Origin of the sequence: Bacillus thuringiensis (genome assembly GCF_001182785.1) — a bacterium.
In the GTDB taxonomy this organism is placed as follows: domain Bacteria; phylum Bacillota; class Bacilli; order Bacillales; family Bacillaceae_G; genus Bacillus_A; species Bacillus_A thuringiensis_S.
In genome coordinates, this window is record NZ_CP012099.1 from 2,124,420 (window position 1) to 2,239,762 (window position 115,343).

Genomic DNA, 115,343 nt, shown 5'->3' on the forward strand with positions numbered 1-115,343 from the left:
CACCGAGTGATACGAATTCACAAACGTGGGAATTCTTGGTTATTATGAATCGAGAGAAGATTAAAGAAATTGAACAAATGACATGGGGTGCATTACATAAACTTGCGACAAAAGCAGCAGAAAATGGAGAAGAGAAAGCAGGGAAATTACTTACACGTTCTTTCGGACCATATGCGACAGCTTTCTCTGAGGCACCAGTATTAATCGTATGTTTGGCAACACCATATGAATCAAAGTTTCGTGAAAAGATATTTGATCCAATTGCTTTTGTTCCAGATTCAGTTTGGGAAGAAGAAGGGATTAAGAGTAGCTGTTTAGCTGCACAAAACTTAATGTTAGCTGCACATGCAAAGGGACTTGGTACTTGTCCAATGACAGGGCCAGTATTGCTAGCTCAAGATGAACTGCGCCAATATTTACAAATTGAGCCTGAAAAACAAATAAATATGGTTATTTCACTCGGATTTCCGAAAGATAAGCCAAAAAAGCTTCCAAGAAAAGAAGTAGAAGAAATCACAACATTTGTTTTTTAAAGTGCTACATAGAAAAGACATTGGACATATCAATGTCTTTTTATTTTTGAGCGGGTATTATATCGATTTGTTGGGCTAAAATGATAAATAAGAAGGAATTACTATTTATTTCATAAAAAAAATTAATGTTCTATTAAGGAAAGTATGATACATTAATCGTGAGCAAGCTTCTATATGTTCATAAAAGTTTTAAATGTTGTCTTAAAATTTAAACGTTATTTTTGTATAATAAATTATAATCAAATGACAGGGGGGATGGATTTTGAAAAAATTCATAATCACTGGATTGTCTGTATTGTTATTAGTAGGTTGCGGTGCTCCGCAGGAAAAAGAGGACGCGCAATCAAAACAGGAAGAACAAGTTGTAAACGCAAGTGATGAGAATATGGTTGTATTTCCTGAAGGTGCAATGTCAATTGGAGAAGGGAAAGTAAAAGTTATTACTCCAGATGGTACTTCTGAAAATGGCAATATACCGACTGTATTCATCAAAAAGGATACTTTAATTCAGCAAGTTGAATTAGAACTTTCTAATTTTCAAAGTGATAAAGAAACATTCATATTTGTAGATCAAATGTATACAGATAAACATCAAGTAACTAGTACAACGCAGACAACAGTACAATTAAAAGAAAAGACGCTAGAAACAGGTAGTCATACAATTACTGCAGTTCAGTATGAAAATAATGATCCGAAAGGAAAAGTTATTAGTTTTAATCAAGCGACGTTTGAAACAAAACCAGCGTCTTAATATGAATAAAAAGTACATTACTCAAAAAGTAATGTGCTTTTTTGTTTGGACTAGAGTGTGCAAGAGTGACTAACTTGTTTCGTTTTCTAATACGATTAAGAAGGAAGAAATCACTTGTTTCTACTATCACAGAGAAAGAGGTTGAAGATGTGAATCGGTGTGTTCTTTTCTTCGTGATTAGTATAATACTGTAAGTAATGTAGTTTACGATCCAAGAAGTTATTCAAATTATGCTTAATTATCGAGTTTGTGACTTCGTAATAGGAGCTAGTTGTTTTACCATTGTGTATCTATTATATCCCGCATTAATGGGCAGTAAGACCTCGCCTTAAAACTCGGTATATGTGAGGAGATTAGGTTGGATATCAACTGTCCGATTGGTTTAACTAATAATCATTGGAGATGAACAAACTCTCGAATGATTAAAGTTTCACTTTATGATAAACTCGAATTAAGGTAAGTTTTACAAGAAAAATGTAGGTATTTCATTTGAAATGTCGAATAGTACATACGATGTCGTAATAACAAATTTTCTATTGTTTACTGTGAAACAGAAGAAGGAGAGATAATAGTTATGAAACGAGCTCTTATTAATATTGATTATACATATGATTTTGTAGCGGAAAAAGGTGCTTTAACTTGCGGAAAACCAGGCCAAGAAATTGAGAAGGAAATTGTACATATAACGAAGCAATATATTAAAAATGGCGATTATGTAGTGTTTGCAATTGATAAACATGAAGAAAATGATGAATATCATCCCGAAGCGAAATTATTCCCTCCTCATAATATAGCAGGTACAAATGGTAGAGACTTATTCGGTGAATTACAAGATGTATACGAAACATATAAAAATGCTGAAAATGTATATTACATGGATAAAACACGATATAGTGCATTTGCAGGAACCGACTTAGAAATGAAGTTAAGAGAAAGAGGAATAGAAGAAGTTCATCTTGTAGGTGTTTGTACTGATATTTGTGTTCTTCACACAGCAGTAGACGCTTATAATAAAGGATTTAAAATTGTTGTTTATGAAAAGGCAGTTGCATCTTTTAATGCGCAAGGGCATGAATTTGCACTTGGACATTTTAAATCTTGTTTACATGCAGAAGTGAAATGAAAAAGAGGCCTTTAAAAAGGTCTCTTTTTTGCGTTTAAACTGAGACGATATTTTGCTCAATTAATTTTTTTATGAATGGGCTAATATTTTGTGGTAGCTCATTTAAATTAAAAAATTGTACATGTAATGATTCGACTCCATCAGCTTTTAGCAAGCCACCTGTAATATCTTTGCAAAGGTAAGCGATTGTTATAGGGTAAAATTCATCTCCGTTCGGTAATTTCATAAAAAATTCTTTACCTGAAAATACAGTTGCTAGCTGAAGTGTACCAATTTCGATTCCGGTTTCTTCAAGTACTTCTCGTCTTCCGGCTGCTTCTATAGATTCACCAAGTTCCACAAAACCTCCTGGAACGCCCCACATGCCATGTCGCCTTTGTTGTAGTAGTATTTGTCCTTGTTCATTGAAAACAGCTACCGCAACGCCTGCTAAATTAAGCGGTCTTGATCCAACAACTTCTCTTAGTTCTTCAATATATCCCATTGCTTGTAACCTCCGTGAGTAATAATATTTTCAAATGAACTATTCGATATTATGTAAATGTTTTCCTTTTGTTAGGGTGGGTAGTGTAGTCTTAAAGTAAAGTCATAAAAAAATTCAATTGCTAGCTCCCTTTAGGTTATGAAAAAGGGTATATTTATAGAAGAATGTCTAATGAATTTTAAAAATATAGCAGCTTTGTATAGAATTTTTATTAGTTAAGGAAGTGGATGGATGAGTTTATTAACGTATACTGAAGAATTTTTTAATTATGTAAGGGAGTTTTTACTTTTAAGATTTTTACTATTTGCTTTAGTTTTAATCATTATTTCGTTTGTAATAAACCGTATTATTGATTGGTTTTTTAGGAAATCAAGCTTTTTTGATGAAGAGGTAGAGCAGACGATTCAAAGTGTAATTCGATCTATTTTTAGATATATCATTATCATCAGTCTTATCATATATTTAATTAGCCAATTTGTAGATATAAAAAGTATTATTGCAGGTGCAGGGATAGCTGGAGTTGTCATCGGTTTTGCAGCACAACAGATGCTAAAAGATGTTATATTAGGCTTTGCAAGATTAGCGGACAAAGAGTTTCGAGTTGGTGATTTTGTAACTTTTAACGGAACAAATTCAGGAACTATTGAAGAGATTAGTATTCGTTTTATGCAAATACGTGAATGGTCAGGAAAACTACTTACCATCCCGCACGGAGAGATTAGAACGATACAAAATTTTAATAAAGGATGGATGCGTGTAATTGAACGCATCACGGTAAGTTATCAGGAAGATCCAACAAGAGTGAAGGAATTGTTAGAAGAAGTATGTGTTATATGCAATGAAAAATTGGATCAAACTCTTTATAGAGTAGAGGATGACGCTGTTGAACCATTTAAATACGTCGGTGTTACAGACTTAAATCCTAACCTGAAATATGTTGGCTATGAATTTTGTATTACAGGTTTAATAAAGCCAGAAGATTATTTTGAAACTTCTAGACAAGTAAGATTTGAATTAATGTCTATGTTTCATAAGAATCAAGTGCAAATGCCAGCAGCGAATATGGTTGTTACTACTGAAAGTTTACAGCATATCCATGGTGGACAATCTTTATCGGACAGCTAAAGTAGGATCGTTTGTTAACAAAAATTTTGCTTCCAACATTGGATAGAATAACAATAATAAAATGATTGATATAAAGAAAGGGCTGAAGGGATTCGGTTCTTTTTTTATTTATAGAATTTAGAAATTTCTTAATGTTATAATTGTAGTTGGTGATGAGAATGAACTTTGAAGAAAAAGAGATGCATCGTTTAGAAGCATTAAAAGAAATTGCTGAATTATTAAATGAAGCAACAAACTTACAGGATATGTTAGAAAAAGTATTGCATACATTGTTACAAGTTATGAATTTACAAACAGGGTGGATCTTCTTTATTGATGAAAGTGGAAAGCACCGTATGCTTGTAGACGAAAATTTACCACCAGCTCTTACGTGGCAAGAGAAGAAGCCGATGTGTGAAGGGGACTGTTGGTGTGTAGAACGTTTTGTGAATGGGAGATTGGAAAAAGCGACTAATATTATTGAATGTAAGCGAATAGAAGATGCAATTGAATGTAATTGGGGAGAGACAGAAGATGTTACACATCATGCGACAATTCCACTTAGGTCTGGATCAGAAAAATTTGGTCTACTAAATGTGGCTGCACCTCATAAGACTCATTTTTCAGAGGAAGAGTTAGCGTTATTAGAATCAATTGCATTTCAAATTGGAACGACAATACAACGTATTCAATTAGTTGAGAAAGAACGTAAATATGTAGTGGTAGCGGAAAGAAATCGACTTGCACGTGATTTACATGATTCAGTAAAACAATTGTTATTTTCTATTATGCTAACAGCGAAAGGTACTCTGAATATGACGCAAGATAGAGAATTGCAAGAGATGTTAAGTTATATTGGGGAATTATCACAAGAAGCATTACAAGAGATGACTCTATTAATTTGGCAATTAAGACCTGAAGGATTAGAGAAAGGGTTAGCAGAAGCAATTCAAAATTACGGGAAGTTATTAGGAGTTCAAGTGGAAGTTCGAATTGATGGGATGGTTTCAATTGGGGATGAAATAGAAGAAGTTTTATGGCGTATTAGCCAAGAGGCGCTACATAATTGTAAAAAGCATGCTTCGTGTGAAAAGGTACATGTTCTTTTGAAAATAGAAAATAACCAGTTACATTTTTACATAGAAGATAATGGAATAGGATTTATACAAGAGCAAGTAAGGGAGTCAGCACTTGGCCTGAAAAGTATGAAGGAACGTATTCAGTTAATGAAGGGATCGTTTCAAATTATAACAGAGCTGAGAAAGGGAACAAAAATAGAAATTCAATTGCCGATTTGAAGGGGAGAATAAGATTGAAGATTAAATTGCTACTAGTTGAGGATCATCATATTGTTCGAAGAGGACTTGTATTCTTTTTGAAAACGAGAGAAGAATTTGAAATTATTGGGGAAGCGGAAAATGGCGAAGAGGCATTACATTTCGTGCAAAAAGAAAGACCGGATGTCGTACTAATGGATGTATCGATGCCGAAAATGGATGGAATTGAGGCAACAAAACGTCTAAAGCAATACGATGAGACGATAAAGGTACTTATATTAAGTAGTTTTTCAGAGCAAGATTATGTTATACCAGCACTTGAAGCTGGAGCAGATGGTTATCAATTAAAAGAAGTACAACCTGAGCAACTTGTGGCTTCAATTATTGCAGTACATCAAGGAAATGCGAATTTTCACCCGAAAGTAACACCTGCATTAATGGGGCGTTCTGCAGTAAAGAAGGAAATAGAAAATCCTTTTTCGATGTTAACGAAAAGAGAGCAAGAGGTACTTCGCGAAATTGCGAAAGGAAGAAGCAATAAGGAGATTGCAGCAGAACTTCATATTACAGAACAAACTGTGAAAACACACGTTTCAAACGTTTTAGCTAAATTGGAAGTGGATGATCGTACGCAAGCCGCATTATACGCAGTGAAACATGGGGAGAATTATTCATAAGTATGAATAATTCTGTTATATCGTATGACAGAATACATAGGAGCGATTAAAATTTATAGTAATCCCTAATATAGGTTTTTCTTCTTTCAATAATTAGGTACAATAAAGTGAAACTCTAATCAGTGGGGGATCATCCCCACTGATTATTAGTTAAACTAATCGGTTTTTACAGGATAAAGCTACGATGGAAGAGGAGGATATGCTATGCCTGGTACAAGAAGTGGGATTGGAAAGATTCAGGCTTCGTTAAATGGTTTATCACCGAAATTGCGAAGTATTGCCGAACATATTTTGAAACATCCACAAGATGTTGTACATAAATCTATTACAGAATTAGCTGAAGTTACGAATAGTTCCGAAGCTACGATATTCCGCTTATGTAAACACCTTGGTTTGCAAGGTTTTCAAGATTTAAAGATTACATTAGCTCGTGAAATTGTACATACACCGATGCAAAATATTCATGAAGAGGTATCAGCAGAAGATAGTATGGTAACTGTTGCTAAAAAAGTTTTTCATTCGCATATTACAGGATTGCAAGATACTTTACATTTGCTAAATGAAACAGCACTTGAGCAGGCTGTACGAGCCTTGCAAGAAGCAAGTCGAATTGAGTTTTATGGAAATGGTGGCTCTGGTATTATTGCGATGGATGCGTATCATAAGTTTATGAGAACGGGTATTTCTTGTATCGCTCATACTGATTCACATTTTCAAATTATGGGAGCAGGTTTACTCTCGGGAAATTCAGTTGTTATTGGCATTTCTCATTCTGGTAGCAATAAAGGATTACTTGAAGCGTTAGAAGTAGCGAAAGCAAGAGGGGCCAAAATTATTGCGATTACGAGCTATAAGAAATCAGCATTAAGTCAACTTGCTGATATAACGTTATATACATCAACACGTGAGACTGAATTCCGCACAGAAGCAAGTTCATCACGATTAGCACAGTTAAGTTTATTAGATACTTTGTATGTAGGGTTGTCGCTGCAGCGACAAGAGGAAACTCTAAAAAATTTACAAAGTATACGTGAAACGATTTCGATGAAGCGAATATAAAAAAGCTCTTCAAATGAAGAGCTTTCAGACTGTAGACCAATTATTTTTGGAGAGTTCAAATGCTAAAAATAGTTTGTCTCTTATTTTATGGATAATTTATCCAATGCTATTTATATGTAGTGCTTTCTATAGTATAAGTGAGGAAGGTGTCTTATGAAAATATCCGTTTATGTTGCAAGTGCATTTAGCAAGGATCATAAAGGCGGAAATAAAGCAGGAGTGGTATTTATTGAGAATACAAATACATTGACCACTACTCAAAAAATGACAATAGCCAAACAATTGGGTTATGCGGAAACCGCATTTATATCAGAATCTGAAATTGCTGATTATAAATTTGAGTATTTTACACCAAAAGAAGAAGTTGATTTATGTGGTCATGCCACAATTGGCTCTTTCGCGATACTGATGCATTTAAATAAACTTTTCAGGAATCGCTATACGATTGAAACGAACAGAGGTGTTCTTACTATTACCATAAAAGATGACATCATATTCATGGAACAAAATAAACCGATATTCTATGATGTTGTATCTCCAAACGAGTTCATCGACTGTTTTGACATTAAAGATATAGACAATAAATACCCAATTCAAATTGTCTCCACGGGCTTAAAAGATATTTTAATTCCTATAAAAAGCGAAACACAATTACATGCACTGCAACCTAATTTTGAAAAAATTAAAGAAATCAGCAAGTATTATAATGTTGTCGGGATGCATCTATATACTTTTAATGACAATCGAATTATATGCAGAAATTTTGCTCCACTATACGACATTAATGAAGAAGCAGCGACTGGAACTTCAAACGGTGCATTAGCTTGCTACCTTTATGAACAGCACTATTTGCAAAAAGAAGTCTATGTATTTGAACAAGGTTATTCTTTACACTCGCCTTCCGAAATATTAGTTAAATTAGCAACCAATAGCAAGAATAAAATAGAAAAAGTTTATGTTGGCGGCAAAGGCTATTACTGTGAAACTAAGTGTTTAAATGTAGAAAATGTTGAGTGAAGAGCTTTTTTATCGATGAGAAGTTTGTTAATTTATTTTCTTTTAGAAATGTATGACTTACTTATAAGCAGTGATAAACTCTCATTTTTTAAAATCTAAAATAAAAACCGATTTATGTAATAATTCAAATATTGTTCATAATTTCACAATTTGTTTATGAAGTATCATGTTATGATGAACATGTAATGATGATTGAACACTTAAATTTGGTACGGTAACTAGCCAAAGTAGTGGGGAAAGTAGTTGTGAGATAAACTCATTAAAACGCTAAAACACTAAAGGGGAGATCACATATGAAAGCAGTAGTGGTTAATAAAAACAGCAAAGCAAACATCGAAGTGATTGAAAAAGAATTACGTCCGTTACGCTCAGGTGAAGCGTTAGTAGATGTAGAGTATTGTGGAGTTTGCCACACTGATTTACACGTTGCGAATCATGATTTTGGTAACACTGATGGCCGTATTCTTGGTCATGAGGGTGTAGGTGTTGTTACGAAAATAGCTGATGATGTTACTTCACTAAAGATAGGTGACCGTGTAAGTATCGCATGGATGTTCCAATCTTGTGGACGTTGTGAATATTGCGTAACTGGTAGAGAAACATTTTGCCGTGAAGTTAAAAACGCAGGTTATTCAGTAGATGGTGGTATGGCTGAACAATGTATCGTTACAGCTGATTATGCGGTAAAAGTACCAGAAGGATTAGATCCTGCTCAAGCATCATCAATTACATGTGCTGGTGTAACTACATATAAAGCTATTAAAGTATCAGATATTAAACCTGGTCAACCTATTGTAATCTATGGCTGCGGTGGATTAGGTAACTTAGCTATCCAATATGCCAAAAATGTATTTGGTGCAAAGGTAATCGCAGTAGACATTAATGACGACAAATTAGCCTTAGCAAAAGAAGTTGGTGCTGATATGATTATCAATCCAATTTCTCAAGGTCCTGCTGATAAAATTGTTCAAGAGGAGCTTGGTGGCGCTTATGCTGCTGTAGTAACAGCAGTCTCTAAAGTAGCCTTTAACTCAGCAGTTGATGCAGTACGTGCTTGCGGTAAAGTAGTTGCAGTAGGGCTACCAGTAGAAACTATGGATTTAAACATTCCGCGACTTGTACTAGATGGAATTGAAGTAGTTGGTTCTCTAGTTGGTACTCGTAAGGACTTAGAAGAGGCGTTTATGTTCGGGGCAGAAGGAAAAGTAGTGCCGGTTGTTCAAACCTGTTCTCTAGATAAAGTACAAAATGTATTCGAAGAAATGGAACAAGGTAGAATTCAAGGGCGTATGGTAATTGATTTTAAACAGCATAGTTGCGATTGCAAATAATTCACTTTAAATATAAAAAGCATGAGTCTAGCGAAGGACATGTAAAAAAGTTAGACGGCATAAAAAGATGATCCCTGTATTTAATAGGGATCATCTTCTTTATATTCTACTAATATCAATGCCAATTAATATTTGATTAATGAAAAATGATTAAAGGTTCACTTTATTTGCAAACGAAAAAGAATCTTTATGTTTAACAAATTTTTTATGATTTGGAACGGTTTGAATTGCTACAACTTGCGAATCTCTTGCTTTCAGTGCATCTTGAATCCCGATTGTCATAAGCTTAATAAATAGAATCGTAATAAAGAATGAAACGAGAGTATAAAAAATAATCCACCATGAAAGATTCATTTCATAACGATTTAATCCAATAAGGCCTGCCCAATCATTAGATAGAGAAACAGGTTTGAGCACTCCGTCATAGAGTTCACGCATTTGTATCCCGCCAATTACAATGTCAAGCAACGCCAAATGGATAACGAGTATGAGTGCTTGGACGATATGTTCCATAAATACCACAAATAAGCGATCAAGTAATAAGACTCGTAAGTGTTTTTTGATAATATGAAAACGGCTAGCACCCAGTAATTGTGAACTTAAAATGTAATCTTGTTTCATAAATTCATCGACTTCTGAGGATATATATAAAGAAAGTGTAGGCAGAGCCACGAAAATAAGTACGAGTACTTGATAAAACGCAAATGAAATATTTGGGTCTAATCTATCAGCATTTGATACGATTACAATATTAACGGGCGTGATGAGTATAAATGCGATAAATAAAGTTGGAATATAATAAAAAACTTCTGAGCATGATTGGAAAAATTTCTTGAATTTTGGAGCATATAAACTTAAGAGGATTCCTATACATGTTCCGAATAAAATTCGAAAGAAGCTAATTGCCACGGCTAATAAAATGGTGAATTTTGCTCCTTCTACAATTTGTAAGAAAACAGACTCTCCAAAACGATCAGATCCAAAAGGCGGAATTAACGATGGTGGAAAGGGGGCCTTTCCAAGTAATTCGTTATTGTCATTGTAAAGTAACTGAGGAGGTTTTGGGATGTTATCTTTAAAGAACCAACTATAAATAAAACTAGCTGAAATAAGTATGAATAGATAAGTAAAGCCGATTAAAAAGCGTTTTGATTTCCAAATAGATTTCATAATGATACTCCTTTCAATTGCTTTTTCCATCTATTCATCATGAATGAGACTATGTGGAAAAGGGCATAAAACGGTAAAATAATCATAACAAGTATGATAAATGCAGCTGGAGGTGAAACAAACGCCTTTTTAAATAAAAATTGAATAATGCCTTCCATATTAAAAACAAATTCTAAAATGAATAAGTTAGAAAGTAAGAAAACGAAAATCGTTTTTAAATGATGGAAGAAATGGATAGATATATTTTTGAATAAATGAATGCATAGTATATAACTTGATGAAAGGCCTTTTCCATATGCAACCTCTACGTAATGTTTTCCTTCTTCTTCTTTTATGTATAACACCATCATCCGAAACATTTGTAATGTAGGTAAGACAGCTAATGATAAAATAGGGAGTAAATAAGCTCGATTTTCATTAAAAGAAATAATAGTGACAGGAGATTCCCCGAATTTCTGAAGTACCCATATGAAAAATATTTGCAAACAAATCATCATCATCATATCAGGGACAGCTTCTAATATGAACACAATTCGGTTTATCCATTTTTTTATATAATCTTTTGCTAAAAAATAAAAAAATGCCATGCTAGATGATAGAAAGAGAGCAAGAAAAAAGGCTGAAAATAATATAGTAAATGAATATAGGTAAGGTTCTAAAACAGTTGGAAATAATGGTGTTTTTTTGAAATGGCCAAACTTCGGGTCTGATCCTATAATCACTAATGATTCAGGAGAGAAGACCTGTTTTAACATGGTAACGATCTGATTAAAAAAATAAATTGGTTGAAAGGTAAACCCTTGTTGAGTGATAAATAAATAAGGTAAATTTAATAATAGTAAGAGTGATAAAAGAATTGATGAAAGCTTAATTGTGAATTGAGATATTTTATTTAACATTAAATCCCTCCGACATCTTTTTACAACATTATACAATAAATCCTATATTATTGTTTTACTTTTCTGAAAAATAAAAATACTATTAAATTTTATAGTATGCAAGATATATTTACAAGATAAAAAAGTGATAGTAGGGGGCCGCGCTCTATGTTTATCAAGATAAAAGGACTAGTGAATCTAAAATAATAAACAAGAGCAAAATGCACAGAATTCTTATTCTGCGGATAGTTACTTTTCTTGGCTTGATGGTGATGTTACGTGATCCCTAAAAATGAATATTGCTTCTCAACGCTTTTTCATGCAAATGAGTAGAACGTATGGAGGACTATGTATGTGTTGTTAATGAGAGGAAAGAGTGTATTGCGTAACGCAATATAACGTAATTTTACCGCACGGAAAAGCTAAATTTAGTATATAAGTGAAATGGAATGAGGGGGATATATTTTTCGTTATGAAAAAAAATTTCTTTTTATAACTTGATAAACGAAAAAATATTTTATACACTAATTCATGTAAGCGGTTTACTAAATCGTGTTTTGCTAGAAATGAAGGGAAGATTCGCATGGAAACAAGGGGGAGAGTAATCGGGATTGATATCGGTACCACAAGTACGAAAACGGTTGTTTTTACAGAAAAAGGAAAAGTTATTGCATCACATGCAATCGATTACCCAATTATTCAACCGAACGTAGGATGGGCTGAGCAAGATCCTGATGTAATATGTGCCGCTGTATACAAAAGTGTAAGCGTTGCCATTGAAAAGGGTAATGTATTACCAGAAGATATTTCTTCGATCGGTATTAGTGCAGCTATGCACGCATTAATTGCAGTAGATGAAAATGGTACGCCATTAACGCGTTCTATCATTTGGGCAGATAATCGAAGTACGAAGCAATCAGAAAAATTATTACATCAAATGAATGGGCATGAAATTTATAGACGTACAGGTACACCGATCCATCCAATGTCACCACTTTCTAAATTGTTATGGATGAAAGAAGAGGAACCAGAGTTATATACAAGTGCTTATAAATTTATTTCCATTAAAGAGTATGTGATTTACCAATTATTTTCACGCTACGTCGTTGATTATTCGATTGCTTCTGCTACGGGGTTATTTAATTTAGAAACATTAAATTGGGATGAAGATGTTTTAACGATGTTACATATGTCACCAGAACAATTATCAACCCCTGTACCAACTACATATATTTTATCAGGTATGAAGTCAGAATTAGCACAGAAGATGGGGATAAGTGCAGAGACACCAATTGTCATCGGAGCAAGTGATGGGGTTCTTGCAAATGTAGGAGTTGGGGCGATATCACCGGGTGCGGCTGCAATTACGATTGGAACGAGTGGTGCGGTTCGAACAATCTCATCAAATATAAATACAGATGAGAAAGGGAGAACGTTTTGTTACGCATTAACAGATGAGCACTGGGTAATCGGTGGTCCAACGAATAATGGTGGAATATTACTGAGATGGTTACGTGATGAATTTGGTAGTCCAGAGCAAGAAGTTGCAAGGAAGCTCGGAATTGATCCTTATGATTTATTAATTAAATATGCAGAAAGCGTACCAGCTGGAGCGGATGGGCTATTGTTTTTACCTTTCTTATCTGGAGAACGCGCACCTTACTGGAATGCAAATGCTCGTGGTACATTCTTTGGAATCAATCTTCAACATAAGCGAGAACATTTTATACGTGCAGTGATGGAAGGTGTTTGTATGAGTGTATATTCAGTAGCACTCGCAATCAGGGACTGTACAGGGCCACTTACTGAAATACGAGTTTCAGGAGGGTTTGCGAAATCTGCATTTTGGAGACAAATGTTGTCCGATATGATGGGGAAAGAATTGCTTGTACCTGAAAGTCATGAAGCATCTGCGCTTGGGGCAGCGGCAGTTGCTTTATATGCTGTAGGAAAAATTGATTCTCTTGAAGAGGTAAAGGATTGGATTGATATTGTCCATCATCATGTACCGAATAAAGAAAATACGGCTATATATTTAGAAATGTTTTATATGTATGAACGACTTTACAATCGTTTGAAAGAAGAATTTGATTGTATAGCTGCTTTCCAACGTAAACAATAGGGGGATTGGGAGAAATGGTAGTTGGGATCGTACTAGCGGCAGTTGTCATACTACTTTTACTTATTACGGTAGTAAAATGGCATCCATTTGTCGCATTAATTTTAACAGCAATTGGTGTAGGATTGGCAATGGGAATGCCTTTAATTGGAACTTCACCAAAAGATCCAGGGATTATTGATTCTATTAAACTAGGGCTTGGTAATATGTTAGGCTTTTTAGCAATAGTTTTAGCGCTAGGAACGATGCTTGGAAAAATGATGGCCGAATCTGGCGGTGCTGAACGTATCGCTAACACATTAATTAATCGTTTTGGGAAGAAACGAGTTCACTGGGCGATGATGTTCGTTGCATTTTTAGTAGGGATTCCGGTATTTTTCCAAGTTGGATTTGTCCTATTAATTCCGTTAGTATTTACAATTGCGTTAGAAACTGGGGTATCACTTATTACAATCGGTATTCCGCTAGTAGCAGGACTGTCAGTCGTACACGGACTTGTTCCACCGCATCCAGCGGCAATGGCGGCAGTTGGTATTTTTAAAGCAGATGTAGGGAAGACAATTTTATATGCGTTAATTGTCGGACTTCCAACTGCAATTATTTCAGGTCCACTTTATGGGAAATGGATTGGTGCTCGTATCCATAAGGAAGTACCATTAGATATAGCGGAGCAATTTATTGAAAGAGATAAGAAGAAAGAACTTCCTAGCTTCGGAAATACATTGTTTACTATTTTACTTCCAGTATTTCTTATGCTTGGTGCATCCATTGCTGAAGTAGCGTTACATAAAACGAGTCAACTTGCACAAGTGTTACACTTTATTGGAGATCCAATAGTCGCTTTATTAATTGCAACGATTTATTCTTTCTTTAGCCTTGGTTATGCAAAAGGATTTTCTAAAGATAAAGTATTACAATTTACAAATGATTGCCTTGGGCCAATTGCAAACATACTGTTAGTAATTGGTGCTGGTGGTGCATTTAATAAGGTGTTATTAGATTCTGGAATTGGTACTACAATTGCTGAAATGGCGAAAGAATCACATATTTCACCAATATTACTTGGATGGGGAATTGCTGCACTTATCCGAGTTGCAACAGGATCGGCAACTGTTTCTATGATGACAGCAGCTGGAATTGTAGCACCGATTGCAGCAAGTACACCTGGTGTAAATGTTGAACTACTAGCACTTGCAACAGGCGCAGGGTCATTAATTTTATCACACGTGAATGATTCGGGATTTTGGATGATTAAAGAATATTTCGGAATGACTGTGAAAGAAACATTATTAACATGGACCGCAATGGAGACTATACTATCAGTTGTAGCACTTGGATTAATTTCGATATTAAATATATTTGTATAGAATGGGAGATTGATTAATATGAAACTAGGTTTAATTGGATTAGGAAAAATGGGATTCCCATTAGCTGAACACTTACATGAAGACAAGCATGAAGTAGTTGTATACGATGTAAATAAAGAGCTTGTAGAAAAGGCAGGAAAACTAGGAATTACTGCACGTCATACATTAAAAGAAATGATCGCTGAATTAGAAGCTCCTCGTACGATCTGGGTAATGGTGCCTGCAGGAGAAGTTGTAGAGTCAGTATTAAAAGATGTGTATCCGTTATTAGATGAAGGTGATATCGTTATTGAAGGTGGAAATTCATTCTATAAAGATACGTTACGCCGTGCTGAAGAAGCAAAAAGCTTCGGATTACATTATGTAGATATCGGTACATCTGGCGGTGTAGAAGGAGCTAGATACGGTGCTTGTTTAATGGTTGGTGGAGAAAAAGAAATTTATGACCAATTAGAACCTTTATTTAAAGATTTAGCAGTAGAAAATGGCTATTCTTATGCTGGCCGCGTTGGTAGTGGTCATTTCTTAAAAATGGTTCATAACGGTATTGAGTACGGCATGATGCAAGCAATCGCTGAAGGATTTGAAGTACTAGATAAGAGTGACTTTGATTTCAATTATGAAGATGTTGCAAAAGTATGGGCGAACGGATCAGTAATCCGCGGTTGGTTAATGGACTTAACTGAAAAAGCATTTGCAGATGATCCTAAACTTGATGGCATTAAAGGTGTAATGAACTCTTCAGGAGAAGGGAAATGGACTGTTGAAACTGCGCTTGAGTTACAAGCAGCGGCACCAGTAATCGCGATGTCATTATTTATGCGCTATCGTTCTCAGGAAGATGATACATTCCATGGAAAAGTAGTTTCAGCACTACGTAATCAGTTCGGTGGACATGAAGTTGTAAAAAAATAAGGATGTTTTTGAAAAGAAACTTGTGCATAAGCGCAAGTTTCTTTTTTATAGTTTAAGAAATTACTAATTTACAAATACCAATCAATCATCGTTTTTTTGTCACAAATGACAGCTTCAACATTCATTGATTGAACAATATATTCTATATTTTCTTCTTTAGCTAATAATAAGGTTGTAAAGGAATCGTATATACTCATAAACGCATACTCATTGTCTTCGCCAGTAATAATTAACTCATTATTGCTAATGTCCCAAATATCTAATGGAGTAGTATTATTTACCTGTAATAATCCGTTTGTATCAAGAATTGGTTCAGAGAAATATAGATTTCTTGCACCTCTAGAACCGAGGAGTTTAAGTAATTTGTGTAATGAAAATATAGACGTATAATCTTCTGTTGGATAATAAAAATCTTTTTTTAAGTTTGAATGTAGCTTTTCAGCTAAATCCTCTCTTTTATATTCTTCTGAAAAGGCACTAATGGAAGTCAACATGGCCATTGCTAGGTCTGCGTATGAATGTAATCCACTACAAGACATCATTTCCTTCCAAGAAACGGATTTCCCATTATGAATGATTTCTTCAGCGCTAGGATAGATGTGCTCATATGGTCTTTTTCTCACAGACTTTTCCCATCCTAAAGGCATTTGGACAAAAGGATGTAGCAATATAGCTGCAGATTTAAAGTTTCTTGGTAGTTGTTCTAAAATTGGTGATTTGTCATCTAGCCAAATGTAATCCAACAAAATATAACCTCCTCTTAGACTTTGAAATGTACGGATTCCCGTATTATGTTTTTTTTGTATTGATTGTATCAAATATAAAGCGAAGCATGAAATATGTCCCAACATAAAAGTAAGAATAAATAAAATGAAGTTTTCATAAATAGTAAAAGGGTGCTTATGTCATCAGTATAGCTAAAAAATGTTGTTACATATGAGAAGAGCGTGTTAATAAAATATGAGGTGGTTAAATGGGAAATGAGCAAGTGAAGTCTGTAAAGGAAGAAAAAAAGTTATGTCTTTGTATGATCGTCAAAAATGAGTCTAGAATTATGGAAAGATGTTTAAATGCAACAAAATCAATTGTAGATTATGTTTCTATTTGTGATACTGGATCGACGGATAATACGCCTGAAATTATTGGAAATTGGTGTAAGGAAAATGAGATACCTGGGACAGTTCATCATGAGCCGTTTAAAAACTTTGGTTATAACAGAAGCTTAGCAGTTTCATTAGCGCAAAAAACATATCCAGAAGCGGATTATTTATTAATATTAGATGCGGATATGATTTTAGAGGTTGATCCGAATTTCGATAAAACGAGCTTAACGGAAGATCATTATCTTACATTGCAATATGATGTTCATATTAAATATTGGCTTACACGTCTATTAAAAGCTTCTTTACCATGGAAATCTGTCGGTGTTACTCATGAGTATTGGGATATAGATCGTTCAAAAGTTGGAGCGAATTACAATACGAGGGTAGATCGGTTAGAGACTCTTGTCGTGAATGATCCCGGAGATGGGGGGAGTAAAGCTGATAAATTTGAAAGAGATGAGAGGTTGTTGTTACAAGGAATAAATGACCCAGAAACAACGCCAGATTTGCATATAAGATATTTATTTTATTTAGCCCAGACTTATTTTCATTTAAGTCAATTTGAAGATTCGATTAAATGGTATAAAAAACGAGTGGAAGCAGGGGGATGGGTTGAAGAGGTATTCTATTCGTTATTGCGAATAGGATTTTGTTATGAGCAGTTAGCAAATCGTTCAGCAAATAAACAAAATGAAGTGACAGATGCTGATGAAAAAGAAAATGTTAAAGGGCAAGAAGAGCAATATTTAGCATTAGCTGTTTTTTATTTTCAAAAAGCGTGGGAATATAGACCAACTCGGGCTGAGCCATTATACCAACTTGCAAGGTTGTATCGATTACGATCTCAAAACAATATTGCTTTGATGTATGCTCTGCAAGGGAAGGAAATTCCTTTTCCAAAGGATGATCTTCTATTTGTAGATTATCATGTGTATGATTACTTATTTGACTATGAAATTTCTATTAGTGCTTTCTATATACCTCATAAAAAACATTTAGGGGCCGTGTCGCAAAAGTATTTGGAATCGATTAAAGAAGAGATTCCATTTCATATAGCAAATATAGTAGAGAATAATGCGAAGTTTTATTAAATACATTTTCGGTTAAAGGAGTAGTGGAGTAATCATGGAATTAATGCGATGGGCGATTGAACTAGGAGAATCGGTGCATGGAAATACGTATGAAGAATTGATGCCACTACTAGACTATTATTATGATCGTGATCATTTAAAAGCGTATTGTATCGCAAATCTTCTTTTAAACATGGATGTATTAGATGAACATCGTGAAAGAATCGAATTAAGAAGATGCATCGCTGCTTATTATGCTGGATTATATAAAGTAGCAAGAAAACATGCAAATGAGTTAGCACTCAAACATCCGGATGTAGATTTATATAAAAATAATTTAAAATTAATGGAAGCTTATTTGAATAAAGAATATGATTATTGTCTTTTTATATGCCCAAAGACATACGGTAGTTTCATAGATGTTGCGCGAGCTTTAAAGTGGCGGTTGGAGCAGGAGGGAAATACAGTAATTATATCAGAAACAATACTGGAAAATGTAAAGAATACAGTTGTTTTTGGAGCACATACATACGCATATAACCCGAATCTTCTTCCGAAAGATGCAATTATTTATAATTTAGAACAGCTATACGAAGGAAGTCCATATGCGCATCCCCTTTATTTAATATTATTAAAAGATAGAGTGATTTGGGATTATAGTAAACAAAATATAGAATGGCTAAAACAAAAAGGGGTAGGAAAAGAAATAAAACATGTAAAAATGAACTATGCTCCAACTTTGGAAATAAAAAAAGATGCATTTGAAGATGACATTACTGAAGATATTGATATTCTGTTTATAGGTGCTCTTAATCCGAGGCGGCAAGCTATTTTTGATCATCTAAAAGCGATTGCCCCGAATTTAAATATAGTTTTTAAAAATAATGCGTGGGGAATTGTTAGAAATGAATTGATTGCTAGAGCTAAAATTATATTAAATATTCATTTTTACTTATCAGGAATTCTTGAAACACCTCGCGTGTCTTATGCAGTCGCAAATAAGAAATTTATTATTTCCGAAAATAGTAATCCAGAAGATGAGGTAGAGTGGCCGGGAATTGTATTTACTCCGTACGAAAAAATAATTGAAAACGTAATGAAATATATAGAATTACCAGAAGAACGGAAAAAATTAGCGGGAAAAGCATATAATCATTTTGAAGCAAATGAAAGTTTAGGTACATTGAGTCTGAGAGATGAAACGAAGTAATTGTGCGAAACTCATACGAAAGTATGAGTTCTTTTTTGTTTATCATACTATTTTATGAAACAAGTTAACTCTTTATATCGTGTTTTGTATAGAAATTTCTGATAATATATAAGTAGAACTTGAAAACAAAGGGGAGAAATAATCATGAAACTAGTCGTTATTAACGGTACACCAAGAAAATTTGGTAGAACTCGCGTGGTGGCAAAATATATTGCGGATCAATTTGAAGGGGAATTATATGATTTAGCAATTGAGGAGTTACCTTTATACAATGGAGAAGAGTCACAACGTGATTTAGAGGCAGTAAAAAAATTGAAAACGTTAGTGAAAGCTGCGGATGGGGTTGTATTATGTACACCAGAATATCATAATGCGATGAGCGGTGCGCTGAAAAACTCTTTAGATTACTTAAGTAGTAGTGAATTTATTCATAAACCAGTTGCGTTGTTAGCGGTTGCTGGTGGCGGTAAAGGTGGAATAAATGCATTAAACAGCATGCGAACGGTCGCTAGAGGTGTTTATGCAAATGCCATTCCAAAACAAGTTGTGCTTGATGGATTACATGTGCAAGATGGTGAACTTGGGGAAGATGCCAAACCATTAATTCATGATGTAGTTAAAGAATTAAAAGCATATATGAGCGTATATAAAGAGGTGAAAAAGCAACTAGGAGTGGAGTGATATGTCCTCACTTTATCATGATTCTCGCTTGTATTACATTCTAGGGGCCAATAGTCTATCTGCTATTGGTTCCGGAATTGTTATGATAACGATTCCGTGGCTGTTAATTAAAGAGAGTGGAGGAGAGACAACGTTTGGCTATGTTTCTATCATTGCAACCCTCATTATGTTTTTATTAACACCATTCATTGGGCAAAGTATTGATCGTTTTTCAAGAAAATCTTTATTGCTATGTAACGAAGGAATCGGAATTGCCGTAATTGGAATAATGGTTATATGGGGATTTGCGGGGCAACCTTATTATTCTATTCACTATATTCTTATTTATATAGCCGGATCATTCTATTATTTATTATTTTATCCTACAATATTTGCGTTCAACCAAGAGATATTTCAAGCGGAACATTATAAAAGTTTAAGTGGAACGATGGAAATACAAGGACAGTTAACACAAGTTATTTCTGGAGCGGCCGCGAGCTTCTTAATTGAAATTGTATCTTTGAAGTGGATTTTGTTAGTAGACATGTTAACTTTTGCTGGAGCATTTTTTCTTTTCTTATGTATACCGTACGTAAAGAAAAAAGAAGTGAAAAGAAAAATAACATTTAAGAAGCAATTGTTTGAAGGAATTCACTTTATGAAAAAACGTCCTAAGCTCTTTTGGTTCTTACTGGCCACTTATATGCCGTTTATAGGTGTTATGATGGCAAATTATTTAATACCAGTTTATATTTCGGATATACTTAAAGCCAATGCCTCTGTATACGCAATAGAGGGGATGATGTACGGTGTTGGAGCGGTTGTTGCAGGAATCTGTATTCCACTCATAATGAAATATGTAAAAACAGAAGTTTCAATCGTTATGACGATGTTCATTTATGTAATTTCAATTACCGTAATGATTATTGAACCTTCCGTAATTTTCTTATATGGACTTGCAATTTTTCATGCAGTTGGAAATGCGGGTACAAGAGTGGCGAGAAATGTATTGATGATGGAGGAAATTCCAAATGAAGTAATGGGACGTGTAGACAGCTTATTTCGCCTAATTGGTACTGGAATACGAATTTTATTATTAATGTTGTTTACAGCGGGTGTATCTAAAGTCGGAGTCATGCTGCCGTTTTACGTATTAAGTTGCATATTGATCTTCTCATTAGGAATCGCTATTTATTATGTACTATCACAACGTAAAGTAGCGGCGCATGTTTCTAATAAATCAATCGTTTGAAAAAACACTTCTGCCTCCCTTTCTTTTTCTATATAATAACAAGAAAGGGAGTGAATACTTATTTATGAACAAATGGATCTTTCTTATGATTTTATTATTACCGCCACTATACATCCTTTATATGACCTTTCGAATGAACAAAGTTACTCGTGAAAAGTTGAGCTATCACTCTCCGTACGTTCTTATACTGGGTGCAAAGTTATTTGGAGATAGACCGTCTTTATCTCTTCAAAATCGTTTGGATGTAGCGTTGGAGTATTTATTTTCCCATCCTGAAGCGAAAGTAATTGTTTCGGGTGGTCAAGGAGAAGATGAAGATATACCGGAAGCTCACAGCATGAGAAATTATTTAATGGTACACGGTATAGATGAGAGTCGTATTTTAATAGAAGATCAATCTACAAATACGTATGAAAACTTAAAATTTAGTATGGATTTATATAATGTGAAACATGCGGTAGTTGTAAGTAATACGTATCATTTATATCGAACAAAAATAATTGCAAAGCGTTTAGGCATGAAGATGGAGGCACTAGCTGCTGAAACGCCAATGCGTTCTAAGAGAAAAATGTATGTTCGCGAATATGCTGCTATTATGAAAACAATATTGTTCGACCGTTAGAGCTCAAATGCGAGCTCTTTTTTAATTTAAAAGCGTATCATTTGAAATGAATGCCATATTCCATCAAAATAAAGGAAACAACAGTAAAGGAGTTGTGTTTGTGATTCAATTTAATCATGTGTCAAAATCGTATGAAGATGGCACGAAAGCAGTGGATTCATTGCATTTAGAAATTAAAAAGGGAGAATTTTTCGTTCTCATCGGTCCGAGTGGTTGTGGGAAAACAACGACAATGAAGATGATTAATCGTTTAATCGAAACGACTGAAGGATCGATTTTAATCGATGGAAAAGATATTCAACAATATAATATAAACGAATTACGTTGGGATATAGGATACGTGTTGCAACAGATTGCTTTATTTCCTCATATGACAATCGCTGAAAATATTGCAGTTGTTCCTGAAATGAGGCAATGGAGCAAAAAGGAAATAAAAGCACGCGTCGATGACTTGTTACATATGGTTGGATTAGATCCGGATATATATCGAGATCGTATGCCTGATGAATTATCAGGAGGACAAAAACAACGTGTCGGTGTCGTGCGAGCATTAGCCGCAAACCCGAAAATCGTTCTTATGGATGAACCATTTAGTGCGCTAGATCCGTTAAGTAGGGAACAGCTTCAGAAGGATATTGTACAGTTGCAAAAAAAGATTCAAAAAACAATCGTGTTCGTAACACATGATATGCAAGAAGCATTATCACTTGGAGATCGCATTTGTATTATGAAAGAAGGAAAAGTTGTTCAACTTGATACACCAGAAGGAATTATACATAATCCGAAAAATGAATTTGTAGAGGAGTTCATTGGAAATCGTGGACGAACTTGGTATGAGGGGAAAAGTGTAGCAGATGTATTGCCGCTTGACGAAAGTGTGCAATTAGAAGGGCAGGCACTATCATTACATGCTTCTTTACAAGAAGCGTTAGTTCGTGTGCGTGATGAGGAGGTCGTTCCAGTTGAAGAAAATGGTCAATATATTGGAGCGTTAACAAGTCGTCATATTGTCAATTACATTGTTGAACAAATGAAGGAAAGAGGCTAAACAGTGACTAATTTTATACAAACGTTCCAAGAACGAAAAATAGAATTACTAACTGCATTAAGTGAGCATTTACAAATATCGCTTATTTCATTATTTTTTGCAGTAATTATAGCGGTGCCACTTGGCATTTTATTAACAAGAAAAGAACGAATGGCTGAATTTATAATAGGAACTTCTGCAGTAATGCAGACAGTGCCATCACTTGCATTACTTGGACTATTAATTCCGTTAGTAGGAATTGGAAAACTTCCAGCGATTATCGCATTAGTTGTGTATGCACTATTACCTATTTTACGAAATACATATACAGGAATAAGGGAATTAGATGAATCACTAATAGAAGCGGCGAGAGCTATGGGGATGAATAGTTGGAGAAGGTTGTGGAAGGTAGAACTTCCTCTTGCATTGCCTATCATTATGGCCGGTATTCGTACAGCGATGGTATTGATTGTTGGAACGGCTACATTAGCAGCTCTCATTGGTGCTGGTGGGCTAGGTAAGCTTATATTATTAGGTATAGATCGAAATGATCATGCACTTATCATTTTAGGGGCCGTACCAGCCGCGTTACTCGCTTTATTCTTTGATATAGTACTTCGCATACTTGAACGACCGAAACGCTCTTCTAAGCGTGTTATATTGACGATATGTATAGTTGTAGTAATGATTGCTTCTCCATTTCTTTGGAGTACAGAAAAGAAAGATATTGTTATTGCGGGCAAACTTGGATCAGAACCTGAAATTTTAATTCAAATGTATAAGCAGCTTATTGAACAAGATACCGATTTACACGTACAATTAAAACCAGGTCTTGGAAAAACAGCATTTGTATTTGAAGCGTTGAAATCAGGGGAAGTAGATATATACCCAGAATTTTCAGGAACAGCATTATCTACTTTCGTGAAAGAAGAACCAAAGAGCACAAATCGTGATGAAGTATATGATCAGGCTCGCGTTGGAATGGAAAAGAAATATAATATGGTTATGTTGAAGCCAATGGAGTATAACAATACATATGCACTAGCTATGCCGAAAAAAATAGCAGATCAAAATAATATAAATACAATTTCTGATTTGGGAAATATTGCACAAAATACTAAAGTAGGATTTACATTAGAGTTTGCTGATCGTGAAGACGGTTATAAAGGAATGCAAAAATTATATAACTATAAGTTTTCAAATATTAAAACGATGGAGCCGAAGTTGCGTTATAGCGCAATTCAATCTGGAGATGTTAACGTAATCGATGCATATTCAACAGATAGTGAATTGGAGCAATACGGACTAAAAGTGCTAAAAGATGATAAAGGGTTATTCCCACCTTATCAAGGAGCACCATTATTAAGAAAAGAAACGTTAAAGAAATATCCTGAACTTGAAAAGGTATTAAATAAATTATCTGGAAAGATTACAGATGAAGAAATGCGAAAAATGAATTATGAAGTTAACGTAAATGGTAAAAATAGTGAAGAAGTCGCAAAACAATTTTTACAAAAAGAGAAATTACTTCGTTAAATTTACAAGAAATATACAAATTTATATGTTTGAAATGACCGTTCATTACAAAATGAGCGGTTTTTTTTGTGCATACTTATACATTTTTTCAAAAAAGTATTCCATTTTTGCTCATTTTCTTTTAGAATAAGTAATGTTTTCCTGAAAAAATATAAGAGAAACGTCTATTAGAGAAAAAGGTGACTTTAATAGTTGAACGAACATAACACCTAGAATGACAGATGGGGTGGTACAAATAGAAAAGAAGTTAGGATTTTTTCCGTTAATCGCATTAGTAGTTGGAACAATGGTTGGTGGCGGTGTTTTTAGTTTACCGCATGATTTAGCAGTAGGAGCAAACAGTGGCGCAATAATAATTGGCTGGTGTATTACAGCGATGGGAATGATTCCACTTGCGCTCGTATATCAAACGTTAGCAAGACAAAAACCGGAACTTGAAGGTGGAATTTATAGTTATGCACGTGCTGGTTTCGGTGAATATATTGGATTTAATAGTGCTTGGGGATATTGGCTAGCAGGAATCTTAGGTAATGTCGCAACAATTATGTTACTGTTTAGTACATTAGGTTATTTCTTTCCAATTTTCAAAGGAGGAAATAATGTTGCGTCTATCGTTGGGGCATCACTTTTATTATGGACACTTCATTTTCTAATTTTATTTGGAATCCGTGAAGCTTCTATTATGAATGTTATTGCAACGATAGGGAAATTGGTTCCAATCGTATTATTTATTGTTGTAATGGTAACAGCCTTTCGCTGGGATACATTTACACATGATTTTTGGGGAGAAGGAACGCTCTCACTTTCCGCTATACTTGGTCAAGTGAAAAATACAATGCTTGTAACACTTTGGGTTTTCATTGGAGTTGAAGGAGCGGTTGTATTATCCGGAAGAGCGAAGAATAGCCGAGATGTTGGTAAGGCAACAGTAATGGGACTTATTTTAGTAATGTCCATTTATATTTTAATTTCTGTTCTGTCAATGGGAGCGATGACAAGAAGCGAACTTTCTGTGTTAGAAACTCCGTCAATGGGACATGTATTAGAGCATGTTGTTGGTCCATGGGGTGCAGTTGCGATTAACATCGGGTTAGTTGCTTCACTTGTCGGTACATTAATTGGCTGGTTTTTACTTGTTTCTGAAATTTCTCATGTAGCAGGAAAAGATGGCGTATTTCCTAAAGTTTTTACGAAAACAAATAAAAAGCAAACACCGCACATGGCATTATGGATTTCAAATGGTGTTGCCCAAATTATATTTATCATCGTTCTGTTTTCAGAATCAACATATCAAATTATGTATTTCATTGCATCAACATCAATTTTATTACCATATTTATTATCAGCGTTATTCCAATTTAAATTAGTCATTACAAACGAGCTAAAAGACGCTAAATTAAAAAACGGAGCGTTAGCTTTAATTGCTTCTATTTACTCTGTATGGCTTCTTTACGCAGCTGGTTTAAAGAATTTACTACTCGTTTCAATTGTGTATGGAATTGGAATTATTGTTTACACGTTTGCAAGAAAAGAACAAGGGAACCGTTGCTTTGCAGGTGCAGAGAAATATGTGATGTGGGCAATTATTATTGCGGCTATCACATCACTGTATATGTTATTAACTGGAAATATAAAAATGTAAAAAGTCCTTTTCATTTAAAGGGCTTTTTTCTTTGTTTAGAGAATATTTACTACATAAGATATTCAGGAGGGATGAGAATGGAAGAAAAAGAACAGTTGTCTAGAATAATTGATTTAGCTAGTGAGTTAAGGAAAGTATTAGTGCAAGAATCTTTTTTTAATCATCATCCTGAACTGAGAGGAGTCATTGAGAATTTAGCTAGTTCTGTTGAAAATTTGGCGGAATTGCAAAAAAGTAAAGATGAAAACGCTGAAGATCGATTACGTTACGTACTTGCTAAAATGAAAATTGCTCATAATGCAATTTTACAAGAGAAAAAAGCATTTCCTTCTCATTAATATACGTTTTAATTTTGAACCTGGCGGATAACGTCAGGTTTTTTATTTCTAGTTTTTCGTTTCTTTCATACACTAAGAATAGTATGAAAAAAGAAGGTGACTAAGGTGAAATTACATAAAGCTCTTCAGCCAAGTTTTATAAAACGAATGTACTATATGAGATTTTTAGGGAAATTTACAAAAGCTGAAAAAGAGAAGAGTGGAGAGAATTTCTTTGTACAATGCTTATCGCCAATACCATTCACTTTACAGGAACAATTTGCAAATGAACCATATGTATTTGAAGGGTTATGTAGCAATAAAAAGAATGAAAAAATCTTTTCGGAATTAAAGAAGAGAAAATTAGAAAAGCAATTAGTGATGTTTCGTCTTTATTATGAAAGAGGAAATGTATACGTGGAGTTAATATGTACAGAAGAACCGAAAGAAATAGCAAGTAGCTATAAAATGATTCCGGCACCTAAAGTTACAAATAATAAAAAAAGAGAGTCTTTAGAACGAAAACTTAGCAACGGTTATTTATCATTCCTAATGCCTAAATTTCCGAAGGACTTTGAGCCTCCTGAATTATTGTGGCACGATGGAAGACTGTATGGAAACATATCCTTAAAGTCATCAATTAGCTCAATCGCATATTTTGAACAGAATCGGGAATGTAAATATATAAACTGCAGTGATTGGACGAAGTATGTAGAAATAGCGGTAGAAGATCAATTGTATTTTGTAAGTGATCATGTGTATGAGCAATTAAAGAAACGAATGCATGAAGAAGGTAAGCTAGTTGAAGTAGAAGATATAAAAGTGCAAAAAGATGAATGGGAATGGGATGAGCGTGAATCGTCCTTTTTACAGTATGTACAAAGTATGGTGCGTAATAAAGGGCTATATTTGGATGAAACGGATATTTATAATTTCCATATAAGTGTAAAAACAAATATGTTAACAATTCTTGGTGGTATACCGGGCGTTGGGAAATCGCGTTTTGTGCAAACTTATGCAGAAGCATTAGGATTACAGTATGGAGAAGAATTGGTTTGGATTCCAATTTCGCCATCGTATCAAGAACCACATGATTTACTTGGTTACCTTCATCCAAATGGTACTTTTATTGAAAGTGAAACGAAGTTAGTTAGGACGTTAATGAAGGCGAAAGAAAATCCAAATCAACTGTATATAATCGTTTTTGATGAAATGAACATGTCTCATATTGAGCATTGGTTTACTCCGTTTCTATCTGTTCTTCAACTTGAAACAAAAAATCGTATTTTAAACTTGTATGAGGGTGTACAGGACATAGAGAATTCAATTCCGTCAACAATTGAAATTGGAGAAAATATTATATTTGTAGGTACTGTGAATTTTGATGAAACAACGAAAGAGCTCTCTGATCGATTATTAGACCGAACGAACCTAATAACGTTACAGAAAATTCCGTTTTGTGAGATGGGCATGGAACAGGGGAAAGTCGTATTACACCCACCTTTGAAAGTAACAGCAGGAGAATTTCGGATAAATTGGATGAGAAATAAAGCGATGATTGAAGTGTTTTCTGAAGAAGAATTAGAGCTATTAGATAAGTTGCATGTCGTATTGTCATCACATGATGCGTCTAAGGGAATTTCTTTCCGATGTGCAAATGCAATTGCGACTTATTTGCAAAACATACCGTTCCAAAATAACCATACCTATATGATCAGTAGAGAAGAGGGGTTTGATTTACAAATAAAGCAGCGTGTATTGACGAAAATTAGAGGGACCGAAATGATGGTTGGTTCTTTACTTTCTGAAGAAGCAAAAAGGGGAGCGATCTTAGTACCTCTTTTGCAATCTGCACTTGCAAACAGAGTATCTACATTTGAACACTCTTTAGCATATATACGAGAAAAACGTAGGGAACTGGAGCTGTATGGATATGCAAAATGAAGGGCGTTACGAAACAAAAATCGTTGATACGAATGAAACGCTCCCTTTTGTATTAAAGTTAATCATTGGAAATGAGGGGAAAGGAGATTATATTTTATTGAATCGTCTTTGTACATCTACTACAGCATTAGTTCAATGTATTTATAAAGTACAAGAATTAAAACCAATTAGATTGCAGTACAATTATGAAATTCCAATGAATATTACTTTTATATGGAATAAAGTATATGAGGGACAGAAAAATATAAAAGAGGCTCAATATGAAATAAATGAAAAAAAACAAAGAGTATTAATATATGAGCATGGGAAAACAGAATTCTTTTATCCATGGCGCTGTGGTTTATACCATTTTGAAGTGCGTATAGAAGATACAACGTATTATGGCGCTTTTCAAATCGTACCGAAAAACTTTTTTGATGATCAATTTGAAATGATTCAAGACTATGTGAAGTCAATTTTAAATGAGTTGATTTTGGATAGAGGTTATTATAAAAAGACTTTCTCTGCACTTAGCGATATTGAGGATTCTTCTTATTTAGTGTTGCTTAGAAAGTTACCCCAAAAAATGAAGATGATAAAGCAAATCTTTAAGAAAATAGAATCAAGCTCAAAATTTATAAATGCATATAAATGGGAAGGAAAAGAGAGAAAGCCAACAAGAAAAGGAACGATAGTGGCAGAAAGAAAACCTTATGCAAAACATTATAATCGTAAGTTTATGGAACAAAAAAATAGTAAGGAAAATGCATTTCTTAAATATAAAGCGATGCAATTTCATCATTATTTAATTGAAGCTAAAAGTTTTTTACGTCAAACAATTGAAATATTAGAAAGAGAGAAAAAGAAAAAATCAGAAGAGTTTCAAGCCGTAAAAACGATTATACAAACAATTGAGCGTAATGGATCAGTAACCGATAGAGAGAAGCAAAAATATAAAAATATACATTTACTAAAAGAAGCTGATTTACGAAAGAGCTCAATGAAAATACAAGAATATAAAATATTGGCGCATATTGTTCATGAAAATGTACAATACTTTCAAATATTAATGCACTCCTCGTTTTGGAGGGAAGTTACTGAAACGAGTAACATGAACTTACATGATTTACCGATACCACATCAACAATTACTACATCATTTAGAAGTACTCCCGCAATATACGGATCAATCTCCATCGTTATTATTTGTTAATAAGCCAACGTTTTTAGTGTATGAATATTACGCTTTTTTTATCGTTATTTCAATTTTAGAGCAAATTGGTTTTGAGGCTAGAAATTCCATTCGTGAACAAATACAAGAACATTTTTATGTAGATGGATTACAAGATGGAACGACAGTAGTTTTACAACGAGATGATATAAAGGTGCATGTCGCATTTAATGACTTAATTGAAACACATCCTCTTATTGCATTAAGTAAAGGGAGTAATTTTTACAATGGTGAGGATACGAAGAAGCCAGATATTCGCTTAGACTGTTATGTAAAAGAAGATGGGAAATACGTATATAAATCTTCTATTATTATTGAAGTGAAGTATAGTCCAATGTACAATATTTTTCAGCACGTTGGAAATACGAAAGCAACTGAGCAAATGTATAAGTATTGGTCTATAAAGTATGTAGAAGAACAGGATGGAAAGCGAGTCTATTATCGAAGGTCAATTTATGAAGTCATTTGTGTATATCCAGGAAGCCATATGCATAGTAAAAAAATTGAGTCTGGATGCGGTGTTTTCTTGCAGTTATATCCATATAAGACGAAACAAGGGGAAGAGAAATTAGCTGGAAAACATGGGATGGTACAAATTTTTGAAAAGTGGTTAAAAAGCATTGAGAAGTAAAAGAAATCCTTTTTCATAAAGGATTTTTTTAGATTAAGAAGAATTATATGCTGTATGGAAAGAAACATATTGTAATTTAGATTTGAAAAGTGATACAAATGTGTTATTAAAAGGAATGTGAGCGCGGGATAAAAGTCGATTAAATTGGAATCTAATTCATTTTGCAGAATATAATAAGTCATAAATATTTTTAGTTGCATACGAAGATTTGTTCTTATATGATAGATAGTGAAAGCGTTATCAAAAACAGAGCGACGATGGGAAAGGCGGTTAAATATGTTCCAGCGTGTTCAAACAAAGGAAGAACATTTTGGGTTCGAGCAACTATGGGGAGATTTTTGTGAAGAAAGAAACTTAATGTTCGTAGAACGTAATTTAAATCCATCACGATTTTTATTAATAGAAGATGAACATCCTATTGGTACAGTAGAATGTATTAAGTATACGGTACCTGAACAATCAAATTCTGAGTTTTTCTATCCGTTTTCTAAAAATGATTTAGTAAAAGATTTGAAGAATGTGTATGAAATAGGCAAGTTAAGTATTTCGAAAACGTCTCGTGGGAGAGGACATTTTAAAAGGCTAACAGCTATTTTATTTATACATGCGTTAGAAACAAAAGCTGAATGGTACATTGCAGCAGTAACAAAAAGAATGTATATGTATTTACTTACACTCGGTTTTCCAATTGAACCGATAGATAATCCATTTCAGTTTCATGATACTTTACAAGGTGTACCAGTAAGAATTCATGCTCGAAAAGGGGTTACGCATTTATATTCTTTAAAAGAATTTCGTGATGTGATTCAAGGGAATGCTCATGCACAGGCATTAATTGCAGAATACAGTAAAAATATTATGTTAACAAAATAAAACGAAGTGAATATGTATAATAAAGAGAATAATATTTTTATAGGATATAACTCTTCATTAAAAAAGACCCTTATTATTTTAATAAGGGTCTAAAAATTATAATCCAAATATACTAAAAATCATTTTGCGGCGCTTAGGTTTCTTTTCTCGTTCGTATGTTGGTTTTGAATCAGGAGTAATATAAATGGGTTCTTCTTTCGTTAGGGCAGCTTCTAACTTTTGAATTCGCTCTAACATTTCCTCCATTTCACGACGGTGTTGTAAAAGTTGGTACGTGACGACATCATTTGCCTTATCTTGCATTTGTTCTTCCATTCGATCGAGTCTTCTCGTAATAGTGTTTAATTGATCAGCTAATTGTTCAAAATCATTCGATGATATGTTTTGAACAATTGTATTGACTTGAGTTTTTAATTCTTCAACCTCATTTGAGGAAGTCTTTTGAGTAGGTTGAGAATTTTGAGACTGCTCTATTTGAAATAGATGGTGTTCTAACATTTGATCGACATCATCTTGTGTGAAAATAAAGTGACCATATTTATTTTTTTCTATCGTAAGATTTAATTGTTGCGCGATCCGGACAACAGCCTTTGGGCTAACACCTAATTTTTTTGCGATAAATGGTGTTTTATATTCCAAAATAATCCCTCCTATATATATCCTGTTGAATGATTTCGAGCTATGAAGTAAGTTCCCTTCTAGTGCGACAAAAGAAGTGTGGAATCGGCAAAGAAAGTGTTTTTTCACGAAATTGAGTTAAGAAGAATAGTTTGTTTAAATAAAAATGTTTTATCGTAACATTTAGAATAATTTGACTAGTGTAAATGAATTAGATTATCATAATGATAAATATCTTTTTTATGTATGCATATAATATATAAAAAGGTGGTTGCTAATGTAGAATTTTGTTAGAGTATTAGAATGCTTACTTCACTTGAATAAAATTAAGTAGGAGGTGGCTTCCTTGCTTACAATGTAAGTAAGGAAAAGTATTTGGACATATATAGTATAAGTATAGTGATTGTTTTAATTGCCTTAACGGCATTTTTCGTTGCAGCAGAATTTGCAATTGTTAAAGTGAGAAGTTCACGAATTGACTATTTAATTGCAGAAGGAAATAATCGTGCAACATCGGTCAAAACAGTCATTACAAACTTAGACGAATATTTATCTGCTTGTCAGCTAGGAATTACTGTTACAGCTTTAGGAATTGGGTGGTTTGGTAAACCTGCGTTAAAGCAAATGTTTGATACGCTTTTTGCAAATTGGAATATCTCTACTCAACTAGCAGACATTTTTGCTGTAACTTTAGTATTTTTGTTAATTACTTTTTTACATGTTGTAATAGGGGAATTGGCCCCAAAAACATTTGCAATTCAAAAATCTGAACAAGTGAGTTTGCTTGTTTCTAAGCCGTTAATTTTCTTTTATCGTATTGCATTCCCATTCATTTGGCTATTAAATGGTTCAGCTCGAATCATTACGAAGCTGCTAGGGCTGAAACCGCCGAAGGGGCATGATGAGGTTCATTCAGAAGAAGAATTACGGTTGTTAGTTTCAGAAAGTTATAAAAATGGTGAGATTAATCAATCTGAATATAAATATGTAAATAAAATTTTTGAATTTGATGATCGGATTGCAAAAGAAATAATGGTACCTCGAACTGAAATGAATATTATAAGTAAAGAAATGCCCGCTGAAGAAGCTTTGCAAAAAATGTCTCGCGAAAAATATACAAGGTATCCAGTTGTTGATGGCGACAAAGACCACGTAATAGGTTTTGTGAATTTTAAAGATATTTTTACTGAGTTTGTACAACATAAAGCTGTTAATAAGAATACAGTAGAGCAATATATGAGACCAATTATTTTAGTTATCGATTCTATTCCAATTCATGATTTGTTTTTAAAAATGCAAAAAGAAAGAACACATATTGCTATATTGATAGATGAATATGGTGGGACATCTGGACTTGTTACTGTTGAAGATATTTTGGAAGAAATTGTTGGAGATATTCAGGATGAGTTTGATACGGATGAGCAGCCAGAAATTCAACAAGTTAGTGAAACGAAGACGATACTAGAGGGAAAAGTACTTGTTAGTGAAGTGAATACGTTATTTGGTTTAGGGATTGATGATGATGGTGTTGATACAATCGGTGGTTGGATTTTAACGAAGAATATAGAGATTGCTGAAGAGGATTTCATTGAAATTGAAAATTATAAGTTTTGTGTGAAAGAATTAGATGGACATTATATAAAAAGATTAGAAGTTACAAAGATAGTAGAATCGATTGTTATTTTAGAAGATGAAAAACAAATTTCGTTACAAGAGCAAATTAGCTCGTAAACTCTGCTATATAGCAGAGTTTTTTTGAGCATAATGTTTTTTGAGGAATAGGGGCTATGATACAATGACATAAGTCAGACCTTTCACTAGGTGAAGTATTGTTGTATACATATATTTGGAAGGAGAAGAAGTATGAAAAAGCATTTATATATAAACGGAGATTGGAAATCTGTAAACACGTATAAACCATTATACGCACCATATTCTGAAGAAACATTAGCAGAAATTGCACAAGGAACGGAAGAAGATGTAAAAGAGGCTGTTACTGCTGCAAAAAATGCAATGACAAAAATGAATAAATTATCTGCATATGATCGAGCGACTATTTTAGAGAAGGTTGCACAAAAAATGGATGAAAGAAGAGAAGAATTTGCAGAGATTATTGCAAAAGAAGCTGCAAAACCAATACGTGCTGCAAGGGGAGAAGTAGATCGTACTGTTCAAACGTACAAATTTGCAGCTGAAGAAGCGAAGCGTATATATGGTGAGACATTGCCATTAGACGCCGCACCTGGTGCGGATGGGCGTATTGCATATACAATCCGAAAGCCGATTGGGGTTATAGGGGCTATTACCCCATTTAATTTCCCATTAAATTTAGTTGCGCATAAAGTTGGACCTGCAATTGCTGCCGGAAATACAGTTGTGTTAAAGCCAGCTGATCAAACGCCATTATCATCTTATGCATTAGTTGAGTTATTTGAAGAGGCAGGATTGCCAAATGGAGCTTTAAATATCATTTCTGGTCCTGGCTCCACGGTTGGTGAGGCAATCGTTAAAAATGATTATGTTGCTTCTATTACTTTTACCGGAAGTCCAAAAGTTGGAATCGGAATAAAACAAAAGGCTGGGTTAAAACGAGTTACGTTAGAACTAGGATCAAATGCTGCTGTTATTATTGATGAAGATGTAGAGTTAACAGATGAAATAGTTGAACGTGTAAAATGGGGAGCATTTGTTAATAATGGGCAAGTTTGTATTTCAGTACAACGTGTTTTTGTACATGAAACGAAAAAGCATGAATTTCATTCGAAGCTAAAGAAAGCGATGGAATCAGTTGTTGTTGGGGATCCACTGCTTGAAGAAACGGATGTATCAGCTTTAATTTCAAAAAAAGATGTAGAGCGAATTGATATGTGGGTTCAAGAAGCAATTGAGGAAGGAGCAACTGTTTTATGCGGTGGTAAGAAGCGGGATGCAAGAATCTTTGAACCGACTGTATTAACAAATGTTCCAGATCATGTATCAGTGCAGTGTCAAGAAGTATTCGGTCCACTCATGACAGTAAATACATTTAAAGAATTTGATGAAGCGATTGAGCAAGTAAATAATTCGCGTTACGGCTTACAGGCAGGAGTATTTACAAATAATTTATTTAAAGCAATGCGTGCAATCGATGAGTTAGAGGTTGGTGGTGTCATGATTAATGATATTCCAACGTTCAGAGTAGATCATATGCCTTATGGTGGTGTGAAAGAAAGTGGCACGGGGCGTGAAGGAATTAAATATGCAATAGAAGAAATGACAGAAATGAAATTAGTATGTATTAAAAAATAAAGCATATAGAACTTAAACATTGCACTAAAAAACGAGTAGGAAAATGTTTACGATTCCATACTCGTTTTTTTAGTGTTTTTTACGTTTCTAGTTACTATTTAATTAAGTGTACCTTTTACTTCATTTCTTGTTTAAAAATAGTATCTTCTACATAAATATGCTCTTTGTCTACAGCGGTGCTATGAGATAGTACTAAACCGATTGGTGTTTCTGTTCCTTTATTTTGTACAATTGTAAAGGGAACATTTTTTTCATTTGCTAATTTAATGTATTTTGATAAATGTGAGTAAGCAATGCCACCATTTAGGAATATTTGTAATGATTGAGAAGGGCGCATACTACTTGCCACTTCAGAATATACATTACTTTGCATTACTTGACCGATTGTTAAAGCGATTTCTACACGCTCACGTAATGTAGTTAAATACATATTACGTTCTTCTGGTTTGTTTTGCTTTTGGCCGTAAATGCCTTCTTGGAGATAATCTTCCACATTTTTATTTACCATATTTTTCACACCTTTCATTTTCTATTGTACGCAAGAATTAAAAATGATGCAAAAAAAGTCATTTTGACTACGGAAATAATGAAAATATGTGAAGGAAAAAGGGTATGTGAATACAATTAGTTAAATAAGAAAGAAAAAATTAATTTTATCAACAGAAATTAACAAAATGTGACAAAAATCTATTAACGAATCGTATTTTTTGTGTTAATATTCAAAATATAAAGGGTATTCGTCGTATGGAAATGGAGGGAATGGAGGTTTTTCCAATCGATAAGGATATTAAAGAAATATTTTGTTCACACTTGAAAAACAATAGGCACCAATTCGTAGAGAACTGGAAAAACAAAATGATAATTTCCGAAAAAGATCCATTTAAACTAGAAGTAGTTCAAAATGGAGAGGATTTACTAGAGTTAATTATCGAACTTACTATGGAAGATAAAGATATAACTTATCTTCAACCGTTATGCGAGAAAATTGCTATTGAACGTGCTGGAGCGGATGCGAATATTGGAGATTTTGTCTATAACGCAAACGTGGGAAGAAATGAACTTTTCGAAGCGATGTGTGAATTAGATGTTAGTGCTCGTGAATTGAAACCAATTATGGCAAAAATACATACTTGTTTTGACAAATTAATTTATTATACCGTTTTAAAATACTCGGAAATTATATCGAAGAATTTAGAGGAAAAACAGCAATATATTAACGAAACACATAAAGAAAGGCTGACGATTTTAGGGCAAATGTCAGCTAGTTTTGTACATGAATTTCGTAATCCGCTTACTTCCATTATGGGATTTGTCAAATTATTAAAGGCAGATCATCCGAGTTTATCGTATTTAGATATTATTTCGCATGAATTAGATCAATTAAATTTTCGTATTTCGCAATTTTTACTCGTATCGAAAAAAGAAATGTGGAATGAATCGGAACGGTTTTGGCTTAATGACTTGTTTCAAGACATTATACAATTCTTATATCCGAGTTTGGTCAATGCGAATGTTTCGATTGAAAAGAATTTACCGTATCCAATTCCGCTTGTTGGCTATCGAAGTGAAGTGAGACAAGTATTTTTAAACATATTAATGAATTCAATTGATGCTCTTGAATCAATGAAAGAAGAACGGAAAATTATCATTGATGTATTTGAAGAAGATCAAGCTATTCGAATTGTGATAAAAAATAATGGGCCAATGATTCCAGCTGAAAATGTAGAAACGATTTTTGAACCATTTGTAACTACTAAAAAGTTAGGAACAGGTATTGGATTATTTGTATGTAAACAAATTGTGGAAAAACATAATGGGTCCATTATGTGTCGATCAGATAACGATTGGACAGAATTTCAAATTGCATTTCAAAAATAAACAGTCTACACCAAATGAATGGTGTAGACTGTTTTAATTTGTAAGTATAACTGCTTCTAATTTAGGATCTTTATTTGAATAACCTGCTATTGAAATTGTATAAATAACATTTGGTTCAACATTGAATTTCGGTATAGTCAATAAAACGTTTTTATTATCTGCGAGTGAAATTTCAATATCTGCTGTACCGGGGCTAACTTGCAAAAAATCTGTTATTTGTTTAAAGAGTACATTTTCAAATAAATGATCCCCATCTTTTAAATCTACATTTACAACAGGGGTATCTGGAGAGAAATGTGCAAAGCGTATTTTGGCTTGACCAGCTGGTAAATGTGTATTATCAAGTATAGGTTGTAATTGTAGGTGATTATCACTGTTTATTGCAGCAAGAGTATAAGTATGATTTCCCATTATTGGTACCAATGCTGAAAAGATTGGAGTTTCATTTCCGACGGGTACAATATCTATACGGTATTTACCTTGTACTAATGATAAATAAGGGCTGAATTGCTTAAATGAAATATTTTTAATAATCTTTTGTCCGTTTACTAAAATGTCAACCGCCGGTATATTTGGATCGGCATGAAAAATTCTTATATGTGACGGTAAAGCAGCTTCTTGTGAATCCCTTGTTTCATACGCCTGTACAAGTTTCGATAGTGCATCGCAATATTTCATATATAATTCTATATATTTTTTAGGATTACGAAACTGATAGTAACGTGCGAGCTGTTCGTATTGCGTAACTTCTTGTCCATATTTTTCGATTTCAGGTTGAGACATGAACATTCCTCCTTTGTCATCATTAAAACTATATGCGAAGCAAGAAAGCGGTTATGCGAAAAAAATAATTTTATAAAGGGAAAATTAAAAATTGACAACAAATATGTCGTCATAAAGAGGTGCTGGTACTTACGAGTATTTCGTAGATTAAAGCAGTACATATGACTGCACGAAAGTAAAAACATATAAATGCCAAATTGACAGTGCATTTCAATTAACATATTGAATACATGTCCAACAATCGCTAGAAAACTAGAGTTTTTTTAAATTATAGGCAAATACACATACAAAGTGATAATTGTCCTACATAAATTATAAAGGAAAGGTAGTTTGAATCTGAGGAAAGGGGTGCCACTTCGGGATAGGGATATCCCGATAGTAATTGTGAATGAAGTTATGAAAAGGTTTTGTCTTATAGGCTGTAGGATGAATTTGTAAACTTGATTTTTCTATTTATTTAAGCAATTGACAGTATTAACCCATAAGAGAGCGTCATGACGAACTGATTAGTGTGGTTAATCGGTTCTTTTTTTATAGTTTAAAAATGAAAAGTTTACATATTAAATATGAATCTGAATTGATTAGTAAGGCAGGGTGTCGAAATTTGTTTTAAAATATGCAATTTAAAGTAGGATAATAGGAAGGAGTTTAACCGGAGTTCCGTCGAAGTGTACAGAATGTCGGCATATAAGGGCAGCTGGCATTATGCTATAAAACCATTTGGTGATGTAGTCATTTCATATAAAAGGGAGGGTTATTTGGGCGTATAGAAAAGGGTTGGTCTTCGCTTTGAGTTCTGAATTTTCTGTTTTATAAATATTTTTAAGCACTCATTTGTATATTTTATAATAGTTTTTTGATAAATTCACTGCTTTTGCAGAGGATTCTTTTTTATGAAAGAAACGTCAATTTTCTTCATATATATATACAAATTGGAGAAATGGGGGAGCGCTATGCGCGATTACTTAATTAAACCACTTGTTGGTCAGCCGTATCCAATGATTTCACATGGAAAAGGTGTTTATTTGTATGATCAAAATGGCAATAAATATTTTGATGGTTCGTCAGGAGCAATTACGGCAGGTATTGGGCATGGCGTAAAGGAGATTGCAGACGTTATTAAAAAGCAAGCTGAGGAGATTGCTTTTGTTTATAGATCACAGTTTACGAGTGAACCAGCTGAAAAATTAGCGAAGAAGTTAAGTGATTTAAGTGTAGGAGATTTGAACTGGAGTTTCTTTGTAAATAGTGGTACGGAAGCAAATGAAACAGCTATGAAAATTGCAATTCAGCATTTTCAAGAGCGAGGCATTCAAGGGAAACACAAAATTTTATCAAGATGGATGAGTTATCACGGCATTACGATGGGTGCGTTATCGATGTCTGGTCACCCACTACGTAGACAACGTTTCGTATCTATTTTGGAAGATTATCCGACTATACCAGCTCCATATTGTTTCAGGTGTCCTGTTCAAAAGGTATATCCAACTTGTCAGCTGGCATGTGCGACTGAACTAGAAAGATCAATTGAAAGAATTGGTGCAGAGCATATTGCTGCTTTTATTGCTGAGCCGATTATCGGAGCAGCTGGAGGCGCGGTTGTTCCGCCGAAAGACTATTATAAAGTCATTAAAGATATTTGCGACCATTACGATATTTTATTTATTGCGGATGAAGTAATGACTGGGCTTGGTCGTACTGGAGCATGGTTTGCGATGGAGCATTGGGGTGTAGAACCGGATATTATGACACTTGGTAAAGGGTTAGGAGCGGGATATACACCGATGGCAGCGACAGTTGTAAGTGATCGTGTTATGGAGCCAATATTACGTGGGTCACGTTCAGTAATGAGCGGTCATACGTTAAGTGCAAATCCATTGTCTGCAGCAACGGCTTTAGCTGTTATTGAATATATGGAGAAACATAATCTCCCTGAAAAAACAGCAGAAAAGGGAGAGTATTTAATAAAAGGCTTACAGAAAGTTCAGCAACAATCGACAATCATTGCTGATGTGCGCGGAAAAGGGTTGCTAATCGGAGTAGAATTGCAACCGTTTACAAAAGCGTCGGAGCTTATTTCAGTTGCAGCTAAAAATGGCCTGCTTTTATATCAAGCAGTTTCAGGGCAAGCAGGAAAAGAAGATAGTGCACTGCTTGTAGCACCGCCAATGACAACTACATATTCCGAGTTAGATGAATTACTTTCAATTTTCTCTAAAAGTGTGGAAGAGATGATGCAAAAAGGAGGGCATAGTATCGCATGACAACTATTACAAATACATTCGGTAAATTAAAAGAAATTGAGGAAGTAATTTCTTTGTTCCATGATGATATGACATTAATGTTTGGGGGATTTGGAGGGATTGGATCCCCTCCATCTTTAATACAGGCAATTTTAGAAAAAGGCGTTACAAATTTAAATTTGATTGGAAATGACACTGGATTTCCTGATGTAGGTATCGGTCGTCTTGTTACAAATGAAAGAGTTAAATCACTAATTACTTCTCACATTGGATCCAACCCAAATGCAGGAAGGCAACTAAACGAGGGAAGATTACAAATTGAGTTTTCTCCGCAGGGAACATTAGCGGAACGCATTCGCGCAGGTGGTGTTGGTCTTGGTGGTATTTTAGTTGATGTTGGTGTTGATACGATTGTGGAAGAGGGAAAACGAACAGTTGAAATGAACGGTAAGACATATTTAGTTGAAACAGCATTAACTGCTGAAGTTTCAATTGTATATGCGAAAAAGGCAGATCCGTTTGGTAACCTTGTATTTGACAAAAGTGCACGAAATATGAATCCTCACGTAGCAATGGCTGGGGATATAACAATTGTAGAAGCAGAAGAAATAGTCCCGCTAGGAAGTTTAGATCCAGAGGAAATTGTCGTTCCAGGTGTTTTCGTAAATTATATTGTACCGTCGGAAGGAGTGAACTGGAAATGGGTATGGGCGTAGAAGTGAGGGATAAGATTGCTAGGCGTGCGGCGAAAGAAATACAAAATGGTATGATTGTAAATTTAGGTATTGGCATACCATCGCTTGTACCAAATCATTTGCCTGACGATATAAATGTTATGTTTCATGCGGAAAATGGAATCGTCGGCATGGGACCAACGCCAAGTAAAGGGAATGAAGACGAAAACTTGTGTAATGCAGCAGGTTTACCAACTTCTCTTATAACAGGAGCGAGTTATTTCGATAGTTGCACAGCGTTTGGGATGATTCGAAAAGGTTTGCTAGATATAACGATTCTTGGTTCATTACAAGTAAGTGAAAATGGTGATTTAGCAAACTGGATTGTACCTGGAAAACGTGTTCCAGGTATTGGTGGAGCAATGGATTTAGCACAAAAAGCGAAGCGGGTCGTTGTTGTGATGAATCATGTTGATAAGTACGGAAATGCAAAAATTGTTTCAGAGTGTACATTGCCATTAACTTCAAAGAAATGTGTAGATTTAATTATTACTGATATGGCGGTCATGGAGGTAACTCCGAGTGGACTTATATTACAAGAATTAATGAGCCCATACACAGTAGAAGATATAAAACGACATACAGAAGCGGATTTTCAAATTAGTTCTAACTTACTAGTAATTGAATGAAGGGAGATGTAATATATGGAGCAATTAAAAAAGCAAGTTTGTGATTATATTGAGAGACATGAAGAAGAAAGTGTGAAATTTTTAAAACGATTAATTCAAGAAAAGAGCGTATCTGGTGATGAAAGCGGTGCGCAGGCGATTGTGATTGAAAAATTACGTGAATTAGGTTTGGACCTCGATATATGGGAGCCTTCTTTTTCTAAAATGAAAGATCATCCTTATTTTGTATCACCCCGTACAAGTTTTTCAGATAGCCCAAATATTGTAGCAACTTTAAAAGGAAGTGGAGACGGGAAATCTATGATATTAAATGGGCATATTGATGTAGTTCCAGAAGGGGATGTCAATCAGTGGAAACATCATCCTTATAGCGGTGAGAAAATAGGAAATCGTATATATGGCCGTGGAACGACGGATATGAAAGGCGGAAATGTCGCACTCATGCTTGCGATGGAAGCGATTATTGAATCTAGCATTGCATTAAAAGGAGACATCTATTTTCAAAGTGTAATAGAAGAGGAAAGTGGCGGAGCAGGGACATTAGCAACTATATTACGAGGATATAAGGCAGATGGTGTCATTATTCCAGAGCCTACTAATATGAAGTTTTTCCCGAAACAACAAGGTTCCATGTGGTTTCGTTTACGTGTAAAAGGGAAAGCTGCACACGGTGGAACGCGTTATGAAGGGGTTAGTGCAATTGAAAAAAGTATGTTTGTTATAGAACATGTAAGAAAGCTAGAGGAGAAAAGAAATAGTCGAATTACAGATCCGTTATTTAAAGGGATTCCGATTCCAATTCCAATTAACATTGGGAAAATTGAAGGAGGGAGTTGGCCAAGTTCTGTTCCAGATGAATTAATTTTAGAAGGAAGATGCGGTGTTGCGCCGAATGAGACTATAGAGGCGGCAAAAGAAGAGTTTGAGAATTGGATTGTTGAATTAAATGATGTGGACAATTGGTTTGTTGAAAATCCAGTAGAAGTAGAGTGGTTTGGAGCGAGATGGGTTCCTGGTGAATTAGAAGAGAATCATGAACTCATTACGACACTTCATCACAACTTTGTTGAAATCGAAGGGAACGAACCAATTATTGAAGCATCTCCGTGGGGGACTGATGGAGGTTTATTTACACAAATTGCAAACGTACCAACAATAGTATTTGGTCCAGGAGAGACGAAAGTAGCACACTATCCAAACGAATATATAGAAGTTGATAAAATGATAGCTGCCGCAAAAATTATTGCATGTACATTACTAGATTGGTGTGAGGTGAAAAAATGAAATACTATGAATCTTTTAGAGAACAGACGAATTGTTATACAGTAGAAGGCGTTTTAGATTATTTTAATAAGCGTATTCGGGTAGATCACTATACAGGAAATGTTGAAAGTATTATACAGACAATTGACGAACTAGCAGAGAAGCATTCTTTCACTAAATGTATTATTAAAGGAAAGGGAGAGCATGTTTCAACATGGCTCTCTTTCGGTTTTTTGTTGGAAGCAACGATACCTCATTATTTTCAAGGACACGATGCATACTTTTTTGTGAAATATAATAATGATGAAAGACGAAATAGTATGCATTGGACTGAGGAAGATACTATATTAAGCGGTGTAAAAGGAAAAGAAATAAAAGAAAAAGTAGTTCCAGAGAAATTTTTGCTGAGAAAAGCGAATGAAGAAGATGCAGAAGAATTAGCAACTGTATTCGGAAAAGTATTTGAAGTGTATCCGACACCTTTAAATGAAGCGAGTTATGTATTACAGACGATGAAAGAAGACGATACAATTTACTACGTATATGAATTTGAGGGGAAAATTATTAGTACAGCATCTGCAGAAATGAATATAAAAGAAGGGAATGCAGAATTAACGAATTGTGCTACTTTACCTGAATATCGTAAACATGGATTTATGAAAAGTTTACTAATTAAATTAGAGGAAGAGCTTCGAGAAAGATCTATTTTCTGCTCCTATACAATTGCTCGATCGCTTTCTTTCGGAATGAATGCTGCCTTTCATCAATTAGGCTATACGTATACAGGAAGACTGGCGAATAATTGCTACATTTTCGATAAGTTGGAAGATATGAATATATGGGTGAAAGATCTATCTAGCTATTCGAAAGCAGTAAAACTTCCGCCTCAAAATTCGGCTGTAAAGCAAAACAGTTAGGTGGAGCTGGGTGTTCGAAAAGCTGTACTAATTAGAATTTCGAGTTATCTAATGAAAATATAAAATTGGTCAAAATTATAGAACGGAATCGTCATGCTTACAATCGCACATAGGTGTGCCGAAAATTCGGCATGTAATTGCTGGATTTTCGGCAAGAGGGGGGATGACATTGCTAGCAGTTTCGACACAAGAAGTCATTGAAGCGATTTTGGGCAGTATTGATGAGGCTATACACGCTGTAGATGAGAATGGAATTACAATATTTTATAATTCTGTAGCTGCAAAACACGATGGATCGAAGATTGAAAAAGTGTTAGGGAAACATCTATTAGAAGCGTTCCCGTCTTTATCAAGGGAAACGAGTACATTGATGAAAGTACTAGATACAAAAAAACCTATCGTACATCAAGCACAGCATTATCAAAATTTAAATGGTGAAGATGTTTGTACAGTAAATACGACGTTACCTATTTTTATAGATGGGAATATTGCTGGGGCTGTTGAAATTGCAAAGGATTACTCTACAATTCAAAAACTTACTGACACAATTGTTGACTTACAGTCGAAAATAAAGCGATCATCTAGAAAAAAAGTGATTAAAAAGCATGCTGCATTTGAGACGATAGTGACAAATGATACGCGGTTTAAACAGACGAAAGAGTTAGCACAAAAAGTAGCACCAACAGACGCAAATGTTTTAATATATGGTGAAACAGGAACAGGAAAAGAACTGTTCGTACAAGCAATTCATGAAGCTTCTAAAAGAAAAAACAAGCCATTTATTGCACAAAACTGTGCAGCTTTACCAGAGTCGCTATTAGAAAGTTTATTGTTTGGAACGACAAAAGGAAGCTATACAGGAGCGATTGAAAGAGCTGGGCTATTTGAACTTGTTGATGGTGGTACATTATTTTTAGATGAACTGAATTCAATGCCTCTTGATTTGCAGGCAAAAATGTTACGAGTGTTAGAAGATGGAGTCATTAGAAGAATTGGTGATAATAAGACGAGAAAAGTAGATGTTCGTGTTATTACCGCAATGAACCAGCCTCCAGAAATATGTTTACGAGAGAATAAAATTCGCACTGATTTATATTATCGCTTAAACGTATTTTCATTATATATCCCACCGCTTCGTGAAAGAACTGAGGATGTACTATTATTAGCATCTTATTTTTTGAAAGAATATAATAAAAGTTATAAAAAAGGTGTACTTCAAATTGATGAGGAAGCGAAAGATAGACTGCAAGCTTATCAGTGGCCTGGAAATGTCCGAGAGTTAAAACATACGATTGAACATGCTGTTATTATTGCAGAAGGGAATACATTAACAGCCAATTGTTTACCACGTACATTTCGGAAAGAGAATTTTTCGAAGAAGAAGGGTATAATGCCACTTAGAGCAGCACTTCATCAAACAGAAAAAGAATTAATAGATCAAGCGTTGATTGAAACGGAAGGGAATATATTACAAGCCGCAAAAATGTTAGGTATCCCTCGTCAAACGCTTCAATATAAACTGAGCAAGTACGACAAAACCGCCGAATAATCGGCGGTTTTTGTGTGTTTGCACGAATAAAAGAGCGTTTACATATATAAAAAGTAATGAATATGATGTTAAGTATTGATTTCATACAACGCTTAAAAATATTTTTTCGCTTATGTAATAGGGTTCTCCGCACATTTACTTATCAACAATGTAAAGTTGGCATAACTATTGCTTATATAAAGGATGAGCGTATAAAAAGGGGGAATAGCAATGTTACATGATGTATACAAACCAAATCGTCACTGGAAGGATATCGAATTATGGAAAGATGTTACTGAAGAGCAATGGAATGATTGGGTTTGGCAATTAACGAATACGATCAAAACGTTAGATGACTTAAGAAAAGTAATTAACTTAACACCTGAAGAAGAAGAGGGCGTTAAAATTTCAACGAAAACGATCCCGTTAAACATTACACCGTACTATGCTTGGCTAATGAATCCTGATGATCCACGCTGTCCGATTCGGATGCAATCAGTACCGATTTCGGAAGAGTTATATAAAACAAAATATGATTTAGAAGATCCACTTCACGAAGATGAAGATTCACCAGTTCCAGGGCTAACACATCGTTATCCAGACCGTGTACTATTCTTAGTAACAAATCAATGTTCTATGTATTGTCGTTACTGTACACGTCGTCGTTTTAGTGGACAAATTGGAATGGGTGTACCGAAGAAACAATTAGATGATGCGATTGCTTATATTAGTGAAACACCACAAGTGCGAGATGTATTAATCTCCGGTGGTGATGGACTTCTAATTAACGATAAAATTTTAGAATATGTATTAAAAAATTTACGAGAGATTCCGCATGTTGAGATTATTCGTATCGGAACGAGAGCACCAGTAGTATTCCCGCAACGTATTACAGAAAATTTATGTAACATTATTAAAAAATACCATCCAGTATGGTTAAATACACATTTCAATACATCTATTGAAATTACTGAAGAATCGAAAAAGGCATGTGAAATGTTAGCGAATGCTGGTGTTCCAGTCGGAAACCAAGCAGTAATTTTAGCTGGTATTAACGACAGCGTTCCAATTATGAAAAAACTTATGCATGACTTAGTAAAAATCCGTGTACGTCCATATTACATTTATCAATGTGACTTATCTGAAGGTATCGGTCACTTCCGTGCACCAGTATCTAAAGGTCTTGAAATTATTGAAGGTTTACGTGGACACACATCTGGTTATGCTGTTCCGACATTCGTTGTTGATGCGCCAGGTGGAGGCGGTAAAATTGCACTTCAACCAAACTATTTAATCTCACAAAGTGCAGATAAAGTTGTACTTCGTAACTTTGAAGGTGTTATTACGACGTATCCAGAGCCAGAGAGCTATATTCCAGGAAGAGCGGAAGGATACTTTAAAGAGATTTATCCGAACTACGAAGAAAAACGTTCAGATGTTGGTATCGCAGGTCTTATGAGCGATAAGAAATTTAACCTCGTTCCAGACGACTTACAGCGTATGAACCGTCGTAAAGACTATGAAGATAATGATACTCATGCATCTTTAAAAGATAAACGTGATAAGCGTGATCAATTAAAAGATAAAAAATATCAAGCGCAAATGGCTAAATTAGAAGAAAACGACAAAAAAACTGAGGGTGATGCAGTATGAATTGTATGTGGTGTGACAGTACAGAAGCGAAAGAAAGCTTGAATACTGTATATTGGGAATTACCAGATGGTACGAAAGCCATTGAAATCCAAAAGACACCATGTATTTCTTGTTCCTCGTGCGGGATGGACTATCAATCAGACCATACAGTAAAAGAAATTGAAGATCAATTATTTTTAATTTATACGAAAGATTTACCAAAACAACTAACATATGAAGAATTAATGGGAAGACCACGTCTATTAAAAAGAAATTATTTCGACTTTTAACCAGCTTTTATGCTGGTTTTTTTCTTTTTTGCCTTGTATAATGTACCCAAGTTAGAAAGGTAGGGAATATTTTTGAAAAAAACATTTTACCATTATATGATGAAGCATCGTGCAGCTTTATTTAGAAATGAAATTTCAGATTTAGCAGAGGCGATGTATGATGATTTAAGTTTTCCGAAGCAATCTGAAGACTATGATGAAATTAGTTCATACTTAGAGTTGAGCGGAATGCTAGAAAGTATGTCTATATTTGATGAAGCCTGGGATTTATACATACAAGATAGATAAAAACTATTTGAAAACATACAGAATACATTACTTTGTGTAAAGTGAAGTATTCTGTATGTTTTTTTATTATGAAATTTGTTGATTTAAAGCTAGTCTAGTTACTAGCTTTTTTTTGAGTGTAACGTAAATTTTATAAGATTATAATTTTTATTGAAAAAATTTATGAATATAAGCTTCTGTGATAAGCGTTTTTATGTAGGTTGCATATACTGATATCAAAATCACGACGTCAAAAAAAGGAGAGATAGAGATGGCAAGAAAAAAACAACCTAAATACAACGTAGGGGACATAGTCGTGATTACGCTATATGGAACCGTTGGGAAAATCACAAATATGAAGGTTTTAGATGGAGTTTATGTATACGAAGTCAATAATCACGATGGATTTTACGTAGAGCAAACATTGCAGCACGTTACAGAGCAAGATATGAAAAAGGGCGATACGGAGTGGATTGAATTAAATTATAATTTCACGTTTGGTGATCTTGTGCAAGTAACTGGATATGATAAAGATGTTTTCCGTATTGTTGGTTTTCGTACAGAAGTATGGAGATATAAGAATGACGCCTGGGAAGATACAATTTATGAATTGTCACGGATTACGGATGGTGAATGGTTAGAAGCGGATGAGTCAGATTTAACGTTACTTGCGAATGCTCAAACGGCAAATGCCATTTTGAAGAAACTGAAACAAGATAAAGCAGGTATGAATAAATTAGATTTAGGTAAGTTAAAGTCAATTAACAACTCGAAAAAAGTGAGTGTTAAGACGAATCGTCAAGAAATCATTGATGGGTTACTTGATATTTATAACGATTATCAATTATTGTTCGATACATTTAAAGATGAAGAATATAAAATTGTAATGGATGTTGTTCATAATTATTTAGTTAAATTGACAGAGAAAAAATAGTTAACTAGAAAGAGAGAATAAATTGAACAACAACATATGCAGTATAAGGTATGCCTACAACTATTAAAAAAATAAAAAGCCACTTTATAAGAGAGTCTGCCCATTGATCTTCATGCATGAACTCTTCTTTTGTTTGTCCTACTTCATATTGATTTTCCATTATTATTTCCCCCTTTGAATAGCTTGTACTACAATCGTATGCATCTCGTCCAAAGCTTATGACCTATAAAAAAATAAAATCTATTTTTCTAATCTCATATACATAATTTTGAGATTTTTTCATAAAACAGAAATAAAGGAGTGATGCTCATGAAGGAAATTGAAGTCGTGATTGATACGGAAGAGATTGCGGAGTTTTTTTATGAGCAACTAATTGAAAGAGGGTACGTCCCAAAACGAGAAGAAATTGAAGATCTCGCAGATATTACATTTGAGTATTTATTAGAGAAATGCATGATTGATGAAGTTTTTGATGAAGAGGATGAATGAAAGTAACGACGGGCATAACTCGTCGTTTTTTACTCTTTACAAACCTGTCACAAATATAGTCAATAATTATTGGTATAATGAAAAGGAAATTTTACTCAAGAGGTGAAGGGATGTTCAAAAAAATTATTGATTCTTTATTAGGAAAGAAAAAATATCGTTCGTATTCAAGTAGTGATTATCGTCGTAGAGGGCGCTCTTATTCAAGTAGCGATTATAAACGACGTTCATCTGGTTATGGACATCAACATTATAAAAGAAAACGTAAAAGCCGTAGCTTCTTTTCAAGTAGCTGATGAAATGGCGTCGTGTACTAGCATTATTTGATAGACCACTGCGAAAAAATACAATTGTTGCAGAACGTTATAAAATTGAATCAGTAATTGGAATGGGCAGTTATGGGGTTACATATGTCGTTAATGATTTACAAATAAATAGATATAAAGTCTTAAAACAATTAAGACAAAGTAAACAAAGATATGAGTCTGGTAGAAAATCATTTGAACAAGAGAAAATGATTTTACAAACATTAAATCATCATGCAATTCCTAGTCTATATGATCATTTCATATGGGAGAAAAAGAGCTTCTTTGTGATGGAGTACATGCCTGGTAAAAATTTTGAAGATTATATTTTCATAGATGGGTATGTATATACAGAACGTGAAGTTTTTGAGATTTTATATGAAATATTAGAAATTGTATCGGTGTTTCATAGTGAAGGCATTATTCATCGAGATTTACGCATTCCAAACATACTAATGAAAGAAAATCAAATTAGTATTATTGATTTTGGATTGGCTAAATGGAAAGGTGAGGATGATGAGCGAGCTACAACTTACGAAGGTGAACAAGCTTTGATGCGAGAAGTTCACTTTCGTAGCGACTTTTATGCGCTCGGTCATTTCTCATTATTTTTATTATATGCAGGATATGAATCTAATGAAAAACAGGAAAAACCATGGTACGAAGAATTAACTTTGGAAAATTATAATCGCGAAATTCTTATGCGAATGTTACAAATAAAAACGCCGTACTATGAGAATGTACAAGATTTAAAACAAGATGTAGCTTCTGCTTTAGAAAGGATGGAGACTCCATGTTTCAAAAGTTTTTAGCAAGCGTTGGTATTGGAAGTGCAAAGGTAGATACTGTTCTTGAAAAAGATGAGTATATTGTTGGGGAAGAAATAGTTGGAAAGGTTCATATAATTGGAGGTTCAGTTAGCCAACAAATTGAAAGCATTTACTTAACATTATCGACGTCGTATGTACGAGAAGTGGATGATAAAAAAGTAACAGCAACATATGATTTAGAGCGAGTACGCTTAACAGAACCTTTTTCTGTAGAACCGAATGAAAAAGTTGAAATTCCATTTTCTTTTTCAATGCCAATTGAAGCACCACTTACACTTGGTATGAAAACGGTTTGGATTCATACAGGTCTTGATATTAAACGTAGTATAGACCCAAGTGACCGCGACTACGTTCAAGTGTTACCCAATGCATTATTAAGTAGTGTTTTAGATAGTGTAAATGAATTAGGGTTTAAAGCACGTCATATAGAATGTGAAGAATTACCGCATCGATTACGTAAGCAAGTTCCATTCGCACAAGAATTTGAGTTTATTCCGGTTTCTGGAGAGCATTATGGGAAATTAGATGAATTAGAATTATTAATCTTGCCACGTGCATACGACCGACTAGAAATTATTATGGAAGTAGATAGAAAATCCCGTGGTTTAGCTGGATTATTCGCTGAGGCGCTTGATCTTGATGAGAAGGTGATTCGTTTTACCGTAACAAGAGAAGATATCCCTGAGATGAAGCAAAAAATTAATAATTATATTTTTTAATAAACTATGCATAAAAAAGAAATGGAGAGGAAAACTAAAACAACCGCTCCATTTTTTTGCATAGTGAGGTTATGTATGTGAAACGATATCGACATTTATACTTGCTAAGTTTTACGTTACTCATTTGTTTTGTCGTATTATCACTTTCGTATCATACCGCTTGTATTGAGAATTTTGACAATATAGTCGCACATTTTATTCAAAGCTTTCGAAACGATTATTTGACGACCTATTTTACTTGGGTGTCTTTTATCGGTTCCAAAAGAATATATTTTCCATTACTCATTATTCTTGTAATGTATTTTCTCGTTAGAAAAAAGTTGCTTAGTGCGTTACTTCTAACAATTAATTACTACGGATCTCGTTATTTAAACAGTATGCTTAAACTATGGTACGAACGAGCAAGACCTGATGTCACGCAGCTTGTTACTGCGACTGGATATAGTTTTCCGAGCGGTCATACGATGAATGCTACTGCTTTTTTAGGATTTATTGCATACGTCACAATTACTGAAGATCGTATTTCGTTGCATAAAAAATTATTAATTATTCTTATAGCAAGCTTTGTTGTATTATCTATTTCAGTTAGCCGAATATATCTTGGCGTGCACTATCCATCTGACGTATTAGCAGGATGGGCAGCTGGCGGTAGCTGGCTCGTTTTATGTGTTATATTTCATAAAACGTTCATAAAAAAAGAACCTATGTCATAATAGGTTCTTTTTTCATTGGCTCAACATGAATGTGTGCATGGTAAATTCCAAACTTTTTGCGAAGCATAGCCTCGATATTGTCAGTAATACAGTGACTTTCTCCAACATCCATACGAGCATCTACTTCAATTGTAATATCAACGTACGTTTGATTCCCGTACATACGTGCTCGAATATCTACAATGTTTTCCACACCGCCAATATGCTCAATAGCATCAGCGTATTCTTCCATTTTATCAGGATCAATTCCATCTGTTAGCATATGAGAAGATTCTACGAAAATCTCCCATGCAGTTTTACAAATAATAAGACCGACAATTAAAGCGGCAATAGGGTCTAAAATAGGCATTTGGAACTGAGAACCGACAATACCTACTACAGTACCAATACTTACGAGTGCATCTGATAAATTATCCTTTGCAGCGGCTTCTAATGATTTACTTTTTGTTCGTGCTGCAATTTTTTTCGTATACAAATACACGCAGTACATAACGACAGCAGAAAATAAAGCAACCCATGCAGCGAGTACATTAGGTGCTGCTTGTTTCGGATTTAAGAAAGATTGAATGGCACTAATAACAACTTCTAATCCGACTGTTGCCATAATGAAGGACGCAACAAGTGATGCGATTTGTTCGGCCCGCGAATGCCCATACGGATGATCTGGGTCACGAGGTTTACGAGATATTTTTAGACCAATTAATATCGCTAAAGAAGCACCGATATCCGTTAAGTTATTTAAACCGTCAGCACGTAATGCGCTAGAGAGGGTAATATAACTGATGATGATTTTCATAGAGGATAAAAATATGTAGGCCATAATGCTGACAATAGCACCTTTATCAGCTTCTTTATGAGAAAGAGTATCCATTTTAATCACTCACCTTTCTTTAAAGGAATTTCTTTCTATAAATAGAGTATCAAACGAAAGTCGTGTGGGTCTATACAAACATTGTTGACGTTTTATAGCTTTTTAAGAAGGGGATAACAAAGTTTCGTGAAGGAAAAATATGTTGAAAAGTACAAAGTCAGGGTGTAAACCGAATTGGAGTTTATTTACTAAAGAGATAGGAGGGTAGATGGATGAAGAAACGAATACTTTTCTTACTATGTATTATTCTTATAATGACAAGGTGTAATTCATTAAACGATGAAAAACGTCAAAAGATAATTGTGAAAATAGATGAAAGCCCTCTGAAAAATATTTTCCAGAGGGCTTTTATTTTAGTATGCTTCTAAAAACTCAGTAACTTGCTCTTCAGTTTTTGCGTTAGCACTATGTAAGTGGCCTAGCTTCTCACCATTTTGGTATACAAGTAAACTTGGAATACCCATTACTTGATACTCTTCAGCGATACTTGGAAACTCATCTTTATTAATAGAATACCATTCAAATTTATTGAACTCTTCCATTACATCTCCGATAAAGTTGTCCATACGTACGCAATCTGGGCACCATGTAGTAAAGAACTTAACAACTACTGGCTCCTCGCTTGCGATGATGTCTTTGAATTCTTGTTCTGTTTTAATTTCTTTCATAAGTAAAACTCCTTTCAATATCACACGAATTTATATGCAAAATTCGTATTTGCAAACATGTTGCAAACTTATTATTTGTTTTTTAGTTTTGTAGTTCGTTCACACTTATAAAATTGTATGTAACATGACTGCGCTACTAAGTGTGAAAATAACGGAACCTCACTTTTCTTTATAAGCTTTTTCCAGGATTGTGTCAAACTTTTGAATTTTATACAGAAATTAAAGAAGCCCACACTTTGATTGAGTATGGGCAGAGTGACTAAAATTAATCGCTTATTAATTTCGAATAGATATTTAAATCGATAAGCTTTCCAGCTGATTTTTCGCTCTTTCTCAGAGTACCTTCTAGATTAATTAACTTTTATTATACAAGAAAATAACTACATTGAACAAAAGCGTTAATTGGAGGTAACGAAATGACAAACTCATCAATTGAATATTGCGTTCAGTGTGATTAAGAAAGTGGTGTATAAAGATGGGACGAGATGAGAGTTACTTCCGAGCTAAAAAAAGAGTAAATAATTTAAAAACATTTTACATTCATTTAACCATCTACATACTAGTCAATCTGATGCTTTTTTTACTTTTTAAGTAGTGAATTAGCTATTTTTTATTCTATAAAGAAATAACTCCGAAGCTCATATCCTTTCATGATAATATAAAGTGAAGAGGAGGGCCTTCCCTTTAATTATTAGTACACACTAATCAGGTTTTACGGGTAGTTAATTTTTTATCTAACTTCCCCGTATGTACTGAATTTTAATGTGGAAATGTTCGTTAATAGGAGATAAAAGAAAAAAGAGGATATATGAATGCTTGTATTAGGTTTTATGTTAATTGGTTTAGGTATTTTTATTGTTTGTCTGACTGTAATTGATGGAATCAGAGAGACAAAGGAACATGGTTTCAGTGGGTTTAAAGATTTTATTATTATTGTGCTGGTGCATATTATAGAAATAATCAGTGATTTATGGGGATTCCAATTGCTATTCATATTGATAGGATTGGTTTGCATCGGATTTGGCGTTGCTATTTTAACAGTAGAATTGTATTAAAAGATAAGTAAAGGGCATCTAATTAAGATGCCTTTTTATTTTAATTACAAAAATTGAATAAGGTTAGAAAGTATATGGTTGTAATAGGAATTAAGGGATATGAATAAAAAATTTTATCCCGCATTAACGGGCAGTAAGCCCCCACTGATTAAAGTTTCACTTTATTAGGGATTTGCCTTAAACATTTATTACAGTCAAGAATATTTATAATAATATGAACTAAAAAAGGTCTAAATTTTGTAATGTTGGAGGGAATTATTGTGGACATAACTCAAAGCGTATCAAGAATAGTGGTTAATGGGAAAGACCTTTCTTTCACTTCAGTACAAACCTCTGCATGGAATCATGGACCTGTAAATGATTTAATCGTTACGACGAATCAGAGAGTGAATGAGCTTTATCAATTCATGTGGTCACAAGTACCGGTTACGATTTCGGTATATTTCCTTCAAGGAGCGAATTTACTTAGGTTCGTTAGGGTTGCGGGAATTAATGAGCGTGTAACGGGAGAATATGTATATCATTTCATTTGGTGATAAGAAGAATTCAAAGTAGTCTAGCAGCTACTTTTTTATTTTGTCATTTGAATATAATCGAGCGGACTAGCTTTATAGTACCCACTGAAATAATGAATCATAATATAATTTGTAATAAATTATACGGGAAGGGAGCTGAAAATAATGTTTTATTCATATTTTAATTTTGAAGCTGGTATGCGACCAGCTTATGGTACATCTATAACGTATAGTGGAGCACAAAGTACAGTCCAAGCTATTCAACAAGCATTGCAAATGCAACAACAATTGCAAATGCAGCAGCAAGGTGTACAACCGTATTATTCATCCGTAGAGTATTTTTACCCAGTACATCAAGTTACACCGTACGGAAGTTCTTTTCTGACTATTCCATATGGGACTGTATACAACTTATAACTAGTAAGGAATGAAGTGGTGTATATAAATAAGGGTGCAGGTTAATAGCGCCCTTATGAATAATAAAAATAGCTAGTCCAAACCTTATAAATCAATCTTACATAATATGTAGTAATAAGTTTGAAAGGGGAATTAGTATGTCTTGTTATTACTACTGTAAGTATTGTAAGGAGTATAAAAAGAAGCATCATGATTGTTGTAAGAACACTAGTAAGTGTCATGATAACAAGGACAATCTTGTTAGAGCATCGGCATTTAGAGCTAGAAATACTGTGAATCAAAATGTTCCTGCTAATACTTTTGTGAAAGTGTTATTTCAAAATGAACAATTTGATTTAGCGAATGAGTATAATCCAGCAACATCTATTTTTATGCCGAAGACTAAAGGTGTATATTCTATTATTGGAACGATTGGTTTCTTTCCAAACGATCCAACTTTAAATTATAGAGCACGTGTAGAAATTCGTGTGAATGGAAACGCAGCGATAGCAATAGATAATGACTTTTTTGGTCCAATAAGTTTTGGAAATGTCGTAAGTGTTTCGACGATTGTTCAATTGAATGCAGGGGATGAAGTTGAGATTTATGCACAAAGTAGTATAGATGGAGTTTTAAGTCCTTTAGAAGATGGTGCACATTTTGAAGCAGCAAGATTTCCTTCTCCAATTAAATAAAGTTATTAAACAATGAGTTTACAGAAGCTTAAAGGTAAACCCTCACCGAAATGGTGAGGGTTTTTAACTCTATTAAAAATAGTAACAGGTCGTCCAAGTTATTCTAATCTATATTGCATACTATGTAAAAATAAGTGTAAAGGGGGACTAACTATGTCTTATTATTACTGTAAGTATTGTAAAGATTACAAAAAGGAAAGTCATGATTGTTATAGGAAAAGTAGTAAATGTGATAGGAAGTATGTAAATGTGAAGTGTTGTGATGATAAGAAAGAGGAGCTTGTAAGGGCATCGGCATTTAGAGCTGTGAATACAGTTAATCAACCTGTTCTAGCAAATACTCCTATTAAAGTATTATTTCAAAATGAACAATTTGATCTAGCGAATGAATATAATCCAGTAACATCCATTTTTACTCCGAAAACTAGAGGGGTATATAGTGTATTAGGAAATATAACATTTTCTCCAAATGATTTTAATGTGAATTACAGAGCTAGAGTAGAAATTCGTGTAAATGGAAATCCAGCAATAGCGATAGATAATGATTTCTTTGGAACAGGAGTATTTTTTAATAATGATGTTTCCGTAACTACTATTCTTCAATTAGAAGCAGGAGATTTAGTTGAAATTTTTGCAGAAAGTAGTATTGCGGGCGTAATTGTACAAAATGTTAATGGTGTAAATACGGTTCACTTTGAAGCAGCAAGATTTCCTTCTCCAATTAAATAAAGCAGATCATCAAATGTTTTTTAGTAGGTTTAGTTAATCCCCTTACCAAATGGTGGGGGATTATTATTGTTTTTCTAAAATATATAAGTAAATAGGTAAAGTGTAGTTTAATTTTTAGATGCTTCAACCTTCTTCAGATAATGAACAAAATAATACGTAAATAAGTAACATGCTTCTGAAAACTCATTGTTAGTAAGTTTACTAGTTTTCTTATAGAACAAGAAAGATGGAATACATAAAAGATCGTATCATTACGTTTTTTTTACTATATAGAAATTATATATTGAACATAGATTTGTGTAGGGAATGCTAATGCACTGAAAAGAATAACATAAAGACGATTACACTATATAAAAACAAAATCAATCCTAAGATGAGTAGTATTGGATGCAGCTTGAACATATTTGACCTCCTTGAGTATATAAAGAATTTTAATATATTGTAGGTCAATTTAGAAGGGGAAGGTTACATAAAAAAAGAGCATACATAAAAAGTACGCTCCAAAGAAAGATAGGTTTTATGAGTGGATAATCTCCATACAATAATATATGCTCCTTTAATGAAAAAGTGTAAAGAATCAATAAATTATCAATGGAATATCATAAAATGAGTAATTTTAGTTTAGGAATGCAGTTATTTTCTTTCTCAGTTATTTTAGGTAACAAAGTTGTGAAAATCGTACATTATGCGGACTAACAACGGGATAGCAATCGTACTTCAGTTACATATTTCTTAAAGTCTGGGTATTGCGTGATAGTCTGACATTTAGGGGTGCATAGTTGATTAATTATAGACACATTTGTAATTACTTCGTTACAAGGACCGAAAAATGTAACTTTTAGTTTTGAATTAGGTGGAACTTTAAATATGATAGGTTTTTTTTTCACGAAATCAGCTCCTAATATTCCATAATATATATGCGTCACCTCTTTATTTAAATAATTATTAAGGTGTATTTATATAGTATGAAATCTTAGTTAAGTTGATTATAGTATAGAGCCTTATGGCCATATAAGTACTTAAACATGTGAAAAAAAACTGAGAATACTATATGAAATGTATAATTAATATAATATGAAAAATGAGTAGTTTATCTAATGCATTTTTTGTCCTAATACATATTATGGTAGTGAGAATTGTATGAGGAGGTAATAAAAGAATGCAAGAAAATGTACAAGCTCAACCTCAGCTTTCACCACCGTGGATCACATATTTTAATAAATTGGTAAATTCAATAGGCGCTGATCCAACTGTTACAGTTGGTCCACTTATTCCAGTTGGTGGGAATTTTATTATTTTAGTGCATGCGTTAAGTAATGAAAAAGCGATAGCGTTAGCAACGCTTCTAAAATCTTTTGTAGAATTTGGGAACGTAAGTGTGACAGTTATTGTAACGAATAATGAAAATCAAATCGTAAATCCAGTACCTTGTCCACTAGATGCTTTTGAAATTGCACATTTATTTCTAGTAGCACTAGAAAATAATCCTTATTTTGATCAAGTTGTGGTACAGCCTCAGTTCCCTGGCGGATCTAATGTTGTCTTTCCGGTGTTTAAAGCCGAAGTGATTCAATTTTTTAATGATGATATTTCAAATTTATGTCAAACGTTTACAGGTGTTGCTGCAAATGTATTTCATGATGTTATGCAGGATGAGATTTGTGATGCCCCAATTCTATTTTCCACAAGTTGTGTTATGAGTAGTGAAAATCAAGAATTGCAAAATGCAGATTTAGCACCAAAGTTATTTTATTAAACTGTAAAAAGACATTTTCATGAATAGAAAATGTCTTTTTATATGTATCAAAGTCGTTTTTTTAGCTAATATCCCGTTAATTAAAATTTTTCTAAATCTCAGCATGTAAAGATAGTAATTTTGACTTAAGAATATATAGAAAATGAGGGATGAATTTTTTTAGTTGAAAGGGAATTGATATTGGAAATTTTAATTTAATAATGTAGGAGGATTTTTTCTAATATCCGTAAAAATGATTGATAGGACGAGATTACATAACAAATGAATAGTAGGGTGTATTTCGAATATTTTATGTGGCAAATATGTTAAAACTAATAGAAATATTTCTGAAAGAGAATATATTTTTAAAAACAGTAAAGATTCTTTTTATTTATATTATAGATAGCTAGTTTTAGAGAGGGGAGGCTTACAATAAAACAAGCTATGAATAGGACATTAAAAAGGAGCTGGAATGTATGGGTTATATTGTAGATATTTCAAAATGGAATGGAACTATCAATTGGGATATTGCAGCATCTCAGCTAGATTTAGTGATAGCTAGAGTTCAAGATGGCTCTAATACGGTGGATTTTATGTATCAAAACTATGTTAGTGAAATGAAAAAGCATAGTATCCCATTTGGTAATTATGCTTTTTGCCGTTTTATATCTATTGCTGATGCAAAGAAAGAGGCACAAGATTTTTGGAATCGTGGTGATCAATCAGCTAAGTTTTGGGTGGCGGACGTAGAAGTTCAAACGATGGCAGATATGCAAGGCGGGACACAGGCATTTATTGATGAATTACGCCGTTTAGGTGCGGAAAAAGTAGGATTATATGTAGGGCATCACACGTATTTATCATTTGGAGCACGTAATATGGAAGCTGATTTCGTATGGATTCCTCGTTATGGAGGGAATAAGCCAGCATATCCATGTGATATTTGGCAATATACGGATTCAGGGAATGTTCCTGGGATTGGGAAATGTGATCTGAATCGATTAGTAGGAAATAAGTCACTTTCTTGGTTTATAGATTCGAACAAAGCAAATCAACCTAACATAGTGTATACACAGCAACCGAATGGCATTGGTATTGCAGTTTCGAAATATCCTGATGGATACGGAATAAATTTATATGAAAACCCCATGAATCCTCAATTTACAGGTGCACTCACTCAGAAAATTCCATATTTAATCTTAACAGGTTATTGGGGAGGCGGTGAGCAAGATATGATTTGTTTAGGGAACGATAAGCAGTGGGCATATTTAAAACATTTTAAGGTGAAATGGTTTTATACAACTTCGAAATATCCTGTTGGCTACAGAGTAAATTATTATGAAGAGCCTGAATGTATGAATTATAAAGGAACTATAGATGGATCGACATCTTTTCGAGTGTGGGTTAGAGTGGGAAATGCAGTAGATATCGGGCAGAATCGTTGGATACCTGAAGAACATGTAAGTATTAAGTAACTATAGCAGTCGTATTGTTTTTGAGGTGTATGTAAAGAGTCTTCTTACTATACATAATAGTAAGAAGACTCTTTATGTTTGAAAATGGAAATGCATGATACATAGTCAACTCATATGAAATGAATTACATGTAGAAAACACACTGTTTTCACAATGCCTGTGTATAGTTAATTTGCATAATGATAAAAGTGAGGTATTTGAATTGAAAAAGAAAAAAATATTTATTGGAACAATTATTTCATGCGTGATGCTAGCATTATCTGCATGCGGTTCCTCAGACAACGTAGTAACATCAAAAGTAGGAAATGTTACAGAGAAAGAATTAAGTAAAGAATTACGACAACAATATGGAGAAAGTACTTTATATCAAATGATGTTAAGTAAGGCATTACTAGATAAATATAAAGTTTCGGATGAGGAAGCAAAAAAGAAAGTAGAAGAAGCAAAAGATAAAATGGGTGAGAACTTTAAATCGACTTTAGAACAACTTGGATTGAAAAATGAAGATGAATTAAAAGAAAAAATGAAGCCAGAAATTGCATTTGAGAAAGCGATTAAAGCAACAGTCACAGAAAAAGATGTGAAAGATAACTATAAACCAGAAATGAAAGTAAGTCACATTTTAGTGAAAGATGAAAAAACGGCTAAAGAAGTAAAGGAGAAAGTAAATAATGGTGAAGATTTTGCTGCCTTAGCAAAACAGTATTCAGAAGATACTGGGTCAAAGGAACAGGGTGGGGAAATATCTGGTTTTGCTCCTGGACAAACAGTGAAAGAATTTGAGGAAGCTGCGTATAAATTAGATGCAGGCCAAGTAAGTGATCCAGTTAAAACAACTTACGGTTACCATATTATTAAAGTGACGGATAAAAAAGAATTAAAGCCATTTGATGAAGTAAAGGAAAAAATTCGTAAAGATTTAGAACAACAAAGACTACAAGATACGACAGGTAAATGGAAACAACAAGTAGTCAATGATTTATTGAAAGATGCTGATATTAAAGTGAATAATAAAGAATTTAAAGATACATTTAAATTTCTAGAAAAGAAATAATGATTGTAATCATAATTAGAAAAGGGAACTCATATAGAGTTCCCTTTTCTAATTAGTGTGTGAGTTATAAATAGATAGTAAGACAATACAATATTACATTTAAATATTAAGAATTACAATGGGAAATTATGGATGGTAATTAAAGGTGCTATAATTATTTCAACGAAAGTGTATATTATACGGTTTTCATTATGCAAGGGTGTTACATATATTTATCCTTTAATAATGGATATCGAACATAATTTGAAAAATAATACATATAATGTTTTTGAATAAATATTTAACATGGATAATTAGTAAAAAGCTGAGCATTCGAATGGAAAGGATGTTCTTTTTGGTGTGAAAATTTTAGGATAAAGAATGAATCGTTTTAAACGCGTCATTTACCACATCAATAAATTAAGGTGGGGAGAATATATGAAAGTAATCTTTCAAGGAGAGGGCCGCGCGAAAATTTTTGAGTCATATGATGAAAATGTAAGTGATTTATTAGCTATATTAAAAGAAACGAAAGGGATTAAAATCGGGATTGTTGAGTATAAAGTGTTAAAGTACGAACTTAATTATTTTCGTCATCCGAAAAAAGCGGATACAGAGAGAGAGTTACATATAATAGTACAACCTAAGTATATGTAATGAAATGTAATAATAAAAATCACTGATTCAGTTTTGTAAAGTTTCATAGAGTATGTAAGAAAAGAGAGTGTTGTAAATGCTCTCTTTTCTTATGCTTTGTGAGTTCGTTCATCATAGCATATGTTTTCAGTTATAGATGGTTAATAAACGAAAAAATTTAAAACTTTTTTGTTTAGGCAGGGATTTTATATTTGAGTAAACAAATATACTATGAAGTATTTTTATACGAATATTGGAGGAGTATAAAATGAGTTTAGCAAGTTACATAGGCTGTAATGTAGAAATTCCGTTAACGGATCCAGATTCTAATGATGTAATTGTTTTTGGACCGTGTTTTGCAGATGAAAGTATGCTTGAAATTGTACATGAGTATCAATTCCAAACAAATTACACATATGAGGTTTCAACTAGTTGGGGAATTGAACTTGTCGAGTGGCAAAACGTAAAGGAAAAAAAGAAGCGAAAGAAAAAATTTTAACTTTATGCAAGATTATGGAAGGCTATTCGGAAGATGGAGACTATTTCGAATTATTTAGTTGTTGGGTTGGTGATGAAGATAAGGAACGAGTAGGGGAATTGAAATTAAAAATAAATCATTTTAATATAGATGAATTATGTATTCCAGAAAGAACATTAGTTAGGATAGAAAAATAAAATTTGAAATATTTTTTAGAAACAGGCGATTTCACTTTGTGTGAAGTCGCCTTTTAGTTGTTATATGCATTTTACATAAAAAATGAGAAGTTTATTTGATAAAGGAAAAAAGTATGGAGATAATTAAAATTTTGTTTTTTGTTAAAAAATAATAAGTATGGCTCTTCTCAAAAGAACGTAAGTTCGTGTGTAATAAGAACGAATGTTCTTTTGAGAGGGTAACCTAATTATAGTTTAGAAGTAAATCCGAGTTTAGTGAGTATTAAAAATAACTAAGGGATAGTATGGCTAAATAAATGTATAAATGATCAAGGAGATAAAAAATGAACGATGTAAAGATACAAAAAGAAGAAAGAGAGTGGGTTCCGTTTACAGTAATGTCCGAACAACTTTTAAATATGAGAAAGATTATTGGAGAGAAATTAAAAGTACAAAAACCGCTTTTAACAAACGAAGCAAAAGAGAGAATTTCTGATAAATTATTAACGTCATTACTGTCTGAGAAAGAAATATTGGTAACATATTTTGAAGATGGCTACATATTAACAAGCTATATGACAGTTGTACATATCAATCCGGTAAAACAAATTGTAATTTGTACAGACGCCTTTTATAAAACTTATGTATTTAACGCTATGGATATTATTGAAATAACGTAAAAGAAGCTGAATATTAAATGGCAGCTTCTTTTATTTCTGATTTATGAAACAAATAATACAAGAAAAAGCAGCTAGCTTCGTGCTAGCTGCTGAGCCCCAGGGAAAGGGAGAAAAAGATAGGGTACTCCAAAATCAACAAGAGCTGTCAAACAGCCTGATTATAGTATAGACAAATTTAAATTTTCTATACAGAAAGTTGAACATAAGATTAGGCTGTACCCACTTGGTTTTGATCTGCAAGGTCAGAATCAAATGTATTGGTCGCACTAACACCGCTAAAAGTATTAACAACAAAGCCAACGTTTGATGCGCCGGAACCATTATAAGCTTTCGTATTTTCTTTCGGAGAAACGTTGTAGAAATCACCTAAGTTAAATGAACCATTACTATTTTGTACAACTAAATTCCCTACAACTGATGGCATAATTTTCACCTGCTTTATAATAAGTTGTTAACATTACTATATGGAGGTATAGTCCAGATGGTTCATATAATAAAAATTGTGGAACAGTAAAACGTTTGGAGCATGGATTTCAATAAAAGTGTGTTAAAATTAATATAATAAAGTTGAGTAATTTTTTAAAAAAATTTGTATAATTGATATATACGAAAATAAAGGAGGCAAAATGTAATGAAAGATATTATGAAAAAAGTTGATTTAACAGATGCCAAATCAAGTAATCTTGTTGCACTAATTTATAGTAATGAAGTTATATTAGTTGAAGACGCATTTTGTCCAAATGAAATAAAATTAAAGTTTAATGAAATTGCAATTTTATCTGCAATTAAAACAGCTCATATTGCGAAAGTGTCTATTAGGAAAGAACTTGAAGCGCTTTTTCATGATACGGGTGTTATATTAGTGAAACAAAATGTTGATTATGGTAGTAGCCAATCTATTACCATGCATTTTGAGCAATTTAAAAAATTGCAACATGAGATTGAATATTTAAATAAAAGTATGTAATAAGGCAGCTAAATAAAGGTTCTATCATAAGGATGGAATGTGTTGTGTTGAAAAAGTGGTTTAAAAATTATTTGAGTGAATCGCATTGTAAACATAAATATATTTTTATTAAGATGCAGGATAATGAAAATTTTTGAAAAAGTACACTAGGTGTAGTTTATCCCGCTATTTGCCGGGCAGCTCGATTGGTTCAACTAATAATCAGTGGAGGATGAACAAAACCCTCACTGATTAAAGTTTCACTTTATATGTATCAATGTGAGAAATGTGGAAAAGAGAAGTTGAAATGTAAAAACAATAATGAAATAAACAATGAATTTTTAGATATATAGCAAAAAGTAACCATGATGGTTACTTTTTTGTTTATGTATGCAATATCAAAACCATTACTAAAGTATGAGTTGAGTTGATACTTTAGTAAATGGCTGAATAAAAATGAAGAGAGTAAGATATAGGGAAGGAGGATGAGAGAAATGAAGCGAAAAGAAATTAGTAAATCTGTAATTATTACAGGCGTGACACAAGGGCTAGGACGTGCGATGGTTGATCGATTTCATGAATTAGGGTGGAACATATATGGTTGTGGACGTTCAAAAGATAAAATTGAAGAACTGAAAAAACAGTACAGTAAAATACATGATTTCCAAGTAATTGATGTTTCAGATTCTCAGCAAGTTAACAATTGGGCAAATTATATACTTAATAGACATACGGCTCCCGATCTTATAATAAATAATGCATCGATTGTAAATCAAAATGCACAACTTTGGAAAATTACGGCTCAAGAATTCGAAAATGTAATGAATGTAAACGTGAATGGTGTAGTAAATGTAATAAGAGCGTTTGTTCCCGCAATGGTAGCTAGGAAAGAAGGAATTATCATTAATATGAGTTCTAGTTGGGGGAGAGAAGGTGAAGCTGAGCTTGCGCCATATTGTGCCTCGAAATTTGCAATTGAAGGTATCACTAAATCTATGGCACTGGAATTACCCCATGGCATGGCTGTAGTTGCTTTAGATCCTGGAGGGAGTATTAGCACTCCAATGCTGAAGTCATGTGCGCCACAATATATAAATGAATCACCTACACCTGAAACTTGGTCACATAAAGCAATTCAATATATATTGAATATAACAATAGATGAAAATGGAGATTCATTGACATGCCCAGCATGCATATAAAAAAGCACCTTTAAGGTGCTTTTTTATATTAGTAACACATTATATCATTCACAAAATTACATCTGAAAAATAAAATAAAAGATTAAGGATGGAATTTGTTTATCCCGCTATTTGCCAGTCAGTAAGACCCCCACCTCAAAATTCAGCGAAAGCAAATAATTTAGGCGGAGGATGAAGAAAAAACCACTGATTAAAGTTTCTCTTTATTTTGAAAGGTTTAGAAAATATTTAAATAGGTGATAAAAATGAATCCAAGCGGTTTAAAAGTGACAGGGGCATGGTTTCAAGTAGGAGGGAACCTTACAGCTGCAATTGGAACGACAAGAGGGTTTATTGGAGAAGAGAAAGTTGAATCGGATCTTGTTATTGTAGGAAGCTCATTACAAGCCCTCGGGTATATATTACAAATCATTGCGAGCAAGTATAATGACGGGGAAGAAAAAAGGGAAAAGCAAAATATAGGCTTAGAGAATCAAAGTAAATTACTTGATCGAATAGGAATTGAGTTATTAGCATTAGGGAATATATCAACTGTAATAGGAACATATTTTAATATAAATGAACAATTGAAAGAAAATGATTATCTTATCATTACAGGGAACAGTTTACAATCAATCGGTGCTTTTTTAGGAGTAGAAGCAGCTTTGATAGATATAAATGTATTACAGAAAATTATTATATTAGGTAACTCCATGCAAAGTTTAGGTGCTGGATTACAAGCGTATCAAGGTGTTTCAAATGTATTGAAAGATGAGAGAGAAAATGAAGATAGTATTTTTGATAAGAAGGATGAGAGAATAATTGCACTCATTGGTATTTGGATACAAGCGATAGGAACGTTAATTTCTGCAATTGGAGTAACTGCAATAGAGGAAGAAAATAGGCTAGAAAACAATGGGAAGTCTGAAATACTTATATAAATAGAAGGAGATACATTGATTTTAGAAGCAGGTTAAGATTAAAATAGTAGTAGGTTTTTTTGCCTATAGTTAGAATATATTAAAGTAAGAGATGCTATGTATACTTAATGAAAATTTATGTAATGCCAACATCATAAGGTTTCTTTGCTTATATTTTGAAAAGTGATATATAAAATACAAAATAAGGAGTTTTCAAGGGATGATGTATTTAGTAGCAATTTTTCTTCCACCTGTTGCTGTATTATTTTGTGGAAAACCAATTCAGGCAATAATAAATTTCATATTAACATTAATATTTTGGGTTCCAGGAGTTATACATGCAATTCTTGTAGTGCATGATAAAAAAGCTGATCGGCGTTTGAAAAAACAAATTCAAGCATATGATGAAATCAATAAGAGGAATCGAAGATAATTCATCTATAAAATATTTTTAAAAGAAAGGAGGATTAACCTCCTTTTTTTAGTGGGTGTTAAGTTTAAATTTTTGTGTGGCGGAAAGAATTTTTAATATAAGTTTTATGGTAATAACTTTTAGATTGTGCATGTAATAGGCCAGTATAAATACTTTCTGGTACATTAAAGAAATCGTACATACCATTCTTTAATTGGATTCGCAAAATCATAGAAAAAGGATTATAGCCAACAGCAACTATATTTTTTGAAATCACGGGAGATAGCTTCATCATTACGCAACTCCTCACTTTTCATTTTTAATAATTTCTTGTAGATGTTGAGGTTGTGAAGTTGAAATCCTTATAATTTAAGAGGTATTATACTTATATGCAATATATTAAATGTTTGTTATACGTAATTATAAAGAAGTTCACACGAAGTACATATCGTTGTGCTATTTTTATTTCACCTTTGATTTATAAATAAGAAAATATTGACCATTTGAAAAAAAGGTATATTATTTATACGAGGTATTAAAAATTCACTTTTTACATTCTATGCTTAAAGGGGCAGCGTTATTAGGAAAAATAGAAGTGAAAATAGTTTGTATAAGAAGTATTCTAAAATTTATAATCTGTGAATTGGGAAAATATTGAATGCTCCAGGTCAATATACTTTCTTAATCAAATTCATTTTAGAAAGTGACCTCAATATTTTTAAGTAAATCAACGGGAGAATTGAAAGGCAGGAGAAAGTAACATGTCAGAAAATTATCGTTCTCGAGAGGAACGACGACAAGTTAAAAAGAAAAAACAGCCAGCTTCTAAAACACAAAAACCAAAAGGTAAAACATCATTCTTTCGCAAGTTTTTAATTACTTGTTTATTACTTGGTATTGTTGGTTTAGTGGCGGGGGTTGCTACCTTTTTCGTAATGATTAAGGATGCACCAAAACTTGAGAAAGCAAAACTTGTTAATCCGTTATCCTCAAAAATTTATGATAAAAACGGGGATTTGGTATATGAATATGGAAAAGAAAAAAGGACGAATGTTACGTATGAGCAAATACCTAAATTAGTAGAAAATGCATTTTTAGCGACAGAAGATTCACGTTTTTATGAGCATAGCGGAGTAGATTTTAAAGGTACTGCCCGTGCTGTTCTAGTAAGTCTTAAAGGAGATTATGGTTCTCAAGGTGGAAGTACGATAACACAGCAAGTTATTAAAAATTACTTCTTATCAATGGACAAAACACCAAAGCGTAAGGCACAAGAAATATATTTAGCCTATAAGCTAGAACAACAGTATTCAAAACATGAAATATTAGAGATGTACTTAAATAAAATTAACTTAGGAAACCGTTCATATGGGATCGCAACAGCAGCACAAAACTACTATGGTAAAGAATTGAAGAACTTAACATTACCAGAAGTTGCGATGCTTGCAGGTTTACCGAAAGCACCGAATAACTATGATCCAACGAAAAAAGAAAATGTTCAAAAAGCAACAGAAAGAAGAAATGTTGTTCTAAACTTAATGAATCGACATGGATATATAACAAAACAGGAAATGGAAGAAGCATCAAAAGTTGACGTAGAAAAGGGACTCAAGCCTGCAACTCAACTACAAACAATGCCATACCCTGCATTTATGGATGCAGTTGTGAAAGAAGTAGAAAAAGAATTACCAGATGCTAATATCGGTTCTGACGGTTTAGAAATTTATACAACGTTAGATCCGAAAGCACAGAAACTTGCTGATAATATTTTAAATAATAATATCATTGATTATCCGAATGATAAATTCCAAGGTGCATTTACATTTATGGATACGAAAACAGGAGAAGTTCGTGCTATAGGTAGTGGCCGTGGAGAAAATAAAGCTGTATTTAAAGGGCATAATATGGCAATTGAATTAGATCGTGCAGCTGGTTCAACGATGAAGCCGATTTTCGACTACGCTCCTGCAATTGAATATTTAAAATGGGCAACGTACCATCAAATTGATGACTCTCCATTTAAGTATTCAACGGGACAAGAAGTACGAAATTCAGATAGAAGTCATATGGGTCCAATTACAATGCGTGTAGCATTAGAAAAGTCACGAAATATCCCAGCAATTAAGACTGCGAAAGAAGTTGGAATTAATAAATCAAAAGACTTCTCTGAGAAATTAGGCATTACATTTAATGCGGCACCGACTGAATCAACAGCGATTGGTACAAATGAAGTATCACCAACTGAAATAGCGGGCGCTTATGCGGCATTTGGTAATGAGGGTAAATATACGAAACCGCATTTTGTTAAGAAAGTCGTTTATCCAGATGGTAAGTCACAAAGTTTTGGACAAAAACCAAAACAAGTTATGACAGATTCTACAGCATATATGATTACAGATATGCTTCGTACTGTAGTTACATCAGGTACTGGTACATCTGCAAACGTAGCATCCTTAGATGTAGCTGGTAAAACGGGTACGACAAACTACTCATCAAAACAATTAGCTCAATATAAAATTCCAGAAAGTGCAACTCGTGATAGTTGGTTTGCTGGATATACACCGCAATATACGATGGCAGTATGGACTGGGTATATGAAAGATGGTAAAGACGAGTATATTAGTAGTAAAAATACGAAAATTGCACAGTTGATCTTTAAAGAAATGATGAGTGAAATGGCTACAGATAAATCACGCTTTAAAATGCCAAGTAGCGTCATTCAAGAAGGTAGTGAGCTACGTATAAAAGGTGAAAAACGTGATTCATCGCCAAATACTAGCGTGCCGGATACAACGGAGCAACCAAAACAAGATCAACAGCAAAAAACTGAAGAAGAGAAAAAGCAAGAAGAATTAAAGAAACAAGAAGAACTGAAAAAACAAGAAGAACAAAAGCAACAAGAGGAACTTAAGAAGCAAGAAGAACAAAAGAAACTAGAAGAGCAAAAGAAACAAAATGAACAAAATAACGGAAATGGTCAAGGAACGACACCTCCAGCGAATAACGGAGGAGGCCAAGGAACGACACCTCCAGCAAATAACGGAGGAGGTCAAGGAACGACACCTCCAGCGAATAACGGAGGAAACCAAGGAACGACACCTCCAGCAAATAGCGGAGGAGGCCAAGGAACGACACCTCCAGCACATAATGATGGAGGTCAAGGAACTCCAACCCCACCTGCAACAGTACAACCAAATAATGGTGGAAATACAGGAGAGGTTCCTGCCAATAATGGACAATAAGAAAAATTTATAGAAAAGTTTTCAAAAGAGCACTTAAGATTTGTAGGAATTTACAATCTTAAGTGCTTTTTTCATTTTGCTACAGAAAATGTAATGTTAAGGGCTGGATAGAAGAAAAAGAGTGAATTAACGTAAAGAGAGGAAAGTCTATTTGCAAAAGATGGTATGTGTTGGTTATCCTGCAAAGTGACTAACTGTGATGAATCATATAAAGTATTAAATAAGTAAAAATTATATTCAAATCTTTAATAAATATCTTTCTTTAATGGTTACTTTAGTTGGGGAAACAATTTAAAAAGTCGAATTTCTTATTTAGGAAATTCGACTTTTTTATGTTGAAACTGGAGTGAAGTTAATCTTTATTGCAATGTAGGGGGAATACAGTGATGGCTATTAAATGTTAAACGTACCATAAAAATTTTGAAAATAAATTGATGGGAAATGATAAAAGACTTGGGCCTGAGGTGGTGGAGCGTAGCTAGGGTGATAAAAGGTAGTGCTACTTGGATGGGCACCATGATGCCAAAATGAAGGGGTAGTTTGACCTGGTGATTGGTATTGTTGCCAAATTGCTGGAAGTTCAATGCCGACATCGGAACTTGCTGTATGAACGGCGGGGGCATGTATTTCGGGTATCGAAGGAACCGCGACAGTTACTCTTGATGATAATACCCACATAAAATAATCACTCCTAAGTTGTGATAATAAATTAGTATATTCTTTTCACACGTATAAAGGTACATATATAGGACTTTCGTTTAAAACATGCGTACAAAGTCTTAAGACTAATGTAAGCTGATGGTGGACTATTTAATAAGAAAAGATACGTCTATTTGCGGAGGGAAAAAAGATCAATAAAATGTACAATGAGGGTGTTAATCGTAATATTTTACGAGTGTATGGAGGGATTTTTATGGAACGATTATGGACGAAATCATTTATTCAAATGACTTTCGCAATGTTATTTTTATTTACAGGATTTTATTTACTTGTCCCAACGCTACCGCTATTTATTAAAGAGATAGGTGGCAATGAATCGCAAGTTGGACTCATGATGGGGATGTTTACAATAGCTGCTGTTGTAATACGACCGATTATTGGAGGAATGTTAGATCAATATGGTAGAAGATCCTTTATTATTTTCGGACTCATCTTTTTTGGATTAACGATGTATTCCTATAATATAGCATCGACTATTGTCCTTTTAGCTGTTTTACGTGTTATTCACGGAGTAACATGGGCTGTTTCTACAACAGCTGTTGGAACAGCAATAACGGATATTATTCCAGATTCACGCCGCGGTGAAGGTATGGGTTGGTACGGGATGGCGATGACAATTGCAATGGCGATCGGACCAATGATTGGACTATGGGTTGTACAAAATTATTCATTTCATGGTCTATTTTTATTAGCGACGTTGTTATCTTTTATGGCAGTCGTATTATCACTAATAACGAAGATGCCATTTACGCCACAAAAAGAAAAAGGAAAAATTCAGCTATTTGAGAAATCCGTATTAACAATCACGATTGTAGTATTCTTTTTATCGTTTGCATATGGAGGAATTACAACCTTTTTACCGTTATTTGCATCATCAATTCATGTGAATCCGGGAACTTTCTTTCTTGTATATGCAATTGCATTAACAATTGTAAGACCAATTTCAGGGAAACTATTAGATAAGTATGGAGAAGTATTCATCATACTCCCCGCATTATGTATTACTATTTTAGCTATAGTTGTTTTAACTATTTCAAATGGTTTGTTAGGTGTAATTATCGCAGCAACATTATACGGTATTGGATTTGGTTCAGCGCAGCCAGCTTTGCAAGCGGCAATGCTTACAATTGTTGATCCGAGTAAAAGAGGAGTTGCGAATGCTTCATTTTTTACAGCATTTGATTTAGGAATCGGATTAGGTGCTATTTTACTTGGAGTGGTTTCACAAATGTTTGGTTATCGTATTTTATTTTCGGGGAGCGCAATTTCAGCATTAATAGCCTTAATTATTTTCGTCTTCTTTGTAAAACAACGATTAGGAAAAAAAGAGTTTGCGTAAACTGGAGGAATAAAGATGAGAATTTCAATTGATCGTAAAGCTCTGCAATGGTTCCAGGAAGAATTACGTATAAAGCACGGTGAATCTGTACGTTTTACTGTAAGGTACGGAGGGGATAGTTCAATTCAGCCCGGATATTCTTGAGGGGTTGTTGTTGAGAAAGCAGATGGGGAAATAGTGTCAGTTGAGAAGGAAGGTATTATATTCTTTGTAGATTGTGATGATCTTTGGTATTTTCAAAACTATGATTTATTTGTAAGTTATCATGAGAAAATGGAAGAAATTCAATTTAATTATGTAAAATAATAACTTTATTAAAAATGAATAAGTTTTATATAAAAATTATATTTAAGAGATAGTGAAATAAATATCATATAGTAACGAGCTGTATTTATGTACAGCTCGTTTTTTCTATTTCTCAAATAAAATTAGAATAATGGTGTATTTGGCGGTGTTATATGAAAAATCTTTATATCTTGTTTTTAAAAATACACAAAGAAGTCTATTCTTTCTTTATAAAACATAATAATTATTTTCAAAAAATTGTATTGTTACAGTAAAAAAAGTGTAGGAAACTTATCATTATAAAATAAATTGAAATCTTCTAAAAACTCTGATACATTGAAATAGAAATGTAGTTTCACAATATTGTAAAGGCTTACAGTTATGTGCACGAAGATCTATTAGGATTGGAGGAAATAATGATGAAAGCTGAAGAAAAATTTTCCCCGGGATTAGATGGTATAGTGGCAGCGGAGACGAAAATCTCGTTTCTTGACACAGTAAAAGGTGAAATTGTAATTCAAGGGTATGACTTAATCGAACTCTCAAAAACAAAAGAGTATTTAGACATTGTGCACCTTTTATTGGAGGAACAACTACCGAATGAAGATGAAAAAGCAGTACTTGAAAAGAAATTAAAAGAAGAATATGCAGTACCAGAAGGTGTATTCAACGTACTAAAGGCATTGCCTAAAGAGACGCATCCTATGGATGGATTACGTACAGGTGTGTCGGCGTTAGCTGGTTACGATAATGATATCGAAAACCGCTCGTTAGAAGTGAATAAAAGCCGAGGGTACAAGCTGTTAAGTAAAGTGCCAAACATTGTAGCGAATAGCTATCATATTTTAAATAATGAGGAGCCAATTGAACCTCTTAAAGAATTATCTTATAGTGCGAATTTCTTCTATATGTTAACTGGTAAAAAACCAACTGAACTTGAGGAGAAGATCTTTGATCGTTCCCTTGTTTTATATAGTGAGCATGAAATGCCAAACTCTACATTTACAGCTCGCGTTATTGCATCAACACAATCAGATTTATACGGTGCTTTAACAGGTGCAGTTGCATCTTTAAAAGGAAGTTTACATGGCGGTGCAAATGAAGCGGTTATGTACATGCTTTTAGAAGCTGGTAATGTTGAGAAATTTGAAGAGTTATTACAGAAGAAACTATATAACAAAGAAAAAATTATGGGCTTTGGACACCGTGTTTATATGAAGAAGATGGATCCAAGAGCACTTATGATGAAGGAAGCTTTAAAACAGTTATGTGATGTAAAAGGTGATTATACACTATATGAAATGTGTGAAGCTGGAGAAAAGATTATGGAAAAGGAGAAGGGAATTTATCCAAATCTTGATTATTATGCAGCTCCAGTATATTGGATGCTAGGTATTCCAATTCAACTTTACACACCAATCTTCTTTAGCTCTAGAACAGTGGGATTATGTGCACACGTTATTGAGCAACATGCAAATAATCGTTTGTTCCGTCCACGTGTAAATTATATTGGCGAGCGACATGTACTTAGTAAATAAGAACAACTGGGGAGTTGTTAGCGCCGCCCGCCAGATGGGTGTTTGACCGACACCCATCATTAATAATAACGAATTTTCGACAGAAAGGGAAGGATAGCATGATTAAAACAAATGAAATTAAGCAAAAAGATGCATTATTAGAAGAGATTACGGATTATGTATTAAATAAAGAGGTTACTAGTGCAGAAGCATTCAGTACAGCTCGTTACGTATTACTTGATACACTTGGATGTGGAATTTTAGCACTACAATATCCAGAATGTACGAAATTACTAGGACCAGTTGTGCCAGGAACAGTCGTGCCAAATGGTACACGTGTACCAGGTACGTCTTATGTACTAGATCCAGTAAAAGGTGCATTTAATATCGGATGTATGATCCGTTGGTTAGACTATAACGATACTTGGCTTGCAGCAGAGTGGGGACATCCATCTGATAACTTAGGCGGAATTTTAGCGGTTGCAGATTATATTAGCCGTGTTCGTATTTCAGAAGGAAAAGAAGCTTTAAAAGTACGTGAAGTATTAGAAATGATGATTAAAGCACATGAAATTCAAGGCGTCCTTGCTTTAGAAAACAGCTTAAACAGAGTTGGTCTTGACCATGTATTATATGTAAAAGTAGCAACAACTGCAGTAGTTGCGAAAATGCTTGGCGGAACACGTGAAGAAATCTTTAATGCATTATCACATGCGTGGATTGATAATTCTAGTCTTCGTACATATCGTCATGCTCCAAATACGGGCTCACGTAAATCATGGGCTGCAGGTGACGCAACGAGCCGCGGTGTTCATCTTGCAATGACTGCTCTAAAAGGTGAAATGGGTTATCCAACAGCATTATCTGCGCCAGGATGGGGATTCCAAGATGTATTATTCAATAAACAAGAATTAAAATTAGCAAGACCACTAGAGTCATATGTAATGGAAAATGTATTATTTAAAGTGTCATATCCAGCAGAATTCCATGCACAAACAGCTGCAGAATGTGCAGTGAAGTTGCATCCGGAAATTAAAGAGAGATTAGATGAAATTGACCGTATTACAATTACAACTCATGAATCAGCAATTCGTATTATTGATAAAGAAGGTCCATTAAATAACCCAGCTGATCGTGATCATTGCTTACAATACATTACGGCAATTGGTTTATTAAAAGGAGATATCGTTGCAGACGATTATGAAGATGCAGTAGCAAACGATCCACGTGTAGACGAATTACGTAATAAGATGGTTGTTGTTGAAAACAAACAGTACAGTTTAGATTACCTTGACCCGAACAAGCGCTCAATCGCCAACGCTGTTCAAGTTCACTTTAAAGATGGCACAGTAACAGAAAATGTGGAATGTGAATATCCACTTGGTCACCGTTTCCGTAGAGACGAAGCAATTCCAAAAGTTGTTCAAAAATTCACTGCAAATATGGCAGGTCATTATTCTAGTAAGCAACAAGAACAAATTCATGAAGTTTGTTTAAATGAAGAAAAGCTAGAAAATATGAATGTAAATGAATTTGTAGATCTATTCTTAATTTAATAATAGGGGGAATTTAGAATGGCTTGGGTTGTGAAAAAGCAGTCAACACAAGAGGAGCTTGCGAATCGATTCCGAGCTTTAGTAGAAGCAAATGAAATTTTGCAAATTCCAGGTGCTCATGATGCAATGGCGGCTTTAGTTGCAAAAAATACAGGTTTTTCAGCTCTTTATTTATCAGGAGCTGCTTATACTGCAAGTAAAGGCTTACCAGATTTAGGTATCGTGACGTCTACTGAAGTGGCTGAGAGAGCAAGAGATTTAGTAAGAGCTACAGACTTACCTGTTCTTGTTGACATTGATACAGGATTTGGTGGTGTACTAAATGTAGCGAGAACAGCTGTAGAAATGGTGGAAGCGAAAGTAGCAGCTGTCCAAATTGAAGATCAGCAATTACCAAAAAAATGTGGACATTTAAATGGTAAGAAACTTGTTACTACAGAAGAATTGGTTCAAAAAATTAAAGCGATTAAAGAAGTTGCACCGAGCTTATACATTGTAGCACGTACTGATGCTCGCGGCGTTGAAGGATTAGATGAAGCAATTGAAAGAGCAAATGCATATGTAAAAGCAGGTGCAGATGCAATTTTCCCTGAAGCGCTTCAATCAGAGGAAGAATTCCGTCTATTTAATAGTAAGGTAAATGCACCTTTACTTGCGAATATGACTGAATTCGGAAAAACTCCATATTATAGTGCAGAGGAATTTGCAAATATGGGCTTCCAAATGGTTATTTATCCTGTAACTTCACTTCGCGTTGCAGCGAAAGCGTATGAAAATGTGTTTACTTTAATTAAAGAAACAGGTTCTCAAAAAGATGCACTTTCTAATATGCAAACGAGAAGTGAATTATACGAAACAATTTCATACCATGACTTTGAAGAGTTAGATACGGGTATTGCAAAAACAGTACTATCAGAAGATCAATAGATAAAGCAGCGAAGGCGATGAAAATACATCTTTGGCAAAAAAAATGCTTGATGTGAAAAATCATCGCCTTCTATTTTCAAAAAAGATATTCCACTCATCGTAGACGAGCATAAGCAAAAAGCTATGAAAGCCGAATGATAGGGGGATACATATGGAGAAAACGAAGTTACCGTGGGATGAGTTTTTTTCACTTAATAAAGATATAAATCATACTTACTTTACACCAGAAGATTTTTCAGGTGATGAAGATTTAATCGCAAAAACGACAGAACAATTCGTTAAACAAGAAATTGTTCCACAAATGGAGAATATTGAACAACATAACTATAAAGTTTCTCGTCAATTATTTGAGAAAGCTGGGGAACTTGGATTATTAGGTATTGAGGTACCAGAAGATTATGGCGGATTCGAGTTAGGAAAGGCTGTCTCAGGTCTTGTAGCAGAGAAAATGGGTTACGCTGGGGCATTTAGCGTTTCCTTTAATATACACGCTGGTGTTGGTACATTGCCTTACATATATTACGGAACGAAAGAACAGAAAGAAAAATATTTACCGAAAATTGCATCAGGAGAATGGATTGGGGCTTATGCTTTAACTGAGCCAAATGCTGGTTCTGATGCTTTAAGTGCAAAAACGAGTGCAGTATTAAATGAAGATGGTACTGCTTGGAAGTTAAATGGTGAGAAACAGTGGATTACAAATGCTCATATGGCAGATGTATACGTTGTTTTTGCGAAGACAAATAAAGGAATGACGGCGTTTATTGTCGAAAGAACATGTGAAGGTGTATCCATTGGACTAGAAGAAAAGAAAATGGGGATTAAAGGTTCTTCAACGGCTACCCTAATTTTAGAAGATGTTGTCATCCCTGCTGAAAATGTTTTAGGGGAAGTTGGCAAAGGGCATCACGTAGCTCTTAATATTCTTAACTTCGCTAGACTAAAGCTGGCTTTTGGAAATATTGGAACGGCAAAACAAGCAATTGGTCTGTCGGTACAATATGGAAAAGAGCGAAAACAGTTCCAAACGGAATTAGTAGATTTTACGATGATTCAAGAGAAAATTGCAAATATGATCATTGCTACATATGGAGCAGAAAGTGCAGCTTATCGTACAGCAGGTGTAATCGATGAAGCAATTCATGAGAGCGATGAAGATCTTATGAAGAAAATGTCCCAATTTGCAATTGAATGTGCACTGAATAAAGTGAACGCTTCTGAAACACTTGCTTATATCGTAGATGAAGCTGTACAAATTCATGGTGGTTACGGTTATATGCAAGAGTATGAGGTAGAACGATTATATCGTGATGCTAGAATTAGTCGTATTTTTGAAGGAACGAATGAAATTAATAGATTAACAGTTGCCAAAATGTTAATGAAGCAAATCGAACAATTAGAAGATACTGAAGTAGAAAGTGATGTAGCAAATGTCGAAAGAAACCATCGTTACATTTTATTAGCGAAAAAATTGTTGAAACAATCTTTGAAAACGCTCTCTAAAACTCCAGGTCTAAAAATCGACCAAGAACAAGAATATTCACGTGTAATTTCAAATATGTTGACGGACGTGTACGTCATGGAATCAGCGTTTTTACGTACGAGAAAAGCGGTAAGGAAAAATGGTGAGGAAAAAGAACGTACGAAGCAACTCATAACGGATGTTATTTGTGAAGAAGGATACCGTAAAGTAGAAGAAGCAGCGATTTCTGTACTTTCGGCGGCTGTCACAGAAGAACAAGATAGACATGTGATTTTAGCTGAAATCCGTCAATTATTAGTACCTTTATACACGAACGTATTTACGAAGAAGAGAGAAATTGCGAAAGCTATTATAAATCGCGGGAAATATATTGTGTAAATAGGAGGAAAGCGATATGAAAAAGATTGGTTTTATCGGTTTAGGTAACATGGGTCTTCCGATGTCAAAAAATCTAGTTAAATCAGGTTACACAGTATATGGCGTGGACTTAAATAAAGAGGCAGAAGCGTCCTTTGAAAAAGAAGGCGGAATTATCGGTCTATCAATCTCAAAACTAGCAGAAACATGTGATGTAGTTTTTACAAGTTTACCTTCACCTCGCGCTGTTGAAGCGGTATATTTTGGAGCAGAAGGATTATTTGAAAATGGTCACTCGAATGTAGTTTTCATTGATACAAGTACGGTATCGCCGCAGTTAAACAAACAATTAGAGGAAGCTGCAAAGGAAAAGAAAGTAAACTTTTTAGCAGCACCTGTGAGCGGCGGTGTAATTGGAGCCGAAAATCGTACATTAACGTTTATGGTTGGTGGATCAAAAGAGGTATATGAGAAAACGGAATCTATCATGGGCGTACTAGGCGCGAATATTTTCCACGTTAGTGAGCAGATTGATAGTGGTACAACTGTTAAGTTAATTAATAACTTATTAATTGGTTTTTATACAGCTGGTGTGAGTGAAGCTTTAACATTAGCGAAAAAGAACAATATGGATTTAGATAAAATGTTTGATATTTTAAATGTAAGTTATGGTCAAAGCAGAATCTATGAACGTAATTTTAAAAGTTTTATAGCACCTGAAAACTACGAGCCAGGATTTACTGTGAACTTATTGAAGAAAGATTTAGGGTTTGCAGTTGACTTAGCTAAGGAAAGCGAACTCCATTTACCGGTAAGCGAAATGTTATTAAACGTATATGACGAAGCGAGTCAAGCTGGATATGGTGAAAACGATATGGCAGCTTTATATAAGAAAGTTAGCGAGCAATTAATTTCTAATCAAAAATAAATTATACAAAGGAGAGAATATAATGATTACAACTGAAATTAAACGAGTAAAAAATCACATTAACGGTGAGTGGGTTGAATCGACAGGTACGGAAGTAGAAGCAGTTCCAAATCCAGCGACTGGAAAAATTATCGCTTACGTTCCACTATCTCCAAAAGAAGATGTTGAAAAAGCTGTTGAAGCGGCAAAAGCAGCATTCGAAACATGGTCTAAAGTACCAGTTCCGAATCGTTCAAGAAATTTATATAAATATTTGCAGCTATTACAAGAAAATAAAGATGAGCTTGCAAAAATCATTACGCTAGAAAATGGTAAGACGCTAACGGATGCAACAGGTGAAGTACAGCGTGGTATTGAAGCGGTAGAACTTGCAACATCTACGCCAAATTTAATGATGGGTCAAGCGCTGCCGAATATTGCTAGCGGAATTGATGGATCGATTTGGCGCTACCCAATCGGAGTTGTTGCTGGTATTACGCCGTTTAACTTCCCGATGATGATTCCGTTATGGATGTTCCCACTTGCAATTGCTTGCGGTAATACATTCGTATTAAAAACATCGGAAAGAACGCCACTTTTAGCAGAGCGACTTGTAGAATTATTCTATGAAGCAGGTTTCCCAAAAGGCGTATTAAATTTAGTACAAGGCGGAAAAGATGTTGTAAATAGCATTTTAGAAAATAAAGATATTCAAGCTGTTTCGTTCGTTGGCTCTGAGCCGGTAGCTCGTTACGTATATGAAACAGGTACGAAACACGGAAAACGTGTACAAGCGTTAGCAGGTGCGAAAAACCATGCGATTGTAATGCCAGATTGCAATCTTGAGAAAACAGTACAAGGTGTAATTGGATCTGCATTTGCAAGTAGTGGAGAGCGCTGCATGGCATGCTCAGTAGTAGCAGTAGTGGATGAGATTGCTGATGAATTCATTGATGTATTAGTAGCAGAAACGAAAAAATTAAAAGTAGGCGATGGCTTTAACGAAGATAACTATGTTGGACCATTAATCCGTGAATCTCATAAAGAGCGCGTTTTAGGCTATATTAATAGCGGTGTAGCAGATGGGGCAACTTTATTAGTAGATGGCCGTAAAATTAATGAAGAAGTTGGAGAAGGTTACTTTGTAGGTGCGACAATCTTTGATGGCGTGAATCAAGAAATGAAAATTTGGCAAGATGAAATTTTTGCTCCAGTATTAAGCATTGTACGTGTTAAAGATTTAGAAGAAGGTATTAAACTAACAAATCAATCTAAATTTGCAAATGGTGCGGTTATTTATACGTCAAATGGTAAACATGCACAAACATTCCGTGATAACATCGATGCTGGTATGATTGGTGTAAACGTAAACGTTCCAGCACCAATGGCATTCTTCGCATTTGCAGGAAATAAAGCTTCATTCTTTGGTGATTTAGGTACAAATGGTACAGATGGCGTTCAATTCTATACACGTAAAAAAGTTGTAACTGAGCGCTGGTTTTAATATAGAGTAAACAGTCAAATCAGCTATTAAATGAAAACCACCACCACTATTAATAGTGGTGGTGGTTTTCATCTTGTTAATTATTTTTTTCAAAAGCTAGTTTAATACCAAATCCAATTAGGACGACTCCTGTTAGCCCTTGAATATAACGTTGCGTCTTTGGTTTTTTCATAAAAGCACTAATTTTATCAATTAAAAATATATAAAATGCAAACCAAATGACTGTTAAAACGAGGTAAGTAAGGCCCATTACAAGAAGTTGAATAAATGTATTATGATTTGGATTTAAAAATTGCGGTAAAAAAGTTAAAAAGAAGACTGCAACTTTAGGATTTAATAAATTTGTAAGAAATCCTTGGCGAAAGCAAGAAGTATGTTCGTTTTCATTATTCAAAGATAGATCATTTGTATCTAAGTTTTCTTTGTTTCTTACTGCTAAAAGGGCTTTAATACCGATATATATTAAATAGAGAGCCCCAACGTACTTGAAAATAGAAAATAAAAGAGCTGACTTTACAATAAGTGCAGAAAGACCAATTACAGCAGCTAAAGTATGAATTAATAGTGCAATACATGTACCAAACACTGTTTTCACTCCACCGACTTTACCAGCAACCAATGTGTTTTTCGTAGCCATTGCTGTATCTGGACCAGGTAAAATGATAAGGCAAATAGACATAATGATGAAAAGAAGATAATTTTCTATCATAGCCGCCCCTCCTTTTTATTTTTAGAATATTTGATTAAAATCAGTGTAGCACAAAAATGGATTTAATAAAATTAAATTTTATTAAAAATTATTAAATAAAAAAGGCTATATAGTAGCTGTAATTTCACTACTATATAGCCTCGATTTTATCCCGCTATTTGCGAGTAGTAAGATTTCCACCGCACAAGATTTAGCTGGAGCAAAGAAATTAGGTGGGGGATGAACAAACCACCCACTCGTTACAGTTTCATTTTATGCATTAAGTAAATTAAAGAAACGATTCACATCTTCTTCTGAAACGTCACTTAACTGTTTATATTTATAATTCGGATTTTGATCTTTATCAACGACAACGGAGCGTACTCCTTCGAAGAAATCTTCATGTCTCATGAAGTTTTTAGCAAGTATAAGGTCCGTAGCGAAACATTCTTCAACGGATTTATCTTGTCCATCAATAAACTGTTTTAATGTTACTTTTAGTGAAATAGGGGATTTTGATAACAGTGTTTCTTTCGTTTTTAGAGCAAAGGAGCTTTCATCTTTCTCCAATGAATGGATGATTTCTTCAATTGTATCGAAAGCAAAATGTGAATTGATTACTTCTAATGAAGGAGTCAGCTCGCTTTCTAAGTTTGGAGCAGTTGCGAATGTACGAATAACTTCTTTTAAATTAGTATGTACATCATCTTCTTTATGCCAATTTACACTTTCAAGTTCAGTAAGAAACTCTGGTAATGAATCAGATGTCATAAAGTAATCAGCAGCATTAATAAATAATACGTCAGAAGCTTTTAAAATAGATGCTGTTAAAGCAACGAAGCGTCCTGTATATCCAGGTGCTTTATTTAAGAAATATGCAGCTCCGACATCTGGGAAGAAGCCGATATTCATCTCTGGCATTGCCCATTTCGTACGTTCAGTTACAATGCGATACTTCGCACCATTTGTAAGACCGACACCACCGCCCATTACAATTCCATCTAAACAAGCAATAATCGGTTTTGTATATTGATAAATATATGTATCAATTTCATACTCTTCTTCAAAAAAACTTTCTGCATGTTGCAATGCCACTTCATTGGAACGCGCTTCATAAAGAGTTTTAATGTCGCCACCTGCACAAAAACCTTTTGTGCCAGCTCCTTTTAACACGATAAGTGCAATACGCTCATCGCGTTCCCACTCTTTAAGTTTTTGTCCGATAGGTTGTAACATGTCATAAGATAAAGAATTAAGTGCTTTTGGACGGTTTAAAGTAATTGTTGCTACGCCGTTTTCACTAACAGAAAATAAAACGTGTTCAGTCATAATGCATCCTCCCTTACATATCTTCTTATTCTTAATTCTTGATATGTACTGAAATGTCCTTTATAAATTTCGTCAAAAGTTGACGGTAAATATTAATTTGGTCACCGCGTATTTTGACGAGTTATCTTTGCAGGATTTCAGAGACTGAGGGGGAATATTACAACATTACTGTAAGTGTAATTATTTGAAGTTATAATGATAAAAGCGCTATTATATAGGTGTGAATTGTTCATTATCAATTCTAAAAAGAGTGTTTGAAGAAAAAATGAATCGTACAATTGTAATAAAAAATTTTACACTGAATTAGAAATAGAGAAAGGAGAAATCGGAATGCCAGGACCTTTACTATTGTCGGTTATTATTTTGTCTTCTTTAATGATAGGGATAACGCAGTATTTTCATCATACAGATACGACAGAAGAAGTGAAGGATAAAGTACGTCTCGTATTTCCGATTTTTATAATATCTATTTCATTCTGTATTTTATTAAATAAAGATGGGTACATTGTCGCAGTGTTCTCATTTTTCGTCGCAATCGTTTTAATTACCGTTTTATATTATGTAATGAAAGACTTTATACAAAAATAAAGATGTCATAATAGGCATTTTTATTTTGGGAAAAATATAAAATTTCACATACCGTATTTTATATAAAATACATAAAACATATAACAATAGAAAAGTATGTACTTTGCTGTGTATGTACTTGTCAATCTTGCATAGCCACTATACTATTAAAATGTAGAGATTATAAAAAGGGGTTGTATCTATCATGAAATTTGAGATGCACACAAAAATTATTTCAAATGAAAAAGAAGTAAGATTACATATTGAAGAAAATATATTTCAATTAATATTGGATGGTTATCACTTATTTACAATTCAAGAAATATTGCCTTTATATAAATCCAATGAAGAAAGAATTGGAAGTGCAACGATATTGAAGCTAGAGTGGGAGAACGGAAAAACTACAATAAACTATCAACTTGTTTCACTAAAATCAGTAAATTAAAAGGAGTAGAAAAATATGAAGTTATTTCATACAGCGGATTGGCATTTAGGTAAGCTTGTTCATGGCGTGTATATGACTGAAGACCAAAAGATTGTATTAGATCAGTTTGTACAGGCTGTTGAAGAAGAAAAACCAGATGCTGTAATTATTGCAGGGGATTTATATGACCGAGCAATTCCACCTACAGAAGCAGTAGACTTATTAAATGATGTGCTGCAAAAAATAGTTATTGATTTACAAACACCAGTTATTGCAGTAGCTGGTAATCATGATAGTCCGGATCGTATCCATTTTGGAAGTAGTTTAATGAAAAAACAGGGATTACATATTGCAGGCCAATTTCAATTCCCGTATGAACCTGTTGTACTAAATGATGAATATGGAGAGGTTCACTTCCATCTAATACCGTATGCAGACCCAAGCATAGTTAGACACGTGTTGAAAAATGAAGACGTACGTTCTCATGATGATGCGATGCGCATTTTTATGAATGAGCTCTCTGAAACAATGGATAAAGAAGCTAGACATGTATTTGTTGGACATGCATTTGTAACTTCTTCAGGAGAAGCGGAGGAGAATACAAGTGATGCAGAACGACCACTTTCAATTGGTGGTGCTGAATATGTAAATAGTCATTATTTTGATAAGTTTCATTACACAGCGCTTGGACATTTACATCAAGCGCATTTCGTACGTAATGAGACCATTAGATATTCAGGTTCACCACTTGCCTATTCAATTTCTGAAGAGAAACATAAAAAAGGTTATTACATTGTAGAACTGAATGAAACTGGTGAAGTAGCAATTGAAAAAAGGTTACTTTCACCACGTCGTAAAATGCGAACAGTAGAAGCGAAAATAGATGAATTATTACAGCACCCAGTAAGTGAAGATTACGTATTTGTAAAATTATTAGACGAAAACCCTGTCTTACAGCCAATGGAGAAAATACGATCTGTATATCCAAATGCAATGCACGTTGAAAGAGCGATGCAAAGGCGAGAACTCACAGATACAAATGAAGTAACTGTTTCAAGACATAAAACGGATGATTTATCTCTTTTAAAGGCTTTCTATAAAGAAATGAAAGGGTTAGATTTATCAGAAGAGAAAGAACGCCTATTTATAGATGTATTACAAACAGTGCAAGAACGGGAAGGTGAACGAGGATGAGACCGATTCAGCTTATTATGACAGCATTCGGGCCATATAAACAGAAAGAAGTAATCGATTTTGAAGATCTTGGAGAACATCGTATTTTCGCTATTTCTGGGAATACGGGAGCTGGAAAAACAACGATTTTTGATGCGATTTGTTATGTGTTATATGGTGAGGCTAGTGGAGAAGAACGTAGTGATACGAGCATGCTTCGAAGTCAATTTGCTGATGATGATGTTTATACAAGTGTAGAACTAACCTTTCAGTTAAAAGGGAAGCGCTATGAAATAAAAAGACAACTTGGACATAAAAAACAAGGGAATAAGACCATTACAGGACATGCAGTAGAATTATATGAAGTGATTGATGGAGAAAACGTTCCAGCCGTCGATCGTTTTCATGTAACAGACGTAAACAAAAAAGTGGAGGATTTAATTGGGTTAAGTAAACATCAATTTAGCCAAATTGTTATGTTACCACAAGGGGAATTCCGAAAACTATTAACATCTGAGACAGAAAACAAAGAAGAGATTTTACGTCGCATTTTTAAAACGGATCGTTATAAATTAATGCGTGAGTTACTTGATCAAAAGAGAAAACAATGGAAAGACGTCTTGCAAGAAAAACAAAAAGAGAGAGAGCTCTATTTCCGTAATGTTTTTAAATTACCAATCCGTGATGGAGCATTATTAGAGACATTAGCGGCACAAGAACATGTAAATACGCATCAAGTAGTAGAAGCGTTAGAACAAGAAACAACAGTGTATAAGGCAGAGGTTGAGCAATTACAAGTAGAACAAGATGTTCAAACGAAGCAATTAAAGGATGCAGAAACACGTTTTCATGCAGCAAAATCTGTAAATGAGAAATTTATAGATTTACAACAAAAGAATGAGAAATATAACACTTTACAAGAGAACCGTGCAGCAATTGAAAGAAAAGAAAAATCCTTTAAACGTGCGGAACAAGCAAAGCGCTTATTACCATTTGAACAATGGTATGAAGAAGCGATGCAAAATGAGCAGAAAGCTGAAAGTTTGTTAAAACAGATAATCGTCAAACAAGAACAGATAATGAACAGCTTTGAACTTGCTGAGGAGAAGTATGAAGTAGTAAAGAATAAAGAAGCTGAACGAGAAGAGGCTAAAAAACTTGTTCAAAGATTAGAAGAGTTACAAGCAATCATTGAATCATTAGCTGAGAGAAAGCTGAATTTACAAAATGCCGAGATTCAAATAGGGAAATTAAAAGAAAGTATGCAAAAGTTGGATCAACAACTAGAAGAGCATACAAGCCAAAAACAGAGAATGTCTGATGAATTGCAACAATTAGAACAAGCACTTGAGCAATATGTAGCTAAAGTAGAAGAACTAACGAATATGCGAGAAGATGCAAAAGTTTTAAAGCAAGCATATGATGTTTGGCAAGAAAAACAAAAATTCGAGCAAGAAAAAGAATCGGCAAATAATAAAATGCAAGTGGCAGTTCGCGCATACGAAAACATGGAGCGCCGCTGGTTAAGTGAACAAGCTGGTATATTAGCTCTTCATTTACATGACGGTGAATCTTGTCCAGTATGTGGTAGTACGAATCATCCGCAAAAAGCTACAGAGCAAAGTAATGCGATCGATGAAAAAGAGTTAAACGATTTAAGAGATAAGAAGAACATTGCTGAAAAATTACATGTGCAAGTAGAGGAGAAATGGAATTTTTATCGACTACAATATGAACAAGTGATAGAAGAAGTTGTGAAGCGTGGCTATAACTCCGAAAAATTAGTTGAAACATATAGTGCACTTGTTCAAAAAGGAAAACAATTAGCAGCAGACGTTAATACGTTAAAAGCAAGTGAAGAAACACGTAAGCAGATTGCTGCGAACATGAAAAGCGTAGAAGAAAAAATAGAAGAACTTCAGAAACAAAAACGGGAAGTAGAAACAATGCAGCACCGTACAGAAATGGAGTGCATGCAACTTCGTACGTCATATGAACATGATAAACGAAATATTCCAGAAAACATACAAACAGTACAAGCTTGGAAAGCACAGTTTGACCAAGCTATGCACGAACTCAAGTTTATGGAGGATGAATGGAAGAAAGTGCAGGAAGCGTATCAGCATTGGCAAAATGAAAATATACGTATTCAAGCAGAACAGAAAGGTGCTTCTAATCAATTTGAAAGTGCAAAATTGAAGAAAGAAGAGACTTTGGCACGCTTTATGAAAGAACTAGAACAAAGCGGATTTACAGATCAATTCACGTATAAAGCAGCCAAATTAAGCGATGCCGAGATGGAGATGTTACAGAAAGAAATTCAAGGTTATTATTCATCTCTTGAAGTGCTTGCAAAACAAATTGAAGAGCTAAACTCAGAATTAAAAGATAAAGAGTATATGGATATTACATCTTTAGGTGAACACATAAAAGAACTAGAAATTAATCTCGATATAATTAAAGAAAAACGTCAACGTGCGCAAAATGCGGTAACATATATTTCTGATTTACATGAAAACATTAGACGTATTGACGAACAAATTCACGAGGAAGAAAAAGCCTTCCAAGAACTTGTTGATTTATATGAAGTAATGAAAGGTGATAACGAAAGTCGTATATCATTTGAACGTTACATTTTAATTGAGTATTTAGAACAAATCGTTCAAATCGCAAATGAACGACTACGTAAATTATCAAATGGACAATTTTATTTAAAACGAAGTGAACGAGTTGAAAAAAGAAACCGTCAAAGTGGATTAGGCTTAGATGTGTACGATGCATACACTGGCCAAACGCGCGATGTAAAAACATTATCCGGCGGAGAGAAATTTAACGCATCACTTTGCTTAGCGCTAGGAATGGCAGATGTCATTCAAGCATATGAAGGTGGTATTTCTATCGAAACGATGTTCATCGATGAAGGGTTCGGTTCATTAGATGAAGAATCATTAACGAAAGCTGTAGACGCCTTAATTGACTTACAAAAATCAGGTCGATTTATCGGTGTCATTTCACACGTCCAAGAGCTGAAAAACGCAATGCCAGCTGTATTAGAAGTAACGAAGCAAAAGGATGGGTGTAGTCAGACTAGGTTTGTGGTGAAGTAAGCTTAGAAAATGGAGTAGGGAATCTATCGATACTTTTAGTGTCATATGTATGAATAATAAAACGTCGTCTCTTCATTGGAGGCGACGTTTTATTTTATAAAATATCTATGAATTATCTGTAGAAGGCGGCGTATTCTCCAAACGATTATAAGCTTTAAAAGCTGAAATTGCTGAGATAACCCCGCCTACTAAAAATAAAGCGGATCCTCCAACTAAGATGATACGACTGACATATGTTTCCCGTGCTTCTTCGACTTCTTCTTGTAACGCTGTAGGCATATGAATTCCCCTTTATAAAAGTTGTTTTATAAATAGTATATACAAACGCCTAAAATGTGTTAAAATAACTGATGATTTTATGCAGTGGGTAATTAGATGAGTAGGATGCGAGTGGCTAAATAAATCTTCATCACAAATTTATGCGAACTTCACATAGAGCACATATTAACATTGTATTATGTATATGTACCAAATAAATAAAGTGAATGTAAGTTCTGTTTTCAAAAATTTAAAATCCTTTTATTTCTATATGAAAGTTTTAATCGAGGGTTTTAAAAATTTTGGAAATAGATCTTATAAAAATGGAATTCATATAAAAGGGGAATGTCTTATGACAACATATACAAGTGAAATGAAAAAAACTTTAGTTTCAGAAGAAGATGTAGATATTTTAAAAATTATGGCGCATCCAATCCGACTGCAAATTGTAAATGAATTAAGTACAAGAAAAACTTGTAATGTAACACAATTAACAGAGTTATTGAATATTCCGCAATCTACTGTTTCACAACATTTATCAAAAATGAAGGGTAAAGTGTTACGAGCAGAGAGAAGAGGTTTAGAAATTTATTATCATATTAACAATTTAAAAGCGAGTAAAATTGTTAATGTTTTAGGGTATATAAACTAGTGAAATATTTTTATATAAAATAGCCCCTGCTGTTTAGCAGGGGCTATTTTGTGTTGTTTTATGTATTTGTATTTAAAACTTTATAGTTTTTATGATTTACAATTGTTCGATCAAATTCAAAAGTACCACCGCTTACATTTGTAATTTCAACTAAGACCGATTCAGTATAAAGTTTTAATACAGATCCTGTAATCTTTAAATTGTTTCGTTGAAAAAGTATAGTATCCCCTACGTTTGCTTTCATAGTACCTCCTCATTAAAGACAGAAATATTTTTTTATTATATATATTAAACCACGGATAGATATATTAGTGAATATTTAGTTTTATTTATTGGGAAAAAAATTGTGATTTTATAAAAAATAAGGTGAATCGAAGTATAAAAAATTTTTCTATTGTATTTAATCAGTAGCCTTTTGTATTTCATCCTTCGTTTCTTGTAACTGATTCCATGTTTTTGACGCTCTATCTTGTAAGTGCTTACATAAACGGAAACATCTTATACAATGAAGGTGTTAAATCAAAAGAGGTGACCAAAATGAACATAAAAAAAGTAATTTTAGCGAATAGCATTGAAATAGAAAGAGGAGGCGGAAAGATATGAAAAAATCAACTGTTAATCCATGGTTTGTTGTCCTTGGCACAGTTATAGTACAAATGGGGCTTGGAACGATATATACATGGAGTTTATTCAATCAGCCTTTAGTTAGTAAATACGGTTGGAGTCTTAACGCTGTTGCGATAACTTTCTCAATTACTAGTCTTTCTTTAGCATTTTCAACTTTATTTGCGAGTAAATTGCAAGAAAAATGGGGACTTCGTAAACTTATTATGATAGCTGGATTAGCATTAGGACTAGGGTTAATACTTAGTTCACAAGCGTCTTCATTAATATTGCTTTATGCACTAGCAGGAGTTGTTGTAGGTTATGCAGATGGTACAGCATATATCACTTCACTATCAAATTTAATAAAGTGGTTTCCAGAGCGTAAAGGTCTAATTGCTGGTATTTCTGTCTCTGCATATGGTTCAGGTAGCTTAATCTTTAAATACGTTAACGCACAGTTGATTGAATCAGTTGGTGTATCGCAAGCATTTATATACTGGGGTTTAATTGTTACAGCTATGATTGTAATTGGTGCTTGTTTAATTCATCAAGCTGCAGATCAAAGAGCAGTTCATGAAACAAAAACTAAGGAATACACAACGAAAGAAATGTTAGGCACAAAACAAGTATACTTATTATTTATCATGTTATTTACATCATGTATGAGTGGCTTATACTTAATTGGTATGGTAAAAGACATTGGTGTTCAACTTGTAGGACTTAGCGCAGCAACAGCAGCTAATGCGGTGGCTATGGTTGCAATCTTTAATACATTAGGTCGTATCATTTTAGGACCGTTATCGGATAAAATCGGGCGTTTAAAAATCGTTACTGGTACTTTTGTTGTTATGGCGAGTTCAGTCTTAGTTCTAAGTTTTGTAGATTTAAATTACGGTATATACTTCGTATGTGTAGCAAGTGTAGCGTTTTGCTTTGGTGGAAATATCACTATTTTCCCAGCTATTGTTGGTGATTTCTTCGGTATGAAAAACCATAGTAAGAACTACGGAATTGTGTATCAAGGATTTGGATTTGGGGCGCTTGCAGGTTCCTTTATCGGTGCACTTCTAGGTGGATTCAAACCAACGTTCATGGTGATCGGTGTATTATGTGTCGTGTCATTCATTATCTCAATTTTAATTCAAGCACCTAAACAGAAAAAAGAACACGAAGAAGAGTATCGCAGCGTAGCGTAAGTATACAAATCTTCTATAACACTATGATTACGAAAAAGCATCCTATTCTATTAATTAGGATGCTTTTTTTTTATGAGTTATTTTAACAAGGTTAAATTACTTTTGGGATTTTTATAGATGTAAAAGTGAGTGAAACACCCATTTGGATTATATTGGAATATAATAAATTGATATATCGCATTCGAAATATATATTAAATCTTAAATGATAAAGAAGACATTCGTTAGTATTTGTAAGATATATTTTCAGAAAAATATTGAGAAAATATATACTTGAGTTTTTCATAAAGCATTGTAAATGAACGTATCTCTAGTTTGTCTTCTTCAATTTTAAAAAGAGGATTTGGAATTTTATTTATAATATAAGTACATTTAATACGTTTACATATGATTTTATTAAGAAGCATTAAAATACTTTGTCTGAAAAATAAAAAAAGATTGACAAGTTTATTGAGAAACATTATCATTTCGGTGTAAGATAGTAAATGAAAAACATTATCAATAAAATGGATTTTAAAGTAATGCGCACTTGACCAATTAGTTTAGTAAGTGTATTATTTTTTACAACACAACTGATAATGAAAATCAATATCATTGGTGTTACTTAATGAAATTAATGTTTATGTGAAAGGATAGAGAAAATGAACTTAGGGGAATTTGATGGGAAAACAGTTTTAGTAACAGGTGCAGCACAAGGCATAGGCAGTGTTGTTGCCAAAATGTTTTTAGAAAGAGGAGCCACAGTTATTGCGGTTGATCAAAATGAAGAGGGGTTAAATGTACTCTTAAATCAAAATGAATTAAATAATACACGTATGAAAACGTTTCGTTTAGATGTGAGTGATAGCGCTGCTGTTGAAGACATGGTAAATCATATTGCAAATGAAATAGCGCCAATAGATATTTTAGTAAACGTTGCAGGGATTTTGCGTATGGGACCAATTCATTCGTTAAGTGATGAAGATTGGAATAAAACATTCTCTGTAAATACTACAGGGGTTTTCAATATGTCCCGAACGGTAAGTAAAAATATGATGTTAAGAAAATCAGGGGCAATTGTTACAGTCGGTTCAAATGCGGCAAATACGCCGAGAATGGAGATGGCTGCGTATGCTGCGTCAAAGGCTGCAACGACGATGTTTATGAAATGTTTAGGACTAGAGCTTGCGGCATACAATATACGCTGCAACTTAGTTTCTCCAGGTTCTACTGAAACTGAGATGCAAAGATTACTATGGGCTGATGAGAATGGAGCTAAAAATATAATTGCTGGTTCTCAAAATACATATAGACTCGGAATTCCATTACAAAAAATTGCACAACCTTCAGAAGTTGCTGAAGCAGTGTTATTTTTAGCCTCAGATAGAGCAAGTCATATTACAATGCACAATTTATGTGTCGATGGCGGTGCTACGTTAGGAGTTTAATAAAAATTCAGGAGGTTATTATATTATGAATGAACATATAGCTGTAAAGGAATTGTCAGAAAAACTTTTAGAAGATTATAAGACTGAATCTTCATTCTTTTTCGCTTCACCAACTCGAACTATATTAGCAGAAGGAGAGTTTACTACAGTAAAGCATCGTGAAATTGAAAATTTCCCAGAGCTTGTGCAAGCGACATTAAGTAATGCGAAACAAGCTGGAAATCCAAATCCTATCGTTGTGGGTGCTTTGCCATTTGATCGTAGAAAAGAAGTTCAACTTATGGTACCAGAATATAGTAGAATTTCTGAGCGTTTACAATTGGATACAACAAATCAGCTTGAAACAAATGAGAACGTAACATTTGAAATGACGCCAGTACCAGACCCTGAAGTTTATATGAATGGTGTGAAGCAAGGAATTAAAAAAATACAGGACGGTGATTTAAAGAAAATCGTTCTATCTAGATCGTTAGATGTTAAATCTTCCGAAAAGATTGATAAGCAAAAACTTCTGCGAGAATTAGCAGAACATAATAAGCATGGTTATACATTTGCTGTGAATTTACCGAAAGATGAAAAAGAGAACAGTAAGACGCTAATTGGAGCAAGTCCTGAATTGCTTGTTTCACGTAATGGTATGCAAGTTATTTCTAATCCGTTAGCTGGTTCAAGGCCACGTAGTGAGGACCCAGTAGAAGATAAAAGAAGAGCAGAGGAATTACTTTCTTCTCCAAAAGATTTACATGAACATGCGGTAGTAGTTGAAGCGGTTGCCGCTGCACTTCGTCCGTATTGTCATACATTACATGTTCCAGAAAAGCCATCAGTTATTCATAGTGAAGCGATGTGGCATTTGTCTACAGAAGTGAAAGGTGAACTTAAGGATCCAAATACTTCTTCTTTACAATTAGCAATTGCCCTTCATCCTACGCCAGCAGTTTGCGGAACTCCGATGGAAAAAGCAAGAGAGGCTATACAGCATATTGAGCCATTTGACCGCGAGTTCTTTACAGGAATGCTAGGATGGAGCGATTTAAATGGAGATGGAGAATGGATTGTTACAATTCGTTGTGCTGAAGTACAAGAAAATACACTTCGTTTATATGCAGGAGCTGGAGTTGTTGCTGAGTCAAAACCAGAAGATGAGTTAGCAGAAACATCGGCTAAGTTCCAAACAATGTTAAAAGCTTTAGGGTTAAGAGATAGTTCACTTAATGAAAAATAGGGGGAAGAAAGAATGCTAGTAGGTTATACGGAATGGCCAAAAGAATTTGCAGATCGTTATCGAGAAGAAGGGTGTTGGCTTGGTGAAACATTTGGAGGAGTGTTAAGAGAGCGGGCTGAGAAATACGGAGATCAAATCGCGGTTGTAAGCGGTAAGACGCATATAACGTATAGTGAACTTGATAAAAAGGTAGATTGTTTAGCAGCAGGTTTACTGAGTTTAGGAATAAAGAAAGAGGACAGAGTTGTAATCCAGTTACCTAACATTATCGAGTTTTTCGAAATATGTTTTGCACTATTTCGAATTGGAGCGCTTCCTGTCTTTGCACTACCTTCACATCGAAGTAGTGAAATTAGTTATTTTTGTGAGTTTGGCGAGGCGAACGCTTACGTTATTTCAGATAAGGCTCTCGGTTTTGATTATCGAAAACTAGCAAGAGAAGTGAAAGAGAAAGTGCCAACTTTACAACGTGTAATTGTAGTGGGGGAAGAAGAAGAGTTTGTGAACATAAATGATCTGTATATGGATCCCGTCTCATTACCAGAAGTTCAGCCAAGTGATGTTGCATTTCTCCAATTATCAGGAGGGACAACAGGTCTTTCTAAATTAATTCCTAGAACACATGATGACTATATTTATAGTTTACGTGTAAGCGCTGAAATTTGTAATTTGAATGCAGAAAGCGTCTATATGGCAGTTCTTCCAGTAGCACACAATTACCCAATGAGTTCTCCAGGGACATTTGGAACTTTCTATGCGGGTGGAAAAGTGGTATTGGCAACTGGTGGTAGTCCAGATGAGGCATTTGCTCTCATCGAAAAAGAAAAGGTTACAATTACAGCGCTCGTTCCGCCATTAGCAATGATTTGGCTTGATGCTGCATCTTCTCGTAATGCCGATTTATCAAGCCTAGAGGTTATTCAAGTAGGTGGTGCTAAGTTTAGCGCTGAGGTTGCAAAACGTATACGTCCTACATTTGGATGTACGTTACAGCAAGTATTCGGTATGGCGGAAGGATTAGTGAACTATACAAGATTAGACGATCCGGAAGAAATTATTATTTATACACAAGGTAGACCAATGTCTGCACTCGATGAAGTACGAGTTGTTGATGAAAATGACAACGATGTAAAACTTGGCGAAGTAGGTAGTTTATTAACACGAGGTCCATATACAATTCGTGGTTACTATAAAGCCGAAGAGCATAATGCACGATCATTTACAAAGGATGGGTTTTATCGCACAGGTGATCTTGTAAAAGTAAATAAACAAGGATACATCATTGTAGAAGGAAGAGATAAAGATCAAATTAACCGTGGTGGTGAGAAAGTTGCTGCGGAAGAAGTTGAAAATCATCTATTAGCACACGATGCAGTTCATGACGTAGCAATTGTATCTATGCCTGACGATTATTTAGGTGAACGCACCTGTGCTTTTGTTATAGCTCGCGGACAAGTTCCGGCAGTAAGTGAATTAAAAATGTTTTTAAGAGAACGTGGTATCGCGGCTTATAAAATTCCAGATCGAATTGAATTTATTGAATCATTCCCGCAAACAGGAGTCGGAAAAGTCAGCAAAAAAGAACTACGTAAAGTCATTGCTGAAAAACTAATTATAGTAAAACAATAATAAAAACCGGAAGGAAGTGATTAGATGGCTATCCCATCTATTTCAGTATATAAAATGCCAATTGAATCAGAACTACCAAAAAATAAAGTGAATTGGACACCAGATCCGAAACGTGCAGTACTTTTAATTCATGACATGCAAGAATATTTTCTTGATGCATATAGCGATAAAGAATCACCAAAAGTAGAACTTATTTCAAATATTAAAATGATAAGAGAAAAATGTAAGGAACTTGGTATACCAGTTGTTTATACAGCACAACCTGGTGGGCAAACGTTAGAACAACGAGGTTTATTACAAGACTTTTGGGGTGACGGTATTCCTGCTGGACCAGATAAAAAGAAAATTGTTGATGAACTTACTCCTGATGAAGATGATATATTCCTAACAAAATGGAGATATAGTGCATTTAAAAAGACAAATCTATTAGAAATTTTAAATGAACAAGGAAGAGATCAACTCATTATTTGCGGTATTTATGCGCATATTGGCTGTCTTTTAACAGCTTGTGAAGCATTTATGGATGGTATAGAGCCGTTCTTTGTAGCAGATGCAGTTGCTGATTTTTCACTAGAGCATCATAAACAAGCATTGGAGTATGCATCTAATAGATGTGCAGTAACGACATCAACAAACCTACTGTTAAAAGATTTACAAAGTGTAAAAGGTGATGAGAGTGAAGGAATCACTATACAGGAAGTGCATGAACTAGTTGCACAACTACTTCGTGAGCCAGTAGAGAGTATTGATATTGATGAAGACTTATTAAATAGAGGGCTTGATTCGGTCAGAATTATGAGTTTAGTAGAGAAATGGCGTCGTGAAGGGAAAGAAATCACTTTTGCAGATTTAGCAGAACGTCCAACTGTTACAGGTTGGTACAGTTTACTATCTTCACAAACAGCACAGGTGCTGTAACAAATAGACTACATAATAAAGGGGTAGTAAAGAATGCCTAACAGTCAAAAGATTCGTCATTCGTTATCATCTGCGCAGTCTGGTATGTGGTTTGCGCAACAATTAGATCCGCTTAATCCGATATATAATACTGGGGAATATGTAGAAATAAATGGAAATATTCATCAAGACATTTTTGAATTAGCTGTACGTAAAGTTGTAATGGAAGCAGAGGCACTTCACGTTCGCTTCGAAGAGGATGAAATTGGCCCATGGCAAGTTGTTGAAGAATCACAGTTTCATATGCATTTTATTGACGTTCGTAAAGAAGAAAACCCTGAAGAAGCTGCTAAAGTATGGATGAAAAATGATTTATCTATACCAGTCAATTTGAAAAAAGATATATTATTTACTGAAGCACTTATTCAAGTTGAAAATAATCGTTTCTTTTGGTATCAGCGCATCCATCACATTGTGATGGATGGCTATGGATTTTCACTTCTTAGCCAAAAGGTAGCGAATGAGTATACATCACTTATAGAAGAAACAAACAAGAGTCAAAAGCCATTTGGTTCTCTTGCAAAAGTCGTGCAAGAAGATATTGAGTATCGTGAGTCTAAACAATTTCAGGAAAATCGTACTTTTTGGTTAGAAAAGTTTGCGGATGCCCCAGAAGTTGTAAGTTTGGCAGAACGAGCACCGAGAACATCAAATGGATTTTCACGAGAAACAGCTTATTTATCTAGTTCTAGCACGAAAACTTTACTAGAAGATATCAATATTTCGTTAACAAGTTGGCCGGAATTCATTGTCGCTGTAACAAGTATTTATATGCATAAATTAACAGGTGAAAATGATATTGTTTTAGGTTTACCGATGATGGGACGTCTAGGTTCTGTATCTATTCATACACCAAGTATGGTAATGAATTTAGTTCCACTTCGTATTACAGTAACTCCAAATATAACTCTTGCGGAATTATTGCAGCAAGTTTCTAAAGAAATTCGAGATGTACGTCACCATCATAAATACCGTCATGAGGAATTAAGAAGAGACTTAAAGTTACTAGGTGAAAATCAAAGGTTGTTTGGACCGTTAGTGAATGTTATGCCTTTTGATTACGGGCTTAATTTTGCTGGAAATCGTGGTATTACACATAACTTATCAGCAGGACCTGTAGATGATTTATCGATAAATGTATATAAACGTTTTGATCAAAATGAGCTAATGATTCATTTTGATGCGAATCCCGAAGTATATAATGGCGCAGAGCTAGCATTGCATAAAGAAAGATTTATGAATCTATTTGAATTAGTAATAAATAATTATGAGAAAAACGAGTCGATTGGAAAAATAAACATTACTCTGCCTGAAGAAAATCATAAAGTTTTATTGGAATGGAATGAAACGAAGGAAGATGATGAGTTAATTAGTCTACCTATATCATTTGAAAAACAAGTGCAAAAAAATCCAAATAAACTAGCGATTACTTGTGACGGTGTAAACCTTACGTATAAAGAGCTAAATGAACGAGCGAATGAACTAGCACATTATTTAGTAGAAGAAGGAATACGACCAAATCAGTTTGTAGCTTTAGTATTCCCTAGATCAATAGAAATGGTAGTTAGTATGCTAGCAGTCGTAAAGGCTGGTGCAGCGTATTTACCAATAGATCCAGAATACCCAGCAGAAAGAGTTAATTATATAGTAAATGATGCAAAACCAGTTTGTATCATAACACATTCATCTGTTTCATCTAAGTTAGTTATAGAAAATGATATGAAAAAAATTGTATTAGATGATGAAGAAACGAAAATAGCGTTACATACATATTCTCGTATGAATATAGCATGTAAGAATGATGTATCACTTTTAAACCCAGCCTATACAATATATACTTCAGGCTCAACAGGAAACCCAAAAGGTGTAATTGTTCCTATGAGAGGTTTAAGTAACTTTTTAATGGCTATGCAACAAAAGTTTTCATTAAATGAAAATGATCATTTATTAGCAGTTACAACGTTTGCGTTTGATATTTCTGCTCTAGAAATTTATTTACCTCTTATTAGTGGTGCAAGTTTAACAATTGCGCAAAAAGAAGACATACAAGAGCCATCAGCATTAACGACACTTTTACAAGAAGAAAGAGTGACCATTATGCAGGCTACACCGACGCTTTGGCAGGCGTTAGTAACTGATTATCCAGAAAAGCTACAAGGGCTAAACATACTAGTTGGTGGTGAAGCTCTTCCAGCGCATTTAGCAAATAAATTAAAAGAATTAGGTTGCTCAATAACTAATTTATATGGACCAACTGAAACGACGATTTGGTCTACTTTCATGAACATTGATGAAGGTGAAAAGGGTATACCTCCTATTGGAAAGCCAATTTGCAATACAGAAGTGTATGTATTGGATGCAGGGTTACAACCAGTTCCACCTGGAGTTATTGGGGAATTATATATTGCAGGGGAAGGACTTGCAAGCGGATATTTAGGAAAACCTGAGTTAACAGCTGAACGGTTTGTTGCAAATCCTTATGGAGAATCAGGGAAGCGCATGTACCGTACAGGAGATCTTGTGAAATGGCGTAGTGATGGTGCGTTAGAGTACATTAGTCGCGCAGATCATCAAATTAAAATTCGTGGATTCCGAATTGAATTAGCTGAAATTGAAACGGTATTACAACGACATGAAAATATTCAACAAGCGGTAGTAATGGTACGAGAAGATCGTCCCAATGATAAACGCATCATTGCGTATATCGTTGCAGAAGAAAAGGAACCGATTAATCTTTCAGAAATTCGTTCTTATGTTTCAGAAAGTTTAGCGAATTATATGATACCATCGGCATTTGTTGTGCTAGAAGAATTACCATTAACGCCAAATGGTAAGGTTGACAGAAAGAAATTACCTGCTCCTGATTTTAATGGAATGAACAATGAGAGGGTTGCTAGAAATCCGAAAGAAGAAATATTATGTGATTTATTTGCAGAAGTACTTGGTGTTTCTCGAATTAGCATTGATGATAATTTCTTTGAAATGGGTGGACATTCACTTCTCGCATCTCGTTTAATGGCAAGAATCCGTGAAACGTTAAGTGTGGAATTAGGAATCGGGAAACTATTTGAATCACCAACTGTTGCTGAACTGGCGGAACAATTAAACCATGCAAAAAGTGCAAGACCAGCTATTCAGAAAGCAAGTAGGCCAAATGAAATTCCACTTTCATTTGCACAGCGCAGGTTATGGTTCTTAAATTGTTTAGAAGGTCCAAGTCCTACTTATAATATTCCGCTAGTCATTCGTATGAATGGAATATTGAATCGGGAAGCATTACAAGGTGCTTTTTATGATGTAGTTGAGAAACATGAAACACTTAGAACAATTTTCCCTAACGTATTAGGTAGTTCCTATCAGAAAATTTTAGATATGGAAAACTTAAATCTAGAAATGGTAATAACTAATACATGTAAAGATGAATTAGAAAGTGTACTTTCAGAGGCGGTAAGATATAGTTTTAACCTCGATATTGAGCCGGCAGTTCGTTTGCAACTTTTTACAGTGAGTGAAAACGAACATGTATTATTAATTCTATTGCATCATATTGTAGGTGATGGCTGGTCATTACAGCCGTTAACGAGAGATTTTACAGCGGCGTATAAAGCACGATGTCAAGGTGACAGAGTTCAGCTGGAGACACTACCAGTTCAATACGCAGATTATGCACTTTGGCAACAGCAATTGCTAGGTGATGAAACGACACCAGAGAGTCTTATTTCAACACAATTAGATTTTTGGAAAGAAGAACTTAAAGGTTTACCAGACCAAATGGAGTTACCTACAGATTTCCAGCGTCCAATTGAGACGAGTTACCGCGGGGAAACAATTCATTTTCATATAGATGAAGGTATGCATAGTAGGTTAGTAGAGCTTGCACGTAAAAATGGAGTTAGTTTGTTTATGGTATTGCAAGCAGGGCTTAGTGCACTATTTACAAGATTAGGTGCAGGAACTGATATACCAATTGGAAGTCCGATTGCTGGAAGAAATGATGATGTACTTTCAGATATTGTTGGTTTATTTGTAAATACATTAGTGTTACGTACAAATACTTCAGAAGATCCAAGTTTTAAAGAATTATTAAATAGAGTGAAGCAGGTAAATCTTGCAGCTTATGAAAATCAAGATGTTCCATTTGAAAGGCTTGTTGAAGTGTTAAATCCAGTACGTACTCGAAACAGCCACCCGTTGTTTCAAGTTATGTTAGCTTTTCAAAATACACCAGAAGCAACGTTTCATGCACCAGATTTAGAAGCGAGCCTTGAAATTCAAAGCGTTGGTTCTGCAAAATTTGATTTAACATTTGAAATTAGTGAGAGTAACGGGGTTGATGGTACTCCGAACGGTTTACATGGATTACTAGAGTTTAGTACCGATTTATATAAACGTGAAACGGTTCAAAAACTAATAGAACGATTCATTTTGTTATTAGATGATGCAGCTACAAATCCGGATCAATCAATTGGCAGATTAGAAATATTAACTGTAGCAGAGAAAAATACAGTGTTAGAAAAGTGGAATGGTGGTTTTCAAATTGCACCAGAAATGACATTGCCACAATTGTTTGAAAAGCAGGCTCATATAAATCCAAATTCTATAGCTGTTGTCTTTGAAGATAAGAAATTAACTTATGAAGAGTTAAATAGAAAAGCAAATAAAATAGCTCGATTCCTAATAGCAAAAGGGGTTGGTCCTGATCAACTCGTTGCTTTAGCGATGCCAAGATCATTAAACATGCTTGTAAGCTTATTAGCTGTTCTTAAAGCTGGTGCTGGATACCTTCCGTTAGATCCAGATTACCCAGCAGACCGCATTTCATTTATGCTACACGATGCGAAACCATCATGTGTTTTAACGAATTCAGAAGTGGAAATTGAATGTGATGAGGCACTAAAAGTTTTAGTTGATGATGTGAAAGTAATAGCAGAAGTTGAGAAATATAGTGAAGAAAATATTGATGAAGTGGAACGAATTAAGCCATTATCTCCATCACATATTGCTTACGTTATTTATACGTCAGGCTCAACGGGTAGACCGAAAGGTGTTATGATACCTCATCAAAATGTAGTAAGACTTTTAGGAGCAACTGATCATTGGTTCCAGTTTGACGGAAACGATGTTTGGACGATGTTCCATTCATACGCTTTTGATTTCTCGGTTTGGGAAATTTGGGGACCTTTATTATACGGAGGGCGTTTAGTTGTAGTGCCACATACTGTAAGTCGCTCACCGAAAGAATTTTTACAGCTTCTTGTTAAAGAAAAGGTTACGGTTTTAAACCAAACTCCATCAGCGTTCTATCAATTGATGCAAGCAGATCGTGAAAATGAAGGGATTGGCCAAAAATTATCTTTACGATATGTTGTTTTTGGAGGAGAAGCACTTGAGCTAAGTCGCTTAGAAGATTGGTATAGTCGACATCCTCATAACGCACCAAAGCTTATTAATATGTACGGTATTACGGAGACGACAGTGCATGTTAGTTATATTGAATTAGATGAAACTATCGTCTCTTTACGAGCAAATAGTTTAATTGGGTGCAGTATACCTGACCTTAAAGTATATGTGTTAGACAACTATTTACAACCAGTGCCACCTGGAGTAGTTGGAGAAATGTATGTTGCAGGTGCAGGGCTTGCGCGTGGATATTTAGGAAGAGCAGGATTAACGGCTGAACGCTTTATCGCAGATCCATTTGGAAAGCCAGGTACAAGAATGTATCGTACAGGAGACTTAGCTCGCTGGCGTAAAGATGGGACGCTAGATTATATAGGACGTGCAGATCATCAAATAAAAATTCGTGGATTCCGAATTGAATTAGGAGAAATAGAAGCAGTCATAATGAAGCACCCTAAAGTTGAGCAAGTAGCCGTTATTGTACGGGAAGATCAGCCAGGGGATAAACGGTTAGTTTCTTATATCGTTGCATCAAATAATGAAGCGATTGATACGAATGAAATGCGTCAGTTTGCTAGTGGTAGTTTACCAGATTATATGGTTCCATACGCTTTTGTAGTAGTAAATGAGTTACCTTTAACTCCAAACGGTAAGTTAGATAGAAAGGCATTGCCAGCTCCAGAATTTATCGCATCATCTTCTAGTCGTGGTCCAAGAACACCGCAAGAAGAAATGTTATGTGACTTGTTTACAGAAGTGCTAAGTGTACCTCAAATTGGAATTGATGACGGATTCTTTGATCTTGGTGGCCATTCACTCCTTGCAGTGCAGCTTATGAGCCGCATTAAAGAGGCGCTTGGAGTGGAACTAAACATTGGTACTTTATTTGCAGCACCGACTGTTGCAGGGTTAGCTGAAAGACTTGAGATGGGGAATGGTCAAAGTGCACTTGATGTGTTGCTTCCATTACGAGCAAGCGGGGATCAATTACCACTATTTTGTGTACATCCAGCAGGTGGATTAAGTTGGTGCTATGCAGGACTTATGAAATCTTTAGGAACAGATTATCCAATCTATGGTGTACAAGCACGTGGTATCGCTAAAAATGAAGAACTTCCAAAAAGTTTAGAGGAGATGGCGGCGGATTACTTGAAACACGTTCGTGAAGTACAGCCTCATGGACCATATCGTTTATTAGGTTGGTCGCTTGGAGGAAATGTTGTGCATGCAATGGCGGCGCAACTACAAAATGAAGGGGAAGAAGTAGAATTACTCGTTATGCTTGATTCTTATCCTGGACACTTCTTACCGAATACGGAAGCGCCTACTGAAGAGGAAGCGTTAATCGCATTACTCGCTTTAGGCGGATATGACCCAGATAACATGGATGGTAAACCACTTACAATGGAAAGCGCAGTTGAAATCCTTCGTAAAGATGGAAGTGCATTAGCAAGTCTTGAAGAAGAGACTATATTGAACTTGAAAGAAACATATGTAAATTCAGTAGGGTTGTTAGGGAAATATGTACCGAAAGTTTATAACGGAGACATCTTATTCTTTAGATCTACTGTTATACCAGACTGGTTTGATCCTATTTCTCCAAATACGTGGCTAAATTATTTAGATGGGCAAATTGTGCAGCATGATATTGACTGTAGACATAAAGATTTATGTCAGCCAGGTCCACTTACGGAAATTGGACAAGTATTAGCGAAATATTTGCAGAATAAGAAAGGGGTAAGTAGAGTATGACGAATCCATTTGAAAATGATAATTACACATATAAAGTATTAATAAATGAGGAGGGCCAGTATTCTCTCTGGCCTGCTTTTCTCGATGTACCTATTGGCTGGAGTGTCGTATATGAAGAAGCTAGTAGGCAGAGTTGCTTAGAATATGTTGAATATAACTGGAAAGATTTGAATCCAAAAAGTAATCAAGTTCGTGAAAAAACATTAGCAGGAAAACGATAATGAAAGCAAAACTAAATCCAAAAGTAGTCGTAAGTATCGTTTATATAACTGCGATGTTTATGGCTGCGATGGATGCAACGATTGTAAATGTAGCACTACAAACAATAAGTAAAGAACTGCAAGTACCTCCATCTGCAATGGGGACGGTTAATGTTGGGTATTTAGTTAGTTTAGCTGTTTTCCTTCCGATTTCTGGTTGGTTAGGAGATCGATTTGGTACGAAAAGAGTATTTTTAATTGCTCTTTTCGTATTTACAATTGCCTCTGCTTTATGCGGAATGGCTAACGATATTACTTCATTGAATATTTTCCGTATTATTCAAGGTGCTGGTGGAGGGCTTTTAACACCGGTCGGAATGGCGATGTTATTTCGAACATTTTCACCAGAGGAAAGACCGAAGATTTCTCGGTTCATTGTACTTCCAATTGCTGTAGCACCAGCAATTGGTCCTATCATCGGTGGTTTCTTTGTAGATCAAATGTCTTGGCGTTGGGCATTTTATATTAATCTACCGTTTGGAATTGTTGCATTGCTCTTTGGACTTCTATTTTTAGCAGAGCATGTTGAAAAATCAGCTGGTCGCTTTGATTCTCTCGGCTTTATTTTATCAGCACCAGGATTTGCGATGCTCATATATGCACTCAGCCAGGGATCATCAAAAGGGTGGATTTCTCCAGAAATTATGAGTACTGGGATAGCTGGGGTTGTATTCATTACATTGTTTATAATCGTAGAACTGAAAGTAAAGCAACCAATGTTAGATTTACGCTTATTAAAAGAACCAGTCTTTAGAAAGATGAGCCTTATATCATTATTTTCATCAGCTGGTTTACTAGGAATGTTATTTGTTTTTCCACTTATGTATCAAAATGTGATAGGAGTTTCCGCGCTAGAATCAGGACTTACGACATTTCCAGAGGCGATTGGATTAATGATTTCTTCACAAATTGTGCCATGGTCATATAAGAAATTAGGAGCTCGAAAGGTAATTTCTATAGGATTAATTTGTACGGCGATTATCTTTGTTTTATTAAGTTTTGTAAATCACGATACGAATCCGTGGCAAATTCGGGCATTATTGTTTGGTATCGGTATTTTCTTAGGTCAATCTGTCGGTGCGGTTCAATTTTCTGCCTTTAACAATATCACGCCGCCTTCCATGGGGAGAGCGACTACTATATTCAATGTGCAAAATCGATTAGGTTCAGCGATAGGAGTAGCTGTTTTAGCTAGTATACTAGCTGGTTTTGGAAGTAATAACGTTCAATCCGATTTTTTACCATATCAAGCAGCATTAATTGGATCAGCAATATTTTTGCTCATAGCACTACTATTTTCTTTACGTATTTCCGATAAAGAGGTAATGTCAAATAAGAAAGAAAAAACATTATCTGTATCAAAAAAAGAGAAAGCACTCGTCAATGAATAACAATATACGTATGCTTTTTTATGAAAATTGATATTCGTTGAATAAAGGAGAGTTTACATGATAGAAAGTAAAGTTGCAGATTCTGTTCCAACTTTGAATGAGAATGATTGTCAAATATGGTGGGCAAGAATTTCAGATTTACAATCATGGCATTACAATTTACTAAATGATATAGAGCGAGAGAAAGCAAATTCGTATCATCATTCGGCAGATCGAGCTCGTTTTATAATAGGTTGCGTAATTAGTAGATTAGTTCTCGGCAAGATACTTTCTATGTCACCAGTCCAAGTACCAATTGATCGAATGTGCTCCGTATGTAAATTGCAACATGGTAGACCACAATTACCAGAAGGTATGCCGCAATTATCTGTTTCGCATTCAGGTGAGTGGGTTGTCGTTGCATTTACAAAATCTGCACCTGTTGGCATAGATGTAGAACAAATGAATCCAAATGTAGATGTTGTGAAAATGGCAGAAGGTGTATTAACAGACATTGAAATAGCGCAAGTTATGAAACTACCAAATGAACAGAAAATAGAAGGTTTTTTAACATATTGGACTCGAAAAGAAGCGGTGCTGAAAGCGACAGGCGAAGGACTATTGATTCCACCAGTACATATTACAGTATCAGCTCCAAATAATCCTCCAAAATTGTTAGTTTTTAAGGATAAGCAAGAGTTGGCAGATAATACAATGATGGAAGATGTAAGACCTAGTTTAGATTATATGGCTTCTGTTGCAGTATTCAGTAAGGAAGTGACTGAAATTACGCAATTAGACGCGGTAGCACTTTTAAATCTTAAATAAAAAAATTATAGAAGAGGTGTTCCTCATGTTAGTGGCGGAAAATAGAAAGAATGAATTCACTTATAACATACAAGCAATTAAAAATATTTTATTTTCTGGAGATACATCATCCATTCATGCTTTAGAAAAGCTTTTAAATGATACAGTTCAGTTTGATGTTCTTGAACAAGAGGCACTTGGTAGACAGTACATTCCGAAAGAAGCAAAGAATTTCTTTGATAAAGATGGAACATTTCTTTACCGTGTATCTAATGTTAGTTATAAAGGCAAGGTGTTATCTGAAAATCTAATTTTTGCAGACACTTCGTTTTTACCAGACGCAATAAAGAGTGAATTAGAGAGTGGAAATATTCCTGTTGAAAAGCTTATAGAAAAGATGGAAGTAAGAAGAAACGTATTATATGAAGGATATCAGCCATCTGGAAATATTATCGAATTGTTTGATGGATGTTCTGTTACAGCGAATGTGTATCCAACTAGAAAGTATCAAATTGTAAGTAACTGCAAATGTGTATTTTATATTTGTGAAGTGTATCATGCAGAGAATATAGAGCAATTGCTTAAATAAAAACAAGAAACCAGCCTATAAAATGGCTGGTTTCTTGTTTATTTAACAGCTTCTTTTAATTCTTTACCTGCTTTAAATGCAGGAACTTTACCAGCTGCGATTTGAATTTCTTCGCCAGTTTGCGGATTACGTCCTGTACGAGCAGATCTTTCGCGCACTTCAAAAGTTCCAAATCCGATTAATTGAACTTTATCGCCAGATTGTAATGCATTAGCAATTGTGTCAAATACGGATTGTACAGCTGCAGAAGCGTCCTTTTGAGAAATATCAGCTGATTGTGCTACGTTTTTAATTAATTCTGTTTTGTTCATGTTTTCACCTCATAAAAAAATTTTTGGAATGAATGTTTTAGTATAATAGATAGTAAAGATAAAGCTATCACTATGATTAGAAATAATACTATATAATTATGTTAATTTCGTTGCAAGAGACTGAATCCCTTCTATTATTTGGGGATTAATTAAGAATCGATGCATATAAAAAGCTTTAGTATGAGGATGAGGGGGAGTATACGAATGATTTTTCGTGAAAAAAATGAGAAGGAAAGTATATTAATTCGTCAACATGATCATGGTTTTTTAGCTGGAGAGATTGCAAAGCATATAAAAGAAGACTTCTTTGAAGGTAAAACATATTTAAAAGAAACAGTTGATGCAATATATGAGCATGACAGAGGATGGATAGAGCTAGATAAAGTACCAATTTTAAATGATGCTAAAAATATTCCATATACATTTATGGATTGTCCAAGCCCATTACGTTTTGTTTTTTATACGATTGGCTTGAATGAAATTGAAAATTCTAATCCATACGGGGCATTGCTTTGCAGTAAACATTTTTTATCATTTCCACTAAACGAGGAAGATGAAGAGATGATGTCATTTTATAAACATGAATTAGAACGACAAAAAAGAATTTTGAAAACGTTAACAAAGGAACAGTTTGCGATGTTTGATAAACATTATAGATTATTAAAGTTTTGTGATGAACTTTCTTTATACGTATGTATGAATAAGCCTGGTGTAAAAAAGAAAGATGAAATTGATTTATTTAAAGATGGTTTTGAAGGAACAGAAATGTTTAATAGTAAGGATGAGAAACTTATTCAAGCTGAATGGGTGGACGAGGAAACAATTCGGATTACACCATTTCCATTTCAAACGGAATTTCATACGTATGTAAAATATAAAACGATAAATAAACATGAAACGAAAGAAAAAGGGATTGCAAAGGTTGATAGAGAATCGGAAACGAAGAAACAAATTATTCGTTTCATACAATAGGGAGGTAATATAAATTGAAAGATTATATATTAAAACAGTTTGATTACCATGCTTGGGCTAATACTAGATTATTCAATCGATTAAAAGAGTTACCAAACTATGAGACAATTTTTAATGAGCAGATACAGAGTGTATTCCCATCCATTAAGGATACTTTTGTGCATATTTATATTACAGATCAAGTGTGGTTACACATATTGCATGGTAAAAGTATGAATGAAGCAATACAAGACCGAGAAAATTTACGAAAACAAATTGAAACTAAATCGTTACATGAATTAGAAAAAATGTTTGAAAACATGGCAAATCAATATAAAGACTTTTTAATTACAATACAAGACGTGAATGCTGTATTTGTTATTGAGAACCCATATGCAGAGGCATTAGAAACTTCAATTTTAGAGTTAGTACAACATGTCGTAAATCATGGTACATATCATAGAGGAAATATAACAGCGATGATCCGTCAACTTGGTCATTCGTCGACAATGATGGATTTTGTACTGTATTTACATATGGTTAAAAAGCAGGGAGAGTAATATAGTTTGTAAGAAGGAGAGGCTTTAATTATAGAAGTCTCTCCTTCTATTTTATTCCACATTCATGGTAGATCGACTGATTAAAGTTTTCTTAAGAAGCTTTATTTTCTTGTAATTGCTTAGCGTATTGTACAGCCTTAAGTGCATTGACTCTACCATTTTTCCAGTACGTACCTGTACCACTAATTTTATCAGAAGTTGACTCAATAATTTGGCGGATTTGTGTATTGCTATATCCTTGATTTGCTAAAAGGGCAGCGACTCCTGCAACATGAGGTGTTGCCATAGATGTACCACTTAATGATTGATACGTGCTTCCTTTATATGTGGAATATATATTTGAACCTGGTGCTGCAACATCTACCCAGCTACCATAAGTAGAAAATGAAGATTTCTTATCTGCTTGATCTGTAGAAGCAACTGCAATCACTTCGCTGTAATAAGCAGGGTAATTAGCTTTTGTATTTCCAGCATTTCCAGCAGCTGCAACTATAACAGAGCCTTTATTCCATGCATATTGAACGGCTTGTTGTAATGCAGTACCACCATTTGGAGCTCCTAAACTTAAACTAATTACTTTTGCACCTGAATCAGCAGCTTCTCGAATACCTTGCGCTACAGCATCAAGAGTACCACTTCCTTGATTATCTAATACGCGGACAGCATAAATTGAAGTTTGTGGGGCAACACCAGCAATTCCGACACTGTTATTCGTAAGTGCTCCAGTAATTCCAGCGCAATGTGTACCATGACCATTACCATCATCAGATGTATTGTCATTATCAACATAATCATGCCCGTAAATTACTTTTGAAGCCAAATCAGGATGTGAACCTTGAACTCCTGTATCAATAATAGCTACTTTTACACCAGGATCACTTCGTTGGCTATCCCAAGCTTGTGGAGCTTGAATTTTTTGTAATCCGTATTGATTGTTAAAATATGGGTCGTTTGGAGTCCAAAAGGCGTGAACGTAATAATTCGGTTCTGCATATTCTACATCTGGATTATTTTTATAACTCTTTATTTTTTCTTTTACAGTACCTTTTGAAAATTGAACGACTTCAAAACCTAATTTATCATCTTTAGATAAGACATTAGCTCCGACAGATTTATGAAAAGATTGCACATTACTTAAAGATGCATTTTGCTTGAACTTAACGATTAATTGGTTAGGAACGTAATCAGTAGATGATGTTTCAGCGCTTGAAGTATTCGTGTTAAAGAAGAAACCACCAATGATAAATGATAAAACTGATAGGAAAACAATGATTTTGTTTTTCAAAAGATTTTTCCTCCCTTTTCTTGGATGAGTTTTTCAGCGACACTTTAATGTCGCATTCCTTTTCAACTATATAGTTAGACCATACGATTTATGACATTTATGTGAAAAACTTTTGGAGGAATAAAAAGGAGTAAACATTGATATAAATATATTTTTAATGATAGTAATTAAGTAAAAGAGGGGATGAAAAAAGGAATGCTCATCATGTATGAGTCATTCCTTTTTTCATAGATTAACTTGCCTGTTTTTTATTATTTTCTTTCAATTTCTCTGCTTGTAAAAAGCGATTCGTTTCAGCAACAACAATACTACTTAATCCAATTAGACCAATTAAGTTTGGAATGGCCATAAGTCCATTTGCAATATCAGCAAATGTCCATACGATTCCTAGCTTTAAATTAGCACCAATTGCAATCATGACGATAAAGATTGCTTTATAATATTTAACAGCACTTTCTCCGAATAAATAAGCTACACATTTTTCTCCATAATACGACCAGCCTAAAATAGTAGAGTAGGCAAATAAAATAATTGCGATACCGAGAATCATACTACCAGCAGTACCAAATACAGATTGGAATGCAAGTGTTGTAGCTTCAACGCCTGTTTTACCAGATTTCCAAGCACCTGTAGTAATTAATACTAGTCCTGTAATTGTACATACAATAAACGTATCTAGAAAAGTACCAGTCATTGAAACTAAGGCTTGCTTTGCAGGTGAATCAGTTTTTGCAGCCGCCGCAGCAATTGGTGCACTCCCTAAACCAGCTTCGTTCGCAAATACACCACGCGCCATTCCGATTTGAATAGCTGATGCAACTGTTGTCCCAATAAAACCACCAGCAGCTGCTGTACCATTAAATGCACCAGAAAAAATAAGTGAAAATGCTTCTGGAATTTGGTCGTAGTGATAGAAAATAATTATAAGACCAGCAATTATATAAAAGAAAGCTTTAATAGGAACGACATATCCCGTCACTTTCCCGATTTTTTTTACACCGCCTAAAATAACAATTGCGATTAAAAATGCCATTAGTATACCAGTTAAAGCAGGAGGGAAAGAGAAATTAATTCGCATTGCCTCTGCAACTGAATTAGATTGCACCATATTACCAATACCGAAAGAAGCAGTTGTACCGAATATAGCGAATAATACTGCCAGCCATTTCTTACCTAAACCACGTTCTAAATAATACATTGGTCCACCTGAATATTCACCATTTTCATTACTAACACGGTATTTCACTGCAAGTATTGCTTCAGCATACTTTGTTGCCATACCGAACAATGCGGTAATCCACATCCAAAATATTGCACCAGGTCCACCTATAGTAACAGCTGTTGCAACACCAGCGATATTTCCCATACCAATCGTTGCGGCCATAGCTGTCATAAGTGCTTGGAAGTGACTAATATCTCCAGAAGAAGAGGTATCTTCTGATTTTTTAAATGCTAGTTTGTGAGCGTATAATAGTTTACTAAACTGTAAACCTTTTAAACGCACTGTGAGAATGACACCAGTTCCAACGAGTAGCAACAAAGTTGGTAATCCCCACACGTATTGATTCAGTTGTTCTAATACTTTACTTACTGTCTCCATCTTTATTCTCCTTTTTTAGAAAAAATAAAAACCACTTCAAGTAAATGAAATGGTCTCTGGAGAAACAAGGGATAGAAAAATAAACCGATACAATCGGCTTTTTCTTTCGCTTGTCTCTGTCCTTTTACCTGAGAGATTATCCGCTAAAGTAGCGGATTTGCTCCTTCGGTGCTCGTTTTCCTCCGCGCTATATAAAAGCGAGAGGGAGTCTCTCCAGAGATTCGTCCCCATGCAGTTCTACTTGTAACCAAGACCTGAGAGTTTCAAAGTTGGTATAACAACTTTTTGCCCCGTCGGTAGATCAATAGACCTTCTCCTGAATGGTTCATCCGAATTATAAAATTTACAAACACATTGATTGTAAATCAATAAAAACATTATAGACATACAAATTGTGAATTGCAATCATTTTTTATTTTAAAATAGTAAATAGTTTTATTTTTTTGTAAGTCCTAATTTATCTTCAACTTCATTTAAAGTAGATAAAGCGATGACAATATGTTGATCCGCAAGTCCTAAAGCTTGTTTTGTTTTTTCAATAGTTTCATTGGTTGGAGTAGAGTTATTTGCTCCGTCTATAATCAAATTTGCTGCATCTTTCATGAAGTTTGATGCGGATTTAAACTGGGTTGTGAATTGAATTAGTTGTTTTTGTATATCTATATCTGCTATGTTTTCTTCAATTTTAAGTGTGTCTATTTCGTTCATAATTGTTTCATACTGCTTGGAAACAGCATTCATTGTAATTAATAGTTTATTTCGATCTACTGAATCTCCATTCGTGTTAATCTCTTCCCAGGCAGGCAACCAATCTTTTTCGATGATGTTATTATAAGTAGTAGTCAATTCATTAATTTTAGGTTGTAATTTCGTTTTGAAAGTTTTTGTATCCGCTGTTTCTACAGGTGCTTTTTCGTTGTTATTTTTAACATTAGTAACGTAGAAAATTGTACCGAAAATGATGAAAATAGAAATAATAACTGTCCATTTAGTAAAAAATAATTTCTGCAATATGTAACGCCTCCAAAATTTAAAAACTTATAATTATAATATATAACAATAATGTTGTTTGAAGTAGAGAAAATAGGTTAGAAATGATTTAAATTATATCTTTTCTATACATAAATAATTAAAGTTAGTAAAATGATGAAAGTTATATGTGAGAAAAGAGGGTTTTTAGTGAAAATGAATAGAAGAAAACTAGTTTCAAATATTTCAATGGCTATGTTATTAGTTGGTTTAATTGCATTCATATTTATGAATAAAGAATCTAAAATTAAAGGTTTTCCAGTACCAATGTCAGCAATTCATATTAACGATGATAAGGAAGAGGACTATCAATATATAAGTGTAATACCTATTACAAAAGCAAATGGATGGGAGAACTTAGGGGAAAACGGGCATACTGTTAGTTTTAAAAAAGGGGAGCGGAAGGTAACTGTATTACATTATCCAGGAGAAATTACGTATTCTATATTTGAAAAATAATTGATGATAAAAAAGATAGGGAGTAGATGATATTGTAGGATTGTTTACTTCCTATCTTTTTTAGTTTTTAATTCTGAATTGTTTGAATTAAATTTATTATGCGTATAGAATAAAATAGTATTTCTTATGAAAATAAGTGGATAGTTTACCAAGTATAAAAAATAGGATGTTTTATTGAATGATATAGATAATCAGTAAGGTATAATTATGTTATGTAAACTGCAAGTGGAATAAGAAAGCGAAGCAAGAGATTTGAATTTTTATATTCTAGATGTCTTTTTACAAGCTAAGTATTTCGGTAATCAACTTACAGCATTTACGGAGGGGCATCAAACTTCGAGTAAGTAAATGGATCGAATCATAAGGGGGAATTAAAAATGTTACTAAAAACAATCTACTGTAAGGTGGAAGAAGAGAAAAAAGAATTGTTTTCCAGTGCGCAAGAAAAATGGCGTGATATACAGCACCTAGATGGTTTTCATGGACAATTTGGTGGATGGAATGAAGATGAGGCATGTGTATTTACTTTATGGGAAGATAGAAGTGCATATCAATCATTTATGAATGGTGCTCACGATACAATTTATTTAAATAGTAATCAAGAGGATACGTTTCTTTCATGTGAAATTGAATTATTTCAAACGTTGTATGATATAACTGATATGCATTTGAAAGACGTTGTAGTAGAGGGAGCATTCGTAAGAGTTGCTATATGTGATGTAAAGTTGGAAAAGGAAAAGCATTTTTTACATAAGCAAGAAACAATTTGGAATAAAGGAATGGAAAAAGCAAAAGGAATGCTAGGTGGAGTAGTTGGAAAGTCTTTAAAAAATGAAAATCGTTACATAGTGTTAACGTATTGGAAAGATGAAATAGCGCACCAACATTATGTGGAAGAGATTTTCCCAGATTTATATAAATTAGCTAATATTCATGAAGATATAGAAGAGATAAAAGGAAAACAAGCTGTATGTAAGGAAGAATGGCTTGTATATTAAACGATGAAAAAGTGCATAAATGATTGTATAATAACGATATTTTCTTATAAACAAGTAATTAATAGAAGACGTTATATACCCTTTCATGTTAATATATTTAAGTTATAATAGGAGGCTTACCCTTTTGTATTGTACGGTAGAAGCAGTGTGAGCTTGAAATTTTTTTTAGAAAAGGATGTGCCTAATTTGCGTATCAATAAATTTATTAGTGAAGCTGGAAAAGCGTCTCGACGTGGAGCGGATAAACTAATTAATGAGAGAAGAGTAATTATTAACGGTAAGGTTGCAAAAATTGGTGACCAAGTAAATCCAGGTGATGATGTACGAGTAAATGGAGAGCAGCTTCGAATTGCTCGAGATCACGTATATATCGCTTTAAATAAACCAGTAGGTATTACATGTACGAGTGAAAAAGCAGTAAAAGGTAATATTATCGATTTAGTGAATCATCCTTTACGAATTAGTCACATTGGACGTCTTGATAAAGACTCAGACGGTTTAATTTTGTTAACGAATGATGGTGATATCGTTAATGAAATTTTACGTGCTGAAAACAAACATGAGAAAGAATATATCGTTTCAGTAGATAAGCCAATTACTCCTGATTTCTTAGAGAAAATGGCAGCGGGTGTTAAAATTCTAGGTACAAAAACACTTCCTTGTGAGATCACACAGTTATCAAAATATGAGTTCAACATTATTTTAACGCAAGGGCTAAATCGTCAAATTCGCCGTATGTGTGAAGCTTTAGGTTATCAAGTATACACGTTAAAACGTACGAGAATTATGAATATCGAATTGAATAATTTACCAGTTGGACAATGGAGAGATTTATCGAAGAAAGAGAAAAGACGTCTATTTGCAGACTTAAATTACGAACCACAAGATTGGTAAAATTGAGAAGGGAAACCAAAAATCTATTTTTGGTTTCTTTTTTTATTAAAAAAAAATCATTTTTAAACACTTGCAAAAATAAAATGAATAAGATATAGTAAATAACAATTAATGGATGTACTTTTAAAAGCAAAGAAAAGGACACGAGTTATTTTACCCGGTTATACAGAGAAGGAAGGAAAGCTGAGAACTTCCTAACGCAGAAAAATAACTTACCACCTTAGAGCTGCACTAGGGAAATTAAGTATCTAGTGCCGTGTAAGCGACGTTATCGCAAAAGAAGCCATTATGTTTTTTGTGATGGGAATCTGGGTGGAACCACGGATATAAGCATATTCGTCCCTATATTTAGGGATGAATATGCTTTTTTGCATTCAATTTCATAATAAGCGAAGAAAAGGACACGAGTTATTTTACCCGGTTATACAGAGAGGGAAGGAAAGCTGAGAACTTCCTAACGCAGAAAAATAACTTACCACCTTAGAGCTGCACTGGGGAAATTAAGTATCTAGTGCCGTATAAACGACGTTACCGTAAAAGAAGCCATTGTTGTTTACAATGGGAATCTGGGTGGAACCACGGGTAAAAGCACGCTCGTCCCTATTTTAGGGATGAGTGTGCTTTTTATTATGAAATGGAGAGATGAAAAATGAAAGAACAAATGATTGAAATTAAATTTCCAGATGGTAGCGTTAAAGAATTTGTAAATGGAGTTACTTTAGAAGAAATTGCGGGATCCATTAGCAGTAGTTTGAAAAAGAAAGCAGTCGCAGGGAAAGTAAATGATGGGTTATATGATTTACGCCGAAATATTGAAGAAAATGCGGAAGTAGAAATCATTACTATAGATTCAAATGAAGGTGTAGAAATTGCAAGACACTCTGCGGCACATATTTTAGCGCAAGCTGTAAAAAGAATGTATGGTGATATAAATCTTGGGGTGGGGCCTGTTATTGAAAATGGATTTTATTATGATATGGATCTTCCAAGTAGTGTAAACGTAGAAGATTTACGAAAAATCGAAAAAGAAATGAAAAAGATTATAAATGAAAATATAAAGATAGAACGAGTTGAGGTTTCTCGAGAAGAAGCAGCAAAACTGTTTCAAAAAATGAACGATCGCTTGAAATTAGAACTTTTAGAAGCAATTCCTAGTGGGGAAAGTGTAACACTATATAAACAAGGTGAATTTGTAGATTTATGTAGAGGACCACATTTACCATCAACAGGTTATTTGAAAGCATTTCAATTAACTCAAGTTTCTGGTGCATATTGGCGAGGTGATAGTAATAACCAAGTGCTTCAGCGTATATATGGTGTTGCATTCTCTTCCCAAAAAGAATTAGAAGAGTATTTACATTTCGTTGAAGAAGCCGCAAAGAGAAATCATCGTAAGTTAGGTAGTGAGCTGGAGTTATTTATGTTTTCAGAAGAGGCTCCGGGAATGCCATTTTATTTACCGAAAGGACAGATTATCCGAAATGAATTAGAAGCATTTTTAAGAGAAATTCAAAAAGAGTATAAGTATCAAGAAGTACGTACTCCGTTTATGATGAACCAAGAATTATGGGAGAAATCAGGACACTGGGGACATTACAAGGATAACATGTATTTCTCAGAAGTAGACAATAAAAGCTTTGCATTAAAACCGATGAATTGTCCTGGTCATATGCTAATGTTCAAAAATAAATTGCATTCTTATCGTGAATTACCAATTCGTATGTGTGAGTTCGGTCAAGTACACCGACATGAATTTAGCGGGGCATTAAACGGATTATTAAGAGTACGTACTTTCTGCCAAGATGATGCTCATTTATTTGTAACTCCAGAACAAATTGAAGATGAAATAAAATCCGTAATGGCGCAAATTGATTACGTCTATAAAACTTTGGGATTCGAATATGAAGTAGAGCTTTCTACTCGTCCAGAAGATTCAATGGGGGATGATAAATTATGGGAGCAAGCAGAGGCGTCATTAGAAAATGTATTACATTCATTGAATTATAAATACAGACTAAATGAAGGTGACGGTGCATTTTACGGACCGAAAATCGATTTTCATATTAAAGACGCTTTAAATAGAAGTCATCAGTGCGGAACAATCCAGCTAGATTTCCAAATGCCAGAGAAGTTTGATTTAAATTATATAGATGAAAATAATGAAAAGAAAAGACCAGTTGTTATTCATCGGGCAGTTTTAGGGTCATTAGATCGATTCTTAGCAATATTAATTGAGCACTTTGGAGGTGCGTTCCCGGCATGGGTGGCACCAGTTCAAGTGAAAGTAATTCCAGTTTCAAATGCAGTACATGAACAATATGCCAATGAGATTGCACATAAATTAGCACAAGCTGGAGTTCGTGTTGAACAAGATGCACGAGATGAAAAATTAGGATATAAAATAAGAGAAGCACAAATGCAAAAAGTACCGTATGTTCTTGTTAT

Annotated in this window: 108 protein-coding genes, 5 pseudogenes, 1 riboswitch and 2 other annotated features (2 of these 116 cut by a window edge); of the genes and pseudogenes, 90 read left to right on the plus strand and 23 right to left on the minus strand. The window is 34.3% G+C overall.

Translation table 11 applies throughout. The features are described 5' to 3' along the window. From AC241_RS11110 to AC241_RS11125, 3 genes are all read left to right on the plus strand, one after another. Positions 1–533, plus strand: partial view of a nitroreductase family protein gene (locus AC241_RS11110; protein WP_016081776.1) — the 3' portion only. 115 nt of this gene lie to the left of the window's left edge; only the last 533 of its 648 coding nucleotides appear in the window; the start codon falls outside the window, past its left edge; its stop codon occupies positions 531–533. 262 nt (positions 534–795) lie between these two features. Further along, a complete protein-coding gene (locus AC241_RS11115; RefSeq protein ID WP_000713494.1) occupies positions 796–1,284 on the plus strand; it encodes a putative periplasmic lipoprotein in 489 nt (162 codons plus the stop codon). Between the two features lie 574 nt (positions 1,285–1,858). Next, complete coding sequence (locus AC241_RS11125) at positions 1,859–2,407, plus strand: cysteine hydrolase family protein (RefSeq protein WP_048564119.1); 549 nt, start codon at positions 1,859–1,861, stop codon at positions 2,405–2,407. Positions 2,408–2,441: 34 nt separating this feature from the next. On the opposite strand, the gene AC241_RS11130 is transcribed toward AC241_RS11125, so the two are convergent. Beyond that, positions 2,442–2,891, minus strand: coding sequence for an NUDIX hydrolase (locus tag AC241_RS11130; RefSeq protein WP_043936543.1), 450 nt, complete (start codon positions 2,889–2,891; stop codon positions 2,442–2,444). Positions 2,892–3,122: 231 nt separating this feature from the next. Here AC241_RS11130 and AC241_RS11135 point away from each other — a divergent pair, with 231 nt between their 5' ends. The 6 genes from AC241_RS11135 to adhP all read left to right on the plus strand — a co-directional run bounded on the left by AC241_RS11135 (position 3,123) and on the right by adhP (position 9,356). Beyond that, on the plus strand, positions 3,123–4,016 hold the full coding sequence (locus AC241_RS11135; protein ID WP_016081774.1) for a mechanosensitive ion channel family protein: 894 nt from the start codon (positions 3,123–3,125) through the stop codon (positions 4,014–4,016). A gap of 158 nt (positions 4,017–4,174) precedes the next feature. Next, on the plus strand, positions 4,175–5,293 hold the full coding sequence (gene casK, locus AC241_RS11140) for a two-component system sensor histidine kinase CasK (RefSeq protein WP_029442220.1): 1,119 nt from the start codon (positions 4,175–4,177) through the stop codon (positions 5,291–5,293). A 14-nt stretch (positions 5,294–5,307) separates the two neighbouring features. After that, positions 5,308–5,949: a two-component system response regulator CasR gene (gene casR / locus AC241_RS11145; protein ID WP_016081772.1), complete on the plus strand. Its 642-nt coding sequence runs from the start codon at positions 5,308–5,310 to the stop codon at positions 5,947–5,949. A 204-nt stretch (positions 5,950–6,153) separates the two neighbouring features. Continuing rightward, on the plus strand, positions 6,154–7,008 hold the full coding sequence (locus AC241_RS11150; RefSeq protein ID WP_016081771.1) for a MurR/RpiR family transcriptional regulator: 855 nt from the start codon (positions 6,154–6,156) through the stop codon (positions 7,006–7,008). Between the two features lie 153 nt (positions 7,009–7,161). Beyond that, entirely contained in the window at positions 7,162–8,025 is an 864-nt protein-coding gene (locus AC241_RS11155; RefSeq protein ID WP_050843440.1) for a PhzF family phenazine biosynthesis protein, read from the plus strand. 293 nt (positions 8,026–8,318) lie between these two features. After that, entirely contained in the window at positions 8,319–9,356 is a 1,038-nt protein-coding gene (adhP, locus tag AC241_RS11160) for an alcohol dehydrogenase AdhP (RefSeq protein WP_029442224.1), read from the plus strand. Positions 9,357–9,506: 150 nt separating this feature from the next. Here the strand turns inward: adhP and AC241_RS11165 are convergent, their stop codons facing one another. Both AC241_RS11165 and AC241_RS11170 read right to left on the minus strand, forming a co-directional pair. Beyond that, positions 9,507–10,526, minus strand: coding sequence for an ABC transporter permease (locus AC241_RS11165; RefSeq protein WP_048564118.1), 1,020 nt, complete (start codon positions 10,524–10,526; stop codon positions 9,507–9,509). Beyond that, entirely contained in the window at positions 10,523–11,425 is a 903-nt protein-coding gene (locus AC241_RS11170; RefSeq protein ID WP_048564117.1) for an ABC transporter permease subunit, read from the minus strand. Before AC241_RS11170 ends, AC241_RS11165 begins: the two co-directional genes overlap by 4 nt. 562 nt (positions 11,426–11,987) lie before the next feature. Between AC241_RS11170 and gntK the strand changes: the two genes are divergently transcribed. The 3 genes from gntK to gnd are packed head-to-tail and all read left to right on the plus strand — an operon-like array spanning position 11,988 to position 15,805. After that, positions 11,988–13,526 carry a gluconokinase gene (gene gntK, locus AC241_RS11175; protein WP_043936541.1) on the plus strand — a complete coding sequence of 513 codons (1,539 nt, stop codon included), beginning with the start codon at positions 11,988–11,990 and terminating at the stop codon, positions 13,524–13,526. Positions 13,527–13,540: 14 nt separating this feature from the next. Then, positions 13,541–14,890, plus strand: a complete 1,350-nt coding sequence (locus AC241_RS11180; RefSeq protein ID WP_050843441.1) for a GntP family permease — start codon at positions 13,541–13,543, stop codon at positions 14,888–14,890. 18 nt (positions 14,891–14,908) lie between these two features. After that, on the plus strand, positions 14,909–15,805 hold the full coding sequence (gene gnd, locus AC241_RS11185; protein WP_000765981.1) for a phosphogluconate dehydrogenase (NAD(+)-dependent, decarboxylating): 897 nt from the start codon (positions 14,909–14,911) through the stop codon (positions 15,803–15,805). Between the two features lie 68 nt (positions 15,806–15,873). On the opposite strand, the pseudogene AC241_RS11190 reads toward gnd, so the two are convergent. After that, positions 15,874–16,639 (minus strand): annotated as a pseudogene (locus AC241_RS11190) (DUF2711 domain-containing protein). A gap of 139 nt (positions 16,640–16,778) precedes the next feature. Here AC241_RS11190 and AC241_RS11195 point away from each other — a divergent pair. The 12 genes from AC241_RS11195 (at position 16,779) to AC241_RS11250 (ending at position 30,901) form a co-directional block, all read left to right on the plus strand. Next, on the plus strand, positions 16,779–17,999 hold the full coding sequence (locus tag AC241_RS11195; RefSeq protein ID WP_000526233.1) for a glycosyltransferase: 1,221 nt from the start codon (positions 16,779–16,781) through the stop codon (positions 17,997–17,999). A 34-nt stretch (positions 18,000–18,033) separates the two neighbouring features. Further along, positions 18,034–19,188, plus strand: coding sequence for a CgeB family protein (locus AC241_RS11200; protein ID WP_050843442.1), 1,155 nt, complete (start codon positions 18,034–18,036; stop codon positions 19,186–19,188). 144 nt (positions 19,189–19,332) lie between these two features. Further along, positions 19,333–19,869 (plus strand): NADPH-dependent FMN reductase, encoded by a 537-nt coding sequence (locus AC241_RS11205; protein ID WP_000780355.1) that lies wholly within the window; start codon positions 19,333–19,335, stop codon positions 19,867–19,869. Between the two features lies 1 nt (position 19,870). Then, positions 19,871–21,100: an MFS transporter gene (locus AC241_RS11210; RefSeq protein WP_043936539.1), complete on the plus strand. Its 1,230-nt coding sequence runs from the start codon at positions 19,871–19,873 to the stop codon at positions 21,098–21,100. A gap of 64 nt (positions 21,101–21,164) precedes the next feature. Beyond that, entirely contained in the window at positions 21,165–21,722 is a 558-nt protein-coding gene (locus tag AC241_RS11215) for a YdcF family protein (RefSeq protein WP_043936538.1), read from the plus strand. 100 nt (positions 21,723–21,822) lie between these two features. Continuing rightward, the gene (locus AC241_RS11220; RefSeq protein ID WP_050843444.1) at positions 21,823–22,770 is read left to right on the plus strand and encodes an ABC transporter ATP-binding protein; all 948 of its coding nucleotides are present in this window, start codon (positions 21,823–21,825) and stop codon (positions 22,768–22,770) included. Positions 22,771–22,773: 3 nt separating this feature from the next. Continuing rightward, on the plus strand, positions 22,774–24,285 hold the full coding sequence (locus tag AC241_RS11225; RefSeq protein ID WP_050843445.1) for an ABC transporter permease/substrate-binding protein: 1,512 nt from the start codon (positions 22,774–22,776) through the stop codon (positions 24,283–24,285). A 214-nt stretch (positions 24,286–24,499) separates the two neighbouring features. Next, entirely contained in the window at positions 24,500–25,927 is a 1,428-nt protein-coding gene (locus tag AC241_RS11230; protein WP_016081760.1) for a basic amino acid/polyamine antiporter, read from the plus strand. A gap of 77 nt (positions 25,928–26,004) precedes the next feature. Further along, positions 26,005–26,265 (plus strand): hypothetical protein, encoded by a 261-nt coding sequence (locus tag AC241_RS11235; RefSeq protein WP_000391447.1) that lies wholly within the window; start codon positions 26,005–26,007, stop codon positions 26,263–26,265. 105 nt (positions 26,266–26,370) lie between these two features. Beyond that, positions 26,371–28,188: an AAA family ATPase gene (locus AC241_RS11240; RefSeq protein WP_016081759.1), complete on the plus strand. Its 1,818-nt coding sequence runs from the start codon at positions 26,371–26,373 to the stop codon at positions 28,186–28,188. Next, the gene (locus AC241_RS11245; RefSeq protein ID WP_029442230.1) at positions 28,178–30,028 is read left to right on the plus strand and encodes a hypothetical protein; all 1,851 of its coding nucleotides are present in this window, start codon (positions 28,178–28,180) and stop codon (positions 30,026–30,028) included. Before AC241_RS11240 ends, AC241_RS11245 begins: the two co-directional genes overlap by 11 nt. Before the next feature lie 276 nt (positions 30,029–30,304). Beyond that, positions 30,305–30,901 carry a hypothetical protein gene (locus tag AC241_RS11250; protein WP_000487795.1) on the plus strand — a complete coding sequence of 199 codons (597 nt, stop codon included), beginning with the start codon at positions 30,305–30,307 and terminating at the stop codon, positions 30,899–30,901. A 96-nt stretch (positions 30,902–30,997) separates the two neighbouring features. On the opposite strand, the gene racA is transcribed toward AC241_RS11250, so the two are convergent. Continuing rightward, entirely contained in the window at positions 30,998–31,540 is a 543-nt protein-coding gene (racA, locus tag AC241_RS11255; protein WP_043936535.1) for a chromosome-anchoring protein RacA, read from the minus strand. A 354-nt stretch (positions 31,541–31,894) separates the two neighbouring features. Between racA and AC241_RS11260 the strand changes: the two genes are divergently transcribed. Both AC241_RS11260 and AC241_RS11265 read left to right on the plus strand, forming a co-directional pair. After that, the gene (locus AC241_RS11260; protein ID WP_016081756.1) at positions 31,895–33,250 is read left to right on the plus strand and encodes a hemolysin family protein; all 1,356 of its coding nucleotides are present in this window, start codon (positions 31,895–31,897) and stop codon (positions 33,248–33,250) included. 132 nt (positions 33,251–33,382) lie between these two features. Further along, complete coding sequence (locus tag AC241_RS11265; RefSeq protein WP_043936534.1) at positions 33,383–34,807, plus strand: aldehyde dehydrogenase family protein; 1,425 nt, start codon at positions 33,383–33,385, stop codon at positions 34,805–34,807. A 115-nt stretch (positions 34,808–34,922) separates the two neighbouring features. On the opposite strand, the gene AC241_RS11270 is transcribed toward AC241_RS11265, so the two are convergent. Continuing rightward, positions 34,923–35,315, minus strand: a complete 393-nt coding sequence (locus AC241_RS11270; protein ID WP_016081754.1) for a YueI family protein — start codon at positions 35,313–35,315, stop codon at positions 34,923–34,925. 236 nt (positions 35,316–35,551) lie between these two features. On the opposite strand from AC241_RS11270, the gene AC241_RS11275 reads away from it, so the two are divergent. Further along, on the plus strand, positions 35,552–36,685 hold the full coding sequence (locus AC241_RS11275; RefSeq protein WP_080117203.1) for a BA2291 family sporulation histidine kinase: 1,134 nt from the start codon (positions 35,552–35,554) through the stop codon (positions 36,683–36,685). Positions 36,686–36,718: 33 nt separating this feature from the next. Here AC241_RS11275 and AC241_RS11280 read toward each other — a convergent pair whose 3' ends face one another. After that, on the minus strand, positions 36,719–37,468 hold the full coding sequence (locus AC241_RS11280) for a DUF4397 domain-containing protein (RefSeq protein ID WP_016081752.1): 750 nt from the start codon (positions 37,466–37,468) through the stop codon (positions 36,719–36,721). A 953-nt stretch (positions 37,469–38,421) separates the two neighbouring features. Here AC241_RS11280 and AC241_RS11285 point away from each other — a divergent pair. The 10 genes from AC241_RS11285 to AC241_RS11330 all read left to right on the plus strand — a co-directional run bounded on the left by AC241_RS11285 (position 38,422) and on the right by AC241_RS11330 (position 47,905). Further along, positions 38,422–39,732 carry an aspartate aminotransferase family protein gene (locus AC241_RS11285; RefSeq protein ID WP_001205877.1) on the plus strand — a complete coding sequence of 437 codons (1,311 nt, stop codon included), beginning with the start codon at positions 38,422–38,424 and terminating at the stop codon, positions 39,730–39,732. Further along, a complete protein-coding gene (atoD, locus tag AC241_RS11290; RefSeq protein WP_016081751.1) occupies positions 39,729–40,427 on the plus strand; it encodes an acetate CoA-transferase subunit alpha in 699 nt (232 codons plus the stop codon). Before AC241_RS11285 ends, atoD begins: the two co-directional genes overlap by 4 nt. Then, positions 40,412–41,074: a CoA transferase subunit B gene (locus AC241_RS11295; RefSeq protein WP_000525277.1), complete on the plus strand. Its 663-nt coding sequence runs from the start codon at positions 40,412–40,414 to the stop codon at positions 41,072–41,074. The genes atoD and AC241_RS11295 overlap by 16 nt, the downstream gene beginning before the upstream one ends. Before the next feature lie 15 nt (positions 41,075–41,089). After that, on the plus strand, positions 41,090–42,358 hold the full coding sequence (locus tag AC241_RS11300) for a peptidase (protein ID WP_050843446.1): 1,269 nt from the start codon (positions 41,090–41,092) through the stop codon (positions 42,356–42,358). Next, the gene (gene ablB, locus AC241_RS11305) at positions 42,355–43,254 is read left to right on the plus strand and encodes a putative beta-lysine N-acetyltransferase (protein ID WP_043936532.1); all 900 of its coding nucleotides are present in this window, start codon (positions 42,355–42,357) and stop codon (positions 43,252–43,254) included. The genes AC241_RS11300 and ablB overlap by 4 nt, the downstream gene beginning before the upstream one ends. A 163-nt stretch (positions 43,255–43,417) precedes the next feature. Further along, entirely contained in the window at positions 43,418–44,803 is a 1,386-nt protein-coding gene (gene rocR / locus AC241_RS11310) for an arginine utilization transcriptional regulator RocR (protein WP_080681755.1), read from the plus strand. Between the two features lie 210 nt (positions 44,804–45,013). Further along, positions 45,014–46,435: a lysine 2,3-aminomutase gene (kamA, locus tag AC241_RS11315; protein ID WP_000902145.1), complete on the plus strand. Its 1,422-nt coding sequence runs from the start codon at positions 45,014–45,016 to the stop codon at positions 46,433–46,435. Next, on the plus strand, positions 46,432–46,704 hold the full coding sequence (locus AC241_RS11320; protein ID WP_000995766.1) for a YokU family protein: 273 nt from the start codon (positions 46,432–46,434) through the stop codon (positions 46,702–46,704). The genes kamA and AC241_RS11320 overlap by 4 nt, the downstream gene beginning before the upstream one ends. 72 nt (positions 46,705–46,776) lie before the next feature. Beyond that, positions 46,777–46,992, plus strand: coding sequence for a YozE family protein (locus AC241_RS11325; RefSeq protein ID WP_000750717.1), 216 nt, complete (start codon positions 46,777–46,779; stop codon positions 46,990–46,992). A gap of 250 nt (positions 46,993–47,242) precedes the next feature. Next, entirely contained in the window at positions 47,243–47,905 is a 663-nt protein-coding gene (locus AC241_RS11330; protein ID WP_000101498.1) for a hypothetical protein, read from the plus strand. A 4-nt stretch (positions 47,906–47,909) separates the two neighbouring features. Here the strand turns inward: AC241_RS11330 and AC241_RS11335 are convergent, their stop codons facing one another. Beyond that, entirely contained in the window at positions 47,910–48,065 is a 156-nt protein-coding gene (locus AC241_RS11335; RefSeq protein WP_000431486.1) for a DUF3930 family protein, read from the minus strand. A 149-nt stretch (positions 48,066–48,214) separates the two neighbouring features. On the opposite strand from AC241_RS11335, the gene AC241_RS11340 reads away from it, so the two are divergent. The 5 genes from AC241_RS11340 (at position 48,215) to AC241_RS11360 (ending at position 50,958) form a co-directional block, all read left to right on the plus strand. Continuing rightward, a complete protein-coding gene (locus AC241_RS11340) occupies positions 48,215–48,394 on the plus strand; it encodes a YozD family protein (protein ID WP_000658451.1) in 180 nt (59 codons plus the stop codon). Positions 48,395–48,504: 110 nt separating this feature from the next. Next, a complete protein-coding gene (locus AC241_RS11345; protein ID WP_000473371.1) occupies positions 48,505–48,687 on the plus strand; it encodes a hypothetical protein in 183 nt (60 codons plus the stop codon). Next, positions 48,687–49,508, plus strand: coding sequence for a serine/threonine protein kinase (locus tag AC241_RS11350; RefSeq protein ID WP_029442234.1), 822 nt, complete (start codon positions 48,687–48,689; stop codon positions 49,506–49,508). The genes AC241_RS11345 and AC241_RS11350 overlap by 1 nt, the downstream gene beginning before the upstream one ends. Further along, complete coding sequence (locus AC241_RS11355; RefSeq protein ID WP_050843448.1) at positions 49,490–50,245, plus strand: sporulation protein; 756 nt, start codon at positions 49,490–49,492, stop codon at positions 50,243–50,245. The genes AC241_RS11350 and AC241_RS11355 overlap by 19 nt, the downstream gene beginning before the upstream one ends. 77 nt (positions 50,246–50,322) lie before the next feature. Next, positions 50,323–50,958 carry a phosphatase PAP2 family protein gene (locus AC241_RS11360; RefSeq protein WP_000833369.1) on the plus strand — a complete coding sequence of 212 codons (636 nt, stop codon included), beginning with the start codon at positions 50,323–50,325 and terminating at the stop codon, positions 50,956–50,958. Here AC241_RS11360 and AC241_RS11365 read toward each other — a convergent pair. The 3 genes and pseudogenes from AC241_RS11365 to AC241_RS35875 all read right to left on the minus strand — a co-directional run. Then, on the minus strand, positions 50,948–51,829 hold the full coding sequence (locus tag AC241_RS11365) for a cation diffusion facilitator family transporter (RefSeq protein WP_000380385.1): 882 nt from the start codon (positions 51,827–51,829) through the stop codon (positions 50,948–50,950). The two genes, AC241_RS11360 and AC241_RS11365, sit on opposite strands and share 11 nt — an antisense overlap. A 353-nt stretch (positions 51,830–52,182) precedes the next feature. After that, entirely contained in the window at positions 52,183–52,497 is a 315-nt protein-coding gene (locus AC241_RS11370; RefSeq protein WP_000658787.1) for a thioredoxin family protein, read from the minus strand. Positions 52,498–52,762: 265 nt separating this feature from the next. Continuing rightward, positions 52,763–52,843: pseudogene (locus AC241_RS35875) on the minus strand (GNAT family N-acetyltransferase); the annotation flags it as partial. 129 nt (positions 52,844–52,972) lie between these two features. On the opposite strand from AC241_RS35875, the pseudogene AC241_RS32850 reads away from it, so the two are divergent. From AC241_RS32850 to AC241_RS11395, 6 genes and pseudogenes are all read left to right on the plus strand, one after another. After that, positions 52,973–53,083 (plus strand): annotated as a pseudogene (locus AC241_RS32850) (2TM domain-containing protein); the annotation flags it as partial. Between the two features lie 226 nt (positions 53,084–53,309). Continuing rightward, a complete protein-coding gene (locus AC241_RS11375; RefSeq protein ID WP_016081744.1) occupies positions 53,310–53,552 on the plus strand; it encodes a hypothetical protein in 243 nt (80 codons plus the stop codon). Between the two features lie 260 nt (positions 53,553–53,812). Next, entirely contained in the window at positions 53,813–54,088 is a 276-nt protein-coding gene (locus AC241_RS11380) for a hypothetical protein (protein WP_230690612.1), read from the plus strand. A gap of 144 nt (positions 54,089–54,232) precedes the next feature. Continuing rightward, a complete protein-coding gene (locus AC241_RS11385) occupies positions 54,233–54,484 on the plus strand; it encodes a DUF3947 family protein (RefSeq protein WP_016081743.1) in 252 nt (83 codons plus the stop codon). Positions 54,485–54,621: 137 nt separating this feature from the next. Next, the gene (locus tag AC241_RS11390) at positions 54,622–55,158 is read left to right on the plus strand and encodes a C1q-like domain-containing protein (protein WP_001278088.1); all 537 of its coding nucleotides are present in this window, start codon (positions 54,622–54,624) and stop codon (positions 55,156–55,158) included. 153 nt (positions 55,159–55,311) lie between these two features. Then, positions 55,312–55,887, plus strand: coding sequence for a complement C1q domain-containing protein (locus tag AC241_RS11395; RefSeq protein ID WP_016081742.1), 576 nt, complete (start codon positions 55,312–55,314; stop codon positions 55,885–55,887). 692 nt (positions 55,888–56,579) lie between these two features. On the opposite strand, the gene AC241_RS11400 is transcribed toward AC241_RS11395, so the two are convergent. Continuing rightward, on the minus strand, positions 56,580–56,774 hold the full coding sequence (locus tag AC241_RS11400) for a hypothetical protein (protein WP_050843451.1): 195 nt from the start codon (positions 56,772–56,774) through the stop codon (positions 56,580–56,582). 272 nt (positions 56,775–57,046) lie between these two features. Here AC241_RS11400 and AC241_RS11405 point away from each other — a divergent pair, with 272 nt between their 5' ends. The 7 genes from AC241_RS11405 to AC241_RS11430 all read left to right on the plus strand — a co-directional run bounded on the left by AC241_RS11405 (position 57,047) and on the right by AC241_RS11430 (position 62,100). Next, complete coding sequence (locus AC241_RS11405) at positions 57,047–57,643, plus strand: hypothetical protein (RefSeq protein WP_050843453.1); 597 nt, start codon at positions 57,047–57,049, stop codon at positions 57,641–57,643. A 455-nt stretch (positions 57,644–58,098) separates the two neighbouring features. Beyond that, the gene (locus AC241_RS11410) at positions 58,099–59,097 is read left to right on the plus strand and encodes a glycoside hydrolase family 25 protein (RefSeq protein WP_050843455.1); all 999 of its coding nucleotides are present in this window, start codon (positions 58,099–58,101) and stop codon (positions 59,095–59,097) included. A 202-nt stretch (positions 59,098–59,299) separates the two neighbouring features. Next, on the plus strand, positions 59,300–60,151 hold the full coding sequence (locus AC241_RS11415) for a peptidylprolyl isomerase PrsA (RefSeq protein ID WP_000727352.1): 852 nt from the start codon (positions 59,300–59,302) through the stop codon (positions 60,149–60,151). A 417-nt stretch (positions 60,152–60,568) separates the two neighbouring features. After that, a complete protein-coding gene (locus tag AC241_RS11420) occupies positions 60,569–60,787 on the plus strand; it encodes a hypothetical protein (protein WP_050843457.1) in 219 nt (72 codons plus the stop codon). Between the two features lie 247 nt (positions 60,788–61,034). Next, entirely contained in the window at positions 61,035–61,265 is a 231-nt protein-coding gene (locus AC241_RS35145; protein ID WP_042968896.1) for a KH domain-containing protein, read from the plus strand. A 14-nt stretch (positions 61,266–61,279) separates the two neighbouring features. Further along, a complete protein-coding gene (locus AC241_RS35150) occupies positions 61,280–61,441 on the plus strand; it encodes a hypothetical protein (protein ID WP_230690613.1) in 162 nt (53 codons plus the stop codon). A 323-nt stretch (positions 61,442–61,764) separates the two neighbouring features. Next, entirely contained in the window at positions 61,765–62,100 is a 336-nt protein-coding gene (locus AC241_RS11430; RefSeq protein ID WP_001999741.1) for a YolD-like family protein, read from the plus strand. A gap of 208 nt (positions 62,101–62,308) precedes the next feature. Here AC241_RS11430 and gerPF read toward each other — a convergent pair whose 3' ends face one another. After that, positions 62,309–62,524 (minus strand): spore germination protein GerPF, encoded by a 216-nt coding sequence (gerPF, locus tag AC241_RS11435; RefSeq protein WP_001141569.1) that lies wholly within the window; start codon positions 62,522–62,524, stop codon positions 62,309–62,311. 207 nt (positions 62,525–62,731) lie between these two features. Here gerPF and AC241_RS11440 point away from each other — a divergent pair, with 207 nt between their 5' ends. The 5 genes and pseudogenes from AC241_RS11440 (at position 62,732) to AC241_RS11455 (ending at position 65,580) form a co-directional block, all read left to right on the plus strand. Beyond that, positions 62,732–63,067 carry a hypothetical protein gene (locus AC241_RS11440; RefSeq protein ID WP_016081736.1) on the plus strand — a complete coding sequence of 112 codons (336 nt, stop codon included), beginning with the start codon at positions 62,732–62,734 and terminating at the stop codon, positions 63,065–63,067. A 44-nt stretch (positions 63,068–63,111) separates the two neighbouring features. Further along, positions 63,112–63,399, plus strand: a pseudogene (locus AC241_RS35880) (hypothetical protein). Between the two features lie 141 nt (positions 63,400–63,540). Next, positions 63,541–64,248 (plus strand): SDR family oxidoreductase, encoded by a 708-nt coding sequence (locus AC241_RS11445; protein WP_016081735.1) that lies wholly within the window; start codon positions 63,541–63,543, stop codon positions 64,246–64,248. 245 nt (positions 64,249–64,493) lie between these two features. Next, positions 64,494–65,168, plus strand: coding sequence for a DUF6944 family repetitive protein (locus AC241_RS11450; RefSeq protein ID WP_016081734.1), 675 nt, complete (start codon positions 64,494–64,496; stop codon positions 65,166–65,168). A 199-nt stretch (positions 65,169–65,367) separates the two neighbouring features. After that, on the plus strand, positions 65,368–65,580 hold the full coding sequence (locus AC241_RS11455; protein WP_016081733.1) for a YqaE/Pmp3 family membrane protein: 213 nt from the start codon (positions 65,368–65,370) through the stop codon (positions 65,578–65,580). A 64-nt stretch (positions 65,581–65,644) separates the two neighbouring features. On the opposite strand, the gene AC241_RS11460 is transcribed toward AC241_RS11455, so the two are convergent. Further along, positions 65,645–65,854 (minus strand): KTSC domain-containing protein, encoded by a 210-nt coding sequence (locus tag AC241_RS11460; protein WP_000977080.1) that lies wholly within the window; start codon positions 65,852–65,854, stop codon positions 65,645–65,647. Positions 65,855–66,320: 466 nt separating this feature from the next. Between AC241_RS11460 and AC241_RS11465 the strand changes: the two genes are divergently transcribed. Beyond that, on the plus strand, positions 66,321–68,801 hold the full coding sequence (locus tag AC241_RS11465; protein WP_050843458.1) for a PBP1A family penicillin-binding protein: 2,481 nt from the start codon (positions 66,321–66,323) through the stop codon (positions 68,799–68,801). A gap of 393 nt (positions 68,802–69,194) precedes the next feature. Here the strand turns inward: AC241_RS11465 and AC241_RS11470 are convergent, their stop codons facing one another. Then, positions 69,195–69,479, minus strand: coding sequence for a hypothetical protein (locus tag AC241_RS11470; RefSeq protein ID WP_016081731.1), 285 nt, complete (start codon positions 69,477–69,479; stop codon positions 69,195–69,197). Between the two features lie 235 nt (positions 69,480–69,714). Here AC241_RS11470 and AC241_RS11475 point away from each other — a divergent pair, with 235 nt between their 5' ends. From AC241_RS11475 to AC241_RS11510, 8 genes and pseudogenes are all read left to right on the plus strand, one after another. Next, positions 69,715–70,860, plus strand: coding sequence for an MFS transporter (locus AC241_RS11475; RefSeq protein WP_014482022.1), 1,146 nt, complete (start codon positions 69,715–69,717; stop codon positions 70,858–70,860). 15 nt (positions 70,861–70,875) lie between these two features. Beyond that, positions 70,876–71,166, plus strand: a pseudogene (locus tag AC241_RS11480) (HesB/YadR/YfhF family protein). Between the two features lie 395 nt (positions 71,167–71,561). After that, on the plus strand, positions 71,562–72,683 hold the full coding sequence (gene mmgD / locus AC241_RS11485; RefSeq protein WP_016081729.1) for a citrate synthase: 1,122 nt from the start codon (positions 71,562–71,564) through the stop codon (positions 72,681–72,683). Positions 72,684–72,781: 98 nt separating this feature from the next. Beyond that, positions 72,782–74,218, plus strand: coding sequence for a 2-methylcitrate dehydratase (gene prpD / locus AC241_RS11490; protein ID WP_000598139.1), 1,437 nt, complete (start codon positions 72,782–72,784; stop codon positions 74,216–74,218). An 18-nt stretch (positions 74,219–74,236) separates the two neighbouring features. Then, positions 74,237–75,145, plus strand: a complete 909-nt coding sequence (gene prpB / locus AC241_RS11495) for a methylisocitrate lyase (protein ID WP_000312640.1) — start codon at positions 74,237–74,239, stop codon at positions 75,143–75,145. Between the two features lie 151 nt (positions 75,146–75,296). Continuing rightward, entirely contained in the window at positions 75,297–77,006 is a 1,710-nt protein-coding gene (locus AC241_RS11500; RefSeq protein WP_050843460.1) for an acyl-CoA dehydrogenase family protein, read from the plus strand. Positions 77,007–77,022: 16 nt separating this feature from the next. Beyond that, positions 77,023–77,913, plus strand: coding sequence for an NAD(P)-dependent oxidoreductase (locus tag AC241_RS11505; protein ID WP_016081726.1), 891 nt, complete (start codon positions 77,023–77,025; stop codon positions 77,911–77,913). Between the two features lie 22 nt (positions 77,914–77,935). Then, a complete protein-coding gene (locus tag AC241_RS11510) occupies positions 77,936–79,396 on the plus strand; it encodes a CoA-acylating methylmalonate-semialdehyde dehydrogenase (RefSeq protein ID WP_000633344.1) in 1,461 nt (486 codons plus the stop codon). 76 nt (positions 79,397–79,472) lie between these two features. On the opposite strand, the gene AC241_RS11515 is transcribed toward AC241_RS11510, so the two are convergent. Beyond that, entirely contained in the window at positions 79,473–80,105 is a 633-nt protein-coding gene (locus AC241_RS11515) for a LysE family translocator (protein ID WP_000572360.1), read from the minus strand. 252 nt (positions 80,106–80,357) lie between these two features. Next, positions 80,358–81,413 carry an enoyl-CoA hydratase/isomerase family protein gene (locus AC241_RS11520; RefSeq protein ID WP_048564101.1) on the minus strand — a complete coding sequence of 352 codons (1,056 nt, stop codon included), beginning with the start codon at positions 81,411–81,413 and terminating at the stop codon, positions 80,358–80,360. A gap of 330 nt (positions 81,414–81,743) precedes the next feature. Between AC241_RS11520 and AC241_RS11525 the strand changes: the two genes are divergently transcribed. From AC241_RS11525 to AC241_RS11540, 4 genes are all read left to right on the plus strand, one after another. After that, positions 81,744–82,001 (plus strand): hypothetical protein, encoded by a 258-nt coding sequence (locus AC241_RS11525; protein ID WP_001119409.1) that lies wholly within the window; start codon positions 81,744–81,746, stop codon positions 81,999–82,001. 184 nt (positions 82,002–82,185) lie between these two features. Then, entirely contained in the window at positions 82,186–82,425 is a 240-nt protein-coding gene (locus AC241_RS11530; protein ID WP_000667344.1) for a DUF2584 family protein, read from the plus strand. 15 nt (positions 82,426–82,440) lie between these two features. Next, entirely contained in the window at positions 82,441–83,598 is a 1,158-nt protein-coding gene (locus AC241_RS11535; protein WP_000765150.1) for an exonuclease SbcCD subunit D, read from the plus strand. Beyond that, entirely contained in the window at positions 83,595–86,684 is a 3,090-nt protein-coding gene (locus tag AC241_RS11540; protein WP_048564100.1) for an AAA family ATPase, read from the plus strand. Before AC241_RS11535 ends, AC241_RS11540 begins: the two co-directional genes overlap by 4 nt. Before the next feature lie 105 nt (positions 86,685–86,789). On the opposite strand, the gene AC241_RS34755 is transcribed toward AC241_RS11540, so the two are convergent. Further along, positions 86,790–86,963, minus strand: a complete 174-nt coding sequence (locus AC241_RS34755; RefSeq protein WP_016081721.1) for a hypothetical protein — start codon at positions 86,961–86,963, stop codon at positions 86,790–86,792. Between the two features lie 331 nt (positions 86,964–87,294). Here AC241_RS34755 and AC241_RS11550 point away from each other — a divergent pair, with 331 nt between their 5' ends. Beyond that, positions 87,295–87,594, plus strand: coding sequence for an ArsR/SmtB family transcription factor (locus tag AC241_RS11550; protein ID WP_000214794.1), 300 nt, complete (start codon positions 87,295–87,297; stop codon positions 87,592–87,594). Positions 87,595–87,652: 58 nt separating this feature from the next. On the opposite strand, the gene AC241_RS11555 is transcribed toward AC241_RS11550, so the two are convergent. Further along, a complete protein-coding gene (locus AC241_RS11555; protein ID WP_000646793.1) occupies positions 87,653–87,838 on the minus strand; it encodes a YkvS family protein in 186 nt (61 codons plus the stop codon). Between the two features lie 355 nt (positions 87,839–88,193). On the opposite strand from AC241_RS11555, the gene AC241_RS11565 reads away from it, so the two are divergent. From AC241_RS11565 to AC241_RS11610, 10 genes are all read left to right on the plus strand, one after another. Continuing rightward, the gene (locus AC241_RS11565; RefSeq protein ID WP_050843464.1) at positions 88,194–89,396 is read left to right on the plus strand and encodes an L-lactate MFS transporter; all 1,203 of its coding nucleotides are present in this window, start codon (positions 88,194–88,196) and stop codon (positions 89,394–89,396) included. A 640-nt stretch (positions 89,397–90,036) separates the two neighbouring features. After that, positions 90,037–90,822 carry a 2,3-dihydro-2,3-dihydroxybenzoate dehydrogenase gene (gene dhbA, locus AC241_RS11570; protein WP_016081719.1) on the plus strand — a complete coding sequence of 262 codons (786 nt, stop codon included), beginning with the start codon at positions 90,037–90,039 and terminating at the stop codon, positions 90,820–90,822. 25 nt (positions 90,823–90,847) lie between these two features. Beyond that, the gene (dhbC, locus tag AC241_RS11575) at positions 90,848–92,047 is read left to right on the plus strand and encodes an isochorismate synthase DhbC (protein ID WP_029442249.1); all 1,200 of its coding nucleotides are present in this window, start codon (positions 90,848–90,850) and stop codon (positions 92,045–92,047) included. Between the two features lie 12 nt (positions 92,048–92,059). Then, the gene (locus AC241_RS11580) at positions 92,060–93,676 is read left to right on the plus strand and encodes a (2,3-dihydroxybenzoyl)adenylate synthase (protein ID WP_029442250.1); all 1,617 of its coding nucleotides are present in this window, start codon (positions 92,060–92,062) and stop codon (positions 93,674–93,676) included. Between the two features lie 24 nt (positions 93,677–93,700). Continuing rightward, positions 93,701–94,594: an isochorismatase family protein gene (locus AC241_RS11585; protein WP_029442251.1), complete on the plus strand. Its 894-nt coding sequence runs from the start codon at positions 93,701–93,703 to the stop codon at positions 94,592–94,594. Between the two features lie 33 nt (positions 94,595–94,627). Then, a complete protein-coding gene (locus tag AC241_RS11590; RefSeq protein ID WP_050843466.1) occupies positions 94,628–101,785 on the plus strand; it encodes an amino acid adenylation domain-containing protein in 7,158 nt (2,385 codons plus the stop codon). After that, a complete protein-coding gene (locus AC241_RS11595; protein WP_000184060.1) occupies positions 101,782–102,006 on the plus strand; it encodes an MbtH family protein in 225 nt (74 codons plus the stop codon). The genes AC241_RS11590 and AC241_RS11595 overlap by 4 nt, the downstream gene beginning before the upstream one ends. Beyond that, positions 102,006–103,436: an MDR family MFS transporter gene (locus AC241_RS11600; protein ID WP_050843467.1), complete on the plus strand. Its 1,431-nt coding sequence runs from the start codon at positions 102,006–102,008 to the stop codon at positions 103,434–103,436. The genes AC241_RS11595 and AC241_RS11600 overlap by 1 nt, the downstream gene beginning before the upstream one ends. 57 nt (positions 103,437–103,493) lie before the next feature. Then, positions 103,494–104,243: a 4'-phosphopantetheinyl transferase Sfp gene (sfp, locus tag AC241_RS11605; protein WP_016081714.1), complete on the plus strand. Its 750-nt coding sequence runs from the start codon at positions 103,494–103,496 to the stop codon at positions 104,241–104,243. A 25-nt stretch (positions 104,244–104,268) separates the two neighbouring features. Further along, positions 104,269–104,811: a hypothetical protein gene (locus AC241_RS11610; protein WP_043938675.1), complete on the plus strand. Its 543-nt coding sequence runs from the start codon at positions 104,269–104,271 to the stop codon at positions 104,809–104,811. A 38-nt stretch (positions 104,812–104,849) separates the two neighbouring features. Here AC241_RS11610 and AC241_RS11615 read toward each other — a convergent pair whose 3' ends face one another. After that, on the minus strand, positions 104,850–105,122 hold the full coding sequence (locus AC241_RS11615) for an HU family DNA-binding protein (protein WP_001043905.1): 273 nt from the start codon (positions 105,120–105,122) through the stop codon (positions 104,850–104,852). A gap of 204 nt (positions 105,123–105,326) precedes the next feature. Here AC241_RS11615 and AC241_RS11620 point away from each other — a divergent pair, with 204 nt between their 5' ends. Further along, positions 105,327–106,094 carry a DUF3891 family protein gene (locus AC241_RS11620; protein ID WP_043938677.1) on the plus strand — a complete coding sequence of 256 codons (768 nt, stop codon included), beginning with the start codon at positions 105,327–105,329 and terminating at the stop codon, positions 106,092–106,094. Between the two features lie 14 nt (positions 106,095–106,108). Next, positions 106,109–106,633, plus strand: a complete 525-nt coding sequence (locus AC241_RS11625; RefSeq protein WP_043938679.1) for a DinB family protein — start codon at positions 106,109–106,111, stop codon at positions 106,631–106,633. A 91-nt stretch (positions 106,634–106,724) separates the two neighbouring features. Here AC241_RS11625 and AC241_RS11630 read toward each other — a convergent pair whose 3' ends face one another. The 3 genes from AC241_RS11630 to AC241_RS11640 all read right to left on the minus strand — a co-directional run bounded on the left by AC241_RS11630 (position 106,725) and on the right by AC241_RS11640 (position 110,529). After that, positions 106,725–107,918 (minus strand): S8 family peptidase, encoded by a 1,194-nt coding sequence (locus tag AC241_RS11630; RefSeq protein ID WP_043938680.1) that lies wholly within the window; start codon positions 107,916–107,918, stop codon positions 106,725–106,727. Between the two features lie 232 nt (positions 107,919–108,150). Continuing rightward, complete coding sequence (locus tag AC241_RS11635) at positions 108,151–109,518, minus strand: alanine/glycine:cation symporter family protein (RefSeq protein WP_050843470.1); 1,368 nt, start codon at positions 109,516–109,518, stop codon at positions 108,151–108,153. A 106-nt stretch (positions 109,519–109,624) separates the two neighbouring features. Continuing rightward, positions 109,625–109,745, minus strand: a riboswitch (glycine riboswitch). Positions 109,746–109,953: 208 nt separating this feature from the next. Beyond that, positions 109,954–110,529, minus strand: coding sequence for a hypothetical protein (locus AC241_RS11640; protein WP_050843472.1), 576 nt, complete (start codon positions 110,527–110,529; stop codon positions 109,954–109,956). A gap of 132 nt (positions 110,530–110,661) precedes the next feature. Between AC241_RS11640 and AC241_RS11645 the strand changes: the two genes are divergently transcribed. The 4 genes from AC241_RS11645 to thrS all read left to right on the plus strand — a co-directional run. Then, positions 110,662–111,006 carry a hypothetical protein gene (locus AC241_RS11645; RefSeq protein WP_043315206.1) on the plus strand — a complete coding sequence of 115 codons (345 nt, stop codon included), beginning with the start codon at positions 110,662–110,664 and terminating at the stop codon, positions 111,004–111,006. Positions 111,007–111,383: 377 nt separating this feature from the next. Beyond that, on the plus strand, positions 111,384–112,004 hold the full coding sequence (locus AC241_RS11650; protein ID WP_016081706.1) for a YdbC family protein: 621 nt from the start codon (positions 111,384–111,386) through the stop codon (positions 112,002–112,004). Positions 112,005–112,190: 186 nt separating this feature from the next. Beyond that, complete coding sequence (locus AC241_RS11655) at positions 112,191–112,898, plus strand: pseudouridine synthase (protein ID WP_029442257.1); 708 nt, start codon at positions 112,191–112,193, stop codon at positions 112,896–112,898. A gap of 123 nt (positions 112,899–113,021) precedes the next feature. Next, positions 113,022–113,245 (plus strand) — a binding site (T-box leader). A 36-nt stretch (positions 113,246–113,281) separates the two neighbouring features. Further along, positions 113,282–113,503, plus strand: a binding site (T-box leader). A 44-nt stretch (positions 113,504–113,547) separates the two neighbouring features. Further along, positions 113,548–115,343: the 5' portion of a threonine--tRNA ligase gene (thrS, locus tag AC241_RS11660; RefSeq protein ID WP_050843474.1), read on the plus strand. Its footprint extends 127 nt past the window's final position; only the first 1,796 of its 1,923 coding nucleotides appear in the window; it begins with the start codon at positions 113,548–113,550; the stop codon falls past the right edge of the window.

What these genes read in the sequence shown, in the direction of transcription:
- AC241_RS11345 (WP_000473371.1), top strand. Translation starts at nt 48,505, where the DNA reads ATGTTCAAAAAAATTATTGATTCTTTATTAGGAAAGAAAAAATATCGT.
- AC241_RS11165 (WP_048564118.1), bottom strand. Translation starts at nt 10,526, where the DNA reads ATGAAATCTATTTGGAAATCAAAACGCTTTTTAATCGGCTTTACTTAT.
- AC241_RS11615 (WP_001043905.1), bottom strand. Translation starts at nt 105,122, where the DNA reads ATGAACAAAACAGAATTAATTAAAAACGTAGCACAATCAGCTGATATT.
- AC241_RS11500 (WP_050843460.1), top strand. Translation starts at nt 75,297, where the DNA reads ATGGAGAAAACGAAGTTACCGTGGGATGAGTTTTTTTCACTTAATAAA.
- kamA (WP_000902145.1), top strand. Translation starts at nt 45,014, where the DNA reads ATGTTACATGATGTATACAAACCAAATCGTCACTGGAAGGATATCGAA.
- AC241_RS11410 (WP_050843455.1), top strand. Translation starts at nt 58,099, where the DNA reads ATGGGTTATATTGTAGATATTTCAAAATGGAATGGAACTATCAATTGG.
- AC241_RS11645 (WP_043315206.1), top strand. Translation starts at nt 110,662, where the DNA reads ATGATGAAAGTTATATGTGAGAAAAGAGGGTTTTTAGTGAAAATGAAT.
- AC241_RS11125 (WP_048564119.1), top strand. Translation starts at nt 1,859, where the DNA reads ATGAAACGAGCTCTTATTAATATTGATTATACATATGATTTTGTAGCG.
- AC241_RS11295 (WP_000525277.1), top strand. Translation starts at nt 40,412, where the DNA reads ATGGGTATGGGCGTAGAAGTGAGGGATAAGATTGCTAGGCGTGCGGCG.
- AC241_RS11445 (WP_016081735.1), top strand. Translation starts at nt 63,541, where the DNA reads ATGAAGCGAAAAGAAATTAGTAAATCTGTAATTATTACAGGCGTGACA.
- AC241_RS11270 (WP_016081754.1), bottom strand. Translation starts at nt 35,315, where the DNA reads ATGGTAAATAAAAATGTGGAAGATTATCTCCAAGAAGGCATTTACGGC.
- dhbC (WP_029442249.1), top strand. Translation starts at nt 90,848, where the DNA reads ATGAATGAACATATAGCTGTAAAGGAATTGTCAGAAAAACTTTTAGAA.
- AC241_RS11515 (WP_000572360.1), bottom strand. Translation starts at nt 80,105, where the DNA reads ATGATAGAAAATTATCTTCTTTTCATCATTATGTCTATTTGCCTTATC.
- AC241_RS11150 (WP_016081771.1), top strand. Translation starts at nt 6,154, where the DNA reads ATGCCTGGTACAAGAAGTGGGATTGGAAAGATTCAGGCTTCGTTAAAT.
- AC241_RS11465 (WP_050843458.1), top strand. Translation starts at nt 66,321, where the DNA reads ATGTCAGAAAATTATCGTTCTCGAGAGGAACGACGACAAGTTAAAAAG.
- AC241_RS11530 (WP_000667344.1), top strand. Translation starts at nt 82,186, where the DNA reads ATGAAATTTGAGATGCACACAAAAATTATTTCAAATGAAAAAGAAGTA.
- AC241_RS11580 (WP_029442250.1), top strand. Translation starts at nt 92,060, where the DNA reads ATGCTAGTAGGTTATACGGAATGGCCAAAAGAATTTGCAGATCGTTAT.
- AC241_RS11235 (WP_000391447.1), top strand. Translation starts at nt 26,005, where the DNA reads ATGGAAGAAAAAGAACAGTTGTCTAGAATAATTGATTTAGCTAGTGAG.
- AC241_RS11355 (WP_050843448.1), top strand. Translation starts at nt 49,490, where the DNA reads ATGTTTCAAAAGTTTTTAGCAAGCGTTGGTATTGGAAGTGCAAAGGTA.
- atoD (WP_016081751.1), top strand. Translation starts at nt 39,729, where the DNA reads ATGACAACTATTACAAATACATTCGGTAAATTAAAAGAAATTGAGGAA.
- adhP (WP_029442224.1), top strand. Translation starts at nt 8,319, where the DNA reads ATGAAAGCAGTAGTGGTTAATAAAAACAGCAAAGCAAACATCGAAGTG.
- AC241_RS11505 (WP_016081726.1), top strand. Translation starts at nt 77,023, where the DNA reads ATGAAAAAGATTGGTTTTATCGGTTTAGGTAACATGGGTCTTCCGATG.
- AC241_RS35150 (WP_230690613.1), top strand. Translation starts at nt 61,280, where the DNA reads ATGGAAGGCTATTCGGAAGATGGAGACTATTTCGAATTATTTAGTTGT.
- AC241_RS11450 (WP_016081734.1), top strand. Translation starts at nt 64,494, where the DNA reads ATGAATCCAAGCGGTTTAAAAGTGACAGGGGCATGGTTTCAAGTAGGA.
- AC241_RS11385 (WP_016081743.1), top strand. Translation starts at nt 54,233, where the DNA reads ATGTTTTATTCATATTTTAATTTTGAAGCTGGTATGCGACCAGCTTAT.
- AC241_RS11520 (WP_048564101.1), bottom strand. Translation starts at nt 81,413, where the DNA reads ATGACTGAACACGTTTTATTTTCTGTTAGTGAAAACGGCGTAGCAACA.
- AC241_RS11650 (WP_016081706.1), top strand. Translation starts at nt 111,384, where the DNA reads ATGTTACTAAAAACAATCTACTGTAAGGTGGAAGAAGAGAAAAAAGAA.
- mmgD (WP_016081729.1), top strand. Translation starts at nt 71,562, where the DNA reads ATGATGAAAGCTGAAGAAAAATTTTCCCCGGGATTAGATGGTATAGTG.
- AC241_RS11205 (WP_000780355.1), top strand. Translation starts at nt 19,333, where the DNA reads ATGAAACTAGTCGTTATTAACGGTACACCAAGAAAATTTGGTAGAACT.
- AC241_RS11555 (WP_000646793.1), bottom strand. Translation starts at nt 87,838, where the DNA reads ATGAAAGCAAACGTAGGGGATACTATACTTTTTCAACGAAACAATTTA.
- AC241_RS11365 (WP_000380385.1), bottom strand. Translation starts at nt 51,829, where the DNA reads ATGGATACTCTTTCTCATAAAGAAGCTGATAAAGGTGCTATTGTCAGC.
- AC241_RS11635 (WP_050843470.1), bottom strand. Translation starts at nt 109,518, where the DNA reads ATGGAGACAGTAAGTAAAGTATTAGAACAACTGAATCAATACGTGTGG.
- AC241_RS11525 (WP_001119409.1), top strand. Translation starts at nt 81,744, where the DNA reads ATGCCAGGACCTTTACTATTGTCGGTTATTATTTTGTCTTCTTTAATG.
- AC241_RS11340 (WP_000658451.1), top strand. Translation starts at nt 48,215, where the DNA reads ATGAAGGAAATTGAAGTCGTGATTGATACGGAAGAGATTGCGGAGTTT.
- AC241_RS11280 (WP_016081752.1), bottom strand. Translation starts at nt 37,468, where the DNA reads ATGTCTCAACCTGAAATCGAAAAATATGGACAAGAAGTTACGCAATAC.
- AC241_RS11475 (WP_014482022.1), top strand. Translation starts at nt 69,715, where the DNA reads ATGGAACGATTATGGACGAAATCATTTATTCAAATGACTTTCGCAATG.
- AC241_RS11440 (WP_016081736.1), top strand. Translation starts at nt 62,732, where the DNA reads ATGAAAGATATTATGAAAAAAGTTGATTTAACAGATGCCAAATCAAGT.
- AC241_RS11535 (WP_000765150.1), top strand. Translation starts at nt 82,441, where the DNA reads ATGAAGTTATTTCATACAGCGGATTGGCATTTAGGTAAGCTTGTTCAT.
- AC241_RS11250 (WP_000487795.1), top strand. Translation starts at nt 30,305, where the DNA reads ATGTTCCAGCGTGTTCAAACAAAGGAAGAACATTTTGGGTTCGAGCAA.
- AC241_RS34755 (WP_016081721.1), bottom strand. Translation starts at nt 86,963, where the DNA reads ATGCCTACAGCGTTACAAGAAGAAGTCGAAGAAGCACGGGAAACATAT.
- AC241_RS11210 (WP_043936539.1), top strand. Translation starts at nt 19,871, where the DNA reads ATGTCCTCACTTTATCATGATTCTCGCTTGTATTACATTCTAGGGGCC.
- AC241_RS11230 (WP_016081760.1), top strand. Translation starts at nt 24,500, where the DNA reads ATGACAGATGGGGTGGTACAAATAGAAAAGAAGTTAGGATTTTTTCCG.
- dhbA (WP_016081719.1), top strand. Translation starts at nt 90,037, where the DNA reads ATGAACTTAGGGGAATTTGATGGGAAAACAGTTTTAGTAACAGGTGCA.
- AC241_RS11330 (WP_000101498.1), top strand. Translation starts at nt 47,243, where the DNA reads ATGGCAAGAAAAAAACAACCTAAATACAACGTAGGGGACATAGTCGTG.
- ablB (WP_043936532.1), top strand. Translation starts at nt 42,355, where the DNA reads ATGAAATACTATGAATCTTTTAGAGAACAGACGAATTGTTATACAGTA.
- AC241_RS11460 (WP_000977080.1), bottom strand. Translation starts at nt 65,854, where the DNA reads ATGATGAAGCTATCTCCCGTGATTTCAAAAAATATAGTTGCTGTTGGC.
- AC241_RS11600 (WP_050843467.1), top strand. Translation starts at nt 102,006, where the DNA reads ATGAAAGCAAAACTAAATCCAAAAGTAGTCGTAAGTATCGTTTATATA.
- AC241_RS11215 (WP_043936538.1), top strand. Translation starts at nt 21,165, where the DNA reads ATGAACAAATGGATCTTTCTTATGATTTTATTATTACCGCCACTATAC.
- AC241_RS11135 (WP_016081774.1), top strand. Translation starts at nt 3,123, where the DNA reads ATGAGTTTATTAACGTATACTGAAGAATTTTTTAATTATGTAAGGGAG.
- AC241_RS35145 (WP_042968896.1), top strand. Translation starts at nt 61,035, where the DNA reads ATGAGTTTAGCAAGTTACATAGGCTGTAATGTAGAAATTCCGTTAACG.
- AC241_RS11510 (WP_000633344.1), top strand. Translation starts at nt 77,936, where the DNA reads ATGATTACAACTGAAATTAAACGAGTAAAAAATCACATTAACGGTGAG.
- AC241_RS11245 (WP_029442230.1), top strand. Translation starts at nt 28,178, where the DNA reads ATGCAAAATGAAGGGCGTTACGAAACAAAAATCGTTGATACGAATGAA.
- AC241_RS11350 (WP_029442234.1), top strand. Translation starts at nt 48,687, where the DNA reads ATGAAATGGCGTCGTGTACTAGCATTATTTGATAGACCACTGCGAAAA.
- AC241_RS11265 (WP_043936534.1), top strand. Translation starts at nt 33,383, where the DNA reads ATGAAAAAGCATTTATATATAAACGGAGATTGGAAATCTGTAAACACG.
- AC241_RS11395 (WP_016081742.1), top strand. Translation starts at nt 55,312, where the DNA reads ATGTCTTATTATTACTGTAAGTATTGTAAAGATTACAAAAAGGAAAGT.
- AC241_RS11590 (WP_050843466.1), top strand. Translation starts at nt 94,628, where the DNA reads ATGCCTAACAGTCAAAAGATTCGTCATTCGTTATCATCTGCGCAGTCT.
- AC241_RS11130 (WP_043936543.1), bottom strand. Translation starts at nt 2,891, where the DNA reads ATGGGATATATTGAAGAACTAAGAGAAGTTGTTGGATCAAGACCGCTT.
- sfp (WP_016081714.1), top strand. Translation starts at nt 103,494, where the DNA reads ATGATAGAAAGTAAAGTTGCAGATTCTGTTCCAACTTTGAATGAGAAT.
- AC241_RS11550 (WP_000214794.1), top strand. Translation starts at nt 87,295, where the DNA reads ATGACAACATATACAAGTGAAATGAAAAAAACTTTAGTTTCAGAAGAA.
- gntK (WP_043936541.1), top strand. Translation starts at nt 11,988, where the DNA reads ATGGAAACAAGGGGGAGAGTAATCGGGATTGATATCGGTACCACAAGT.
- AC241_RS11285 (WP_001205877.1), top strand. Translation starts at nt 38,422, where the DNA reads ATGCGCGATTACTTAATTAAACCACTTGTTGGTCAGCCGTATCCAATG.
- AC241_RS11405 (WP_050843453.1), top strand. Translation starts at nt 57,047, where the DNA reads ATGCAAGAAAATGTACAAGCTCAACCTCAGCTTTCACCACCGTGGATC.
- casK (WP_029442220.1), top strand. Translation starts at nt 4,175, where the DNA reads ATGAACTTTGAAGAAAAAGAGATGCATCGTTTAGAAGCATTAAAAGAA.
- AC241_RS11320 (WP_000995766.1), top strand. Translation starts at nt 46,432, where the DNA reads ATGAATTGTATGTGGTGTGACAGTACAGAAGCGAAAGAAAGCTTGAAT.
- AC241_RS11585 (WP_029442251.1), top strand. Translation starts at nt 93,701, where the DNA reads ATGGCTATCCCATCTATTTCAGTATATAAAATGCCAATTGAATCAGAA.
- AC241_RS11610 (WP_043938675.1), top strand. Translation starts at nt 104,269, where the DNA reads ATGTTAGTGGCGGAAAATAGAAAGAATGAATTCACTTATAACATACAA.
- AC241_RS11155 (WP_050843440.1), top strand. Translation starts at nt 7,162, where the DNA reads ATGAAAATATCCGTTTATGTTGCAAGTGCATTTAGCAAGGATCATAAA.
- gerPF (WP_001141569.1), bottom strand. Translation starts at nt 62,524, where the DNA reads ATGCCATCAGTTGTAGGGAATTTAGTTGTACAAAATAGTAATGGTTCA.
- AC241_RS11430 (WP_001999741.1), top strand. Translation starts at nt 61,765, where the DNA reads ATGAACGATGTAAAGATACAAAAAGAAGAAAGAGAGTGGGTTCCGTTT.
- gnd (WP_000765981.1), top strand. Translation starts at nt 14,909, where the DNA reads ATGAAACTAGGTTTAATTGGATTAGGAAAAATGGGATTCCCATTAGCT.
- AC241_RS11565 (WP_050843464.1), top strand. Translation starts at nt 88,194, where the DNA reads ATGAAAAAATCAACTGTTAATCCATGGTTTGTTGTCCTTGGCACAGTT.
- prpB (WP_000312640.1), top strand. Translation starts at nt 74,237, where the DNA reads ATGGCTTGGGTTGTGAAAAAGCAGTCAACACAAGAGGAGCTTGCGAAT.
- AC241_RS11455 (WP_016081733.1), top strand. Translation starts at nt 65,368, where the DNA reads ATGATGTATTTAGTAGCAATTTTTCTTCCACCTGTTGCTGTATTATTT.
- AC241_RS11620 (WP_043938677.1), top strand. Translation starts at nt 105,327, where the DNA reads ATGATTTTTCGTGAAAAAAATGAGAAGGAAAGTATATTAATTCGTCAA.
- AC241_RS11300 (WP_050843446.1), top strand. Translation starts at nt 41,090, where the DNA reads ATGGAGCAATTAAAAAAGCAAGTTTGTGATTATATTGAGAGACATGAA.
- AC241_RS11370 (WP_000658787.1), bottom strand. Translation starts at nt 52,497, where the DNA reads ATGAAAGAAATTAAAACAGAACAAGAATTCAAAGACATCATCGCAAGC.
- AC241_RS11375 (WP_016081744.1), top strand. Translation starts at nt 53,310, where the DNA reads ATGCTTGTATTAGGTTTTATGTTAATTGGTTTAGGTATTTTTATTGTT.
- prpD (WP_000598139.1), top strand. Translation starts at nt 72,782, where the DNA reads ATGATTAAAACAAATGAAATTAAGCAAAAAGATGCATTATTAGAAGAG.
- AC241_RS11195 (WP_000526233.1), top strand. Translation starts at nt 16,779, where the DNA reads ATGGGAAATGAGCAAGTGAAGTCTGTAAAGGAAGAAAAAAAGTTATGT.
- rocR (WP_080681755.1), top strand. Translation starts at nt 43,418, where the DNA reads ATGACATTGCTAGCAGTTTCGACACAAGAAGTCATTGAAGCGATTTTG.
- AC241_RS11420 (WP_050843457.1), top strand. Translation starts at nt 60,569, where the DNA reads ATGAAAGTAATCTTTCAAGGAGAGGGCCGCGCGAAAATTTTTGAGTCA.
- AC241_RS11275 (WP_080117203.1), top strand. Translation starts at nt 35,552, where the DNA reads ATGGAAATGGAGGGAATGGAGGTTTTTCCAATCGATAAGGATATTAAA.
- AC241_RS11200 (WP_050843442.1), top strand. Translation starts at nt 18,034, where the DNA reads ATGGAATTAATGCGATGGGCGATTGAACTAGGAGAATCGGTGCATGGA.
- AC241_RS11180 (WP_050843441.1), top strand. Translation starts at nt 13,541, where the DNA reads ATGGTAGTTGGGATCGTACTAGCGGCAGTTGTCATACTACTTTTACTT.
- AC241_RS11595 (WP_000184060.1), top strand. Translation starts at nt 101,782, where the DNA reads ATGACGAATCCATTTGAAAATGATAATTACACATATAAAGTATTAATA.
- AC241_RS11170 (WP_048564117.1), bottom strand. Translation starts at nt 11,425, where the DNA reads ATGTTAAATAAAATATCTCAATTCACAATTAAGCTTTCATCAATTCTT.
- AC241_RS11540 (WP_048564100.1), top strand. Translation starts at nt 83,595, where the DNA reads ATGAGACCGATTCAGCTTATTATGACAGCATTCGGGCCATATAAACAG.
- AC241_RS11470 (WP_016081731.1), bottom strand. Translation starts at nt 69,479, where the DNA reads ATGTGGGTATTATCATCAAGAGTAACTGTCGCGGTTCCTTCGATACCC.
- AC241_RS11390 (WP_001278088.1), top strand. Translation starts at nt 54,622, where the DNA reads ATGTCTTGTTATTACTACTGTAAGTATTGTAAGGAGTATAAAAAGAAG.
- AC241_RS11335 (WP_000431486.1), bottom strand. Translation starts at nt 48,065, where the DNA reads ATGGAAAATCAATATGAAGTAGGACAAACAAAAGAAGAGTTCATGCAT.